The following is a 115,343-nucleotide window of genomic DNA, read 5'->3' on the forward strand; positions in this document are numbered from 1 at the left end:
GGAAACTGCGCACCGATGACCTGCGCCTTAAAGCCAAGATAGAGAACGGAACCCTGCGCTATGAAAGCCAGGGCGGCAAATTTTATGGCTCGCCCGTGTCTGCACATGGTGAAATGCGCTTCAACAAAGGGCTGGGATTTGCCAATGCCCTTTCTATCGAGGGCTTTGACCTTGCCGCAGCAAGCAAGGATCGCGGCGGCAGCGCTGCACTTGGTGGACGCGCGAGCATAAGCTCCGAGGTTGACGCGGAACTGACAGGGGCAAACCAGTTGCCCGCACGTCTGAACGGCAAATGGCGCTTCAACGTTCATAATGGCTTTTACCAGTCACGCGACAAAGACGGCCAGCTCAAGGGCAAACCCACCCGCTTTGATGCTGCGGGCAGCTCCGGTGCGATCACCAACGGCATTGCAAAAAGTGGTGATTTTTATCTCAAGGGGCAGGATCTCACTGTTACCGGCGGCGGATGGATAGACCTCAACAACGAAACCCTTGACTGCAACTTTACTGTAAACATGAAGAATCTTCCAGAATTCCCCATGCGCCTTTACGGCAGCCTGGATAACAGCAAAACATCCATTGGCGCTGGCAAACTGCTGCTCAACACCATTGGCGGCATCACCCAGGGCTTTGTGGATGTGCTTGGCAGCGTGGTGGAAGGCACCTGGAAGCTCTTTCGGTAGGCAGCGGCCCGGGGGGCTGCAACATGTCGAGCATTCTTCCCAGCACCCGTTGACAGGGCCTATTTTAGGGGATAGGGTGCCAGTTGTGTTCTTTTTTGCACAAACTAACTCGGTTCCGGCAAGGAGAGTACCCGTGAATATCCTTATTTTTGGCCCCAACGGCAGCGGCAAAGGCACTCAGGGCGACCTGATCAAGCAGAAGTACAACCTCGCCCACATCGAATCCGGGGCCATCTTCCGTGAACACATCGGCGGCGGCACCGAGCTGGGCAAAAAAGCCAAAGCTTACATTGATCGCGGCGACCTCGTGCCCGATGACATCACCATTCCCATGGTGCTGGAAACCCTGAAGACCAAGGGTCAGCAGGGATGGCTGCTTGACGGCTTCCCCCGCAATACCGTGCAGGCCCAGAAGCTGTGGGACGCCCTTCAGAAAGAAGGCATGCAGCTTGACTACGTGGTTGAGATTCTTCTGCCCCGCGAAGTGGCCAAAAACCGCATCATGGGCCGCCGCCTCTGCAAGAATAACAACAACCACCCCAACAACATCTTTATTGACGCCATCAAGCCCACCGGCGATGTCTGCCGCGTCTGTGGCGGCGCGCTTTCCAGCCGCTCCGATGACCAGGACGAAGGTGCCATCAACAAGCGTCACGATATTTACTACAACACCACCGACGGCACCCTGGCCGCCGCGTACTTCTACAAAGACCTCGCTGGCGCTGGCAAAACCAAATACATCGAACTGAATGGCGAAGGCAGCATTGATTCCATCAAGGAAACCCTGCTCTCCAAGCTTGCCTAGTTAGCCATTCTACAGCCAAGAGCGCCTGCCTCGGCGGTCTGCCCAGGCAAATATTTTGCTGTAGGTTATGTATAGAAAAGGCCCTGCTTGTGCAGGGCCTTTTGCTGTTTTTACCAAGCTGACATGTGATTTTCGCACACGGGGCAGATCACATCACACCATTGCAACTGAGGCCTCAACAATATTTTAACTGTTAATCCATTATGTTATAATTCGTTACAAATAAACAACATTATCCAGACTATATATGTTGACAACATCTAGAAACCGCACGTAAACTCTAGAAAATATCACGACTACTGATGCTAATGGCACTTCCCAACGCATAACAGAAAAAGTACAGACAGAAGAATTTTTCCTTTCCCGGCTTTTAGCAGTGATACAGAGACTCCCCCGACACAGCTGGAGCGGCAGCAACTGATACTCAGCGGCTCTTTTGCAGCACCGTGCAGATACAAACTCCCGGGCAATGCCCAGGGGGTTCTTTCGTCTCAACGGCCTACCCTGGTTCAAACACCACGGATAATGAGACATGTCAGATATCTCCAAGCCTCTCATATCATTTGCCGTTCTTGTTCTCTTATTTCTTGCCCCCATTTTTTTTATTCATGATTACGCAAGCGATGTTACATCAAACATCTCTTCCACTACGCTTACGCGCCTCGCCGAAGTGAACGCCCGCGCGGGCAACAATTTTTATCAGGCTGTTCGCAGCAGCATGATGGAAATGAGCGGTATGACCAAGTATCTGGCCCAGCAGGAATACCGCGTCAGCAGGGAATACGTGCTCGGCCTTGCCCCCCTGTTTTACGCCCATGGCGTAAGGCGTTTCAGCATTGTTGATGCTGAAGGCAAGGGCTTTGACGGCGGAGGGGCGCAGACAGGCTACAGCAACGACCCGATCTTTTTACGCGCACGCCAGGGCTTGACCCATGTTGCCACCGCTGGCGGCACCACTAGCCCACGGGTTCTGATCATTGCCAATCCGCTGGTTGCCCACGGCAGTGTACAAGCGGTTCTTATCAGCGAATTCCCGGCAGAAGCCATTGAAACCAATATGGAAACGTGGGCGTTCAGCAACAACACCTACAACATGGTTTTTGACGATTCAGGCCAGCCTCTCTTTTGGTCGCCGCCCCCCGGCAAGGCCATGGATGACCTCTTTGCTTCGTTCACCGCATGCGGACTTCCCCCGAATGTTGCGGACATATTGCGGCAAAAATTTGCAGATGGCGCACAGCAGTCCGTGACTTTTTTTGATAAAGCCACGGGCCTTTTCATCGCCACTACGCCTGTTGAACGTTTTGGCTGGCGCATGGTTTCCTTTGTTCCGCAGCAAGCAGGCAATGCGGCAGCTTCAAAACAGTCGCTCATCACCAACGAGCTTGTCTGGCGGTTGATCATTCTGGCTGGCATAATCCTTACATTCCTGCTGTTGCTCGAGCGCAATTCCTCCCGCAAGCTGCGCCGCCAGCAGGAGGATTACCGCTCCATCATCACCAGCATGTCCGGCGGGGTGCTCAAGTTTTTCAGCCCTGACGGCATATTCCTTTTTGTCAGCCCCAATTATGTAAAAATGCTCGGCTTTACCGAGGCGGAATTTAAAAAAGCATACGGCAACAGTTTTTCTGCCACAGTGTATGAACAAGATCGTGAATCCACGCTGCGCACCATGCGCAAGCAGATGAAAAACAGCCAGCCCATAGATGTGGAATACCGCACCCGCAGCAAGAGCGGAGGCTTGATATGGCTGTACCACAAAGGATCTGTGGTCAACATTGAACACGGCCGATCGTACATACAAAGCATTGTCTTTGACATTACCCGCAACAAAGAAGCGGCGCTTTCCAAGCGCATATCCGATGAACGTTACCAGTTTATTCTGGAACAGCACGACATCAACATATTTGAACAAAATCTGGTCAACGGCTATTTTTCATGTTCGGCCCAATGGCTGCACACCTTCGGAGCTGTTTTCAATATCCTAGAGAACGACCCGGCCATCCCGCTGTTTCCTGACGATCAGGAACGCCTGGTGGCTTTTCAAAAAGAGGTGCGCCTTGCGCCGCACCAGCACAAATGCACCCTTGAGGCGCGGTTGCGTGATGCCGAAGGGGAATACCGCTGGTTTCGCATTGAGGCCTCCAACATTGCCAATACCCAGGGCTCCCCTATCTACTCCATTGGCATTATTACTGATATCGACAAGCAAAAATCTCTGGAGCTGCAATTACGCACCCAGGCCACGCGCGACAGCGGCACCGGCATGCGCAACAAGATGTCTACGGAGAAAGCCGTATCGCAATTTTTGGAAACGCACGAATCCCCCCTGCCGCAATTCTACGCCATGTTCATGGTTGATTTTGACAATTTCAAAGGCGTCAATGACCGTTTCGGCCATGCCATGGGCGACAAGGCCCTCTTTGACATGGCCCAGATCATCCGCCGCAATTTCCGTGGCGTGGACATTGTGGGACGCATCGGCGGCGATGAGTTTCTGGTTTTCTGTACAGAAAAGATGTCGCTGCTTGGCATACGCGAGCGCGCCCACGTACTTGTGGAACAACTGCACACCCAGTGCTGCGACCAGCACTCATGCCTCACCCTGACCGCCAGCGTTGGCGTGGCGTGCAGCCCACGGGACGGCACGACCTATGCCGAACTGTTCAATAAGGCAGACAAGGCCACCTATGCGGCCAAAAAACTGGGCAGAAACAGATGCGTGTTCTATAAAGAAATGACTGGCAATGCGCAGCAGGATGATCCTCAGCAATGAGGATTGTTGCCTGATACTCAAGGATGCGGCTGTTCTCTCGAACAGCCGCATCCTTGTTTCAAGCATTCGCAGGACAGATGCCCAGGTTAGCGCAGATCAACGTGCCGTTTCCGCACTCCGCTGCCTCATGGCCTGCAATATCTCCGCTCCCAGCGCTATGGCATGCGGAATGGCCTTTTCGTTATTCACGCTCACAGCAACGGCATAACCTGTCTGGCGGTCATAAAAATACGCCGATCCAAAGCCGGGGAATGATCCAAGCTTGCCTGTCAGATCAATACCGGATTCGTTAAATAAAAAGAGTGTGCAACCATCAAGTTCACTGCTGACATAGTGATTGTTCTTTGAGATGGATACGGCCTCCTTTCCATCAGGCAAAACCAGAGGCCTGAGAGGCAACGATTCAAGAACGTTGTTTTTCAGCACACGATCAAGATTTACAAGGCGCACCACATCATTCGGCGCGGCTTCAAGGTTGCCTGTGCCCTTGGCAATGGCAATACTGGCTGCCAGGGGCAGTTGCATTTCGCTCCCGTTAGAAGTGTAACCATTTGCCAAGCGGGGAACCACAGCTCCGTCCACTCCCACCAGCAGAGACTTCATGCCCAGCTTACCCACAAACATGTCGAGCACCTGCTCCCCGTAGGGGCGGCCCGTAATTTTTTCGGCAATGACAGCAAGCATGAGGAAACCGGTATTGCAATATTGCTGCCGCGTACCGGGCCGGAACAGAGGCGGCTGCTTTGCCGCCATAGCAATGAGCTCCTCTGCTGACCAGTAACGGACAAAATTTTGCTGTACCTGCGCAAGGGCAAGCATTTCCGGCATGCCCGACGTATGCTCCAGCAGATTGCGCACGGCAATATTCTTGCCGTTGGGATAGGTGGGGAAAAATCGACTTATGGGTGTGTTGTAGTCCAGCTTGCCCTCTTCAATGAGGCGATGGATAAGCGTAGCCGTAAAAACCTTGGTGACAGAACCTATTTTGAACCGCGAAGCTGTTGTCAGGGGGGTTGGGTTTTCCAGCGAGGCATTGCCAAAGGCGGCACACACGGGGGTGTCCTCCCCCTTGCGCAGCAAGGCGACAGAGAGTCCTGGAACCTCCGGCAATGCTGCTTTTTTTGCAGCCAGCGCCACTACCGTGCTGCGGATGCCGTCAGCTTCGCCAGTTTTTTTGCCAGCGCAGGCAACCAGCATGAGACACGCCATACCGAGGATGGCAGACAGACAAGCCACGCGGTGTGCTTGAGAAAACTGGGACGAAATAGCGCATCGGTAGATCATATATTTCCCCAAGGTTGTGGTGCTGGCCGCGCAGGGATTCACGCGCCTAGCTGTGGGCAGAGTGCTGAATCATAAGACACCCCTTACGCCTTGGCAATGCCATCAATACAGGCGTCTCCCTCCCCCAGCAAAAAAACTGCCGCGCCCCGTATCAAACACGGAGCGCGGCAGAACTATGCTTTCATGCCGCAAAGAGCGGTAAAACGCCTAGGCCCAGAGAATATTATCCGTTTCCAGCGGCGAAGCCTGTGCCGGATGCACGGGCATGATGCGCACACCGTATCGGTAATGACCGCTGAACGTTGGAATGTAGCTTGCGGTATAGCGCATGCATTCCTTGCAGTTTTCTTCCGCTCTTGGCTCGAGGCGCAGGATTTCCGGCTTGTCGCGGAAGCTGCCGTTAATGAGCGCCTGCCCGATCACAAGCTGCACCAGTATTTCCTGCGGCTTCATTTCGCCAAGGTGCATGCGCAGTTGCACACTCACGGGTTCGCCGCAGACCATGGTGTTGTTTTCCACACCGCTGATGGTCAGTTCGTCCACCTTGACCGTGCCAAAGCGCGCGGGCAAGTCATTCTGCCAGGCGGCAAGCGCACGGCAGGCCTCCCAGTTGTTGTCGCGCAGCATGTTGCGCCTGCGCGCTGCCCGCAGATAAAACTGACGTATATAATCATTGAGCATACGGTTGCTGCTGTACATGGCCGTAAGGCTTTTGAGCGAACGCTTGGCCGTGGCAATCCATTCCAGGGGCAGGCCTTCTGCATTGCGCTCAAAATACAGGGGGACAACAGCGTTTTCCAGCAGTGAATACAGGGCCTCGGCATCGGCGTAGTCATTCTGCTCGCTGCTGGGCAGTTCTGTGGAAACCACCGGGCCAATGGTCCAGCCGTTTTGGCGGTTGTAGCCCTCGCACCACCAGCCGTCAGAAATACTCAGGTTGATGCCGCCGTTGACGGGCAGTTTCATACCGCTGGTGCCCGAGGCCTCGTGCGGCCTGCGCGGCGTATTCAGCCAGACATCGCAGCCCTGCGCCATAATGCGCGATACAGCCAGACTGTAGTTTTCCACAAAGAAGATGCGGCCCAGAAAGCGCTCGTCCCGGCACATGCGCAGCACTTCCTGAATCATGTTGATGCCCGCCTCGTCCGCTGGATGCGCCTTGCCGGAAAATACCAGCACCACAGGGCGATTGGTATTGCTGAGTATGCGGGCCAGCCTGTCCGGGTCTGCAAAAATCAGCGTGGCGCGCTTGTAGGGGGCGAATCTGCGGGCAAAACCGATGATGAGGGTATCGGGTTTGAGCATGGATTCCATGTGTTTGCGTTCATCCGATGACAGATGAAACTTCTGGATAAATTCCGGGATCCGGCGGCGCAGATCGTCAAGCAGGGCTTCCTTCTGGTGCATGCGGGCCGCCCAGAAGGCCTCGTCAGGAATCTGGTCCACCTTGTCCCATACGCCGGAACCGGGAGGCGACTGCATCCAGCCAGAACCAAGATACTGGTGCAGCAGTTCATGCATCCAGCTGCCCACGTAGGACGGCACATGAATACCGTTGGTGACGTGCCCGATGGGCGTTTCCGCCACGGGCAGGCTTTTCCAGAGGTTGTTCCACATATGGCGCGAAACAACGCCGTGCAGACGGCTCACACCATTGGCCCAGCACGAATGCCGCAAAGCCAGCACCGTCATTTCAAAGGAATTGCTGTTGCCGCCCTCTATCTGCCCAAGCTGCACAAACTGCTGCCAGGACAAACCAAGATTGGCGGCAATTCCGCTGAAATACCGTTCCATCAGTTCCAAAGAAAAAGATTCGTTGCCAGCAGGCACGGGCGTGTGCGTGGTAAACACCGTGTTGGAGCGCACCCGCACAGTTGCCTCGGCATAGTTCATGCCCATGCTCAGGCATTCCTGGAGGCGTTCCATGGCCATAAAGGCCGAATGCCCTTCATTCATATGAAAAACGCTGGGCATTATGCGCATCGTGCGCAACAGCCGCATGCCGCCCATGCCCAGCAGCATTTCCTGCAACAGGCGTACCTCGCGGTTGGCCTCGTAGAGCTTGTCGGTAATGCGGCGGTCTTCGTCCGTGTTGCGGCGGGTGTCAGTATCCATGAGGTACAGGGTTATGCGCCCCACGGCCATCTTCCACACCCTTGCAAACAGCAGACGGCCCGGCAGTTCAAGCTGCACATAGACCGGCTGGTTGTCCGCATCGTACACCATCGAAATGGGCATGAGGCCGAAGTTGTTGACGGGATACTGAGCCACCTGCCGCCCATCGGCGTCTATATCCTGCCGGAAGTAGCCATTTTTGTATAAAAGACCAACGCCCACCAGGGGGATAGCCATATCCGAGGCAGACTTGAGATGATCGCCAGAGAGGACGCCCAGCCCGCCGGAATAAATGGGGATGGATTCGCTCAGGCCGTATTCTGTGGAAAAATAGGCAATGGGGGCTTCTGGCGTAACATCCGTGCTGAGCGAGCGGATGGGTTCGGCCATGTAGGCGTCAAACTTGGCGACGACCTCACGGTAAAGATTCATGTAGTCTTCATTTTCCAGCAGATCCCGGAAGCGCTCCGGGTCGGCCTGCTCAAGCATCTTGAGCGGATTACGCCAGCTTTCCCAATGGGAGGGGCTCAGGGCCATGAACAGTGCCTTGGCCTTGTCGTGCCAGCACCACCACACATTGCGGGCAATGTCGCGCAGGCGGGAGAGCTCTTCCGGCACCTCGGCAACAGCCATTATGGGCCGCAAAAATGGCGTAGCGGAACACGATGTGGAAAGCACCCTCGCCAGAGCCGCATGCCCGCAATCACAGTTAATCCGGGTGGAGGCCTTTTTGAAGGCTATTTCAAAGGCTCTGACGTAGTTTTCAAAAAAGAACTGCCACGATGATTTTTCTGCCAGCGCGCGCGCCTCCGCGCGCCATTGGGGCAAATCATCCACTGCGCAGGTGGCAGCGCGGATCAGATGCTCGTGCAGCACTGTGGCGCTTTGCTCAAAGTTCATGCCCCGGCGGGGCATAACGCACACGCCTTTAGCCGCAGCGGCCCCCTCCTGCAACTGTGTGCGCGCCCACATGCCAAAACCTGAAAGGTCCGTGGTAATGGTGGGCACGGCCCAGGCCGCGCTTTCCTGCGGCGTATACCCCCACGGCTCGTACCAGGAGGGGAAGCAACCCACATCGCAGGCCGACATGACATCATCGTAGGGCATATTCAAAAAGCCGTCTTCCCCATTGAGCATGGCTGGCACAAAGATGACCTTGACCCTGTTTTCCGGGCTGTTGTTCAGACCCAACCGATGGCAGGCATTGAGAATCGGATCTTGCGGCGCGTTCCAGGCGAAATGTGTGCAGATAAAGGGCAGGCCGTTATCGTTGGCCTCGGGGTCGCCAGAAACCGCAGCGGCATTAACGCCCGTATGCCCGCCCATGACAAGGCACAGGGCCAGAATGGAAGCGTCCGTGCCCGCGAGGCTCTGCTCAAGTTTTGCCAGGGCATCAAGAAAGATGTCCACGCCCTTGTTGTGCATTTCATAGCGGCCGGAAATGGCAAAAATACGTGTGTTGGCGGGCAGTTCGCAACGCAGAAAGCGGTTGGATGCCTCCACTATGCGCGCCCGGTATTCAGCGGGGCGGGAACGGTCTACGGAATAATCGGGGATAACCCGCATATCCAGACCATTGGTGGTGATGACATCGGGCTGCCGCCCCAGCAGCACCGTGGATTCCTCCCCGGTGATGGGGCTGACGGTGGTGAACACGTCCGCCTCGCGCGCGCTGGCCCCCTCAAGTGACCACTTGGCCGTGATGTTCAGGGCTGCGGCCTCGTTGGCGGGGTTGATGCTGCGCAGGTTGGAATAGATATCCCGCCCGGTTCCGGCCATGGCCCGCCCGAGCATGGTGGCATGGGTGGTGAATACCGTGCCTATGCCGGGTGACATTTTTTTGAGTGAAAGCAGGCCCGCGCCGCACATCCATTCGTGGAACAGGGCAACGCTGCGTCCCTCAAGGGGTTCGACCCGGCTTTCATGAATGGCCGCGATAACCGCACTGCAAGCCGTGGCGAACATGACGGGTTCAATATAGTCCCACCCGCCGGAAAGCGAATCCACACCGTAATTTTTCCACAGATCGTACAAAAGCTGGTTGCTGGAATAACGCTTGGCAAAATCCACCAGAATGGCCTTGGGGCGACCGGGAATATTCCAGCGGCCCATGCGGCATTTGAGATCCTTTGTGGCAAATGCCAGGCGTAGCGAATCCCAGATATTCTCGTCCGTTTCTTCAAAACCCACATTTTCCGCCAGGGACGGGCCAAGGAGAAAATAGTCCTCGCCAAACTGCTCCACAGCCTGCAGTGCCTTGCTGCTGACCACAGAGTAAATGCCCCCCACCTTGTTGCAGACTTCCCAACTGACCTCAAACAACGTGACGGTGCTGTTATCTAAATTCATGATTTCTCCTTATGGAAAGGCCGATTGGCTTAAACAGACGCATCCGTGCCGGAACGGACATTGCTTTTGCGTGCTCTGCGGGGCTTGTGCTCTTTACCTGCCAGTTCTGCGGCTTCAAGGCGCAGCTCAAAATCTGCCAGCACGTTCATATAGGTGATGTAGGCGTCATAGGGACTGTCAAAGGGGCTGGGCCTGTCCTGCCTCGGGCCGGAAAACCACTTGGTGGACATGTGCCGGAAATGGTCGGCGGTTTGCAGGCGCTCGTAGTCGTGCAACAGCATCTTGTCGCCGCTGGCGCTCACCCGGGCGGCCAGGCTGTAAAGCGTATGGATGGCGTCTTTCTGCATGTCGTTGCCAAGCCACGAGGTCAGGTCGTGGCCGCTTTCTTCCCATGATACGAACTGGGGCACGTCCACCTCTCCGGCTGGGGCGCGCTTTCCGGCAATGGAGCCAGGCGTGGCAAACCTGAAGCGGTTGTCGCGCAGCAGGGCCTCGGGCAGGGCCGACATAAAATCGAAGATGCCCGAATCCTGCCCATGGCGCAGGCCGAATATATGAAAATCATTGTAAATATTGATCACATCCGCTTTGTCGCCCAAGCTGTGGCACCACGAGGCAAACTTGTCTGCAGTAAGCGGCCAGTCGCTCCAGCCCCTGTCGCCAAAGCGCAGCCCCATGTCGTCAGAAAGGGCCGTATTGCGCAGCAAAAGATTCATCTTGGGGGCGGAAACCGGGCGGTACACCCAATTGGGGCTGCGCCAGCCAAGCACCTGATCCGCACCCTCGGCCAGTGCGGTTTTAAAACCATGCTGCTGCAAGGCGGCGGCAAGGTCATTGTTGAACACGCATTCCGTATGCATGAAGGTGGTGGGCTTTTTGCCAAACAGTTTTTTGATGCGCGCGCTCTGCGCCTTGACCTGCCTGTCAAATTCCTCGCGTGAATACAAAAAGGCCAGCGAATGCGTCGAAGTTTCGGCGACAAATTCCACGCAGCCCGTAGCCGCGAGGGCGCACAGGCTTTCTGTCACTTCAGGGGCGTACTGCTCAAAAAGATCCAGGGCGGTGCCCGAAACGCACAACGCCACCGCAAATGCGCCTTCATGGCGGCGCACAAGCCTGAGCAGCATTTCTGCGGCTGGCAAATAGCACAGGCGCGCCGCGCGCAACATGGTTTCGCAGTTGCGGTCATCGTCCTCGTAAACGGAGCTCTGCCCCATATCGAAAACCGTGTAGCGGCGGAACTGGTACGGCTCATGTATATTGAAACACAGACATAGCGCAGGCATCAGTGACCTCCAAGGACATCCCGGTAAATGGTCAGCAATTGGTCAGCGGCATTTTCCCATCGGATGGATTTCATTTCTTCGCGACAGTTTTTCACCAACTCTGCGGCAAGGCAGGGATAACGCAGCACGGCGCAGATTTTGTCGGCCATGTCGCGTGTATCCCAGAAGTCGGCCTTGAGGGCGTGTTCCAGCACTTCTGAAACACCCGATTGGCGCGAGAGCAGCACAGGCACATCGTAAAGCATGGCCTCCAGCGGCGTTATGCCGAAAGGCTCGGAAACTGAAGGCATGACGTAAAGATCGCTGAGGGCGAACATGCGGTCCACATCCTCGCCGCGCAAAAATCCGGCAAAATGGAAACGCCGCCCCATGCGCAACTGCCCTGCCCTGCGGATCAACGCTGGCAGCATGTCGCCGCTGCCAGCCATGAAAAAGCGGACATTGGGGATTTTTTGCAGCACAAGACGGGCCGCTTCCATGAAGTATTCCGGCCCTTTCTGGAATGTCACGCGGCCGAGGAACAACACGCGCTTTTCATGCCGTATACGTTGCGGCACAAGATAGCAGCGCCCGGCCTCATGCCGCGCAACTGCATTGTGCACTACCACCACCTTTTCGGGCGCTACGCCGTAGCGTTCAATGACTGTCTTGCGGGTCAGGCGGCTTACTGCCACCACCACATCGGCGGCATTCAGCCCGGCGCGTTCTATGCCCGCCACCTGCTCGTTGATGTTCAGGCCGCTGCGGTCGTATTCCGTGGCGTGAATATGCGCCACCAACGGCTTGCCGGTCAGCGCCCTGGCCATCATGCCCGCAGGATAGGTCATCCAGTCGTGCACGTGGATGACGTCAAACTGTTCATGCACGGCAATGGCCCCGGCAAGACGGCTGTAACGCTGCACCTCGGCCATGAGGTCAGGCCCGTAACCGCCGTGCAGCTCAAATGTGATTTCGCCTTTGCAGGCAGCATGGCCCGCATGCGGCGCAAAAGCGCGCGTACTCGCTGCATTGCCTGGCTCATGTCGCAAATTTTCCAGCGCTTCGGCATAGCCTTGCGGCGTGAGGTAGGGAACAAGCGGGCTTTCCACCGGCAGGCAGCGGATGCTGCTGGCCCAGAGTTCATGCCCGGCCTGCGTCATGCTTTCCGCAAGCTGGGGCGCAACCGGAGTGCCCGAAGCCCCCCGCAGACGCAAAAAACTGTTCTTCCCGCTGCCGCCTTCTACCCGCGGCAGAACAAAAATGATCTCCGCCCCTTTTTTTGCCAGAGCCTGCGTCATGCCAAAGCATGCCGTTCCCAGGCCTCCACTGATGTGGGGCGGAAATTCCCAGCCAAACATAAGCACTCGCATGGCTAAACCCTTATTCTTCACTGCCGGGCGCGGACACGCCCAGAGTCATGGTTGCCCTGCATACGCCGGTTTTGTCGCCGGATGCGGGATGGGCCAGACAATGCGCCACCCTTTGCTCCCATTGGGTGTAAACATCCGGCGCGGCCTTTTGCAGTTTTTTGAGCATGCGCAGGCACTCGGCCACGCTCCAGGCCTGGGCGGTGCAGCCGCCGGGATTGTAAGGCGGGGAGCCGTCAAAAACTTCTGAAATGCTGCCAAGCCCGGCTTCGCAGAGATGCTGGCAAAACAGGGGCGTAACCATATCAAGCAAACCCTGAACAGCACCGTCCATATCCCAGGCAGTGTGCAGCAGCGCATCTGCGTAATGGCCCAGCAGCCAGGGCCAGACCGTGCCCTGATGGTAGGCGGCATCGCGGCTCTCGCCATTGCCTTCGTACCTGCCTTTGTATGCGGCGGCGTCAGGGGCAAGGGTGCGCAGGCCAAAAGGCGTGAGCAGCCTGTTGCGCACGCATTCCACAACCTGCGGCTGAAAATCGTCCGCAAGCACGGCATGCGGCAGGGACACGGCAAATATCTGATTGGGACGCACGCTTCGGTCGAGCTGTCCGTTGCGCCACACGTCACCCAGATAGCCGCCCTCCTCGGTTGTCCAGAAGCGGCGCAGAAACGCATCGCGCATGGCGGCACGCTGGCGCTCGCCCGTGAGCAGCGGCTCCTGAAATGCGGCGGCAAGGCTGTCGGCAAAGGCAAGCGTGTTATACCAGAGGGCGTTGATTTCCACGGGGCAACCGTGCCGGGGAGTGACCGGGCAGCCGTTCACCTGGGCATCCATCCAGGTGAGCTGGGTGTGGGCATCGCCCGCATGCAGCAGGCCCTCGGCACCCACAAAGATGCCCATGCCCGGCCCATTGCGGTAGCCCTTGATGATGGCTTTCAGGGCATCCCAGGCATGTTGCCGCGCCCAGGCCAGACCATCGGGGACAGTGGCAAGCGCCTGTTGCAGGGCAAAGGCATACCACAGGGATGCGTCTACTGTATTGTAGGCATGCTCGCCCGACTCCGAAAACATGTTGGGCACAAGGCCATTGCGGATATGCCGCCCCACCTCGGCCAGAACGCGCAGACCAAATTCTTCGCGTCCGGCGTAAAAGGCCAGCCCCGGCAGGCTGATGAGCGTGTCGCGCCCCCAGTCGTCAAACCAGGGATACCCGGCAATCACGGTGGATCTGCCAGAAGGCGTCGTGATGCAGAACTGGCCGCCAGCCTGCGCCAGTTGCCCGGCAAGGCCGCCGCCTGCAAGGTGGGCATCTGTGCGGGCGCGGCTTTCCGTCTCCCATAGGGCGCGCAGGTTTTCTCCGCAGGCTTCCGTGCCCGCCGCCACATACACGTAACCACCCTGCGGCAGCGGCGGCAAAGCTATTTCAAGCGTGCCGGGCATGAAGAGGTCTTCACTGTCGTCAAAACCACGCTCACGCTCTTCAAAATATTCCACATTGCGGCACCAGTCCGGCTCGGCCACAAAACTGGCGGCGGCATGCGGCCCGCATTTTTCGCTGGTCGCCGCGCCCTCGGCATTCACAGCCCTCGAGCAAGCCTTACCGGAATCCCCGGCGGCCTGAATATACAGGGGCGGCAAACTTTCATAGGGACGAACGGCAAAACCGCCTGGCACGGCAACGGTATCAGCCCGTAGAGCCGGATTAACCCGCGTGAGCGCGTGAATATTCCGGTAGGCCAGCAAGGGCTTGAGGCGCAGAGTAAGCGGGGGGATATCCTCCGGCCCGCGCAGTTCATAGCGCACCAAGAGCAGGCTTTTATCCCGCGCGAGCAGCACCTCGCGGCTCAGACTGACTTCGCCCACCCGATAGGTGCTCTGCGGCCACTGATCGAGCTGAAAGGCTTCAAGATACTCGTGCCCGTTGGGATAGAGCGTGCCGGGATGCTGGCGGGTGGAAAAAAAGAATTCCCTGTCGCCGCCGCACACCGATTCCTCAAGGGCGGAGAGCAGCACATGCCGACCATGCGGCGTGTTGACGATAAGCAGGCCGTGATATTTGCGCGTGTTGCAGCACAAAATGCTGCTGCCGGAGCAGTCGCCCCTTTCGTTGGCGAGCAGCCACTCCCGGTGCAGCGCCCTGCGTGTGTTCTGGCAAGCTGCCTTGTCAAAGCTGAACCGCATACGGCCTCCTTGGCGCCCATTATGGAGCGCGATGGCGAATGCTGCGGGAAGACGAAGGGCGCAATCGCCGCCTGACCGCCAGACAATGCTGAGCGGCCCAAGTTGCGGCAATGCTTGCGGGAAGGTACGGCGGAAAGGGCGCAGAGAGAAACTGAAACAGCCGAACCTCTGACAGCGAGAACCGCAACAGAAAAACATTTAAGAAAATAAAGGTCTTCTCTGTTTTTACAGCTTTACCTTATCCCATTATTTTTTGGCTGTCGAGCGCGTGCCACTTTTGTTTTCAGACTTATCGACTTAACGATGTGCTAAATACGACATATTTGTTAGTGGGCTAATAATACATGAAGAATTTGACCAATCTGAAATATTCGTGTGAGCGTCGTGTTACAATCGTCCAATTTACCATGGCGGCCTGAGTAGGCTCACACTGCTTTGCTGTATAAACCAGCCGCAAGTACTCATAGCTGATTACAACTGCCGCGCAAGGCCGTATGGTTATAACGCAGCCCTATTGCCCTTGCCGGGTTGCGTCTGTGTGCGGCAATGCGCGGCCCGGCGATACTGGGGGCTTTTTCTTTCTTCATTTTTAGGGTAAGCTTGTTCGTTGCTCACAATATTTGCATACCTGACGGGGGTAGTTCATGAAAGCACTTGGTCGTTGGCTTGGGGCTCTGGCCCTTACCCTGCTTGTGCCTGTTGCGGCGCTGGCTGGTGACATCAAGGTTGGCCTTATGTGCCCGCTTACGGGCAAATGGGCTTCCGAAGGCCTGGATATGAAGAACATCGTTACCCTGCTGGTTGACGATGTGAATGCCAAGGGCGGCATCAAGGGCCGCAAGGTTCAGCTGGTAGTCGAAGACGACGCGGGCGACCCGCGCACTGCCGCTCTGGCCGCGCAGAAACTTGCTTCCGCTGGTGTTGTGGCCGTTATCGGCACCTACGGCTCCGCCGTGACCGAGGCCAGCCAGAGCATTCTGGACGAGGCTGAACTGGTGCAGATCGGCACTGGCTCCACCAGCGTGCGCCTTACGGAAAAGGGCTTGAAGCTTTTTTTCCGCACCTGCCCGCGTGACGACGCGCAGGGCAAATCCGCCGCCGAAGCCATCAAGAAGGGCGGCTACAAGGCCGTGGCCCTGCTGCACGACAATTCTTCGTATGCCAAGGGCCTGGCGGAAGAAACCAAGGCAGTGCTTGAAAAAGACGGTATGAAAGTAGTGTTTTACGATGCTCTTACCCCCGGAGAGCGCGACTACACCGCCATTCTGACCAAGCTTAAGGCTGCCAATCCCGACCTCGTGTTCTTTACCGGTTACTACCCGGAAACCGGCATGCTGTTGCGGCAGAAAAGAGAAATGGGCTGGAACGTTCCCATGATGGGCGGCGATGCCGCCAACCATCAGGATCTGGTCAAGATCGCCGGTAACGAAGCCGCCACGGGCTATTTCTTCATCAGCCCGCCGCTGCCGCAGGATATGGACACGCCTGAAGCCAAGGACTTCCTCAAGGCCTTCAAGGCCAAGTACAACACCGTGCCTGTTTCCGTGTGGGCCGTGCTGGCTGGCGATGCTTTCAAGGTTATTGATGGCGCGCTTGAAGCCGGCAAGGACACTCCCAAGGAAATGGCCGCATGGCTCAAGGAACTCAAGGGTATGCCCGGACTTTCCGGCAATCTTGGTTTTGATGCCAAGGGCGACCGCGTGGGCGAGTTCTACCGCACCTACAAGGTTGACGCCACGGGCAACTTCGTTTTGCAGCCCAAGTAGTGCGGCGCGGTCAAAAGCCGCACCCATGTTGCACAGATACACGCCCGGGGCATAAACGCTCCGGCGAAAAGCGCAATCCCCTTGAGGACGCGTTCATTACGGCGGGCGACCGGTATCCCGGTCGCCCGCCAAATGCCGAGTACCAACGCCGAACATTATGGAACAATTTCTCCAACAGCTTTTGAACGGCCTGGCCGTGGGCGGCATCTACGCGCTTGTGGCGCTGGGCTATACCATGGTGTACGGCGTGCTCAAGCTCATCAACTTTGCCCACGGCGACCTGTTTACCATTGGTGCCTATCTGGGGCTTACCCTGCTTGTCAGCTGCAATATGGCAGGCGCGCTCAATCCGTTTTTGGCGGTAGCCGCCGTTTTTGTCATGGTGGCCGTGCTGGTGGCGGTTATTGGCTTTTTGCTTGAGCGTACGGCATACCGCCCCCTGCGCAATGCCAACCGCCTCTCCGCCGTGGTTTCCGCCCTTGGCGCTTCCATATTTTTCCAGAATGCGGTCATGCTGATCTACGGCGCGCGCTTCTACGTGTACCCCGACTATCTGCGCCCCGACTTTACGGTGAGGATGCTCGGTCTTGAAGTGCCCGGCGTGCGCCTGCTGGTTATCGCGGCCAGCGTTGTGCTGATGCTCGGCCTCTGGGCCTTTATCCAGCGCACCCGCACAGGCGCGGCCATTCGAGCTGTGGCCATCGACCCCGGCGCAGCGCAGCTTATGGGCATCAATGTTGACCGCATCATCTCGCTGGTCTTTCTTATCGGCCCCGGCCTTGGCGGCGCGGCGGGCCTGATGGTGGGCATCTATTACGGACAGATCGACTTTACCATGGGCTGGTCGTACGGCCTCAAGGCCTTTACAGCAGCCATCCTGGGTGGCATCGGCAACATCCCCGGCGCCATGCTGGGCGGGCTTTTGCTCGGCGTTATCGAAGCCCTGGCCGCAGGCTACATAGCCATTGCCTGGAAGGACGCCATCGCCTTTCTGGTGCTTATTCTCATTCTGATTATCCGGCCCACTGGTATTCTGGGCGAGCGCACGGCGGACAAACTATGAAAAAGATTCCGTGCAATTTCGCCGTTTATGCGGCTGCGGGCCTCTTTTTGTGCGCGTTGCCGCTCTTTTGCAATGCCTACTGGCTTGACGTGTGCGTGAGCATTGGCCTCTACGCCCTGCTGGCCCTTTCGCTCAACGTCATTCTGGGGCAGGCGGGCATATTCCATATGGGCCACGCCGCCTTTTTTGCCGTGGGCGCTTACACCACCGCCATTCTCAACACAGTTTGCCACTGGCCCGTGCTGTGGGTCATGCCGCTCTCCGGCGCGGCAGCGGCCATATTCGCCCTCATTGTGGCCCGACCCATCATTCACCTGCGCGGCGACTATCTGCTGATCGTCACCATCGGCATTGTGGAAATTGTGCGCATTGCGCTTATCAACGATGTTTTCGGCCTCACGGGCGGCGCCAACGGCATTTTCGGCATCAGTCGGCCCATGTTTTTTGGCTTCAAGATCGTCAAGAGCATGCAGTTCTATTTTCTGGTCTGGGGCATGGTGGGCGTGAGCCTGCTGCTGTTCTACGGCCTGTGGCATTCCCGCTTTGGCCGCGCGCTGAACTTCATCAAGGAAGACGACGTGGCCGCAGAAGGCTGCGGGGTCAACGTCACCCATTACAAGCTCGCGGCCTTTGTGCTGGGCGCGTTCTGGGCGGGCATGGCTGGTACGCTCTATGCCGCAAAAATGACGACCATTGCGCCGGAATCGTTCAACTTCATGGAATCCGTGATCATCTTTGCGGTGGTCATACTTTCCGGCGGCAGCCAGCTTGGCGTGCTTATCAGCGCTTTTCTGTTCATCGGCCTGCCCGAAGTGCTGCGCGAATTTTCCAATGCGCGCATGCTTATCTTCGGCCTTGCCATGATGGTCATGATGGTCTGGCGGCCCCAGGGACTGCTGCCCCCGAGACAGCGGCGCTACAAGGTGGATGCGCCGCCTGCGGCTGCCAGTGACGGGAGGCCCGCATGACCCTGCTGCGCCTTGAAGAAATGAGCAAGATGTTCGGCGGCCTGATTGCCCTGAACGATCTTACCTTTGACGTGGACGCTGGCAGCATTGTGGGGCTTATCGGCCCCAACGGCGCAGGCAAGACCACTGTATTCAACTGCATAACCGGCAACTATACGCCGGAATCGGGCCGCATCTTTTTTGACGGCAAATCCATTGCCGGACTGCGCCCGCACAAGGTGGTGGAACTGGGCATCGCCCGCACGTTCCAGACCATCCGCCTCTTCGGCCGCCTTTCTGTGCTGGAGAACGTGCTTGCCGGGCGGCACTGCCGCATGAAATCCGGCCTGGTATCGTGCATGCTGCACACTCCGGGCCAGCGTGAGGAAGAAAGAGCCGCCGTTGCCCGCTGCATGGAAGAGCTGGAATTTGTGGGTCTTGCCGATCGCTACACCGAGGCCGCAGGCGGCCTTTCTTACGGCAACCAGCGGTTGCTTGAGGTAGCCCGCGCTCTGGCCTCCGACCCTCGCCTCGTGATTCTGGACGAGCCCGCAGGCGGCATGAACGATCAGGAAACCGCCGCTCTGGTGCATACCATCCGGGCCATCCGGGACAGGGGCATTACCGTGCTGCTTATTGAGCACGACATGCGCCTGGTGATGAAAATTTGCGAAAAACTGGTGGTGCTGGAACACGGCACCATGATTGCCCAGGGCAAGCCCGAAGACGTGCGGCAGGATCCCGCCGTCATTGAGGCCTATCTGGGCGCAGACGACGAAAAGTGGTAAGCCATGTCCCTGTTGCAATTGTCTAATGTGCGCGTGCGCTACGGCAGTGTTGAAGTGCTGCACGGCATCGACCTGAAGGTGGACGAAGGCGAAATCGTCACCATTCTCGGGGCCAACGGTGCGGGCAAAAGCACCACCTTGCTGTCCATCAGCGGGCTGGTGCGCCCCTTTGAAGGCGAAATTCTCTTTGAAGGGCAAAACCTGCTGCGCCTGCCGAGCCACAAGGTCGTGGGGCTTGGCATTGCCCAGTCGCCCGAAGGGCGGCGCGTTTTCGGCATCATGAACGTTCTGGAAAATCTGCGCCTCGGGGCATTCTGCATTGAGGACAAAGCCCGCCGCGAGCGCACGCTGGAATGGATTTTTGATCTTTTTCCGCGTTTGCACGAACGCAAGGATCAGCTCGCGGGCACGCTCTCCGGCGGCGAGCAGCAAATGCTCGCCATAGGCCGCGCCCTCATGGCCGAGCCACGCCTCCTGCTGCTGGATGAACCCTCCCTGGGCCTTGCCCCGCTGCTGGTGCGCTCCATCTTTGAAACCGTGCGGGCCATCAACAAGAAAGGCGTGACGGTGCTGCTGGTGGAACAAAACGCCCGTGCGGCGCTGAAGCTGGCCACGCGCGGTTATGTGCTTGAAGTGGGTAGCGTGGTCATGGAAGACCGAGCCGAAAACCTTCTTGCCAATGCCAGCGTGCGCGAGGCATATCTGGGCGGTTAGGCCAGACGGAGCGGCTGTTTTTTTTACAACAGCCCGCAATAGTACGAGGTTTGCGCGCCGCAACCCGGCTGAAAAATTTTTTACTTCTTTTACTTGACAGAAAATTGCTTTCAACTATATTTTTCCATTCCAACGCGGCGGCCATTCCGCCGTTATTTTAGCAATACGGCGCTGCTGCGCATGGAGGTTTTGCTATGACCCCTCTGGAAAAAGCCACCAAAACCGCTGAAGGCGTGGTGGTCAACGGTTTTGTTCTTTCCCCGGTGGTTGAACAGTGTTCTGGCTGCGACCGCTTGCGCGAATTTGAAGGCGAACAGTTCTGCTCCAGCTACCCTGTCCCTGCCAAAAAGTGGTCTGCTGGACGCTGCAACTTTGCCACGCACGTGAAGGCCTCTGTTGCCGCTGCCGCCAAGGTCAACCCTTTGAAGGCGTCCAAGCGCGCCGCCAAGGGTGGCCGCTAGGCCAACCAGGCTTACATCGGTTCCGACATGCCGCTGGCGGTCAGTTTGCGATTTTATCGCAACAGGCCGATTCAACAACGGTCATGCCGGGGCTGAAGACTTTTTCAAGGGGCTGCGCGAGCAGCCTCTTGCGCGTTGTAACGCCATACGGGAAACCCCATGTTCAAGACACTCGACACCTTGTTGCGCGGGCTGGCCGGGCGAGAAGACCGCGTTGCGGAGCTTCAGGCCGTTCTTACGGCATGCCAGGCTCTTGGCCCGGACAACGGCGGCCAGGGCGAAATGGAAAAGGTGCGCTGCATCACCAACTGGCTCAAGGCCTGCGGCGTAACCGCCCTTTCACGCGTTGACGCGCCGGACCCGCGCGTTACCGATGGTCAGCGTCCCAACCTTGTGGCCCGCATCCCCGGCAAAAGCAGCCGCACCCTCTGGCTTTTCGGGCATACGGACGTAGTGCCTCCGGGCGACCTCACCGCCTGGACCAGCAATCCCTGGCAGGTGCGCCGCGATGGCGATTTTCTGTACGGGCGCGGCGTGGAAGACAATCAGCAGGCCATAGTCAGTATGCTGCTGCTGGCGGAAGAAGTGCTCTCCCAAGGCATTACCCCCGAGCTTTCGCTTGGTCTTGTTTTCATGGCTGATGAAGAAACCGGCAGTCTTTATGGCCTGGAGCATCTGCTCAATACTGCCCCGCACTTTTTTAATCCCGATGATCTTTACATCGTACCGGACGCAGGTTCGTCCAAGGGCGATGTCATCGAAATCGCAGAAAAAAGCCAACTCTGGCTCAAGGTGCAGACCACGGGCATCCAGTGCCACGGCTCCACGCCGCAAAAGGGCCGCAACGCCTTTCTGGCGGGGGCGGACATGGCCCTCTCGTGCCACAATGCCCTGCGCTCCGCCTTTGCCGATGCCAATCCCCTGTTTGACCCGCCCTACTCCACCTTTGTGCCGGGCAAGCACGAAGCCAATGTGCCGAACATCAACACCGTTCCCGGCAATGATGTTTTTTACATTGACTGCCGCCTTCTGCCCCATGTGGATATGGACAACGTGCTTGCAAAAATGCGCGAAGTAGCCGCCGAAGTGGCGGAAAAGCACACAGTGCAGATACAGGTGAGCGTGGTGCAGCGGCAGGCCGCCACGGCCATACCGCAAACCGGCACCGTTGTTACAGCGCTCAAGGCCGCCATCGCCCGCATTTACGGCGTTCAGGCGCAGGCCGTGGGCATAGGCGGGGCAACCGTTGCTGCATTTTTGCGGCAAAAGGGCCTTCCCGCCGCCGTGTGGGGCTGCCTTGAAAACACCTGCCACCAACCGGACGAACGCTCATCCATCACCGCTACCATCAAGGATTCGCAGGTGTTTGCCCATATCCTCATGAACGCAGCCCATGTCTGATTCCATATTTGACTGCATTGTCGCGGGCGGCGGCCACGCTGGCAGCGAAGCCGCCGTGGCCCTCGCCCGCATGGGGCACAGAGTGCTGCTCATCAGCGGCAACCTTGACCGCCTGGGCTACCTTTCGTGCAACCCCGCCATCGGCGGCTTGGCCAAGGGCCACATGGTGCGCGAAATTGACGCCCTTGGCGGCATGATGGGCCTGTGGGCCGATGCTGCGGGCATACAGTTTCGCGTGCTGAACATGAGCAAGGGGCCTGCGGTGCGGGCCACACGCGCCCAGATTGACCGCGAGGCCTATCAGCGCGTGCTCAAAAAAACGCTCTACAACACGCCCGGCCTGCGCATCTGGCAGGATTCCGTGGTGGACGTGACCACCGATGACGGCCGCGTCACTGGCGTACGCACAGCCCAGGGGCTGACCTTTGCAGCGCGCCATGTGCTGCTGACAACGGGCACCTTTCTGGACGGGCGCATCCACATGGGCCTTACCAATCTGCCCGGCGGCCGCCTGGGCGATGCTCCGGCGCTGGGCCTTTCAGACAGCCTGCGCAGCCTCGGCCTGACCCTTGGCCGCCTGAAAACCGGCACCACGCCGCGCATCCTCAAAGCATCCATCGACTATTCGCAGCTCGAGGAACAGCCGGGCGACACGCCGCCTCAGGGCTTCAGCTTTCACGGCCCCGGCCCGGAGCTGGAACAGGTTTCGTGCCATGTGACGTGGACAAATGAACGCGCGCACGAAATCATCCGCAGCGGTTTTGACCGCTCGCCCATGTTCACGGGCGTCATCAAGGGCACCGGGGCGCGCTACTGCCCTTCCATTGAAGACAAGGTGGCCCGTTTTCCCCACCGGGAGCGGCACCAGATATTTCTGGAGCCAGAGGGACTCAACAGCGCAGAGGTGTACGCCAACGGCATTCCCACCAGCCTGCCCCTCGATGTGCAGCTCGATATGGTTCATGCCCTCAAAGGGCTGGAAAACGCCGTGGTGCTGCGTCCCGGTTACGCCATTGAATATGACTACGCCAACCCCATCCAGTTACGCTCCACCCTTGAAACCAAGGCCGTGCCGGGATTGTGGCTCGCGGGGCAGATCAACGGCACGTCCGGCTACGAGGAAGCCGCAGCGCAGGGCCTGTGGGCCGCGCTGAACATCTCGTGCGCCATGCGCGGTCTTGCCCCTTTTACGCCGGGGCGCGATCAAGCCTATATGGCTGTGCTTGTTGATGATCTTGTAACACTCGGCACTCAGGAACCCTACCGTATGTTCACCTCGCGCGCGGAGCACAGGCTGCTGCTGCGCGAAGACAATGCCGATACGCGGCTGACCCGGATTGGCCGTGAACTTGGGCTTGTGAGCGACGAACAGTGGCGCGTGTTTTGCATAAAACAGGAGGCCGCCGAACGTTTCAGGGAATATCTGGGCAAAAAACGCATACCCGGCCACAAGTTGCCCGAGGATGCGCCCGTGGCCCAGTTGCCTGTGGGCAAGACTCTGGCAGAAGCCCTGAAACGCCCGGATGTTGACCTGGGCTCGCTTGAAGCCATGCTGACCGCGACCCGGCACGAAGCTCTGGCCGAGACCGGGGCTGATCTGGCTGCTGCCAGAGCTGCCGCCGGAACCGGCGCCTGTGAAAGCGTGCAGACAGAAATCAAGTATGAGGGCTATTTGGCACGGCAGCGCGAGCTTATCGCCCGCTCGGCCAAGCTTGAAGCTACGGCCTTGCCCCCGCAACTCGATTATGCCAAAGTAGCTGGGTTATCCCATGAAGTGGTAGAAAAACTGGACAGGGTGCGCCCTTGCAGCCTTGGGCAGGCTGGACGAATATCCGGCGTAACCCCTGCGGCGGTTGCATGCCTGGAGGTTCACCTCCACAAACTTGGATTGCTGCGCCCTGAAAAATACCCCAATGGCGCTGCTGCATCCCCGCAGTGAGGGATGACGCCACACAACTGTTGACACCGGTGAATCTATGACGGGCACCCAACTTCTTATTGTTGTCGGCATTCTGCTTGCGGCGCTTTGCGCCACGCTCGTCTCGGTCAAAGGCCGGTTGCAGAGCATGCGCCACGCGGCAAAGCGTGCGGAAATCATCCGCCGCATGCTTGAGACTGCGCAGGAACAGAACGAAATATTCGACCTTAATGTTGAGGAACTCCACAACAGCAAGGGCATGGCCGGTACCCTCGTCAGGATACTTTCCACCCAGCTTGAGATGGAAGTTCTTTCCTACGTATCGCGCGAGCTTGAAGGCACCCCGGCGGAAGTATTCTTTCGCGCCACCCTGCCCGAAGGCCCCTCCTTTTTTAAATTCCAGACCCAGATTGTTCAGGTGAAGGGCGCGTACGACAAATCGCGCCTTCTCCTTGCCATGCCCAAGGATATAGACGCTGGGCAAAAGCGCCATTTCATCCGCGTTAAACCGCCCAAGGATCTGGTGCGCGTTATCGGCGTGTGGGAGATGGATCCCGCCAAGCCCATGCCCCGCAACACGGCTGAAATTGGCAGACCCCTGCTGCATTATAAATCCGGTATGGAAAACGAGCTCGTGCAGGTGGCCGACATTTCCGCCACGGGCATGGCCCTGCGCTTTCCTGCGGAATCGCTGGAAGACAAGCCAGTTGACCTCGACAAAGGTTCCCAGTTACTTTGTCTCATCATCTATCAGATGAGCAAGGAAGACCGCGTGGTCACATTCTGGTGCACCTGTGACGTGCTCAATATCCGCATGCAGAAAGAACCCACCCCGGCCCTGGTTCTGGGGACAGAATTCAGCAACTGGGCGGTTCTGGAACAGGGCAAGGCCGATATCAACTGGTTCCACAGCACCCCCAAAAGTGGTGTTTCGCCCATTACCCAATGGGTGATGCAAATGGATATCCAGCAGCGCAAGCTGACTGGCTAGGGCATATTGACAGTAAAAATGATCAGCTCCATGCGGATACTGAAAAAATCCGCGTACGGAATGTTTGTAAAACACAGACCGTTCCATGCAAGGGCTGCCTCACGAATGAAGATGCTTTGCCGATGAACAGGCATTGCAACGTGAAAATACTTTAGCAGGAAAATTCTGCCGTGGCGGTTGCACCGCAGGCAAACGCGCGCGGCGCGTAGTGAGTACGCCAACCTAGGAGGTTATTTTGGACGGCGGCACGGAAGGTCACAGTACCATCTGGTCGCGCCTGAGCAGACTGTTCGGGCACGACGATCAGGAATCTCTCGAAAAAGCCATTCTGGAAGCACGAGCCGACGGCGAGGTGGAACCCTACGAGGAATCCATGCTCCTTGGCATCTTGCGCTTCAACGATCTTCAGGTGCAGGACACCATGATCCCCCGCACCGATATAGACTGCGTTCCCGATGACATGCCGCTTCAGGAAGTGGCGCGCATCATTGTGCGTTCTGGTCATTCGCGCATTCCCGTATACAAGGACACCCGCGACAATATCGTGGGGATTCTCCACGCCAAGGATGTTCTCAGCAGCCTGCTGGATCAGGGGGATCACGCCCCCGCCGTTTCGCGGGTCATGCGCGAGCCTTTCTTTGTGCCCGAGACCAAGTCCATCCGCACCCTGCTGCAGGAATTTCGCGCCCGCAAACAGCACATTGCCATTGCGCTTGACGAATACGGCGGCACATCCGGCCTTATCACCATTGAAGACGTGCTGGAAGAAATCGTGGGCGATATTGAAGACGAGCACGATGCGCCGCGTCAGGAAGACATCCGCCCCCTCGGCGAAAATGTTTATGAACTCACAGGCCGCGCCCTGCTGGAAGACATTGAAGATCTGGGCGTTGATCTGGATTCGGACGAGGTGGACACCATCGGCGGCTACCTGAGCATGGAGGCGGGGCACGTCCCCGGCCCTGGCGAGCGCTTTACCCTGCGTGGCTGGGCCTTTACCGTGCTTGAAGCTGACAGAAAGCTTATTATCCGCCTACGCATGGAACCTGCTGACCACGCCGCGCCCGCTCCGGCTACGGAAGAGGAAGAAGCGGCAAAAGCATGAAGCTGTTCCGTCCTGAAGCGCCATGGGCCACGCAGCGCAGCTGGGTTTTGTGCCTTGCTGCCGCACTAGGCCTGTGGCTGGGTTTTCCCAACGATCTTATCAGCTTTCCTCCACTGGTGCTCCTGTGGCCTGTGGCGCTGGCATTGCTTGGCCGGGAGGCCGCAAACCGCGCCATTGCCTTGCGCATGGGCTGGATTGGCACCATTGCTGGCGGTATGGCAGCGCTCTACTGGCTCACCCTGCCCGTGCACAACGTGGGCGGCCTGCCCTGGCTGCTGGCCGTTCCCTGCGCGCTGTTCATCGTAACCTGCATTGGCAGTGCTGGCGGCCTGTTTGCCCTCGCGGCCCACATGTTCCGCCACAGGCCCGCCTGGGTGCAGGCCGTGCTGCTTGGCCTGCTGTGGTACCTGCTTGAGGCGGTTTATGCCCTTGCCCTGGGCTTTCCCTGGCTGGACATGGCCGGGGCTTTGTCCCCCTGGCCCATACTGGTGCAGGCTGCGGACATAGTGGGCGGTTACGCCCTTACAGGCCTGTGGAGTATGGCGGCCCTGCTGTGCTGTCTTGCCTTTGTCTGCGGGCCCCGGCGCTTCTGCCCCGACCGCGCAAGCCTGATCCCCGGCCTTGTGCTCACTATTGCCCTGCTGTGCTACGGAGGCTGGCGGCTTTACGCCAACCCGATGGTCACCGAACCCAGCGGGCCGGACAGCGTGGATGTGCTCTATGTGGAAGGCAATGTTGACCAGAACCAGAAGTGGGTTCCAGCCTTTCAGCGGCAGACGGTGGATCTGTATCTGGGCCTGACGTATCAGGGCCTTGCGCAAAAACCCGATGCCCGCCCTCTCATTGTGTGGCCGGAAACAGCCATGCCTTTCTTTTTTGAGGTCAATGCCCTGCATGCCCCGCGCATTCGCGAGCTGGCGGCCCGCAGCGGCAGCCCGCTGCTGTTTGGCGCGCCGGGCCTCGAGCGCCACCCCGGCAAAAAAGATCCCGATGTTTTCAACCGGGCCTTTTTGCTGAACCCCAAGGGCGATACTGTCGGATATTACGACAAGGAACATCTGGTTCCCTTTGGCGAATATCTGCCGGAATGGCTCAACTGGGGATTTCTGGAGGCATTGCTGCAAGGGGTTGGCGTGTACCAGACTGGCACGGCTGTCGCCCCGCTGCGGCAGGACAATCTTGCTCTGGGAATGCTCATCTGCTATGAGGGAATATTCCCGTGGCTTGCCCAGAACCGCGTGGCGGATGGGGCAAATATTCTTGTAGATATCAGCAATGACGGCTGGTTTGGCAACACTCCGGCGGCACGGCAGCATCTCTACCTCACTGCTCTGCGGGCCGTGGAGCAGAACCGCTGGATATTGCGCGGCACCAACACGGGTATTTCTGTTGTGGTGGATCCGCGCGCACGACTGACCATGCACGGAGGCCAGTTCAAGGCTCAGGCCGTCTGGGGCAAGGCAGCACTTGTAACTGCGCCAAGCCTGTTCCACAGTATTTCTCCCTGGCTTATGCCCGGGGCGGCCCTGGTATTTCTGACCCTGCTACTGCTCGGACCCGGCGGCAGGTTTGCAAAAGATCGCGACAAAGCCGCCTGCTGTTCCTGATTTTTTTTCGGCCTTGACGCAGTCAGCGCCGCGCGCACACGGAGGTCTGATCCTCCCGGTTGCGCGGTTTTACGCCTCAGGGCATTCACCTTAACCCCCATAGTATCCACAATGTTGCAACTCAGTGATCTGCGCGCCGCATGCCAGCCCCTTTCCCAACGTTTCGCCACCCTCTGGGGGCGTCTTTGACGTTGCCGCCAGCCAGAAGCGCCTGCAGGACATCGAACACGAAATTTCCCGCCCCGGCGCATGGGACAATCCCGAAGCGCTGACCCCTGTTTTGCAGGAAAAGCGGCGTCTTGAAGAAGAAATCGAGCGTCTCAGCCGCCTCAAGACCTGCCACGACGACATGAACGAATGGCTGGCCCTGGCATCAGAAAGCGAAGACCCCGAAGCCATGGAATCCCTTGATCAGCAGAACCGCGATCTTGCCGCCCTGCTGGACGAAACCGAGCTTGTCATGCTGCTTTCCGGCGAAGAGGACAACCAGGACGCCATCCTTGAAATCCACCCCGGCGCTGGCGGCACAGAGTCGCAGGACTGGGCCGAAATGCTGCTGCGCATGTACACCCGCTGGGCCGCGCGCCACAAGTACACCGTGGAAGAGCTGGACTACCTGCCGGGCGATGAGGCGGGCGTTAAAAGCGTTACCCTGCGCATTGCCGGGCCACATGCCTTTGGCTTTCTCAAAAGCGAGCGCGGCATCCACCGACTTATCCGTATTTCGCCTTTCGATTCATCGGGCCGCCGCCACACCTCCTTTGCATCTGTGGACGTGATCCCCGATGTGGGCAACGATATTGAGCTGGACATCAAGGAATCCGACATCCGCGTGGACATTTTCCGCTCCAGCGGCCCCGGCGGGCAGAGCGTCAACACCACAAGTTCGGCCGTGCGCGTGACACACATTCCCACAGGTGTTACTGCCCAGTGCCAGAACGAAAAATCGCAGCACCACAACAAGGACACGGCCATGCGCGTTTTGCGCGCCCGCCTCTACAACATCGAGCTGCAAAAACGCGATGCGGAACGGCAGGCGGAATACGCCGGCAAGGACGCCATCGCCTTTGGCAGCCAGATCCGCACGTACACCTTGCAGCCCTACAGGCTGGTCAAGGATCACCGCACCGGCTCTGAAGCCGGAGATGTGGAAGGCGTTTTGAACGGTCAGATCGACCAGTTCCAACACGATTACCTGCTGCACCGACATGAGCAACAACGCTGATTTTGACGCACTTGCCACCGAGCTGCTTGCCTTGCGGCAGGCAGACGGCGCAGCTTCGCGCAGCAGCGGCGAATCTGTGCTGGTGGCCCGGCTGTTGCCGGGTTTCAACGTCAGCAGATGGCAGGAATTTTTGCGCCGCTACCCCACCGGGCGCTGGTGCGCCCTGCCCGCTGGCCCCGGCCTTTTGCCGGAACTGGGCGGCGGCCCCAGTAATGCCCCCGGCCACCTTGCCCACCTGCTCATGGCCGAAATGTTTACGGTGCAGATAAACCGCGAACTGTTGCGCCTCTCCCGCACAGGGGGCGATCTGGCCGTGATTGAAGGTACCGTTTGCGACAAGACGCATCTGGACGAGGCCTCTGTGCTGGCGCTGGAAACCCTGCTTGTGGACTGCCTGCGGCAGTGCCGCGAGGAATGCGATACTCTGGGCTGTACCGGCCTTGGGCGTTTTGGCCTCCTTCTGCCCGGCGTCAGCGTACTGCGTGCGCGCCTGATGGCCGAACAGATACAAAAAATCTTTGCTGTCCGCGCAGCGGAAATTCCTATTGTCAGCAAGGGCAGGTATGCGGCAAAAGCCAATTGCGCTCTGGGCATAGCCTGTGCCGATCAGGGGGGCAGACCAACCCCCGAGGCCCTGTTGGGCAAGGCCGCACAGGCCACGGATGAGGCTCTGGCCCAAAAGCACGGCCACATTTGCATAGCGGGTGGCGCTGCCCTGGACGCCAGAACCACCCTTGTACATTCCAGCGAAAAACGATTTCTCTTCTTTGGGGGAAACTGATGGCGAATACGACATTGAGCGTTGCCCTGCTGAGCGGCAAAGGCGGAGTGGGCAAAACAAACATGTCGCTCAATATAGCCTGCGCCCTGCACCAGCAAGGATTTAAAACCCTTTTGATGGACTGCGATCTGGGCCTTGCGAATCTTGACGTGCTGCTGGGCATTACGCCTGAAGGCAACCTCCAGACAGCCCTCTTGGGCGAAGCCGATGTCTCGGACGTGCTCTGCCAGATTGATGGCGAGGACTTTGCCGTACTGCCCGCAGCGTCTGGCGTGCCGGAATTGACCGAGCTGCAGCCCGACGCGCGCGACCTACTGCTCTCCCGCCTGGAACCCGTGTTGCACAAATATGATTTTGTCTTCATGGATATCGGCGCGGGTATTTCCGGTACGGTGCAGACCTTTGCCGCCATGGCTTCGGTGCGCATCGTTGTCATCACGCCCGAGCCCACGTCCCTGACCGACAGCTACGCCCTCATCAAGGTGCTCAACAGCCGTTACGGCCTGCGCGACTTCATGGTGCTGGTCAATCAGGCAACCTCCCAGGCCGAGGCAAAATCTTCATTCGACAAACTTTCCGGCGCGTGCAAACATTTTCTGCACATAGAGCCTGTTTTGCTGGGGCATGTGCGTTCCGACAAAAAGTTACCAGAAGCAGTCTGCCTGCAAAAGCCGCTGATGATGCACTCTCCGGGCAGCCCCGCTGCGCTGGATTTGCAGAATATGGCCTCGCGCTTGCAACGCATCAGGCTGGGAATGCTTGACTGGCTTGGCTCGCGCAACATTTTGCAACCTGTGCCGGTTCAGGACTAGATTTTTTGTCAAACAGTTTACCTTGTCTGAAAAAAGGTATAGGGTTGAATTACTAATAAATGTCCGACGTTGTCGCCTGTCGGGCAAACTTGTAACGCGGTCACGGAGGCATGATGAACAAGAGCGAGCTTATCAAGGCACTGGCCGACGAAACCAACATTCCTCTGGACGACGCGTCGTTGGTGGTCAACACCTTCTTTGACGCAATGAAAAAATCTCTGCTTTCCGGAGAGCGTATTGAAATACGCGGCTTCGGCAGCTTCAAAATCAAGGAGTACGAAGGCTACGCCGGCCGAAATCCTAAAACCGGCGAAAGCGTCGTTGTTGAATCGAAACGTCTGCCCTTTTTCCGGGCGGGCAAGGAATTGAAAGAATTTATCAATCAGTAAGGCTGTAACGCGCTGCCGAACCTGAGGCCCGTGCGGGGCCGCCTGCCTGCGAGGGTCAAACCTTCGCGCGGGCTTTTGTTCGCTTTTTGCAGCGCGCTGACACACAGGAGTCTGTAATGCAATTTTCAGGTGCATTGACCGCGCTTGTAACCCCGTTCAGAAACAATGCTCTGGACGAAGAAGCATACCGCGCATTTATTGAACACCAGATCAGCGAAGGCATTCACGGTCTGGTTCCCTGCGGCACCACGGGCGAATCCGCCACCCTGACCCATGAGGAACACGAAAGGGTCATTGAAATATGCATAGATCAGGTCAAGGGGCGTGTTCCGGTTCTGGCGGGCGCGGGTTCCAACAATACCATGGAAGCCATCCGCCTGACCAAGTTTGCGCAAAAGGCCGGGGCCGACGGCGCGCTGCTCATCACCCCCTATTACAACAAGCCCACCCAGGAAGGCCTGTACCAGCACTTCAAGGCCATTGCCCAGGCTGTGGACATGCCCCTGGTGCCCTACAACGTGCCGGGACGCACGGGTTGCAATCTGCTGCCCGCTACTCTGGCCCGTATGGCGCACGACTTCCCCAACATTGTGGGCGTCAAGGAAGCCACCGGCGACCTGGTTCAGGGCAGCCGCGTGCTTGAAAGCTGCCCCGAGAACTTCAGCGTTCTCTCCGGCGACGACTTTACCGCTCTGCCCCTCATGGCGCTTGGCGGCAAGGGTATCATTTCCGTTACCTCCAATCTTGTGCCTGGCCGCGTGGCAGCCATGTGCAATGCATTCAACAAGGGCGACCTCAAGGAAGCAGCACGCATCCATCATGCGCTCTTCCCCCTGCACGATGCCCTGTTCTTTGAGAGCAATCCCATTCCGGCCAAGACGGCCCTTGCGCTCATGGGCCGCATGGAAGCGGAAATCCGCCTGCCCTTGTGCCCCATGGCCGAAAGCACCAAACAAAAACTCATTGAAGTGCTGCGCCAGCAGAACCTCATCTAGCCTTGTTGCATCAGATATGACAAAGCCCCCGAGCCTCGCAGGTTCGGGGGCTTTTGCGTTCAGCCTGCAAACAATCTGATATCAGGCGCGGTCTTCAGGGCCAGCGGTATCATCTGCCGCATCATCTGCCGCATCGTCTGCGTCCGTGTGCATGGCGGAAACCGACGAGGTGCTGGACGCGAAGTCAGCCATACCAGATGACTGGACAACGCCAGTAGTGCGCGCCCCTTCGCCGCGTTCTTCACTCTTGTGCTTCACGCTTTCACCCTGACTGATAAAGTAGACCTGCTCCGCAATGTTGATGGAGCGCCGCCACACGCGTGTGAGCGAGCGGGTCACAAGTATGATGTGCATGGCCTGATAGGGATCCAGCGAGGCATCAGGGTCAGAAAGGCTTTCCATAATCTGCTGAATGATGCGCACTTCGCTTTGCACGGCTTCTTCATCACCGCGGAGCATATGCAGGGCGTCTTGCGCATTGTTCTCGCGGAACACGCGCACGGCGCGGTCAAAAGCCTCGCTGGCTTTGTAGTACATCTCGCGCACATGGGGGATCACCCCAAAGCCCGGCTTGTCCTGCATCAAAATAGCCTGTTCGGCCATGCTCACGGCCTCGTCGCCAATGCGCTCAAGGTCAACCACCATACGCAGGGCGCTGACCACAAAACGCAGATCTCCGGCAACGGGCTGTGTGCGGGCAAGCAGTTGCAGGGCCATCTCGTCAATTTCATTTTCCAGAGCGTCAATGGCGGCATCGTTTTCAATGACTGAAGCCGCGCGGCCCGGATCACCTGCCGCCATGGCCTTGCCAGCGTCTTCCAGGGCAATGCCCACGCTGGCGCACATGACCAGCAGCCGTGTGCGCAGTGATACGAGCAGTTGTTGCAAATAATTGGCCTGTTGCTGCATGATCGTTCTCCCGGAACAATTACGCTTGAATGTGAACTGCCCTGCGCTCTCTGCGCGTGCTGGCAGCGCTTGAACATGATGTCCTGACGGCTGGAGAGCAGGCGGTTAGCCAAAACGGCCTGTAATATAATCTTCCGTCTGCTTCTTGGCCGGTCTGGTGAACATGACATCCGTGGCGTTGTGTTCAATGAGCCTGCCCATGTAAAAAAATGCCGTGTAGTCAGAAACGCGGGCAGCCTGTTGCATGTTGTGCGTAACAATGATGATGGAAAGCGATTCGCGCAGTTCGCGGATGCTTTCTTCAATTTTTTGCGTGGCAATGGGATCGAGGGCGCTGGCGGGTTCGTCCATGAGCAGCACCTCCGGCTCCACAGCCAGGGCGCGGGCAATGCACAGGCGCTGCTGCTGCCCGCCGGAAAGCCCAAGCGCCGGGCTTTGCAGGCGGTCTTTGACTTCTTCAAAAATGGCGGCCCGGCGCAGGGAAAGTTCCACTTTTTCGGCAATCAGGCTTTCGTCCCGCAGGCCATTGACGCGCAGGCCGTAGGCCACGTTTTCGTAAATGGTTTTGGGGAAGGGATTGGGCTTCTGAAAGACCATGCCCACACGGCAGCGCAGCGAAACCACATCCGTATCGGGACGGTTCACGTCCTGACCATCCAGAAGGATTTCGCCTTCTACGCGTGCGCCGGGAACAAGGTCGTTCATGCGGTTAAGACAACGCAGAAAGGTTGATTTGCCACAGCCCGACGGGCCAATCAGGGCCGTGACCCTGCGCGGCTCAAAATTCAGGCTTACTTCGTGCAGGGCCTTGTTTTGCCCGTAGTATACACTGACGTTGCGTGCCAGCAGATGCTCGTTCATGAAAGTGCCGCTCCGTAAACGGAAGATAGGGTGAAAACAAGGGCCGTGCTGCCGTCCTGCGCCGGGCTTTCCGCCCGGATGCGGCCACCGTGCCGTTCAACAATGTGCTTGCAGATGGCCAGCCCAAGACCGGTAGTTGCCTGCCCCCTGTGCCGCTCCACCTGATAAAAACGTTCAAAAATGCGCTCCAGATCGGCCTTGGGAATACCGGGGCCGTCATCCACCACACGAAAAACCACATCCGGGCCGCTCACGCGCGCGCTGATGCGAACATCGCCGCCTTCCGGCGCGTAACGCCCCGCGTTTTCAATAAGGTTTCTGAACACCTGCGCCAGATGCGGCTGGCTTGCCATCACGCGGCAGTCTTCGGGGATATCCACAACCACCGAACACTTGCGGCGCTCAAGCACTTCGCGGCACATGCCCGCGGCTTGCGATACTGCATCGCGAGGATCCGTGGGGCTGAGTTCCAGGCTGCCTGTCTTGCCCTCCAGCCGTGCAAGGGTGAGCAGATCGTCCACCATGCGGCTGAGGCAAACCCCGTGCTTCAGAATGATTTCGCCAAAGCGGCGGCATTCGGGCGAGGCATCCAGACTGACGAGGGTTTCCGCATAGCCCTGGATGGCCGTCAGCGGGGTGCGCAGCTCATGCGACACGTTGGCCACAAAATCGCGGCGCACGCGCTCCAGCCGCATAAGCTCTGTAATATCGTGGAATACCGCCACCGCGCCCACGCCTGTCTGGCCCAGATGCTCAAGACCGCAGGGGCGGGAAATGCATACCGACATGACTTGCCCGGACGAAAGCTCAAGTTGCAGATACCGCTGCTCGCGATTGAGCGTTGGCTCTTCACCTGCGGCAGCGCCCTCGTGTTCCGCAGAAGGGGGCACGCTGTTTTGTGCTGCGTCTGCCGGGGCTGCCCCTGAGCTGGGCGCAGAGCCGGACATAGAACCTGGCATTGGGCAGGCGGCCATGGCCGCATCCACAGCGGCCTGCAACTGCGGGGATGGAATAACTTCTACCACCTGCGCGCCAAGGGCTGATGCCGCAGCAGGAAATTCACGCGCCAATGCGCGGTTACAGCGGCGGATGCGCCCATGCGGGCCCAACACCAGCACGCCGTCGCTCATAGTTTCCAGTATACTTTCAAGCTGGGCTGTCTGCTCAGCAGCAGTGCGCACATGGTCTTCAATATTTTCAGCCATTCGGTTTACAGCTTCAGCCAGCGGAGCAAATTCCCTGCCGGGAATGCGCCGCAAACGCCGCTGAAAATTCCCCAGTGAAATGGCTTCCACCACAGAGACCATCTGTGAAAGCGAATTGCGCAATGCACCTGAGAGCAGCCCCGCAAGAATCAACGAGAGCACCAACGTCACAATGCCGATTCTGGTGAATACGGCCACGCGGCTTTCAATTTCCTGTTGCAGGTTGTTCAGCGGCAAGGCAATGCGCAGCAACCGCGCGTCATTTACACGCACCGAGGCATACGCCATATCCGTACCCAGCGTTCCGCTCGAACGCACGGAATACCCCTGCCCGCCCTGCATGGCAGCCCGTACCTCCGGCCTGTCCGCATGGTTGTCGAGCTTGGAAACCGGCTGCGCGCCCGGCGCGGTGTCGGCCAGCACGTTGCCGCTGTTGTCAAGGAGCGAAAGCCGTTCCTGAGGCATTTTCAGTATGGCCGCCAGTTCGCGCAGGCCTTCAGGATTCGCCCCTGCCTTGTCAAGAATAGCAGCAGAAAGCGTAGTTTCGCGCAACAGCCTTTCGCGCGCCGCGTCAACCTGACTCTGCTCAAAGGAAGCTCTGCCGTAATAAACGGCGATTCCCGAAGCAATGAGCGCTGCGGCAAGCACACTGCAAAAAATTCGTGTTCTGAAAGAAAGCATGGTTTTTCTCGCTCGTAACATGCTGTCGTGGGCAATTACATTTTGAAGATGTGCAGCCTCAAAACGATCAAACGATAACGCTGTCTACCATCAACCAGACGCCCCGCCACCGTTGGCGCACCGCCTGCTCCCGCTGCTGCGCCCTTATTCCTTGATGCGGTAGCCAACGCCGCGCACAGTCTCCAGCATGGGAGCCGCCTCCCCCAGCTTGGCGCGCAGCCTGCGCACATGGGTATCCACGGTACGGGCGTAGCCTTCAAAGGAATAACCCCATACGTTGTTGAGAAGCTGCTCCCGGGTGCGGACTGACCCGGCATGCCGCAGCAGGTCTTCAAGCAGGCGGAATTCCGTGGCCGTGAGGTTCAGCAATTCCCCTTCCACTTCGGCGGAATGCGCCTCGGTGCGCAGGCGTATGCCGTGGCGCTCAAGCACAGGACTTTCAACCTTGCGCCCACCGCGCCGCAGCACGGCCTTGACCCGCAGCATCAACTCGCGGACGCTGAAGGGTTTGACCACATAATCATCGGCACCAAGACTCAACCCCACAACCCGGTCCACTTCTTCACCTCGTGCGGTGAGCATGAGCACCGGGATGTGGGAGGTTTCAGCCTGCGCGCCAAGACGGCGGCATACTTCAAATCCATCCACACCCGGCAGCATCACATCAAGAAGCACCAGGTCGGGGGTGTGCTGCCGGGCAAGGGCCAGGCCCTGCGTGCCATCGGCTGCTTCATGCACAGTGAATCCCTCGCGCTCAAGATTGAAACGCAAAAGTTCACGAATATCGGCTTCGTCTTCAACTATCAGTATTTGCTGGCTCATATGTTTCACCTCTATGACGCAAACAGAGTACAGCGGCTTTGTGCGCCAAACTGATGGAGGGCATGTTACAATTGCGTGACGAAAAACATTTTAAATAAGCTGCAATATTTCAGCATGTTAATTGCGCATATTGCAGCTTCACGCAGTCTTCTGCGTTTCGTCATATTTTTGTAACAGAGGCGGGCAAAAAGAGAAACGTACCGGGAAACGCCCCGGCACCAACACTAGAAACCAAGGAGAAAATCCATGTCTATCGGAAAACTGCTCGCCACCGCCCTCACGGTTCTGAGCCTCAGCGCTCCTGCCATGGCTGCCCAACAGGTCGTCATCAACGGTTCCACCACTGTTCTTCCTGTGGTTCAGAAAGCTGGCGAAGCTTTCATGGCCTCCCACCCCGATGTGGAACTGAGCATTTCAGGCGGCGGTTCCGGCAACGGCATCAAGGCACTCATTGAAAAGCAGTGCGACATCGCCATGAGCTCGCGCGACATCAAGGAAAAGGAAGTTGAAGCCGCCAAGAAAAACGGCGTGACCCCCAACCGCGTTGTTGTTGCTATTGACGCCATCGTGCCTGTGGTCAACCCCGCCAACCCGGTTGCCGCCCTCACCACTGGCCAGCTGCGCGACATTTACGCCGGCAAGATCACCAACTGGAAGGAAATTGGCGGCCAGGACGGCAAGATCGTTGTTATCTCGCGCGATACGTCCTCCGGCACCTTTGAATGCTGGCAGGAACTTATCATGAAGGAAGAACGCGTTAACCCCGCCGCTCTCATGCAGGCCTCCAACGGCGCTGTGGTGCAGGCCGTTTCCAAGAACAAGAACGCCCTCGGCTATGTTGGGCTGGGTTACCTCGACAAGTCCACCAAGGGCCTCAAGGTCAATGATGTGACCGCCACCGCCCAGACTGCCCTTTCCAAGCAGTGGCCCATCGCCCGCGAACTTTTTGTCTTCACCAACGGCGCGCCTGCTGGCGGTGCCAAGGCTTTTGTTGATTACCTGCTGGATCCCGGCAAGGGCCAGAAGAACGTGCTTGAAGTGGGTTATGTGCCCCTGGGCAAGTAGGTAGACTTACTACCCGCGTTACACCCACAGCATCGGCGGAGCGGGACGGCATGAGCCTCCCGCAACCCGCCGGGGAGAAAGCGCAATGCGCTCCAGAGACATCAAGGAAAAAGCGGTGCGCGTCACCCTTACCACCATGGCAGGCAGCTCGCTGCTGGCTCTGGCTGGTATTGTCATTTTTCTCTTCATGGAAGGCCTGCCGCTTTTCAGCGAATACCCCTTCCTCAATTTTCTGTTCGGCAACCTCTGGTATCCGACTGAGGAACCGGGATTGTTCGGCATATTCCCCCTGCTGGTGGCCTCACTGGCGGTGACGGTACTTTCGTCCCTGCTGGCGGTGCCCATGGGGGTGCTGACGGCGGTTTACCTGACGGAAATCGCCCACCCCAACGTACGGCGCGTCATCAAGCCCTTTGTGGAGCTGCTGGCGGCATTGCCCTCGGTTGTGCTGGGCTTTCTGGGCATGGTGGTGCTTGCGCCCTTCTTGCAGGATTATCTGGATGCCGCCACAGGGCTGAATCTGCTCAATGCCTCGCTGGTACTGGCGCTCATGAGCGTGCCGACCATCTGTTCCGTGTCTGAAGACGCACTGTTCGGCGTGCCACGCGACCTGCGCGAGGCATCGCTGGCACTTGGCGCGACCCGTTGGCAGACAACCGTGCGAGTGGTTATTCCTGCCGCTCTTTCGGGCATAGGCACGGCTGTGATGCTTGGCATGTCGCGCGCCATTGGTGAAACCATGGTGGTGCTGATGGTTGCTGGCGGGGCTGGCATCATCCCCACCTCGCTGCTTGACCCGGTGCGGCCCATGCCTGCCAGTATTGCCGCTGAAATGGCGGAGGCCGCCTTCCGCAGCGAACACTACCACGCGCTGTTTGCTATTGGCATTGTACTCTTTTTCCTGACGCTGAGCTTCAACCTGGCCGCCGGTTATATTGCCGAAAAGCACCGTCAGGTGGGAACCTCCAGCCTGTAAACGCACAGTGTTGCAAGGTTGCACAGTATGACGCCAGTTCAGAACGAGGAAAAATCCATGTCAGCCACCAGCCGCCTTACCCCTGTTCCTTCCGCCGGGCCGAGCATCAAACTCACACCGCGCCCTCTGGAAGCAGACCTCAAACACCACGATGCGGACGAACCGCCGCGCGAAGAAGGTGCGCGCCTGCAATTTGCCAGCGGCAAGGGCCGCGGGCAGTACCAGACCTTCATGTTCTGGCTGTTGCGCGCGATTGCCGCCTGCAACGTGCTGGCACTGCTGGCCGTATGTGCTTTTTTGCTGCAAAACGGCTTGCCTGCCTTAAGCTGGTCGTTCCTGACCGAGGCCCCCCGACAGATGATGACCCAGGGTGGCATATTCCCCTGCATCGTCGGCACGGCAATTCTGTCGCTGGGTTCCCTCTTGCTGGCGTTTCCTCTGGGCGTGGCCTCCGCCGTGTACCTCAATGAATACGCCAAGCGCAACGCCTTTGCCCGCTTTGTGCGTCTGGGGGTCAACAACCTCGCGGGTGTGCCTTCTGTGGTTTTTGGCCTGTTCGGGCTTTCGTTTTTTGTTACCTTCTGCGGATTTGGCGTAAGTATTCTTTCTGGCGTGCTTACCCTTGCGGTTCTGACACTGCCAGTCATTATCGGCACAGCCGAGGAAGCCCTGCGCAATGTGCCGGACACGTACCGCGAGGCCTCGCTGGCTCTGGGCGCAACCAAATCGCAAACCATTGCCCGCGTTATTTTGCCAAGTGCCCTGCCCGGCATGCTCACTGGGGCCATTCTTGGAGTGGCGCGCGCCGCGGGCGAAACCGCCGCCATCATGTTTACGGCTTCTGTATTCTATATGCCCAAGGGGCCGGATTCCATATTCAGCCCGGTCATGGCGCTTCCCTACCATATGTATGTTCTTGCCACGGCAGGCACGGAAATCGACAAGACCCGCCCGCTGCAATACGGCACAGGCCTCGTGCTGCTCTTGCTGGTGCTGGGCATGAACCTGCTTGCCATCATCCTGCGCGACAGATTGCAGAAACGTTACTAATTCTCACACCCTCCCGCCTTCAGACTCCAATACCCTCTCCTTCCCTCCTCTCTGTCAGAGCCCGCGCAAGCGGGCTCTGCTCGTATTGATCTTGCCATTCGGGCTAAAAGCAAGGGCAAGCTGCTGCATGGCTGCATTTCTGGCGGGCGGGGTTCATTCTATCCGCTGTTGAGACAGCTGAGAGGTTGCCAGCATTACGAAAAGGCGCATGGGTTTGGGCATCAGACTGCTACGATCCACTGCTTGATCTGCTGTAGGCAGTGTTTACGGGGGAGGCAGGTCTGAACCACGCTCAAAGAACAGCCTTGGCACAGACGCAAAAAGGGAGGCCCGAAGGCCTCCCTTTTGAATGCGTATCAATCCGTCCGCAGACGGTTGCGCTTGGATTAGAAGCTGTACGCGAAGGTAACCTGAGCCTTCCACATATCCTGCTTGCTGAACGAGCTGGGAGTGTTGGCCTTCTTCCAGGTGCTGTTGTCCATGCAGTTGACCAGGTAGTCCAGTTCCAGGTTCATTTCCAGGTTCTGGTAGATCTTGTAGGAGTTCACAAGGTTGAATTCCACAAGGCCGTCGCGGGTGGTCATGTAAGGCACGGTGGCAGCGCCCACGCCTTCAGTCCAGGCATAGGCAGAGCTCATGTATTTGACCATGCTGGTGCTGTTGGTGCCGCCCCAGTAAGCCAGACGGAAGGTGTGCTTCAGGTCTTCCAGGAAGCTCATGTCCTTCAACTGGGCGCCGATGCCCCAGGTACCAGCGTAGTCAACGCCGTAGTCCTGACGCAGCCAGCCGTAGTTGCCGTCGCCCATGTAGGAGGTGAAGTTGCCGGTGGGCACCAGGGAAGGCATGCGCTCGGAACCGTTCTTCACGCTGCCGTCATCGCCGGAAGCGTACCAACCGAACAGGCCGGGGGTGGCCCAATCCATCTTGTATTCAACAAGGGCCTTGGCCAACCAGCCCTGACGCTGGGTGCTGCCGCGAACCATATCGCCGCCCTGGCCCTTCTGCACGTCGTAACGGCCCATGCCTTCAACATAGCCGTAGTTGATGTCCAGTTCGATGTTCAACGGATCGAACATGGTCACAGCCAAGGGCAGACCGGCCCAGAACATGGAGCCGTAAGCCTTGCTGGTGCCGCCAAGGCTGCTAGGATTGGAAGCGGCGGGGAAGGGCAGCAGAGTATAGGGGGGGTTGCCGTCACGGCTGCCGATATTGTTATAGGTGCCGTTGTCTACACCATCATCAGTGTTGTCAACGTAGTTGGTCAGGGTGTTCTTGCCCATCACGCCGTACATAACCCAAGGCGTGAGATTCACGCCGTCAAAGGTCAGGGGGGCAGTCACGCCGAACAGATCCATGTTGTCAAGATAGTTCACATGGTTGTTGCTGTAGCGAGCATCCTTGCCATTGAAGTTATCGTTGAAGGGACGAGCCCAGAAAGCGGTCATGCTGACGTTTTCGTTGAACTTGTACGAAGCAACCACTGCGGCCACATCGGTATCCATAACAGCGGATCCACCAGCGTAGGTGTTGGGCAGGGCAAGACCCTGGATACCCATGCGCACCTTGGCATCGGTCTGGGGGATGGCCCAGTCGATGTAGGCGTTCTTCACACGAACCTGGTTGGCGCCGTCAGCGCCGAGGGCGCCGCCGTTATCGCTCTTGCCCCACTTCTGCGTGCCGATTTCAAAGTACACGGTGCCGGACAGGGCTTCAGAAGCCACGGCGTCCAACTGCAAGCGCACGCGCTGCTGAGCGTCAAAAGTGTCGGTCGTGTCGGCCTTGGTCTTGGTGCCATTCTTCGAAATTTTGCTGACAGGGCTGTCAGTGCCCACGCCGAAGCCCATGAGCCACTGGCCCTTGGCCTTGAAATCAATGGCGCTGGCACCGGTGGCCGCGCCGAACACCAGGCCGGCGGCCAGGATAAGCGTACAGATGCGTTTCATAAATCCCTTCCTCTCTAGTTTTTCCCACAGGGTTGACACAGGCCTGCTCCAACACAGGCTGGGAAAACATACCTAGAATCATGGATGATGGCAACCGTTTTCGTCAAAAAATTTTTACCAAACTGTCACAATGGCAAAAATATGACGCCCAAATGACATGCAGGCAATGCCAAGGCCCTCATCCTGCCGATCTAAAACCACGGGCGTTGCTGCGCCGGGAGCCATCTCCCACGTATTCTTCTCCAAAGTTGTCTGCAGGGGCTTACCTCGAATACGCGTTCAATTTTTTTGCTGGGCAAGATGCTTCCCCTTCTTTAAAGGAGTCGCGTGCGCACATGAAAGCCCGCCCCTGTTCAAAGCCCGCATTGCTGCGGCATCATTAACAGGGGCGGGCTACGGGCTCACCCAAAAATCAGAAATTACCTGTAATTCAACTTACAGAAAATCAGGATCAGCGGCAGCCTTGCCCTCTGCCAGCATAATGCGCACATAGTGCAGGCTGTGCTCGTCAACCGGAATGATCGGAAAGGACTGCGAACAGCCAGGGCACCGCACCATGCGCGGTTCCGTAGGGCTCGCTTGCGGCACGTGCTTGCCGCAGTTGGGGCACTGATAAAAAAACAGAATTTCCATTCCGTCAGGCGCAACAGGCTGGACGGGTCGCTTGCGCTCAGCCACGGCTGGCCTCCCCTTCATTTTGTGACGCGGCCAGATTGCGCCCGGTCATCAGTTCAGAAGGCTGCATCCCCCAAAGACCAAGAATGGTGGTGGCCACATCGGCCAGCCTGCCGTCCGCCAGGGCGCGCACCTTTCCATCCGGCTCCAGCAGAATGCAGGGAACTGGATTGGTGGTGTGGGCCGTATGGGGCTGGCCTTCGGGCGTGAGCATTTTTTCGCAGTTGCCGTGGTCGGCAATGACAATCATGCGGCCCTTGCGGGCCTCCACAGCGGCAACCATGCGCCCCAGGCAGGCGTCAACCACTTCGCAGGCGTTGACCGCAGCCTGGAGAATGCCCGTATGGCCCACCATGTCGCCATTGGCGAGGTTGCAGACCACAAGATCGTACACGCCGGAATTCCAGGCTTCCACAAACTTATCCGTCACTTCAACGGCGCTCATGGAAGGCTTTTGGTCGTAGGTTTTCACCTCGCGGGGGGACGGCACAAGGATGCGATCCTCACCAGCAAAAGGCTCTTCAAGTCCGCCATTGAAAAAGTAGGTGACGTGCGCGTATTTTTCCGTTTCCGCCAGGCGCAGCTGCTTCAGCCCTTGCCGGGAAACCACTTCGCCAAGCCCCATGCTCACGGCCTCCTTGGGAAAGGCCACGGGGATATTGAAGCTTGATTCATAGGCGGTCATGGAAGCAATCCCGGCCAGAACCGGAACGCGGCCACGGTCAAAACCGTCAAACCCCGGCTGAATAAACGCCTGGGTAAACTGGCGCATGCGGTCTGCGCGGAAGTTGAACAGGAACAGGCCGTCGCCATCGGCCATGCCTGCGTCATCGCCCGCAGCAAAGCACAGGGGCTTGATGAATTCGTCTGTGATGCCAGCCGCGTAAGAGGCTTCAATGGCCGCAACGGGCGCAAGCGTTGTTGCAGGGGTACCGTGAACGATAACTTCCCATGCTTCCTCAAGGCGCTCCCAGTGCTTGTCGCGATCCATGGCAAAAAAACGGCCCACCATGCTGGCGATGCGCGTCTGGGGCTGCCCTTCAATGCTCTTTTGCAGCGCGCGCATAAAATCCACGCCGCTGTGCGGGTCGCGGTCGCGCCCGTCCATGAGGCAGTGGATGCGCACAGGCACCCCTGCCTTATGGGCCATGCCGCACAGGGCTTCAAGATGATGAATGTGGCTGTGCACACCGCCATCAGAAAGCAGCCCCGCCAGATGCAGCTTGCCGCCGCTCTTGCGAATTGATTCAAGCAGCTCGTTGAGTACCGGATTGGCGGCAAAGCTGCCGTCTTCCAGCGCCACATCGATGCGGGTCATGTCCTGATACACCACGCGGCCTGCGCCGATGTTCAGATGCCCCACCTCGGAATTGCCCATGTAGCCGCGCGGCAGCCCCACATCGCGCCCGGAGGCTACCAGCTGGGAATGCGGGCAGCTCGCAAGGAGCGCATCCATATTGGGTGTAGCTGCAATATAGGGCGCGTTGCCGGGCCCCGGCTCGGCAATCCCCCAGCCATCAAGAATCAGCAAGAGCGTGGGCGTCATGATTATTCCCCGCTTCGGGCTTCGGCCAGTGATGCGGCCTTGCCCCACAGGGCTTCAAGGCCGTAAAGCTCGCGCACCGGCTCCAGAAAAACGTTGACGACAATGTCGTTCATGTCCACCAGAATCCACTGACCGGCTGTGTAGCCTTCCATGCGCAGATATTCAAAATTGCGCTGGCGGCAAAGTTCGCCCACGCCATCGGCGAGGCTCTGGGCGTGACGCACCGAACCGGCGCTGGCAATGACCAGAGCCTCGGCAAAACCGCCCTGCCCGGCCATATCTATGCTGACCACGCGCGCGGCCTTGTGCTCTTCAAGCCACGTGACCACGTCCGCCAGCTTTTCTTCCAGGGGGACATCCGAATAACGCTTGGGGGCAGTGCCCCCTGCAGGTGAAGAAGAAGTGTTGTTTTCCATACCCTGCACATAACGTAAAGACGGGGCAAGAGCAATGGCGCAGCAAGCCGCCAACGCGCTGAAACGGGCGCGAAATCGCGCCAATCCGTATTGACCGCGCCAGCGCATTGCGGCATACCCAAACGAAGCTTTTCAGGGATCAGCGTCGCGCTTTTGCGCCGCCAAACGCCAGCCGCAGAAGGAGAGGGCCGTGCTTTTCAACATCAAACAGGAAACTCTGCCACGCGAAGAAATGGAGGCGCTGCAGCTGCGCCGCCTGCGTGATTTGTGCAACCGCGTCTACGCCAACGTGCCCTTTTATCGCAAACGTTTTGACGAGGCGGGCATTACCCCTGCCGACATCAAGTCGCTGGCGGATCTTAAACTGCTGCCCTTTACGGAAAAGCAGGATCTGCGCAACCACTATCCTTATGGCCTTTTTGCAGTTCCCAAGGATCACATCGTACGTCTGCACGCCTCCAGCGGCACCACGGGCAAATCTGTTGTGGTGGGCTATACCCAGCGCGACCTCGAAACCTGGGCGGAACTGATGGCCCGCAGTTTGGCAGCCGCAGGCGTGGTGCGCTCGGACGTGGTGCATGTGGCCTATGGTTACGGCCTCTTTACCGGCGGGCTGGGCGCGCACTATGGCGCGGAGCGCCTTGGCGCAACCGTTGTGCCCGCTTCTGGCGGCGCGACCCGGCGTCAGGCCGGTTTGCTGCGCGATTTTGGCGCAACAGTGCTCTGCGCCACGCCGTCCTATGGTCTGCACCTGTGGGAAGCGTCCATGGAAGTAGGCGTCAATTTTCGCGATCTGCCCCTGCGCGTGGGCGTTTTCGGTGCCGAGCCGTGGTCTGAAGCCATGCGCCGCGACATCGAGGACAAAATGGACATCAGCGCCATGAACATTTACGGCCTGTCCGAAATCATGGGCCCCGGCGTTGCCATGGAATGCGAAGAAGCCAAGTGCGGCATGCATTTGTGGGAAGACCACATTCTGCCCGAAATCATTGACCCCGTTACGGGCGACCAGCTCCCCCCCGGCGAAGTGGGCGAACTGGTGCTGACCACGCTGACCAAGGAAGGCATCCCCATGTTGCGCTACCGCACGCGCGACCTCACCAGCCTTGATTACACCCCCTGCCGGTGCGGCCGCACCCACGTGCGTATTTCGCGCCTCCAGGGCCGCAGCGACGACATGCTCATCATCCGCGGCGTCAACGTGTTCCCGCAGCAGATTGAGGGCATCCTGATGGAAAGCGAGGGGCTTTCCCCCAACTATCAGATCATCGTGGACCGCGTGCACAACCTCGACACCCTCGAAGTGCGCGTTGAGATGAACGAGAACCTCTTTGCCGATGAAATCCGCAAGCTGCAAATGCTTGAAGGCCGCCTGCAAAAGACCATCAAGGAATACCTGGGCGTCTCCGCCAAGGTACGCCTGATGGAACCCCGCTCCATCGAGCGCTCCGAGGGCAAGGCCAAACGCATTGTGGACAACCGCAAGGATTAGGCTACCGGCCAGGCGAGAAATATTGGCTGCATGCGCGCTGTAAAACGGCATGTGCGGCACACTTGGGGGGCCATCGGCACTGCTGATGGCCCCTGACAGCAAAGATTGCCCGCAGACACGGCTGACTATAGTCCAGAAATTTTATTTGTCATTTCAGCTAATTAACAAATTTGTCAAAAAAGCGGCGAAAAAAAGTCCAGCAATGCTTGACACCTCAGCCTAGTCCGCGTAGAACGTTTTCTCGCTGAGCGGGAGTAACTCAGTGGTAGAGTGCAACCTTGCCAAGGTTGAAGTCGCGGGTTCAAATCCCGTCTCCCGCTCCACTTTTTTTGCTGGCGGCATAGCCAAGTGGTAAGGCAGAGGTCTGCAAAACCTCCATCTCCAGTTCAAATCTGGATGCCGCCTCCAACAGTATCCTTTACGCTTCGCCGTTTCGCATACCATGCGGGAGTAACTCAGTGGTAGAGTGCAACCTTGCCAAGGTTGAAGTCGCGGGTTCAAATCCCGTCTCCCGCTCCACTTTTGCGGGAATAACTCAACGGTAGAGTGTCAGCTTCCCAAGCTGAAGGTTGCGGGTTCAAATCCCGTTTCCCGCTCCAAGGAAGTTAAGCCTTTACGAAGAAATTCGTAAAGGCATTTTTTATTTGTGCCATAAATATCCCGCTAATATCCCGTTTTTTTAAAATGAACGAATCTTGAGGAATGGGAATAATTAGGAACTGAAGAGGCACTAGACGGCATTGTGTTCAAGCTAGACCATCATTATCTTCCAATCATGAGCACAACAAAGAATACCTTCCTCCACCCAGACCGTGTAGCAAATGCGGCAGAATGTCTCAGCGTGAAACATCAAGACCGTAGGGAAGAACTCACGATATTTACCGATATCCTGTGAATGTGGCAACTGCCCCTCCAGTGTCTGTCAGGGGCTCTGCTGCAATGCGATTGTGGAGCGCATATGTAGCGGATTGAACAACACTTCGAGAAAAACAAAAACATAGCAAGGGCAAGGAAGCGGAGATATCCCCCGCTTTCCCGCCCAAGAGTTAACTTTTTACCTTCCTTCACTTTCTGGTAAGGCCAGCCTTTCCGATTCATCCACGACATCGCAGTTATCGTTTTTACGGCCCTCCAATTCCACAGCTATCGCCGCCGCAGTAAACACTCCCGCGATACCGGTCAACACTCCGCCAATGAACGTCCATTTTTTGTTCATGACTACTCCTGTTAGTTATACGAGATCACAGCATAAGCTGGAATAAAACCCAACGCTGGCATAACAATTAATCATCCATAGAATCCTTGATGACTTGCAACACCGCGATTACAATAGCGATCCACCCAGTATAATTCATGAAGCCTCCACTACTTTTAGCAGCGCGGGATGCGCCGTTTTTTGTTAAACGCAAAGAATTGGAACAACCTCGTTCGGTACCATAGCCTGAAATCGAGGGGCACCATCATGCTGCACCGCCTTTGAGTAATGCAGCCTGCAGCAGGGCAAACATGGCGGGCACCAGGTCGGGAAAGTCGTTGACCACCCTGCTTGTGTGCGGCAGCAGGTGCGTGATGTGTTCATCCCGAATGCCAAGGCCATAAACTTCAAAGCCAAGTTTTTGGGCCACCCCGATGGCATTGTTGGCGGCCAGCGGGTTGTCCGGCATGCCGTCAGTGATAACCAGAATCATCTTGCGCCGCTCTTTGAGGGGCAACATGGTTTGCAAAACCCACCAAAAAGCCCCAGCTAGGGGGGTCCCTCCAGAAGCTCGGATATCAAACATGTCTGGCACTGCCTGCCCGTGCCTCATGATGGGGAATACTGAATTGGTTTCCGTGACTGCGGGAAAGGCTGTTACTGCAGGGTTCACTCCACGGATGCGGCTCAGTGAGGTTGCCACCGCAAAGCAGGAACAATTGGCAAGGTTAATCGGTGCGCCAGCCATGCTTCCGCTGACGTCCAGCAGTATATGGACCGCCGCATTAAGGCCTTGGTGCTCAGCTTCTTTTTGGAAAACACGAGCATTGCCAACCTGCAGACGGTGTAGTGAGTTGGAATGCAGCGTACCTCTGCGCCCGATACTACAACGCCTTTGGGTCTGCGCCTGCAGAAAGCCCTGCAGGCGCGTGCGCAGAGCAATGCTGGTCTGAAGTGCTTGCAGTTTTAGTTCTGTTGTCAAGGGGGCTGCTTGTCGGGTGCCTTCTACCGCCACGGTCAGTGCGTCTCCGGCAGCTTCTTCACTGTTGTTGGCAAGCTCAATCGCCATGATTTCGCCGAGTTGCTGGGGTAGATCCTGCGCCTCCGCATGAAAAAGTGCTTTGAGCGGTAAAGCACTCGACGGTTGAACAGGCTCAGATTGTTGGTCGATTTGTGAGGTAGAATCGTTGGGCTCCTTTGTCAGCTGCGGCATGTCACCTTGAACGTTTTTATCCGTACATTTGCTGGTTGCAGTTGGTTGAGGCGGTTCCCACTGCCGGATGCACTGAGCAATTTGCCGTGCGTATTCGACTGCTGCTGTCGTATCTGGGCAATGGATGTAGACTTTGACCAAGATGGCATCCAGAGACTCTTTCAAACCGGGAAAGTGGTTCTCCATGATGCTTGCCGCTCTTTGGCGCGCCGGGGTCACCTCATCCACATCCCAGGCCCGCACCGTCAACAGCACATAGTCTAAAACAGCAAGGGCCGGGGAATCGCTCCCGGCCCTTGGCAGTGCTTGCTCTACAAAGAATCGTCGAATCAACCAGTTCAGGTTTCTCCGGCAACCTGGGAAAATACCCGTCAGCTTCTTTTCAACACGCCAATCCTCAAGGCAGTTGAGCAAATTGAAGGTTACATGATCAAGGTTTGCAGCTTTCAGCACGCTAAAATCTGTGTGCCGAATATGGCCGGATTCATGATCCACAAACGACCTCGCCAGAGCCAATAATTCCGGCTCACAATCAATGGGCAATGAAGGCAAGTGAATAACCTTACCGTTGGTGCAGGCCACCTTGCCGCCAATACGTACCTGCACCCCGTAGCGGTTGCCAAGGATGGACGCCAGCAAGGGCAAACAGTTGAGAACGTCTTTTGCGCTAATCATGGCGTCACCACAGGCCCAGGCTTGGGATAGCAGGATGCGGCAAAGTGCTATCTATCACGGAGATATCAGGCAGAATGGGCTCGTCATCATCGCTATCAACAGCACCGTCTTCCTGCAGCGTGTTGCTATCCTGTTCACCCATGATGCCCGGACCAGCCAACAGAGCATCCAGCACAAAGGCCGGGCCGTAGCCCTCAATAACTTTCTGAGCGTGCCCCACAAGAGCCATATTGTCCTTGAGCAGGCAGACCAGCCCCTGCAACAGCAGCAGGTCTGTGCCGGTGATGTTGCCCTTCTTGGGCATGCGCTGCAGGGCAGCTTGCACAATGTCAGCCACCGGGGCCACATGCGGCTCTACGAAAGACAAACCAGTGAGCTTGGCATGCAGGGTACGCAGCGGAGAGAGCGCCTTATGGGTTACCTCCGTCTTGCCGTGATAAACCCTGCGCCAGATATCGTCTGCCGATTTGGCTATTTCATCAAACAGCGTGCCGCCGAGACCCTGCACCTCTTCTGCCAGACCGGCTTCCAGCACTGCGGTGTTGTCTGTGTGCTGCTCAAGCGGGGCCACCTTGTACAACTGCCAACGAAAATCCATACGAGCGCGTACATAATCAGGCCCCACGATGGAGTTGCGAATGATTTCGCCCCACTGATGGTGCTTCTCAATCCAGGCTTGTACATTTTGGTCATAGTCCGCCAGGAATGCCTCCTTTTCTTTCTGAAATTCGGTGCGAATGTTGAGCAGCTCCTGCACGATTTCGCTGGCTTTTTCTTCGGGTATGGCCCAGCCGGACATGAACCGCACCCCATGCCGGTCAAGGTAGTTGAAGGCGCGGGCCTTGAGTGTGCCGAACACCTTTAGGTTTTCCGGGTCGGCAATGCGCTTGGAACCCAGCGAGGCCAGATCTTCGGGGGGCAGTTCTGCGCCGCCTAGGTCTTCTTGGCTCATTTTGCGTCGGGCCGACCACAGGCTGACGTTGAGGTTGAGGGCCAATAGATTGTCCAAAATACGGATGTCAGAAACAAGTTGAGTCATAGTAGCCTCCTATATTGAGCTGTTGGTATATGTAGCGTTGTGACCTTCAGCTTCGAGTTGTTGTGGGAACATGCGTTGGGCCAGCTCATGCAGCATGGCGCGGGTTTCACGGCTGGCGCGGTAGGCCAAAGCCCGGTCAAGGGCATAGGTGACGGGCTGTATGCCCTGATGGACCAACGGCTGAAAACGAACGGTCAGATCTCCCCAGCGCAGCAAACTGCGTGTGGAGAATGTTACTTCAATGGTATTGGTCAGATTGCTGGTGGAAGCCTCACCCATGAATAGTTTGCGGACTTCATTGGCGTAGTCCACCATGGTGGCACACAGCGATTCAGGCAGCGATGGGAAGCGCCGGGCAAGCAGACTCTTTTCCACATCGGCAGATGGGTAGCCCACTTCGCAGATAGTAAAGCGGTCCAGCCAGGCAAGGTTCTGCCGCTGGGTTCCCTGGTAAAGGCCGGTGTCATCGCCACCGCCATTGGTATTGGCCGTGGCAACCAGACGGAACATGGGGTGCGGCACAATCAGTTCGCCGCCGTTTTCCGCTATGCACAGGGGGGAGCCGTCCAACACGCTGTTCAGCCCTGCGGAGATCTCTGGCGAGGTTAAGTCGATTTCGTTCAACAAGATTATCGCCCCGTAACGCATGGCAAGCGCAAGCGGGCCGTACTCGAAGGTCATGGTGCTATTTTTTACTGTCAGGTGACCAACCAGGTCGGCAAACTCCAACCGCCCGTGTCCGGTGACCTCAAAGACGGGATAGTTAAGTCTGGCAGCCAGCTGCTTGATGCATGTCGTTTTACCGCAGCCTGTAGGGCCGAAAATGTACAACGGTTCCTGTGCGTTGAGAAACCAGACCACAACATCACGGCTGGACTCATGGAAAATATAGTCGTGGTCAATGACCGGGGTGTAGGCCGAAGGAACAGCGTAGCCCCTGACCGTGGTGCCAGAGGGCTTGCCGCTGAAAACTTGGCCTGCATCAAGGTCGGTGGGTTTCAGGTTACTAAGTCCTTCGATCAAATTTGTGTTCATAATTGCTACTCCTTAGATGCAGAAAAAGCCCGGCTCCTTTTAAGGGAACCGGGCTCTTCGAAATATGGTATCAGTCTGGCTAGGATATCTTTTTGTAATTACAGAAGGAATTGTCCAAAATCGTCACTTTGTCCGCCAAAGCAATAGCCTTGGGCAAATTCTCAAGGCTGCGTTTGAAACGGCGGACAACATCTGGGGCCGGAACACTATGCCCTCCACGAGCTGCACGGGCTGCAATTCTTTTCAGCGCAAGTTCTTCTGACGCAAGGCGTATGTATACAAGCTCAACTTCATAACCCCGCTGTTTTGCCTCTTCCATCAGAGTGAAGTCAAACTTGGCGGTAAGAGTAGACTCCCGCGCAAATGAAACACCCTCCTCCAGAAAAAGGCGAGCCATGCGAGCAGCAGCCTTGCCAGCGGCAATCGGGGACAACCCTTCCGCAGCAAGCTTATCAGGGTCAATAACCAGCAGGTTTTCCCGCATGGCTACTGTCCTTGAGAATGTACTCTTGCCTGCCCCATTTGGGCCACAGATGCACAAAAGCTTGGGCATTACCCGACCTGTTGAGCTTCGGTGATGGACGTTATTTCAGTATGTCCGTCTGGATAGCGAAGGGTATACTGCCCGTTTTCGTCCAGGTAGTTCAGCGGAACTCCTTTTTTTAGCTCAAGCTCAAGAATTACGCGCTGATTTTCTATGGCCGTTTCGACCAGTTCTTCAAGTGTGAGCGACATAATGCCTCCGTTCTTACAGATTACGGGTAAGCCTGCTGTCGGTCAACGGTCTGTGTTGTTATAAGCTTTTTGAGAATATCGGAAGTCAGACTAGTAAGTTATAATAATTTTCCTGTCCTTGCTGGAGTTGAAGAGTTGACCTCCCGTCCTTCAGTTTATGGGCGAAATACTCAATCTTTCGAAAGGTGAACCCGTGCGCTCGCAACGGGCCAGCAAGGTGTCCACGTCGATGTCGCCCATGTGCTCAGCGTTAAAAATCTCGGTCAACTCCTCCCGCAGAGCATCTTTGTCCAAAGTGGTGCGACCAGCTGCCACTGACATGCGGAAGCGATAGTTTCCCGTGTCTACCCAGTCCCGAGTGCCAGCCTGACGGTGAACAAGCTTGAGTACCGTCTCCATTTCTTTGATTTCATTATCTAAAGAGGTGCGCTGCTCTTTAAGGGCTGCCAGCTTTTCCAGCGCTGGCTCCCATTGGGGCATCTGTATGCCCTGCGGAAATTTGGGGCAGTCACCATTGTGCTCGCAGTACGAGCACAATGGGTAAAAGCCTTGAGCGCAATCCACCTGTGTCAGGGTTATGTGCCCGGCGCGAAATGCCGTTAGCTCACCCCAAAGTTGCGCCGCATGGTCAAGGGCCGTATCCAGCATGGCCTGATTGAAGCCATAGGGGCCGAATGTTTTAACCTCTTTCATGGAAAGGCAGAGCAACCACGCTTCCATACTTGCCTCGGCAGCAGTTGCGGGCAACTGAATGCCAAGTTGGACACGGCAAAGTTGTGGGAAAGTCATTTTGTCATGCAGAATAGTGCCGTCCTCAGCACGAAGACTGAAAACGGGCTTGTTCCATGCTTTTACCAAAAGGCCGATTTGCCCGTGCAGTTGCAGCAGATGGGAATCGTGAGGCGAAGCTGGTAACTTGTCCGTGCTTTTAACTTCCAGAATGCGTATGGCATTAACGGGCGCACCCCAGACCAGCACAAAATCAAGATGGGCTTTGATAGGTACGCCCTGATGCTGCCAGTTGATCTCAAGCTGGGGCAGTACATGGAGGCCAAGTGATACCAGGGCTTGCCCAACCCCAGATTCGAACCAGTGCCCGCGTTGCAACGTAAGCAGGCGTTCCAGGCTGTTTGTGGTGGGCAGCACCTTTCTGGCCACCGCCGCCCGGGGGCATTCCCAGTGTTGGCCGATATCACTCATTCCCACATAGCTGGAGCGGTCGCCCAGATGGGCGAGTGTGTCTTTGCGGGCAACGGCTTGCAGACCTTGCCTAATTAACGCCCGTAATCCTTCCGTGCGGTTCTGTTCCATGGTTTAGTCTCCATAAAAGCGAGAGGGCCGCCATCAGGCAGCCCTCTCACTCGACATTTTTATTTTTGCTATGCAGCGTCAACATACTTCCACCACAATTTTCTCTGCGGGTTCCAACGGAAGCCCGAACCAGTCAGCAGTTCCTTTTTTGCTTGCGTGTTGCCGGTGGCAATGATGCAAGGGCGTCCGTCCTGGGCAGTAACCTGCTGGTAGGTGACTCCTTCAAGCGGTGGAAGGCTCTCAAGGCTCGCTGGCGGACGATTTGAGGGGCTTGAAAGGTTGTTTGCGGTGGATGATTCGCGTTGTCGCTCTCTTCGTAATTCAGGGGCAATTACGGGCAATTTGGGGCGGGTGATCGATTTTTTGCCATTTTTAGCCCCTTCGCCATCGTCATCTTCAGTTACCATGCCCAACATGGCGGTCAAAGCGTAGCGGCGAGCGTAAGTCATTGCCGATCCCATGCCCTGCGGATCGGCCTTCGGCAGAGGAACAACGGCAAGGGAGCTTTGCCACTGCCCCGACTCTGCATGCGTCAGCTTGGTGACTAGGCCGAGGGCATTTGGGTGTTCCACAGGCACAGGGTACTGGCACAGCCAGATGCCGTTTTCGATAAGCGCATCTCGGCAGGCGTCCATGACGCTGTTGAGGCTGGCGTACCAACTCTTGGTGAAGGGATTTTCAGCGTCTTTTGTAACAGGCTGCACGGTTCTCTGAATGTTGAGCAGTGCCTTAGCCAATTCGGTAACGTTTTCCGATTGGTATGACCCCATGGCTACCTCCAAGAATTGTAAACCCCTGCCCAGTATACTACTGAGCAGGGGTTTTAGAGAGTTTAGAAGCACAAATCCGGTCTGTTCAAAAGAATAATATATTTATGAAAATTATTGAGATGCAGCCTGCTTTCTGGGGAGAATGTCATAGCCCCATCAAATTTGTGCAGTGCAACTAATCCACACTCTTGCGGGTTTACCTTTGACACATGTCTTGCCAGATAACAGCTTATTGGACACCGTCCCAAAGTGTACATTGGCTGTTTACTTTGATATCTTTAAAGGCAAAATTATGGAAATCTGCTGGACGGCCAAATAGTTATGGCGTTACAGGAAGGTTAAATAGTTTTCGAGAACTGACACGAGTGCTTAGTCTATGCCCCTCGTTGGTGACGGGAATTTATATGTGACATAGAAGGTCTCTCGTTGAAAGAACAATACGGCCTGACGGTACAACCTAGCTTCCTTTCACTTACGGACGAAAGAGGCTGAACACCATAGATTTACATTTATCCTGTAAACAGCACATAAAACGATGCTAGTCAGATTGGGATTTTCGCAGAATTTTTCTGCCACCATTCTGGGTAATTTTTGCGCTGTTGAATATTTGTAATTTTTTTGATCTAGTTTCAGAAATAGCAGTGTACAATACCGTAATTTTCTATTTTGAAAATGCAATATCAAAAATAATACTTATAAATCTTTTTCTAAGGAGATACCCCGAATTATGGGGGTGAAGCGTGTTTTGATATGAACTTCCCACTTAATATTTCTGGTTGTACCAGACATCATGCCTTTCCATTTTGCGGGAATAATTTTATCCATCATTTTTATCTAATGACATGGTGTTGTTAAATGCAACAATATAAAATAGTTGATTTATTTGCTGGGCCGGGCGGATTAGGTGAAGGATTTTCCTCCTTTCAGTCCGGAGGGCAACACCCGTTTAAAATTGCAATATCTGTCGAAAAGGACAAATTTGCACACAGCACACTGCGTCTACGTGCTTATTGGAGGCTTTTAAAACGGAATAGAAAATCAATTGAAAAATTATATTTATATTATAAAGGCCTATCTAGCAATCCATGGACCGCAGAAACTGTAGATTTATGGGCTGAAGCTGAATCAGAAGCCCTCCAACTAGAATTAGGAAAAGACGAAATTCAAGATGATACAATGCTATACAATCGAATTGATCGGCTTATTTCGAAGAAAGAACATTGGGTTCTGATTGGAGGCCCACCATGTCAAGCTTATTCAGTTGTAGGAAGAGTTCGTGCAGGTGAGAAAAATAAAGAAGACCCAAGGCACCGACTATACAAAGAATACCTCAATGTCATCAGACAGTTTCGTCCCTCAATCTTTGTGATGGAAAATGTTCGTGGGATGTTATCCTGCCAGTTGGATCAGGAGCACATCATTCATCGAATCCTGAAAGATTTAAGTTGCCCAGGGCAAAGCAAACGCGGCGCGAAGGACTACAAATATTCCATACATTCTCTTGTTGCAGATACTTGCTACAAACCTGGGATGGATGTGGAGGAACTGGATTTAAAAAATTTTATTGTGCAATGTGAGCGTTACGGCATTCCACAGGCTCGGCATAGGGTAATTCTCGTAGGCATCAGGGAAGACATATCTACAACGCTACCCAAACTGTCGCCCTCTAAACCCGTAACAGTTTGGGATGCGATTGGGGATATGCCTGCTCTTCGCAGCGGTCTTTCCCGCCAAGAAGATTCTACATACCTTTGGAAAAACCTCGTGGCATCAGGGTTTGACGATCTTGCCAAATATGCTTGGGAGTCGGGAAAGTATAAACTTGCGCGAGCCCTAGAGGATGCAGGCAAAGAAGTCACACATAAAGACCTCACCCGCGGTGAGCGTTGGATTAGAGGAAAATATGGAAAACCCAACATGCTTACAGCACCATTGCATGCATGGCTGCACGATGAACATTTGGAAGGATGGCTAAACCATGAAACACGAACGCATATGGCCAGCGATCTTCGCAGATATGCTTATACAGCAACCTATGCTAGCGTTGAAAAGAAAAACCCTATTGGGTCAAAAGATTTCACACTGCCGGGCCTTGCCCCCAATCATGCCAACTGGGAAACAGGCTACTTTGATGACAGATTTAGGACCCAATTGATAGATCGCCCATCTACTACAATAACTAGCCATCTTTCAAAAGATGGACATTCTTTTATACATCCGGATCCTACCCAGTGCAGGAGTTTAACAGTGCGTGAGGCTGCAAGGCTCCAGACGTTTCCTGATAATTATTTCTTTGAGGGGCCAAGGACGGCGCAATATGTTCAGGTGGGCAATGCGGTCCCCCCGTTGCTTGCTAAACAAATTGCGGAAAGCGTATGGACCGCGTTGCAGGCAACTACTGTTGATCTGTGAACCGAGAGAACTTAAACGCACTACCAAAAGCCAGACACCTCAGAGTCCTTGACTAATATACACATTGCTATATATTTATACAATTGCAAACATGAAGAAGACTTGTGGTTTTTGGGTTAATTTTAGTACCCCACATGTGACGCTTGTTTTGTGGAGTCCAAAGTGCACGATCTTGATGAAGCAATTGGCCATTGGAAAAAGCTAGCTCCGCAGCTATCTTTTTTGGGTGAAATTGCTCTATCAGAAACGCAAACTGCCACCTACTTACACGCGTTATCTTCCCATCTAAAAGAACAAGACAGCTATAATAATTTCGCTACGCCAATATCAGTATTGGCTGTAAATTGCGCATATTACCACTATGATGATAATGGTTTTTGGCATTTTTTTTGTAAAAGTCTTCGTCTTGATTGTAATCCAGCAGTTCAGTCAGGCATTGGAAATGTTATTGAAAATTATTTGCGAAGTCTGAGAGGTAAAAACTTTGAAAAAAGAAGCGGTCCATTCAGATATGTAGGTCGTATTCTGGAGGAATGCGGCGTAAGTCAGTACTACATGAGCCAATTTGTAGATTTTATAAAACTATTAAAGACACACGGTTCATGTGATATAGTATCAAATCTGAGTTATATTGATTACAAAAAATGCATACCTTGTGATTTATCAAAATTTTTACACAGTTTTCTTGCAGATATCAGCGGATGGCATTTCGTTACAGATGTTGCAAACAGCCTCTCACAATATGAGAGGAACCTAATCGGCCCGGACAACCTGTGCTTACTGCCAGGATACCGCCCGAATTTTTGGGCCGACTTTCTGAGATACTTTGATGGGACTTCCATCACAACAAACTTTGAGCCGCGCTCCTCCCAATCATCTTTCGAACAGCAAATCTCCCCCCCCCATATTTACTGGCCTGACAAGCCTCCAATCAGCCCACCTTTTGTTACTGATCATCATGTTTATATGAGCCCCTTTGGAAATATCGCCATCGGAAATTTCAAATCCGTTCAGGCGGGCAGATATATTGTGGTATACAGCGTTGCCGGGAAGACCAATCTAGTTCCTTTAGAGTCATTTGAACTCTCTGCAAGCAATGTTGCATTGCTCGATTTGAATGAGCTATTTGAAGCCCCCCCTTGCGAACTTGAACTCTGGTTTGAAATTGCGGGGCGCAGTTCTGGCACGAAGTGCGAAAGACAAATTGGCAAGTGGGTTTTTGTTTTTATTGACAAAATTGATTTTGAAACGTGTCCAGAGAAACTACTGACACCTGAAGAATCAGTGCATGTTGCCCTTCACTCGCCTCAAGGCTACCGCTTAAAATTTTCTCAGCCTGCCACAAGCAAAGAACAAGGGAAAAAGTGGATTATCCCCTGTAATGTTTCGAAGATGCGTGGCGAGATAGTAAATGGGGAGTTGGTAATACCGTTTGAAATCCCAATTTATAGGGACATGCTCAGGCTGGAATCTGGCTCAAAATTACTACTCTCCTCTCAGAAGGATTTTGAGGAAAATCTACTCATCGAAGGATACCCTGGAAGCAAGTTGGAACTTTGTATTAAAAGTAATACGCAAAATGTTTCTATAGAGACGGGGACACGTTTTGGAGGGAACGGAACTATAAAACTCAACATAAAGAGCACCATAGGGGCAGAGCTTGAGAGCTGGCAAGAAGGCTGGGGGCTATTGTCGCAAGGAACTGATACCCTTGAGGGCTGTGTAATCTATTTGAATTTACCAATATTTATTAGCAACTTATCAGAAATATGGTCATACCCAAATGAATTCTTCTTTGCCCTGCCCACAGAGTGGGCAAAGTCATTCAGAGAGTTGGCCAATGCACTCTCCAGGCAACATCACAATTTTTTCGACGTAAAAATTATATCTACGTTTCCTCAAAAAATTCAAAATATAGCGTGGATACTCGCTTCATGCGCCTATGTGTTTGATGGTGCGCGCATCCACAATCTTGATATGCAGAATGAGCAGATTCTCCAAAACATTCCTGCAGAAACAAGAAAAACACTACTTTGGTATTTAGCGGCCAAAAAAGTAAACACAGATGAAAATCCGGAACAGCTTGCTTCTTTGATTGAGGCATCCTTCGACCCCAAGGCAGTCTATAGCCTTCGTTGGGTTGATAAAGTGCGGCTTGAATGTCAGCGCATTTCAAGACTGAACACACTGTGTACCGACCTAGGTAGGCACATTATTGAATGGCTTGCCCAAGTAACTGGAAACGCTCGCACAACCTATTCTGGCATGATTGCTAATCTCCCAGGCGGCCGAGATCTTACTACAGCATGGCGCCAATTCATCGATCACCAGTTTACGAATAGTTATTCTTCGGCTCACAAGCTGGAACGTGAACTAGGTGTAGTGGGTGCCCTTGCACGAATTCTCCAGTTGGTGATACTGAAAGAGTCAGGTCGAAAACAATTGATGGTGAACGTAGATACCGTACATATTCCAACAGAACTTCTCCCCGTTGTTAAGGGCTTGTTGAGCGATACTACTGATGACGGAATTTCAATTTTGGCGAAGTATTTTTCATAACAGCTCAACAAAATTATTATTGAGGTAATACAAGTGGGTTATAACTCGGTCGATATAAAATGGTTGGCAACCGAGCTTGAAGGAATATCTTGCGAGAGGCTTGGTGATGAAAAACTGGCCGAGTTGATCGCGGCATTCAGAGGGATTGTCGGGGGTCCAGAAAAGCCCTCTCTTAGCGGTCTAGAAAGCTTGCCCCGATGGTTTTTGGTCAAAACGATTGAACGCGTATGGCCAGACATAAGACGCAAGGATCTATTTATTTTCCAACTCCATTCTCAGTTTGAAAAAAATAATTATCGTGATTTCAAAATTCAAATTGCAGCTACGGTTTCCATCGTAGACCCATCTTCAGGACTGCTGATATTAGAACGCATGGATGATAAAAAGCTACGAAAAAAGGGCATATTGCCAAAATGCTATATAGATTCCATCCTTAAATACTTTGCCGGAGAAGATTCTCGGCCAATTACTGCAATATTTCGATATCGATTTCCCAACAGTCGCGTGTTAAAAATTGTAGCCTTACAACTTTTTGAAGTCTTTTTTGTTGGAAAAGCGACTTTCCCTTTGGCCAGCAAATGCACTTTGCAGAGCCAGCTACTACACTGGCTTATTATTCATAACCAGTATCTGGCATGCGTTGACGCATTTCCAAATGCTATCAGCAATGAAATCTTAATGTGGCCAATGTCTATGGTGGCTGAATATGAAGCAATTCGTACTGCAGCCGATACCGCAAGGGTACCATTTGGCACTCTCAGAGATTTATTCCCAAAATCTATTCCAATAGAAGAAGAAATAAATCCAGATAAACAAATTTTATTTCAAAAAGTTATCGACACAGAACTTCTTGGAGAGATTGGAAAAAGACTTTCTGCGTACAAATGTCAGATTGAATTAAACACAACCAAGATTAATGAACAATCTCAAAATATATCAAAATTACAAGCACAAAAAGACAGCTTTTATCAAAAGCTGTCTTCCTTGGAAAATGAAAATAAAAAATTGATTGCGCAGAGAAAATCAATAGAGCTATATACACAGGAATTAAGTATCTTTGAAGAAAAGATTGCCAAACTCATAGAACAACTTGAAGCAAAAGATAGGACTATTGCTGCCCTTGACAGAACAATTTGCGCTGCAAAAAGCGATTGTACTGCCCAAATTGACAAAATGGCAAAGCGAATAGCCATTGAATCCGAGCATTCGAAGAGAGAACTTACTGAAAAAGTTCATGATTTACTTTTTCAGGAATTCAATGACATGAATCAACTTGGTGATAGCGAGGGGCACAAGGTTGCAAAAATAATGCTTGGGCATGTTTTTAGCAAACTTGGTAGGTTGGGAATCACATTCAACGACTAACGGAAGTATTTCATGCCGTTTGGAATCGATTTCGGCACTACAAATAGTGCCACGGTGGAGTGGCTTAATGGCGTTCCTGTACAGCATAGTGTGCGTGCCGGACTGCCATTTCCCTCGCTGGTTGCAATCGACAAAATTACAGGCCACGTCATTGCTCGCGGTCTGGAGGTAAAAGAGAACAGGAATTACCTCAACGAGGAGTGCGAAATTGTAACATCCTCAAAAACACACCTAGGAACTGACTTTTGCCAAAAAATTGGAAACCGGCTTTGGACTGCCAAGGATATTGCTAAGGAAATTTTTATCGGGCTAGGCGAGACCGTTACGGGCAAGCAGTCCAGCTTAGATGAAGCTGTAGTGGCAATTCCTGTAGGCTTTTCCCCCATAAAACGGAAAGAACTCCGCGAAGCAGCCCTAGAGGCTAAGTTTAAAATTAAGAGCTTTATCTCCGAACCAACGGCTGCACTTTTTAGAAACATCGACAAGGTAGAACCTTGGCAGAAAGTTGCTGTGTTTGACTGGGGGGGGGGGACTTTAGATATATCTCTTCTCCAACTCGATCGTGGAGAGTATGTCACCGAAATTGCAGCACTGGGTATTCCTCTCGGGGGAGATGACCTCGATAAAAAAATAGCTCAATATGTATACAAGGAATTTCAAAAGCAAACGGGGAATTCCATTCCGGTTCACGATCTGGAGTCTAAAATACAAGACAGACTTCTAGTCGCTTGCGAGGCGGCCAAGTGTCAACTTGCAAATACAGACGATTATACCATTTTTATACCTAATTTTTTGAATGGGGTCGACCTAGCTGTGCCATTGGACCGGCTTCAACTCACAGGCCTTATTGATGCAGAATACAGAATGAGTCTTGATGCATTGCAAAAGGTGGTGTCGGATGCCGGATTCAGCTACAAGGATATTGGCTGTATATTGATGGTTGGGGGTTCAAGCAAGCTTGTTGACCTCTATCATCGCATTCAACACCAAGCAGAGGATTGCCTAGTTATTCCCCCCGATGAAGAAGCTGACTGGCAGGTTGCTCATGGCGCAGCCATGCTGTCATCCACACCTGGTACATATATTGTCGCCGGGAATCTTGGCGTTGAGCTTTCGGACGGGAGTGCTTTTCCTCTTGCAACTCATGGACAATCACACTCCATCTGCGCCGGACACCTTAATTTCGGCATCGTTGAAGATATAGAAACGGCCGTTTTTAATTTTATAAGATGGAGCAGTGACAGTCATGATCCGACATTGGCACGAATTCGTGAGCGTATTGGAACTGTTCTTGTCCCTTGCAATGGATTTGTCAACGAATCTATTCGCATGAAATATGAAATTGATATCAATATGACAATGGCTATATCTATAGATAGTATTTCAAATGGAAACCATAAATATACTTTATGGAATTACAATAATCTCCTATTCACTTACGCTTTACCTGCAAAAGGGAGATATCACACATGACAGATGTGCTTCATTCCAACATATGTATCAAAAGCAACATCCAGATAGTTGCAACGGAACGACCTTTTAAAGATCGAGAATATCTTTCAAAAGTTTTTGAAAAACAGGCACTAGAAAAATTTCCATCCAATATTATGCTGACCCCCCTTCAGGAAAAAATGAAGATGCTAGGAACGCCTTGTACCTATTCTGATGGCAAAGTTGTAATTCCAGGTGTACTTTTAATAAATGGTAAATATTACTCTGTGATTCGCTGTCCAAAACTTTTAACGTGCAAGTATTCAGGCCCCAAACACGGAAATTGTAACAAATCACTCGAAATTATCTACCGTAAGTGATGATTCGGTTATTTCCTAATGAAACGGGTCCAATTCATTGGATACCCGTACACTGGGTACACCCACATTTGACCCGTCATTTGGCGGTTCGCACTTTTGACCGAATGGCTAAAAATACGCATGCGAATTGAGATATGGGACAAAGAACATATTGTCTTTGAAGGAGACCTGCCAGAATTTGAACTGTGTGGTGACCTATACATTACATGGCAAGGGGAGCCAATGCGTGTGCAAAATGGCAGGGAAGTCTGGATATCTGGAGACCAGCCTTCCAAAAGACGTAGGCACACGCAACCATCAGACACCTCATCCAAAGATGATAAGAGCGAAGTCGTTCCAGACTTGAAGGTGGAAAAAGACCTTTTTTTTGAAAGCTTGCAAGAATGGAATCCCGTCACTACGGTGAAAGAGAGTACCCCACCGCTCACACCCTCTTGGGATCAAAGCCAGAGCAAAGTAATTCGTACATCTAGATCGGCAAGAATGCTTGTTGGAGCAGGGCCGGGGACAGGAAAAACGGCTGTTGCCTGTGCCCGAGTTGCTTTTCTCATAACTGAGCAAGACTGCAATCCCAATGGCATCTTTTTGGTCAGCTTCACTAGGACTGCTGTTGCGGAAATTCGTGCACGAATTGCGAGTCATCTTGATGATCCGTTTTTATCTAATTCTGTCAGAGTACTTACCCTGGACTCGTTTGCCTGGAGCATCAACTCGGGATTTAATGAAGCGGCAACTATTTCTGCCGGGTATGATGGGAATATTACTACCGCGACCTCAATGCTATTGAAGCACCCTCTGGTTCATGAATATATCCAGACGGTAGAACATCTTGTTGTTGACGAGGCGCAAGACATCCTTGGCGCAAGGGCTTCTCTCGTCATGGCTCTGGTTGGCCTCCTCCCTGAAGCAGCAGGTGTTACCATTTTTTCTGACGATGCTCAGGCCATATACGGGTTTAGTGCAAAAAATGGAGAACAATCTCGCCATGATACTCAAATAGAGATCCTCCCCCAATTATTGCGCAAAAGCAAAAATACTTTTGTTGAGAAGAATCTAGATACCATACATCGCACGACTTCAAGTGGTCTTGTCACAATATTCTCTGAAGTGCGAAACACCGTCTTGAACAACACAGAACATTCTTTGGTCCATTATTCAAATGTATGCGAACTAATTAAAAAAAACTCCCATACCAATGATGGTGAAATGTTTGATCCTATGCACTTTGCCGGTGAGGATAACAGCTTTGCCCTCTTCCGGTGGAAGCGGGAAGTACTTAAGGCTGTAGATGCACTTGGAGGCAAACCACACCGCATACGGATGGGTGGGATAGCAAATGGCGTTGAATCATGGATAGGCGCAGTTCTTGGAGGCTTGGATCTCGAAAGACTAACCAAGCCAGAGTTTGTATCCCTTTGTGAAAAAAGGAAAATTGGCTTTCACTTTGCCAATTTGAACATCGACGAGGCCTGGGGAAATTTAATTAGTGTCGCTGGGGCAAGGCAGCGAATTGAACTGAAAGTTTTGCGTCAAAACATTGCATCCCAAAATCTTCCCCAGCATATGCTGAGGCATGAGCTTGGAATAGCTGGGCCCATAGTTGGAACTATTCACGCAGCAAAGGGGCGCGAAGCAGACACTGTATATCTCTACTTCCCCAGAATTTCGAAGAGACATGGTACGAATATAGATTTTGATGAAGAAACGAGGGTAATGTTTGTAGGTGCGACAAGACCCAAAAAGTGGCTCCATGCCAAGGTAAGTTTTGAAGATGTGGGTGGAGGCCAAAAGGAACGGACAAGCCGTATTTGGGAGTACATCCCCCAAAAATGGCACAGCAGAAGGGTTATGTTTGGCCAGCGATGCGACATTTCCCCTGTTGAACTGGTTGGCAAGAACATTTTTGAAAATCCTGAGGAAGCTCACACGGCCCAAGAAATGTTATTGCGAATTGCTGCAAAAATTGAAAAAGCCCATAGCCCAGTATCTGTTTTTGCGCTCTTTAATGGCAGACGGTATGAGTTAAAAACGGAAGACGGGCATACCATTTGTTTCTTGTCTGACGCCGTCCATACAGACCTGCGCGATATTTTAAAGAGAGTGCCCCAAAAAATCGAAAGACTGTGGCTTATGGATGTAGGTACTGTGGCAATAGAAAATAGAACACTCAGTACCAACGAACTTCACGCGCCATGGCAAAAAGGGGGCATCATGCTGTGCCCCCGAATAATTGGGTACCCAGAACTGATGGCCAAGGGGAGCAAATAATGGATTTTCGCTCAGAAATCATGATCCGGTTGGCAGAAGATCTTATTGGTCCCTATGCAGCGGACGAGTTGCTTAAACCTCGCTCAGCCAGTGGTGGCATGCTCCTCCAAAGCCGCCCTAGTGATCTTTATCTTGCCGGTATGTTGTGGCCACAGCGAACACAAATGGCTCCGGAAGAGGATGAACGCTTGGGCATTGAAGGGGAAGACGATGATGGTAACACATCCCAGTCTCCAGAAGCAGAGCAAGCCCCTTTTGCCAGCATGATGCGTCCAAGCTCTGCGGGGTTATCCTTTGCCACGAGGTTTGAGGGCAACGTTCCATTGCTTGATCTTACTATTTCGTTCGGCATGTATTCTCCAGAAACATTTTTGGCGGAAACCAATGACTCTGTTGCCTGGCGCAGGAAGCAGCACACACTGAGCATGCAAAATATCGCCATTAAGGAGCAGGCAGCGAAGATACGTCTGAATGATACCAACATCCCCAAAGACGTATATCTGTATGCAAGGAAAGTAGCGACCCCCCAAGGTGCGATCGTAAGTATCGTGTTGGTCAACGGCATCCAACTTGATGCGCAGGCTGGACGTGAAGACATTGAGAAACATACCCTGTTTCAAGTGGAAATAGTTGTTCGCCCTAGCGATGGCACACAGCTTGTTGCTAGGCCTTCAAGGCGTCCCGATATTGATGATGATGACAAATCAATGAGTTTACTTTACCGCTCAAAACTAGAATTTGCGACCGGCCATACATGTTCCGCCAGATGGGAGGTTTCTGGCGGCAATCCTGACATCGCCGAGCTGGTTGCCACCTCATGGATTCCGCAAAGCAAAATTTTGGACACAGATTCGGCAGGTCATGAAGTTTTCCAAAAACTTCTTCATAACGAGTCAAAGAATTCCGTATTGTCGGCATCGTGGCTTTCACATGCTTCGGATAAAGAACTAGGAAATGCTCTGAGTTTGTTGTCCGGTGCATACGGAGAATGGCTGGACATGCAGGAACGGAGATTGGCAACGCCAGAACTGGCCAAGCATTTAACTGCAGCACAGGGGAATATCACCGCTTGCAGAAGAGTCCAGGCGCGGATGCTGGCCGGTGCAAAAAAAATCGAACGAGCACCCAGTTTTGCATTGGCTTTCAGGCTAGCCAACCAAGCCATGTTGCAACAGTACCGGTGGAAAAAATCAGATCCCAAGGCCGAGATGAACTGGCGGCCATTTCAGCTAGGATTTATTCTCCTTTCCACCACATCCACGTTACTTGATCCTGTTCCTGAAGATTCGGCCATTAAGCAACGAGAGATCATGGACCTTCTCTGGTTCCCGACGGGCGGGGGCAAAACGGAAGCATATCTTGGCCTTGTCGCCATGCTTATGTTCCACCGCCGTTTAAAGTTTGGCCCTTCTCCAGACACTGGAGCCGGAGTGGCTGCAATAATGCGCTATACGCTCCGCCTCCTTACAACCCAACAATTCATGCGGGCAAGCGCGCTAGTTTTTGCCTGCGAGCTCATACGGAAAGATGATGAGGCTCGCCTTGGAACGGTTCCATTTTCTATAGGTCTGTGGGTCGGTAAGGGAGCAACCCCCAACACGATCATTGATGCCGAGCACGCGCTTGGCGGAGACAAAAGTCTGGCCTCGCCAGCCCAGTTGACTCAATGTCCTTTATGCAAAAACAGTCTGACATGGCAACTTGCCGGCAATCCAAGGGAAGTTCATGCAAGATGCACTCATAAAGGATGTAAGCTGGCAACGCTTGCGCACTTGCCCATATGGACTGTAGATGAAGACATATATAGGCATTGCCCCAGTCTGCTTATAGGGACAGTTGATAAATTTGCACAACTTGTCCGCAAAGAAGCAACCAACTCGCTTTTTGGAGTGGACAAAAACAGGCCTCCCGACTTGATTGTGCAGGATGAACTTCATTTGATCAGCGGCCCACTCGGTTCCTTGACAGGCCTATATGAAGCCCTGATAGACAGGCTTTTCTCAAACAATGAAATCAGACCCAAAATTGTCGGTTCGACCGCCACAATTAGAAAAGCCAGCGAGCAAGTTCTCGCTCTTTACAATCGAGCCACTGAGCAATTTCCTCCTGCCTGCCTTGACGCTGAAGATTCGGGATTTGCAGTTGCGAAACAGGGTTCTTCCGGACGCATATACTTGGGCGTAACTACTGCCGGGCGGTCGGCAAAATTTGCACTTCAAGCTGTCTCAGCTTCACTACTACAATCGGTTTACGCCCTTTCGCAAAACAGCCAATCAGGTACTGCTACTCTCCTGGATAATTGGTGGACCCTTGTTGCCTACTTCAACTCATTACGAGAGCTTGGCGGAGCTCTTGTCTTGATGCAAGACGACGTCCATGACGCCATAACGACTATTGCCCATAGCAGGAAGGAAAAGCGTCGCGAACCATCAGAGGTACGTGAACTCACCTCTCGGCTTTCCCAAGATGAAGTACGTGATATGCTAGACGATCTTGAAATCAAAATGGACAAAGACGGAGCTTTGGATATTGTTCTCGCATCAAGTATGCTTAGCGTCGGTGTTGATATCTCTCGGCTCGGTCTCATGGTGGTCAACGGACAACCAAAGGGGATGTCAGAATATATACAGGCTACCAGCCGTGTTGGACGTGGCGACATTCCCGGTCTTATCGTATCCATCCTGAACAATGCCAAATCGCGAGACAGATCCCATTACGAAAATTTTAGCACATGGCACGAGTCACTATACCGCGATGTTGAGCCCGCAAGTGTGACGCCTTTCGCGCCACGCGCCCGGGACAAGGCCCTCCATGCAATTGTTGTGGGATTGATTCGACATATAGTTCCAAAGATGCTCACATCACCGAATATCAGCCTAGCCGACCAGCAACAAATCGACTTGCTAATGGATTTCCTTCGTGACAGAGCCCATGAGGTTGATCCAGAGGAAACGACTGTACGAGACGAAATTTATGATATTCTTGATTGGTGGCGTACCAGAGGGGCCAAGGATTATTGGAACTACAAGCTTCCGGGAAGCTCCCTTCTACAAGGAGCCGAAGATGCTGCTACCAAGTGTGCAGCTGGTCAAGCACTCGGTGATGCACGGCCTACCCCCAACAGCATGCGTACGGTCGAACCATCTGTTCCATTTAGATTAAAGTAGTCCACATCGACAAACACAGGACAGCGGACATGCCCAACAATGACCTTGGTGAGATACGACGCAGTGCCATCATTCTAACAGCTGCTCCAGGCGCAGTGGTGGACTTCAGAGCAGAAGGCTCCCCCATCTCGGCTGTTATTGCTGGCCTTGATGACTGGGATACCAGCTTTCCACCTGTTGGTTTGGGACATCAGCAGGTCGTTTATGAAGAACGCCTTCAAAAGAAGCTTGGCGTTTGCGGATTCAGGCTCCCGCCAGTGTTGCCTCCCAAAAGGCTCATAGGACCAAACAATACTTCACCGGCCTTGTTGGCCGCACGATTTCCCAATTGGCTTCAATGTCCTCAATGCAACAGGCTCGCTCCTGCCGCAAAATGGGGAAATGAAGCCGGCCGTCCATGGCGAAGATGTCAGCACTGCTCGACTAAGGGACATACAATATTCGCAATTCCGGTGCGTTTTGTCATGGCCTGTGAAAAGGGGCACCTAGATGAATTTCCTTGGCACTTATGGGTAGGACACAAAGACAAAGAATGTAATGGTGAATATGGTTTTTTAAAACTCACTGCTGAGGGACCAGGCTTGGCCGGCCTTGTATTGAGCTGCCCCAAATGCGGAGCAAGCAAAACGCTTGATGGGATTTTCAGTGCAAAAAACTGGAAAAACCGAAACTTTCGATGCTCGAAAAAGCGTCCTTGGTTGGGTGATGTTGATCCTCAACCATGCACACATGTTCCCAGAGCGATGCAACGCGGGGCATCAAATATGTTTTATCCTTGTGTAGAAACGGCACTCAGCATACCGCCTTGGTCCGACAATTTGCCAGAAAACCTCGGTGTGTTCTGGGGATCATTGGTGGCGATCCCCGACTTGAAAGATAAAACAAAGATGATCGAAATTTTGGCCCCGAAAGGTTTGGGGGATATTCTGCGATATCTGGGACTAACACCTGAAGAACTGGCCAGACAGATTGAAAGACGCGAGCAACAGTTGGTGAACGCCGACTGCAATAACTTGAGAGACGCTGAATACTATCAATTCACGTCTTCTACCGATGCTAAATCTGACGAAGATCAGAACTTTGAAATGCGCGAGGAAAAAGTACCTCCAAGCCTTTCAAACTATTTTTCACATATTGTGCGTCTCGTCAGATTACGAGAAGTCCGCGCTTTGAAAGGGTTCACCAGGATTTATCCACCAGGAATGGATGGTGCCAACATTGCTCCTATTTCAAAGGAGCCCAAGCAATGGTTGCCAGCCGTTGAAGTAAAAGGTGAGGGAATATTTATATCGTTCAACCTAGAAACTCTTCATAAATGGGAAACTCGGGTTGAGATCATGCAACGTGCCGGAGAAATTCAAAAAGAATACACCCGTCAGTGGAAAGAGAAGAACGGGACAGACACTCCTGTTGACAGAGTTGTTACTCCTCGTTTTTTGCTTGTCCATACTTTCGCACACGCCCTCATGCGCCAACTGACTTTGGAATGTGGGTATTCAAGCACGGCTTTGCGTGAGCGCCTTTATGTGGACGATACCGATATGGCCGGACTGATTATTTATACCGCTACATCCGATGCAGATGGAACGCTTGGAGGTCTGCAACGGCAAGGAAAAGAGACAAAAATTGGAAGCACGGTACCAAAGGCGATACAATCGATCGAATGGTGCTCTTCTGATCCACTGTGTATTTCTGGGCTGATGTGTGGAAATGAAAGCTTGTGCGCCGCCGCCTGCCATTCTTGTGTGTTGGCACCAGAAACTTCTTGTGAAGAGTTCAATCATTTCCTTGATCGGGGAATGGTGACTGGCTGGGCAGAGTCTCCATACGGAGGGTACTTTTCGGCACTAAAGGTGGCAAGCAATGGCTAAAATGTGGCCTCGTCGACTTCCGGCCGACATTCAGCGCAGTCCCCTCAGAAGCACCGAATGCCGTGTTTTCCACAAGCTTGATGCAGAATTGGGGTCTGACTACGTTGTGTTCTATTCGCGCCCATGGCATGGCCTGACTAGGTTAGGAGAAGAAATTGACGGCGAATGTGATTTTCTTGTGGCTCACCCTCAACATGGCATCTTGTGCCTTGAGGTAAAGGGGGGGCGAATCCGGTACACCCCCGAAATTGATCAATGGACATCCCTCGATCGTCATGACATTACTCACATAATCAAAAATCCAATAGCCCAAGCCAGCAAATCCAAGTATCATTTATTGCAAAAGTTTATAAATTCTGCGGGCTGGCCAAAATGGAAAATTCACATCACTCACGGAGTCATATTTCCAGATTGTGAAGTTCCTGCGATCGGTTTGGGAGCGGATGGACCCAGAGAGATATTCTGTGACAGAAACCAGTTTGTCAGCAGTTTGGGGACATGGGTCAAGCAGAGGCTGAGATCGGGCAGTGCGAATATCAGGGAGTTGGGCAAAAACGGTCTACAGGCGCTAGAAGATGTGCTTGCGAAGCCGGTCAACCTTCATCGCCCTTTGGCCTATGACATTGAAGACAATGACGAGGCTTTCTTTACCCTGACGCAGGGCCAGTTCATCATTCTTAATACAATTCAAAATATTAAACGGGCGGCCATATCCGGCGGTGCTGGAACAGGCAAAACAGTTCTTGCCGTAGAAGAAGCCATCAGGTGTGCTCAAAACGAGCTCACGACTCTATTGATATGCTTCAATATCCCATTAGCTCAAAAAATCCGGCATGACCTGCAAGATTGCCGTGACGTGCAAGTATACACTTTTCATGCATTATGCGGTCATATGGCAAAAAAGGCAGGATTGCAGATCGACACGGAAGATTCTGCCAAGCTATATGAAGATGTTCTGCCTGAGGCTCTACTTAACGCCGCCGAACTAGTGCCACAGGCAAGATATGATGCTATAATTGTGGATGAAGGCCAGGATTTCAAAGCCCATTGGTGGCCAGCCATTGATTCGCTGCTAAGAGAGCGGCATTCTAAGCTGCGAATATTTTGGGATTGTAACCAAGCTGTTTATGGCAGCCCCTCACTTCCTGAACACACCGAATCCATTGATATTCCCTTGGATAAAAACCTTCGCAATTCTCGGCAAATATTTGCCACAATTAATCGTTTTTACAAAGGCCCCATAATATCGGCTGCTGGCCCGGATGGCCCTCCAGTTGAGTGGCGGATCACACAAAATCAGGGCTCTGCAATTATGGTAGTTGCGGACATTATTCGCAGAATGTTTAATAATGAGGGAGTCAACCCCTCACAGTTGGCTGTAGCGGTTGATGTACAGGCAAATGAACTCATAAGCGAACTTTCGAAACAAATTCCGAAGCGAAAGTTTAATCTGTGCAATGGTTCTCCTTGTGACAACTCCGTTACTGTCGACACAGTCAAACGACTGAAAGGACTTGAATTTTCGGTACTCATCGTGGTTTGTACCGATTCGTTAATCCGCGACAACGCTTTGCAATATATTGCATTTTCCAGAGCAAGAACTAAACTTGTTATTGTTGGGCGCAAGGACCATCTGCTGGCTCTGGGGTGGAATGGGCAGGAGTAACCCAACTAAATTAGCGCTAAGAATTGGCCAAACTCCCCTCTTGCCCCTCACTACCATGAGTACGCCACTGCAACATAGCGATTTTCCATACGGTGTAAGGGATATTCTTTGCCCGGAATTCTTCCAGTTTGGGCTTGTGATTCTGCACCAACCCTTCCCGGCGCAATAACTCATGCAGGCGCGGAAAACCGAAACACCGCCGATCTTCTGCCAGTTCCAGCATCCGCGTTCGTAAAAGAAGATCACGGTCTTCAAATGATGACCGCCCAGCTGGACATCGGTTAAACTGAATCACTCGGCACGCCCACTTTGAGTAGCCATGCGCAGCCTGAATGTGATGACGGCTTCCCAATAGGCTGCGGGCTTCAAAAGTTTTTTGAAATCACGTCCTTCAGGATGACGATATCAAGTGCCTGCTCGCCTACAAGTCGTTTCAGTCGGGCTGACCTGACTCTCCCAAAAGTATGCCATTGTAAGTTAGTAATTTCCGATGGGGTGTAGAGTGTACCCTTGAGAAGGGTAAAATACCTCTTGCGAGCTCTCTCACCCCCCGAGAAATCGGGGCATCAACACGCGATATTTGAGATCGTAGGGCATGGCTAATTATAGTCATTAGAGATAGATAATTGACACTACTTCATCTTCCCAAGCTGTGCTTACGGGCAAAAAAATTCAAAGACATACGCTATTAAGCAAGATCCAAGGAAACACTGCAGCATGTGTAGTGTTTTTCGTCATTGCAATCTTGATATTCCGAAATCTCTTAGGCCGTCATTAGCCTGACCTTTGCTTAATGCTTTTGTGAGATATCTAAGCATAGTAAGTGATTTGATGTAGCCTTCCCTGAAGTTAACGTTGTCTCGCCTAATCATGTTTGAATTATCATAATTAACAAGCCCCTTAGCTTCATACCCTATTGTTGTTCCCCATAGTTCTTGCGCCTTAGAGGTAACCTTTGCTGGATGTTGAATGTGGTTCCCGTTTAGGATTATGGCAAAATGATAGTGATGATGTGGGCTAGAAGCTATCTCTCTGGCCCACATATACTTGGGATCATATCCTTTTCTCGAGAAGTGTTGAATCATTTTTGCTGCGAATTGTGAAATATGGGAAGGTTGCGGCTGTTCTTGGTAATCTTGAGGATATGTTATCGTAACCCGAACAAGGAAAGCCTTGTTGTGTTTTTTTAGATAGGAATCAATGAGAAGTATCGCGTTCTCACGCATTCTTTGCTTATACAGCTCACTTTCAGGAATAACTGTTATTTTAATTTTATTAAGGATATCTTCGTCTAAAATTTTGCTGGTTTTCATATCATACCTCTCTTTGTGTTTGCGGTAATGGATCGTGTTGTGGAGTTAGGATAAAAACTATTTTATGTATCAAAAGAAATGCTAAGTATATTTAACACTGCTTTATAACCTATTTGATTAAGACCGTATTTTTGGAATATCATTACGCACAAGCAATCATGTTAGCATTTCTACGCTATAATATGATTGAATGAATTAAGTGTGATTCTAGGCGAAGCCTATCTGCACATTTTCCGTTATATCAACATTGTTGATGCATATAAAAATTAAGAAAAAACACTATGCATAACACAAAGAGTCGTCTACAGGCCTGTTGTAGACGACTCTTTATAAATTCAGTTGAACTTTTGCCCGTTTTATAAAACTACATGAATGATGGATGCATCAAACACATCCGTGGTTTATTGGGCACAGAAAGTTGAGTTAAAATATTGTGCTGCTCCAAGAGATCCAAAGCAGGAAAAATTTTGTCATTTGTGCGAACTCCAGAATTTTGGCCAATATCCCTCGACGTAAAGCTCAAATGTCGATGCCTCCTCACCCATTCAAGGATTTTTTTTGCATCATCGACGGCCTGAAATCCTACTGGAGAAAGTGCATACCCTGCCTGAGGCAGCATTGCCCTGGCTATCTGAATTCCAGCTTGCATTGTTTGCTGTAAGAGATCGTAATTTTCAGGCTCATCAACTTGCCAAGCATGTATTATGCCAGCGATTCTGGCGGCAGTTCCTGCTAATTTATCAGCAAAAAACTTCAGACTATCATGGCAAGAATTGAGATAGCTGCTAGCTCGTAGCTCATTCTGAAAGTTTTCAATCTCTTGTCGTGCTAAGGGCTCTAGCTGAATTCTAAAAATTTCTCGGTTTGACTCTTGAGTATAATTTCTCTCCAGCATTGATGTCAGCTTGCGAGAATATACTGCCGCTGCCTCTACATTAAGATTTTCCGGAGTTGCACATGGTGCCCCGGCGGGCGGGACAAAATAGGGTAGAAACCTTGCAGACAACCCTGAAGACATTAGCCTAGGATTCTTATATAATTCTGCGGCCACGCCAGGTTGTAAAAACACGAGAATGTTTAAAAATGCGTCTGTAACGCTTATCACACCACCAGGAACCGTTCCATCAGAAAAATCTTCCATCCCGTAGCTTTTCAGGAAAATTTCGACGTTAAACTTCGAGTCCTTCATCTGTTTAATCAGGGTTGTCCCCTCTGGCTGTATAATTGCTTGCCCCCCTCCAGCCCCAGCCATTAAACGTATCAGCTTTTTTTCAGTGAATCCATCGGCTAAAAATGCCGGTGAGGCCACTTGGGTATTAGCCATGCCTGATATCTGAGCTAATTCTTTTGAAACTTTTAGTACCTCTTTGGAAAAGATATCAACGTCGATCACCGTATCTTCATCTTGGGACTTTTTAAGGGCATCTTTAAGTAGCTTCGATCTTAAAATGCGCTTTCCCTGCTCTATACTTTCGCTATGCTGCTCTAACGAATTTTTCTTGGACAAATACTCAGACATGAGTTTTCCTTGAAATTTCTCAAGAGGTGCATTCATTTGTTTATGTAATAGGCTTTTATTTTGTCCAGGACTTGCAATCATCAGCTGATACAGAATCACCGCCTCGAACCATTCTGGACGTATTAAGACACAATACCTTCCACGCATTGCAGAATTTATATAGCCAAGCATTGCAACTAATACGCATTTTTCACTCCATCCAGACACTAATGAAAAGTATTGTACAACATTTTTCAAACTTGATGGAATTGTTTCCCAGGCAATATCTTGTATATTTACAGGATACTGCTGCATTTGCATTATAGGCCGCTGCGCCAGAGCATTGTATTGGAGGTTTAATTGAGTTTGATCATAATTGTCTTTGACTACTGTTTGAAATTTTTTCATGACGTCATGATAACCGCAAATGGCATGCATATACGCGGTGCCCTGTGAAACTTGATCAAGGAATGGGCTAATCGCTAGAGCCTGATTCTGCGCCTGATAATTACATGGAATGGGGTATTGTTGTAACATTATGAAGTCCTCCTCCTGCTGCGGCAGGCCCGCAGCAGGATGTTTAAGTTCATTGGTGTGTAACCTATTGCGCATCAACGCGTCGATTCTGTGTGCCCATTTCCTGTTTGCCTTGAGAAGTAGACTCAATTGGCCAAGGTGCCATTGGCAACTGATCTGGTCCCATGAGATCATACGTTGATATGATCACCTTATCTTCAATGATCTCAGCTTTTACAAAGTCATCTTCTGATGCTTGCGGAAAAGCTTTTTTAAGCTGTTTTTGAACAGAATCTGGGAAAGACCCAAGCGTGAGGATTTCGTAGTAAGGTTGCCAATCACCTGCCTGCACTTCCCCTGAGCTGTATGCTTCCAGGAGGTGCGCTTTCAATTGCGTACGATTCAAGTTTAGCTTGATCATCACCTCCAGATTTGGTTGGTTTTTTTTCACAAGTTCCAAAAAATGCTTGTGCTCGTGTGCGAACTCATTTTTTGACTTTCTTTTTGCCATGATTTTGCCCCTCTTCTTGAAGTGATTTTATCCTTTTCTCCGACATGTAGGTTTTCACATCTTCCAAAGCGTATCGGGCAGATCGACCAACTTTGCGGCAGATAATTCCTCGGCATTTATGGTGATCTTCCTGAAATCGGCTAGACTTAAGCATTTTGCTTCAACCACTTGCTTCTTGACGCGCCTGAATACTATTTGGAAAAATGTTTTGCCAAATTCATTTGCCAACTCGATTACCTGCCGAATATGCCAGCATTTCTCCTTACCTGTCTCCTTCACGAGATTTTGTCATGCTTGATGCATTTGAAAATTTTCAAAGCAAAGATGACAATTGGTTCTGTTAAATCACATAGATTTCGGCACTAAAAATGATCGCTATTTCGCCAGCAGTGAACGATACCAGAGCAAAAAACTATCTCTTTCATAGACAGCATGCTTACCTTGTCGGGCATATGGTGGCCCATTTTTCCCCAAGTTTGCGAGCGTCCCCACAGCAAGACACCCCCCGAATAATTTTGGTATGTCCTTTCGTCTAAAAATTATCGGGATGGCTTCTCGAAGGGTATTCAGTGTGTTATCAATAAATTCTTCGCTGGTGGTGCGGCCATCTATTTCCATGCTTGCCTCCTTTAAAAAAAACAAAATGGGACGCCGCTTGGGCGTCCCATTTTGGGTACGGTATTTTTGTTTGGGATGTCTGTGACAGTTTTTCAGCTAAAACCTTGTCACACGGCATGCGCTTTCTTGGGTCTCCCAGATTGTTTATTTATTGCAACAGCTTGTCCTTTTTCAATGCATATTTTTGCATTTTCCAAAAGCCGTAGCAACGTTCTACTGTCACTAGCTTGATGTTCAACATCCAGCTTTTTATCGCGCAATGCTTGCACAGCAGCTCTGTCACTATGGATGTCTTCGTTGCGATTCCGCTGATCCCACAACCAAAGACCAATAGCTCTCGCCGCTCTATGACTGTTACCATACTCCCCAAAAGCCATTTTCTTATAGAGGTCAACTATAATTTTTGTTTCTTGCAATTTTAATTTTATGTTATACTTTTTCTTTAATTCGTATATATTCCAAGCAATATGGTCTTTAATTTCATTACAGACTTCTTCAATATCAAAATCCTCATGCAATGATTGCCCCATTATTGCAAAGTCTACATTTCTACAATACTTGCCAACACAAATTACATCTCCAAATTTGTATTCAGAATACTTTCTTAAAGCATTTTTCCAACGGCTTGCGCTTGGAGCTGAAATTTCTGTTAAATTTTGCGGATGTAAGCGTAAAAGAGTGAGCACTTCTTCAGAAAATTTAATGTGGCAATTTTTATTCATATGAAATATGGGTGGATCAGGCAATTTACTAATGTTTAGCAAAATATCACTCATGTTATGCATGTTTAGAATGTCATCTACAAAGTAGTTATACTCCATAGATATATTATTAAACACTTGTAAAATATTACTAACGTCAGATTTTCTAAAGAAACTATCAAATTCTTTACTGAAATCAAATTCATCATCCTGATGAATTTGATTTATTTCTATTGCCAGGTATGACAGTTGAATATGTTTGATAAAATTACTTTCATATTTATCGTTATATTCTTTTTTAAATTTTTTTAAATATTCTCTCCATATACAAGTAAACTCCGCATATAAATCTTTAAGCTCATTATAATTTCCCTCCTTCATGAATTTCCTCTTCATATACTCAGAGTTCCAGAATTGAATATCCTTGGCAGCTTGATCCGCATTCTCGAGATTCCAAAGAGTATCATTGCTGACCATTTTTTCTCCTTACCTGAGCATACCCGAAAGGCCCAAAGCCGCCTGTCTCATCGTGTCTGGTGCAAGATGGGCGTAGCGTTTGGTCATTTCAAGAGAGGTATGCCCCATAAGTTCGGCTACGGTATAGAGCGGGGTGCCGCGCTGGACAAGCCATGATGCGAAGGTGTGCCGGAGCGTATGAAAAACCACTTTTTGCCGGGCATCTGTAATGTCGTCGTTCAGGCCAAGCACGGTCACAACATTTTCAAAGGTATCCGAAACCGCAAGGCGTTGTCCCCCTGTTGTTGCTGGAAAAATAAAGTCGCTCTTATTCCTTTCCCCATTCCGGCCCTCCAAGATTTCCGCAATTTCAGCAGAAATATAGGCATGGCGCGAATGCTTGTTTTTCGGATCGCGGATATACAGGGTGCCAGCCTCGAAATTTACATCGGCCCAAGTCAAAGCATGAATTTCACCTGCGCGAAGGCCAGCAAACAAGGAAATTACGGCAGTGTCATAAGTATCCTTGCTCCGCGCTCTTAATGCCTGAAGCAATTGAACGGCTTCATCTCGAGTCAAAAAGCGCATACGACGCGAGTCCTGCTGCGGCTTTTTGACTCGGCGACAAGGATTTTCTCCAGACACAACGTCATGCACCTGCGCTACATTCCAGATTTGCGAAATTAGCGCGATGACATGACGGACAGTTTGGGCGGATTTGCCTTGTGTGGTGACATACAGGATCAGCTGCTCCACATGCGAAGGGCGCAAACTTGGTATAGGCTTAGTCCCTAGGGCTGGCCGCAGCCATTTCGCGTAAATGGAGCACTCATTCCGAATGGTAGCAACAGTTTTCGCCGCAGTGGCATGCCGAAGATATATTTGATCCCAGAACTCTTCCATCGTAAGCTGCGATTTGGCCGCCAAATGGTGCTGACGCTCTTCTTCCCTTCGAGCCTCTTCCTTGCTGTGACGTATGTTTGCCAAAGAATTTTCAGGTGCACCTGTGCGGATATTTTCGCGTATCTCGGAGAGTATTTTGTACGCTTTTTCCGCTGTCATACCTTCACTTGACCAGCCAGCGACCTCTTCCTTGTCTTTCCCACTGAGTTTATAGCGAATACAGAAACATTTGTCGAAATTAATGCCGTGCTTGCGAGATTTGTGCAACCGATAGCGAACTCCCAAGAATTTCGTTTTGACCCATTCATATGCCATATGAACACCCTCATTTCAGCATAAAATCCCGTTGCCTTATGGCTTGAATTTTATCCCGCTCTTATCCCGCTCGTCAAGGTTGTACAATAGGAAAGATGATGAACTACTAGGAGAGATTTTTTTGGCTAAAAAAACAAAAATATGTTTTATTTCGTTTGATAATTACACATTGAGATGTTTTGGGAACGTACGTGAAATGTGGAAAAACACTATAGTTTAGGATTCCCAAGCTGAAGGTTGCGGGTTCAAATCCCGTTTCCCGCTCCATAAAAGCTTACAGATAAAGCCCTTACAGTTTATAGCTGCAAGGGCTTTTTTGTTGGCCTGATGTTGGTCTGCTCTACCGGGCGGCTGACTTTTTGAACACATCTTTTTGATCAAATCCGGTTCTACACCAAAGACGGGGGCAAGCCCCTTCAGCGGGCATTTTTCCGACAGGTTTCTGAACAATTCTCCAGCCATTTCAGCAGCACAGAACGCGCACTCGCAACCGATAATTTTCGAAATTACGGAAGCCATACGCACGCCGCTGGATCAACTTCATTTTTCGGTGAAAGCCTTCTGTTATGCCATTTTTTCTTGGGGCTGCTATTCCGCTGTCTTTGAGGTAGAGCAACTATCCCCATATTCTCCTCACGTCTCCTGGCCACGGTGGTGGTGCGGGTTCCTGATGTGTGAGGGGTCCGCTTGCACCCAAGTGATGAACAGCGGCTCCACACGTGGAACAAACGAGCGCCTAGGGAAGAAAAATGGCTCTACACCAAAGACGGGGGCAAGCCCCTTCAGCGGGCATTTTTCCGACAGGTTTCTGAACAATTCTCCAGCCATTTCAGCAGCACAGAACGCGCACTCTCAACCGATAATTTTCGAAATTACGGAAGCCATACGCACGCCGCTGGATCAACTTCATTTTACGGTGAAAACCTTCTGTGATGCCGTTATTTCGGGTAAACCGGAACATTCGGGCCACTTCTTCCCGCCAATTATGCAACGTCTTACCCAGGGTGCGCAATGGCGCGAAGGGCGTTTTTCGAAGGTGATCAATTTTATCTAATAATTCAGCTATATACCTGCGACAGCAATCGACACTTTGCGCCCGTACACGCAATAAGTCCGCTGTTTCATGTAAAAATTCATACAGTGATTCAATGTCCGGCCTGTCAGCAAAGTATGCTCGTAATCGCTCTTTCTGTGAGTTTGTTAACCGATCACGGCGAGTCAGCAAAAGACGCATCATACCGCCTCGCCCATAAGCAAGTTGTTTTTCATCAATTGCCTTGCACAGCTCTGAAAAGTGCTGATTCACCAGCCTGATAACATGAAATCTGTCCGCAACAATGTGCGCATTGGGAAACCACTCCCTCACAAGTCGCCGATACGCAGAGTTCATATCAATACAGACCATTTTAACTTTGTGGCGGCCTTGCAACGATTGCAAAAAATCGCGCATATCGGCGGCGCTGCGCCCTTTAACCACATCAAAGACCCTGCGGCGGGTCAAGTCGCAAAATGTGGTTGCAAAGCCCTGCCTGCGCGTAAATCTATGCTCATCAATACCCAGAATGCGCGGGCATGTGCGGTTTGCCCAGTGGCTGCTCTTGTGCTGCATCATCTGGTGGTAATAGCGCTCCACGCTGGCTACGCCGATGTGGTGCTCGTCGGCGATGTCCTTGCAGGAAACACCTTTGTTGTAGGCCTGAAAAATGTTGCGCTTGAGCAGCTCTGTTGTTCTGCTCCACACTTTTATGCCTGCAAGTCTGGTATTAAAATATCTACCGCATTCTTCGCATCGGTATTTGTGGCAGCGAATCAACAGGCGTGACGCCCTTCCATGAATGGAAATATTACGGATCGTCCGCCAGAATGAGTCCTTGATGCGTAGTTTCTCGCATGCGCAGTGTGGGCACGTATTCTTGCCCGTCCACCTTGCCTCAAAAACCGGGGGCATACGGCTCACCACCTTTTCGATTGCAAAATCCCGCAAGCCAATTAAAAATTGTTCCACAGGGCCTTCTCTTCTTTTCTTTGGTCGGAAAACAAAGGTTGCCCTGGTGGGCATACCAGCTTTGCTTGGTATGCCCATTTTTTCTTGGAGCCGCTATGCCCCCGTCTTTGAGGTAGAGCCAGAAAAATATGCGTACTTGAAATGTGCTGCCTTTTCACGTTTGCTTGCAATACGACACATTGCTCCGTATGCGGCCACAGCGCGGGCCAGCATTTGGCGGGCCTATTCCCCAGCAACGCTCCAACTTCATTAAACCTGGCTACAACCATAAGAGAAAAACATGGCAAATGTAAAAGGCATAGCGCATATAGCAATTCAGGCTGAAGACTTTGAGAAAACAGCTATTTTTTATATCAATGCTCTTGAATTTACTGAGGTATATAGATGGTCTTTGCCGCAGTATAATCTTGAAAAAGCCGCCATGCTTGCATCAAATGACGGCCTCACGATGATAGAACTGTTTGACAACAAAGCAGAAATCGCCGGGCAAGGGCGCAAACGAGGCCCAGATGACGAGATTGTCAAAGGTGCGCTTCTCCACTTTGCCTTGAGGGTTGACGATGTGCAGGCAGCTTACGACGCTGCGCTGAAGCATGGGGCCACTCCGTGCATTCCCCCCTCAACTTTCGAATTGGGACATCCCGGCAAAACTGTAACCAATGCACTTGTTTACAGCCCCAATGGCGAAGTCCTTGAATTTTTATCAACCACTATTTTTTGACCGATTCCCTGTGACAAGTGCGGCTTGCACTGGCCGCAACCAACGAACTGCGGCTTGAACGGCCCACAAAATACTCTTGCCCCCTAACGCAGCAGCCACGACCCAATTTCTGCAGTATTTTTTCCCTTCTGAAAATTCCAATAACATACTAAAATATAAAAATAATATTTTAAACTTACACGCTGTAACCTGTAAAGAAATGGCCCCGGACCGACGAGAACTATTGCAAGCCATTTATGAGAGTGCTAGTTTTTACCTGCGAAGTTTTTTTGTTCGCAACCACCAGAACCAAGGAGGCAAAGTATGGAATATGCCGTTATGCTGGGGACCGTCGGATGCCGCAAAGAGGATTCAATCCTCGGCTCTGTTTGGGGTGGTTGGATGAACTGGTGGCGTCGCATGCTGGCAGCCGCCGACCGCTTTTGAGCACAGCATGTGACACCGCACGCTGTAATCAACCTGTGATTTAAGGCCGGGAGAACTCCCGGCCTTTTTTAATTTGGTCAGGACCAATCAACAACATATGCACATCCCCGCGCGTTAAGGTCGGACATTCCCCACAATGTCGCATCGCCCCCACCACTACGTGTCACTTCTCATGCAACTACCCAAAATCATTTTGACTTTATTCAAACACGCGCTAACCAGCATCGGCTGCCGCCCTTATAGCATAATCGCCCATACCTGAGCCACACCCCTGTATATTTTTGCGTGTCTTTTAATTATAAACACGATATTATACATAGGAAACCTACTGTTCAATCTCCATCCAAACATAATCCTTATTTTCTATACGGTTGATAAATATGTTAGTTTGCAATAGCCTGACTTCGCTATCTCACTGAAATAAAACTGACATATAACATCATCAAAATGTATGCACCCAACTCGCACAAAGGAATGCACAGAACAGGAATGGCCTATACCTAACTGCACCGCATAAACACTACTCACAGATATACTTTTACTTAAGCAAACTGACTTACAAACTAATCCACCCAGGCGTTCAACAAAATGTCCTTTAAATATTCCAAAAATTACGCACTCTGGGATACGATTTTTATCATTGCCATTGCTGGCTATACTCTGTTTGGACTGTGGGGAGTGAGCCTGCTTTCGTGCGACGGGCTTAAAATCAGCAGCGACCTATGCTGCTATGTGCAAAATATGGCGGGAGAACTGCGTCGTGAACTGTTTTCACTTGACCCGCTGTTAGCAGTTCCAACCACTGCAAATTCCATCATCAGCCTTGAATCAACATTGGCGAGCCTGCTTCAACCCGGTGACGATATTGTGCGGGGGATGCTACGGGCTGGCGCTGTGGGCGTGTTTTTCCACTACATTGCCTGTTATTATCTGGGACGCCGTCTTTTTGACACGCCGCTGATTGCCGCCCTGTTTGCCCTGCTGACAGGTGTGACCGTATGGGTCAGTTTTGGTACGTATTGGGGCTTTGGCTCGGGCGACATTACGCCGCGTGTTTATTATGCGGCTCTGTTTCCCCTGCTATTGGCAGCGACACTCTCGGCCCTCGACAAACCCCAGCTACGCCCTCTTGTCCTCTTTGTTTCGGGCTGCGGCATGTACCTGCACAGCATCAGTTCGCTGGTGGCGAGTTGCATGCTGTTTACCGTATTTTTCTTTCACAGGGCCAAGGGCGACAGCCTGTTGCGGCACGGGGCATGGCTTCTGCTCAGCTTCGTTGCATGGTGCCTCCCCACACTGCTCTATCTTACAAGCTCAATCAAATCCGCCACGCCTTTTTCTCCGCAGGATCTAGTCATTCTCCAGCAGGTTTTTGACCGCCGCTTTCTTGAAGACGAAGGCGGACTATGGCGTAGGCTGATCGGGCACCTGCACTATCGAAGCGACAGTTTTTTTCTCATCCTTGGGGGTATTGCCGGATTATTTGTTGTGCGCCGTTATGGCACACCACCCATGAAACGCCTGGCATCCATCGTACCCACCCTATTTTTGGGCTTGTGCATAGCCCTGCTCATTTCGGTAGCGGAAACTCACATCGCTCAGGCCCTCGGCAGAATGCCCATGGGAGCGGAGCTTCCCCGGGGGATCCGCTTTGTTATCTTTTTGTGCTGGCTCATGATCGTCTGCGGCTTTGCCTGCTTTTGGCAACGCGCCCCCAAGTGGGCGAGCCTTGTTGCCCTTGCTGCGGTTATCGTTGTTCTTATGTGCGATCAAGGCCGCTGGGCCTATGGGGTTCGGTTCGCTTTCAGTCATGTGCTGGAATTGCCGCAGCCAGCACGGATACAGAATCGCTTGAGCCGGGGGGCCGCCTATGCGGAGGCCCTGCAAGCCGTGCAACGGATCGTTCCGCAAGACGCCCCCATTTTTGCAGAACCCGACGCCATGGCCGTGCGCTATCGCCTGTATCGGCCCCTGGCCTACGCTTTTAAAGACGGATCTTCCTATCTGTACAGCCAGGACGCCCAAGGGGCTGCCCGCTGGCTTGACCTGACCGCCATTCGGGATAAACAAGGATTGACCGCAGCATGGATTGCCTCTGGCACCCAGTGGATTTTGTGCGGCACCATGTCCGAACGGCAGAACATCGAGCAGCAGGGAACTGTTCTCTGGAGCAATGACCGCTGGTTTATCGCCAAACGCGGCATTGCGGCTGAACACGTCACGCAATGAGGCTTTGCATGCGCCAAACCACTCTCTCGGTTGTTGCCCCCGTTTACTGCGAGGGCGGCCATCTGCACAAATTTGTGGCTTCGCTCACCGGGGTGCTGACCGCGCTGAGAGCAGATACCGGCCTCGACTACGAAGTCGTGCTGGTTGACGATGGCTCCACAGATGACACGTGGGCCTCAATGCGCACGCTGACCGAGCAATACGCCAACCTGCGCTGCCTGCGCCTGAGCCGCAATTTCGGCAAGGATGCCGCCCTCTCCGCTGGTCTGGCGGCCGCGCACGGAGATGCCGTCGTCACCATGGACAGCGACATGCAGCACCCCGCCGCGCTTATACCAGAAATGGTGGCCTTGTGGCGCACCGGTGCTGTAGATGTGGTTGATGTGCGCAAGCAGGAGCGCCAGGTAGAATCATTTTTGAGCAGAATCTGCGCCGTCTCATTTTACCGCATTTTTCAGATGCTGACCTCATATGACCTCAAAGGCTCGGGCGACTTCAAGCTGCTTGACCGTAAGGTGGTTGAGGCCTGGAAAAATCTTGGCGAACGCAAGCTCTTTTACCGGGGGCTGACCTCGTGGATGGGATTTCGACACGAGGAAATACTGTTTAGGCCATGCGCCCGTTGCGGCGGCACCAGCAAATGGAGCTTGGCCCGCAGAGTCACCCTGGCCGTTGATTCCATGACGTCTTTCAGCGGTAAACCCTTGCTGATCATTGGCATTATTACCCTGCTGTTCTATGGTTTTTCGTTTATTGTGGGCTGCGAGGCGCTGTGGAGCTATGCCACAGGGCAAGCGGAATCGGGCTTTACCACGGTCATTCTGCTGATGCTGCTGACCGGCAGCGCCATCCTCACAGGCCTGTGCATTCTGTCGGCTTACCTGCACCATGCCTTTGTCGAGCTTAAGGGCAGACCCCGCTATCTTCTGGCCGAAACGCTGGAAAGCGACAAGACGGACGCCTGATTCATGCGCCAGCAAAGCGATGTCGAAAAACAGCCTTCCATGCGTTTTATCGTCCATGCGGACGACTGCGGCCTGACCCGGCAGATCAGCGAAGATATCTTTGCCTGCCTTGCCCATGGGCCGCTCAACTCCGTTTCCGTCATTATGGGCGGCTCGCACACGACAGAAAGTCTGCAACAACTGGCCGTCATGCCCCATGTTCGTGTGTGCCTGCACCTGAATATTCTTGAAGGGCGCTGCTCCGCGCCTGTGGCACAGGTTCGCCCGCTGGTTGATGCACAGGGCGTCTTTCGGTACGGGCTGGGGCAGATGCTCTGCAACCTTGCCACGGGCGCAGGCGCCCGCAAAAAAACCCTGCTTTCAGCCATTCGGAATGAATTTGAAGCGCAGATAGATGCCTTTGCCAGCGGTTTTTCACAGCTGCGGCAAAGGGGAGGACTGCATCTGGACGGGCATCTGCACGTGCACGCCATCCCCGCCCTGCGCGGAATCATGCGAGACCTCATGCGGGAGCACCCGCCTGCCTATGTGCGTCTGCCCAAAGAACCCGCTCACCTGCCCCCGCTGCCATTGGCGCAGCTGCTTGTGGGATGCGCGCGGCGCACCCTGCTCGCGCACTGGTCGAAGGGGTTTGCTGCCCTGCTGGATCAGGCGGGCATTGCCCACAACTGCTTTTTGTGCGGGCTTGTAAGCGGCGGCAACCTTACTGCTGCGCGGGCCGAGGCTTCCCTTGCGGCCATACAGCGCCAAAAGGAGCGCGCCCCGCTTGTTGAAATCATGAGCCACCCCGGCGGAGGGCATGACGCCAGCGAGGCCTATGCGCGACATAGTGATTTTTACCAAAGCAGCGCACGCCTGACAGAAAAGACCATGCTGCTTGATGGCAGCCTGAACGCAGTGCTGGCGCGCTACGGATCCTTGCAGACCTTTGCGGAAACACAGCCATAGCACCCCATCCAACAAACCCGGCAGGTACCGGATTGTTCCTGCATTTCACTCAAAAAATCCCGCACGGCAAACAACAAACGGCCCAAAAGCATAATGCCTTTGGGCCGTTTACATACTTTTGCGGCAGGCGCTCCCGCCTGCATAAGCGTTATTGACCGCGAATCCAGTAGGTTTCAAAGCCGTCTTCAAGCCAGCCGTCCTTCACCCGGGTGAAGCCAGCCTCCTTGAAAAGATCACGGTACTCATCCTGCGTGCGCCGCCAGCCCCAGAACTGCTGCCGACGAATACCCATATAGTGCAGGGCCGCGCGGATGCCGATCTTGATGGCGTTCACAAAGCTGCCGATAAACGAATCTTCTTCCAGCAATGACGCAGAAAGCAGCACCAGTTCCCCGCCGGGGGCAAGCTGCGCCCGCAGTTCCCACAGCAGATGCTGAAACTCGCGCGTAGGAATGCCGTAGTCGACAGTAGACAAGTAGATCATGTCGTACTGCACATCAGAGGGCAGACACATGGGCGGCAGCCCTATATAGATGCGGTCGCTGGGTATGTATTCCCGCAGCCACTTCATACCTACGGTGCTGGGTTCGTTGACATGCAGCTCAAGCTCCGGCATTTCTTCCAGCAAAATTTTTTCCATATAGCCCACGCCGCTGCCAATGGACAGCACGCGCACCGGGTCCATGCGCCCTGCGGGGTCTTGCGCCAGCTTTGCACGCAACTGACCGATAAGCCACTTTGCGTCTGTGCGTTTGTTTTCGCGCCAGACAGATGGCAAATCTTCCCAGTTCTTGCAGCGGCGGAACAGCTCTTCGTAAAAAACCGCATAAAACTTTGGTTCCGCCAGGTGAAAGAATGAAATATGTGAAAAGGACGTGAAGGGTATGCCCTGCCAGCTTTCCTGATAAAAACGCCGCACGTTGAAGCCTCCGAGACATGGCCGCAAAAGCTCGCCTCGCGCAGGATTGCGCCCCAGGCAAACTTTCGATGCGCAAAATTATAACCCAACCGCCAGCAAGGCGCAATGCGCGTAAACCGGGCGGCGGCAACTTGCGCAAGAACGTGATCAGGCCGCAACGTTACTGCAATACTTAAAAAATATCTGGCAGGCACACGCAGCAACCTGCCAGATATCATGCAGCAGCAAGCGCAAACAAAACATAAAAATCCGCAAGGGGAGGATCTTTCCCGATCCTCCCCTTGCCCATAGCTGCTAAACTGGCTGATACTCAGCAAACAAGCATCTTGCGACCACTGTCACCTAGAGACGCTTTTTGCTTTCTTCTTTTTTCTGCTCAAACCTGGATTCGGCGTTCCGTTAGCCAGCCTTCATTTCCTGAATAAGCCGCCGCAGCACCTGGGCCTGCTGAGCCATCTCGCTCATGGCCTGATTGGCCCTTCCCATGGCTTGTGCGGTTTCTGCCGAAATAGTTGCAACCTGCTCCACAGAACGGCTGATTTCTTCACTGGATGCCGACTGCTGCTCGCTGGCTGCGGCGATGGAGCGCACCTGATCGCTTGCCTGTTCCACAAGGCTGACAATCTGTGTAAGCGCCTCGCCAGAAAGCGAAGCCCGGTGCGTGGCGCTTTCTATGGTGGCAACAGACTTGTCCACGCCGTCAATGCTTTTACGGGTTCCTTCCTGAATACCACGGATAACGCCGCCCACTTCCTGCGTGGCAGTCATGGTCTTTTCCGCCAGTTTGCGCACTTCATCGGCCACCACGGCAAAGCCGCGCCCGGCATCGCCAGCGCGGGCCGCCTCAATGGCGGCATTCAGGGCCAGAAGGTTGGTCTGATCTGCGATATCGGAAATAACGCTCATGATCTGCCCAATGCCATCGGCCTGTTTGCCGAGCGTGGCCATATCGGCCTTGACTTCAAGCGACTGCTTTTGCACCGCAGTGATATCGCTCACTACATTGCGAACCAGTTGCGCACCTTCCTGCGCCTTGCTGCGCGCGGTATCGGAAGTATCAGAGGCCTTGGCTGCGTTTTCCGCAACTTCGCCCACGGTGGCGTTCATCTCATCCATGGCAGAAGACGTAACTGAAACACGCCGAGACTGTTCCTCTGCCCCACGGCTCGATTGCATAATCAATGCAGAGAGCTGCTCTGTGGCAGTTGATACCACCTCAACCACGCTTTCAAGCTGGTGCGCGGCCTGCAACATACCCTCGGCCTTGGCGCGTTCGGCCTGCACCTTGGCGGCCTGAGCCTCTTGGGTGGCTATTTCCGCATGGTGGGCCTGCTCCGAAGCTTCAGCGCTTTTCTGCTCAGCCTCGGCGATCTTGTCCTTCATGGTTCCCACCATGTTCTGCAAGACATGATAAACGCCGCCGGGCTTCTTTTGCTGACGGAAGGTCACGTCCAGATCGCCGTCAGCAATCTTGCCCGCAACTTCGGCAAGATAGCCAGGGTCTTCGCCAAGCTGCCGCATAACCTCACGCGTGAGCAAAATGCCCTGCCCCACAGACAAAATAAAACCAATGGCAATGGCCGCAAAAATCATTTTTTTGGAAAAATCAGCCAGGTCGTCATTGGACTGGGCCAGCAGATGGCCCTGCTCTTCCTTGGATTCCACAAGGCGGTTGATGGCATCCTGATACTGATTGGCCAGCTTGTTTCCCTCACCATCAAGATAGGCTTCCGCTCCGGCGGAGTCACCAGCCTGCTTCAATTTGAGGACCTTGTCCGTCATGCCTCTAAATGCCGCGCGGTGTACCTTGTACTCTTCAATAATCTGCTTTGCCTTGGCAGAAATAAGAGTCTTTTCCACAGCTTTTGAGCTTTCGTCTATTTCTTTGCGCAGCGCTTCAATCTGGGCAGTGCGCTTACTGACCTCCGCATCTGACGATGCGCCCACGATACCTTCCATGTTGACGCGAATGCGCTGAAAACCCACGGAAAGCTTCAGCAGATCCGCCATGGGGACTGTGGCGCGCTCATAAAGGATAGTGTCCGCATTATTGACCTTTCCCAGTTCAAAAACGGCAAAAACACCTACACCCAAGGTCATCAGCGAAGACAAAACAAAACTCACAATCAACTTTGTTTGCAGTTGCGTATTTTTCAAAAGGCTCATGGTTGATTCTCCAGGGGAGGGAATTTTATACTATTAGCATCCTACTTTCTTTATCGGCGTAGTCTTTAAACCTTTTAGGTTATCAGCAAAAGTAATTAAAAATATTTTTCATATAAGGCACTACAATCCTTTGTTTAGCTACCCAACCCAATTACTGTCATAGTGTCCAGCAGCGTCTGCACAGGCCGCTCGGCAAATCAGAACTTATCCATCGGTCTGAGCGGAATGCAGATTTCCGTCAACAGGTCTGCAGGAGGGCTTGTTTGCGGCGAATTCCAGTAGATTTCAAAACCCGGATCATTATACGGTTCGCGTCCGCTCTGCGGGAACCACATGCCAAACAGCGACCTGTAGGCCGGATGCAGCAGGGAGTACGGCCCCCTGATGCGTAACACGGCATACTCCTGTTCCCCGCCAATATGACGCAAAAAAATATCTTCATTCTGTAGCAGGGGGCACAATTCGGCGCTTGTTTCCAGTAATTCTGGCGGCAGGCTGACGCAGGCATCCATGCGACACTTCTGAGGCGCGGTGATGTCCGGGTTGTCGTAGCTCACGCCGTAAGCCACCGAGGCATCAAAAAGCAGGCCGTTGGCCCCCAGCGCGCCGCACAGTTTTTCCCATGCAGGAAAACTCTCGTCATACGGCCCTGTATGCCGCACGGCAGCCACCAGGCGCGGCGCAAACTTTTCGACACGCACTTCCATGACCGGGAGGTCAGTCATTTCATGATAAAACAGAGGACGCGTCAGATCGCGTCTGCGGGCAACCTCCAGGTGTCCCTTCCTGCGGCGGTATTCAGACGGCAGCATGCCCAGATGCGCCCGAAAAGCGCGCGTAAATGCGTCCACGCTATCGTAGCCCGCGCAAAGGGCTATCTGGGTGACAGATTCAGGGGAATGCCCAAGCTGCATGGCGGCGCGCTCCAGCAGCAGACGGCGCACGTATGCCGCAACGCTCTCGCCCACCATGGATGAAAATATCCGGTGAAAGTGATAGGGCGAAAAACAGGCTATGCGCGCCAGCTCTTCCAGGTTTGGCCTGTCATCAAGGTGCTGCTCAATGTGGCGCAGCACAAGGCCTATACGCTGCTGGTAGGTAAGTGTTTCCATTCATTCTCCCATCTAGATTCTTGCCGCCAAGGGGCACGGCGGGCAGAAGCGCAAAAAAAGTCGAGCGAATTTTCGCCAGCAGGAACATGCTGACCCGACACAATATATCCCCGCAAGGAGTAACTATGAACGAATTTGAAATAAAAGTTGTGGATTTTCCGGCCAAGCCGCTTATGGGCATCAAAGTGCGTACCAATATGGCAAGAGCCAAGGAAGACTGCCAGGCCCTATGGCAGAACTTCTGTCCGCAAATGCCCCAAATTTATGGCAAGGAAAGCTACGGCGTTTCCATCATGCTCAATGCCCAGGATTTTGATTACTGGGCCGCCGTTGAGGCTGACGAACAGGTTCCGTCAGGCATAGAAACAACCAGCATTCCGTCCGGCTCCTACGCCCGCTGCACTGTGCCGAATCTGGAAAGCATCGGTGCGGGATACATGTTCATGTACCAGACATGGCTTGGCGGGCAGCAGGAATGGAAACTGAACGAGCAGGCCCCCTGCTTTGAATTGTACCCTACGGACTGGAATCCGAGTATGCCCTTTGATCTGTTTATGCCGGTCAAGCGTTAGATTCCGCCGCCCGGCGGAGTTGGGACGCATGCGCGGCGCGCGGCCTCACCCGAGAGACACTACGGTTGTCTTTCTTCTGCCCTTCGGGCACGGGATTCCGCCGTCCGGCGGCGTTGGGGACGCCTGCGCGGCGTGGTCGCGCCCGAGAGGCACTAAGCTTATCTTTTTTCTGCCCTTTGGGCACGGGATTCCGCCGTCCGGCGGGGTTGGGGACGCCTGTGCGGCGCGCAGCAAGGCGGGGCCGGTTATGGGGCTATGCCCCCTTCTCGGCCCCCCTTGCATCCCCCCCGAAGCACCCCCTGAGGCTTTCAGCTTCCGCAAAACGGCGAGGGCAACGCGGCTATAGCTGCGGGAGCTTCCCTCACTCGCGTTGCTCGCTCAGGTGATCTCCCTCCGCGCCGCGTTAATGCCAGAGTCCGCTTTCGCTTTGAATATGAGTCCGTTTCAGCCAACAATTTCAGTCCCCGTCGAAGATTAAGCAACTACGGGTAAAAAAGAATTCCACCCCTCCATCAGGGCGGGGCATGGAGTCGCCTTCCTTATACTCGCCGGAGCAAGGCGGAGGCGATGGCTGGTGTTGGACTAATTTGCAAAATACGCATTTAGGGCGCAAAAGTCGGGTTTGCGTAAATCAGCCTGACAGGCTCACCCACCCGGCAAAAACTTTTCTTCTATATTTGCCTTTTCTTTCCCTGCCTTTTTGTCTTTCCCCCTGCCCGTCATCAGGAGCTGGTCGTGAAGTTGCCTTCCTTAAACTCGCCGAAGCGGACGCGGAGGCGATGGTTGGTGTTGGGCGAATTTGCAAAATACGCATTTTTCTGGACTGACAAGGAAAAGTCCTGTTTTTGAGCGCAGCGTACTCAAGTACGTGAGCATCAAAAACAGGACTTTAACGCAGTCAGGCCAAAAAAGTCGGGTTTGCGTAAATCAGCCTGACAGGCTCACCCCGCCATCAAATTTTTCCTCTACCCCCAGCCCTTCACACTGCCACAGGGCTACACCTGCGGCTTACGGCTCAGAATCAACGACATATAGGGCGGAGTCTCGCCCGCAGCACAAGCTCCGCCAAGCCCCAGACAGACCTTCTCCGCTGGCTGCTCCACATGACTCGCCAGGACGCACGACTCCAGTCTGTTAGTAGCGCCCAAGGCTTCCGCAATGGCCGGCAGGTTGCGATAGGCCTTGAGAATCACAGCAGTATCACTCTGTTGCAATGAATCTTCCAGACTCTCCCGACTGTTGATGCCCGGTATGATGCGCAAGGTCTCGCCGTTTTCGCACAACACGGTGCGGGTGCGGGCAGCTGCCGCCTGAAAGGACGTGATGCCGGGAATGACCTCCACCGCCAGATGCGGCGCGCATTCGCCAAGTGTCCGCATGAGATAGCCAAATGTACTGTACACCAGCGGATCGCCAATGGTCAGAAAAGCGGCGCTCTGCCCACTTTCCAGCACGTCTCTGGTGGTCTGGGCCGCTACGCGCCACGCCTCACGCAGCACGGAACGGTCGCGCGTCATGGGAAATTCCAGCCGCAACACGCGCACATCGGCCCGCAGATGCGGGCGCGCCGTGTCCAGCGCCGCTGAAAAATCATTGCGGGGCGAGGCTGCCGCAAGGATAACATCCACCTCGCCCAACACCCTGACTGCCCGCAGGGTCAAAAGATCAGGCGCGCCGGGGCCGACGCCCACGCCGTAGAGAATTCCGTTCATTATCTGCTCTCTTTACAATGCTCTGAAATATTTATGGGATCAGCGATGCAGCCAGCTATCCAGCTCTTCCGCCGCATCCAGGGCGCGGGGGCCGGGGCGGGCAAAACGCTCTTCGTCCACCACGAGCACGCGCCCGGCGCGCTGAGCGCGCAAATCCCTGTAGTGATCACGCTCAGCCAAGGGCGTTGGCTCAGGATTCATGGGGCCTTTCTGAATAATGTACGCATCCGGGTCTGCCGCAATCAGGGCTTCTTCGCTGTAGCGCACCAGCTTTTTGCTGTCGTTCACCACGTTTTCGCCCCCGGCAAGGGCCAGTATCTCGCTGCTGATACCGCCGCGTCCGGCAGCCAGAAGATTGGGATAACGCACCTCATAAAAAACACGCGCCACGGGCTTGCCCGCATTGCGTCTGCGCAATGCCTGCATTCGGATCTTCCAGTCGTTTACGAGAACCTGGGCTTTATCCTCGCGTCCGGCAAGCCGCCCCAGGGTTTCCGTAACTTCAAACAGCCGCTCAAAGGAATTTACTTCAAATGTCAGCACCTTGAGGCCCAAAGAACGCAAATTTTCGGTCTGGGTCTGGGCTTCGCTGCGGCCCTCAAGCTGCAAAACCACATCCGGCTGCTGCGCCAGCACAAGCTCGGCATTGGGGCGCATGTGCGTGCCAATGGCAGGCAGGGCCGCAAGCTCCGGCAGATTACCGTCCGCAGCTGTGCGCGCCACCAAAAGGTCGCCAGCGCCCAGGGCCAGAAAAATTTCGTTGAACGCTCCGTACAGGGCGATCACCCTTTTGACGGGTTGCGCAAAGGTTACTGTCGCGCCAGTGTCGTCCGTGATGACAATGGGTGCGGAATCACGGCGCTCGCTGTTTTCAGAGTTAGCCGCCTGCGCTCCTGCCGGGAATAGAACCAGACTGAACATCAGACACAACGTCATCAACAGAGGCCGCCGGGACAGCAGATTTTCCCCCGCTCCACGGGCCTGTTGCGCTGGCAAGCAGGGCCTGAGGCAGCCCCCACCGAGGGTGGGGCAACACGCAGATGGGTATGTTGTAAAGCGCACCGAGATTCTCCTCTGTAAAAACCTTTGCTACCGGCCCGTCAAAAACCAGATTTCCGTCCCGCAGCCCCATAAGACGCGTGGCATAGAGGGCGGCCAGATTGCAGTCGTGCACGGCCATGAGCACGCAGGCTCCGGCGGCGCGGCGGCGCTCAAGCAGGTCGAACAGATCAACCATGCGCGCCCAGTCCAGCCCTGCGGCCAGTTCGTCCAGCAGCAGGAGCGGGCTTTCCTGCGCAAGGGCGCGGGCAAGCAAAACCCTTTGCAGCTCGCCGCCCGAAAGTTCTGTGAGCCTGCGCTGTGCCAGCGGCGCGGCCCCGGTTTCTTCAAGCGCCCGGTCTGCCGCCGCATAGTCTTCCCGCCCGTAGGCCCCTAGCCACGAAAGATGGGCAAAACGCCCGAGCAGCACCATCTGCCGTGCGGTAAGGCCCTGCGGCAACTGCCCCCGCTGCGGCACCACCGCCACCATGCGGGCGCGCTCGCGCGGCTTCAATGCCGCCAGCGGACGCCCCTGAATCTCAATGGCGCCAGCCTGCGGCATCAGCACCCCAGAAAGGACGCGCAGCAGCGTTGTTTTGCCGCTGCCATTGGGGCCAAGCAGGGCGGCGCACTCCCCGGCGTGCAGGGTAAAGCCCGCCTCGTGCAGCACGCTCTGCCCGCCGTATCCGGCGCGCACCCCGGCAATACGCAGCACAGGCGGTGCTGTGCGCCCCTCATGGCGAATATCTTGGTCAGGCCGCAGCATCAGCGCCTCCGCACCAGCAGGGCAAAAAACGGCCCGCCAAGCAAGGCCGTGACCACGCCCACGGGCAATTCCTGCCCACCAGAAAGCACGCAACGGGCCAGCACATCCGCCCAGACCAGCAGCACACCACCGCCGAAAAAGGCCGCAGCCAGCAAGGGGCCGTGCCCCCAGCCCAGCAGCAAACGCAACACGTGCGGCACCACCAGCCCCACAAATCCGATCACCCCGGCCACGGCCACGCAGCCAGCGGTCATGCAGCTTGCTCCGGCCAGCAGCCACAGGCGGGCGCGGCCCACATCAAGGCCTGTCTGAGCGGCCTGCTCATCGCCAAGGGCAAGTACGTCCAGGGAGCGCCAGCCAAAGGCCGTTGCCAGCAATCCCGGTACAAGGGTTGCCAGCAAGAGGGGCAGACTGCTCCAGCCCCGGCCCTGAAAGGAACCCATGATCCAGAACACGATGCTGGTTACGGATTCCTCGTTGAGGGCCTTCACAAGGGCCACCAGCGCCCCCAAAAATGCGGCCACGGCAATGCCCGCAAGAATAACGCTCTCCCGGCTGAACGCGCCGTCGCCGCGCCCCAGCCACAGTGCGCAGCCAAGAGCTGCCAGCGCGCCGATCAGGGCAGCAGGGGCCACCAGCCCGGCATGACTGAAGCCAGCCAGCCCAGGCACATTGCCCAACCACGAAATACTCCCCAGCATGACCACCAGCGGCCCGCCAAGGGCTATAGCCATGCTGGCCCCGCAGGCAGCCCCGGCGGAAATGCCCAGAGTAAAGGGATCAGCCAACGGATTGCGCAACACGCCCTGCAATGCCGCCCCGGCCATAGCCAGAGCGCCGCCGCACAGGGCGGCCAGACACACCCGGGCAAGCCGGATGCTCACCACAACCCCGGTCAGGGCCGGATCATCAGGCGCAGGCGCAAAGCCTGCCAATGCCGCCAAAGCGCGAAACACGCTCTGCGCGCTCAAGGGCACAGGCCCCGGCAAACAGGCCAGCGGCAGCGAAACAAGCCACACGACCACAAGACCGGTAAAAACCGGCCACAGCCTGCGGGATTGCGGGTAGGAGGAAGGAGAAGATTCGGTCGTTCTGGTCATGCCAGCCCTCTGGCCGTAGCCTGCGGGGGCGAACGCGGGCCAAAGCGTTGGCTGACCTCAGGGGTCAGACCCTTGCCCAGTGGTGGCCTGCGCCACACGGGCATAAAAAAAGCCTCTTCCACTCGTGGTGGAAGAGGCCCGTATTTCCTCTGTCCTGCCGGCAAAAACCCGTTGCCGTGGGGCGGCCAATGCCGCACCGTGGTGCCGTCATTCCATGACTGCGCACCTTGGGGCATGGCAGGTCTTCCGGCTTGGTTCCCCTGCTCCGGCCTTCCCGTTTCCAGTGGCGCAAGATGGAGCAAGGTTAAGAACCTTACGGCGGCGGGTCCGCTCCCGTTTTTCACGGGATTCCCTTTTCAAGCCGGTCTACCCGGCTACCAATGCCGCCAACACTCTAGGCGTGGCCTTGCGGCCTGTCAATGGCTCAGGCTGCTATCCACACAAGGCTGGCCTGACGGCCCGAGCGTCTGGCGCAGCGGTAGGAAAAAAACTGCTCGTTGTTGCTGGCGGTGCAGATGTCCAGCCCATAGATGTTGCGTGACAAAAGGCCCGCGCGCTCAAGCTGGTGCCGCGTGAGACCCCACAAATCCATGGTTTTGCTGCTGGCGTCAAACCAGGGCAGGTAAGGATCGCCCCACTCCTTGTCAAAATTGACAAATTCCGCCTTGCCCGGCCCAAGGCTGGGGCCGCGCACAGCCAACAGATCGTGCGGTTCAAGGCCGTAACGCTCGCAGAAGCGGGCCACGCCCGTGATGGGGAAATCGCAGCGGTTGCCGCGCCAGCCCGCATGCATGGCGGCGATATATGCACCGCTTTTGTGGGCAATGAGGATGGGCTGGCAATCTGCCGTTTTGATGAGCAGCCCAAGGCCGGGACGCGCTGTGGCCATGCCGTCGCCTTCCGCCGTAACGGCTGTTTCGCAGGCCACGGCTTCCGGCTCAAAAACAAAACCATCGCCGTGCACCTGCATCAGCTCGGCCCAGGCGGTCATGCCCTGCGGGCGCAGGCCTTCCAGCATGCTGCGGCGGTTGGCAATGACGTGCTCGGGGTTATCCTGCACGGTAAAAGCAATGTTGCCGCCGCCAAACTCGCCAAGGCTCACGCCTCCGGCGCGGGTCTGAAAGGCGCAGCGCACCTGCGGAACACCGGGAAATACAAAGGGGATATAGCTTACAGACACAGCATACGCTCTTCAGTACATATATAGTTGACCCGCTGGTCCCAGGGGGCCAGGGGCAGGGATTCCACAAGCTGAAATTCAAAGCACAGGCCCACGCGGGGGCAGGTGAATCCTTTTTCCAGAAAGCGGTCGTAATAGCCGCCGCCATAGCCCAGGCGTCCGCCAGTGAGATCAAAGGCCACGCCGGGCAGGAGCGCAAGGTCGGGGGCAAGGGGGTGTGCCCCTGCGCCACTGCCGCCCGCAGCTTCCGGCCCGAAACCGGGCAGGGAATCGCGCGGTTCAAGCAGACCCAGGGGGCCGGGCCGCAAATGATCCGGGCCGCTGCACGCCACAAAATCCATAAATCCCGGTTCGCTGCGCCGCACACGCGGCAGCCACACGAGCATACCGGCCTGCCATGCCGCGCGCAGCAGGGCTTGCGTACCAAGCTCGCCCCTAACCCCCACATAGAGGGCCACGGAGCGGGCATTCTTCCACAGGATGGATTCCATCAGTCTGCTCTGGGCCGCTTCGCTACGGATTTCGGCCAACTGGAGCGACTGCTCCGCCCGCAGATGGCGCATAACTTTACGCACATCGTTTCTGGCCTGAGCCGTAGCATCGGGCAGCTCGCCAGAAAGATTGCCCGCCAAACACGTTGGCGGAGCGTCCGGCTGGTTCACTGGCTGGCTGGGCGGCACAGGCGCGGGGGACGTGGCATTGGAGGGCAAGCGGCTCTTTCCTTGTAGTGCAATGTGTGGCATTCTCAACACCTGCGCCACTGTAACAAAGGAAGCAACACCATGCCAAGCGCCGACTCTCAGGATTTTCTCTGGATCGCCGTGGGCGACATCCACGACGAACCTGAACGTTTTGCCCAGATACCGGAACTCTCGCAGGCTGACGGCATTATCGTTACCGGCGACCTGACCATCACCGGCGGCGTCAAGCAGGCAGAGCATGTCATGAACGCCCTGTGCGTCCACGACATCCCCGTGCTGGCCCAGATCGGCAACATGGACAGGCCTGAAGTTGACCAGTGGCTGAGCGAAAAAGGCTGGAACCTCCACGCCGTCACCCGTGAGCTTACGCCCGAAATCGCCATTTTTGGCGTTGGAGCCTCCACATTTACGCCCTTTGGCACGCCGAGCGAATTTCCGGAATCCGCATTTTCCGCGTGGCTTGAAACCTGCTGGCAAAAAGCCCGCCACTATCCGCACAGCGTGCTTGTTTCGCACAATCCACCCAAGGATACCGCGTGCGACATGATCCCCGGCGGCATTCACGTGGGTTCCACAGCCGTGCGCGAATTTCTTGAAGAAGCCCAGCCGGACATCTGCCTGTGCGGGCATATCCACGAATCGCGGGCCATGGACCGCGTGGGCCGCACCCTTGTGGTCAACCCCGGCATGCTGGCGCAGGGCGGCTACGTGCTGCTGCGCTCCAATTCGGGCCAGCTCTCCGCCGAACTCAAGATGCTTGAAGACTAATTTTTGTCTGCCGCATCTGCCGGAACGCATTGCAATGATGTGATTCGGCAGATGTGGCCCTTGCCCCGGCCCCACACCCTCACCCGCAGTTTTTCTTCTGCCTCCGCAGCATGTTATCATGACAGGATGCAGCTCTCATCGCCCGCATTTTCCGGCCCGTCCCTTGCCCGCTTGCATATTTTCAAAAAAAACGTACTCTCCAAAAAGCGGATTAGCATGCTGCCGCCTTCGCGCGCCTTGTTGGCGCTGCGGCGGAGCAAGTACGGCACATTCCCGTAAATGCGTTGCATGCTGGCTGAAATTTTCGCGGAGGCTCAGCGCCCCGCAGCAAAAGGATTTTCATGATAGATCAAGACACCCCCGTGGCCGCTTCACAGCCAGCCACGGATGCATCGTCGCAGGAAGTTTCCAAACCCAAACGTTCAACCACAACACGCAGCAAAGCCAAGCCAGCCGCCAAGCCAACCTCTGGCAAAACAGCTCCCGGCAAAACCGCGTCCCAATCCTCCGAATCCACGCCCGCCAAGGATTCCTCTGATTCTAAAAGCGGTTCCGATTCCAAGGCCGCCCAGGCCGAATCAGCTTCATCCAAGACCACGGCATCAAAAGCCGCCAAGGCCACAGGCCGTAGTGCGGGCAAAACAGCAAAGACGACTGCCGCCAAAGCTAAAAAAACGGCTGACGCCCCCAAAGAAATTTCTGGCAGCACGGCAGATGCCGTAGCGCCCAAGTCAGACGCTGCCACTGCTGTTGAGGCCCCCAAGGCCGCTGGCAAAACAGCGAGCAAATCTTCTGCCAAAACTCCGGGCAAGGCTCCTGCCAAAGCTGCGGGCAAAACCGCAACGCCCCGCAAGGGCAAGGCAACAGAAGCCAGCGCAGCGGAAGCCACGGCGACGGTCAAAACGGCGGAAGCTTCTGATAGCTCCAGGCAGGAAGCCGCACAGCAAAAATCTGCCGTTCCCCAAAAGCCCGCCGCCGCAAAGGCTCCCAAAGGTCGGCCCGCAAAAGCCACGGCAAAAAGCACTGTTCAGGTAACTGCTCCGATAATTGGCGCAGCGCCTGCAAACACAGCCCCCAAGGCCGCAAGCCCCACAGCAGATAAGCCTGCGGCTTCTGCGGCCCTCACAAGCCCGGCCCCGGTGGCTCAAGCCACTGCCAAAACAGCAGAATTGAGCGCAAAACAGCCGCCGGAACAAATTTCAGACAAGCCCGCAGAAGCTGCGCCGAGCCAGAACGCCCCCGCAGCGGAACGCGCTCAAAGCCCCAGACAGGCTGCCGACCAAAACGCGAGCCAGACCACAGACAAGACCGCCGACCAGACGGAACAGGATGCAGAACAGGCCGCTGAAAGCGGTTCCGCTCCGGCCTCCGGCGAGGCTGCTGCCGGGGATGGCCCACGCCGCAAGAATCGGCGTGGACGTCGTGGCGGGCGTGGCCGCAACCGCAAAAAAGAACTGAACGGGCAGGATGACGCGCAAGCCGCCGAGGATATGGCCAGCACGGCCTCCCTCGACGATGATGACGAGGCTCTCGATCTGCCCGATGACGCGCCGGAACAGGCCAGCCGCGCGCAGGATACGCGCCCCCAGAACGCCCCCAGGCAGAACAAGCCCGCCAAACAGGCCAGGCCTCAGCAGCAACAGAATAAGCCAGAAAACGGCAAGCCTGCCGAAAGCAGCAAATCCGCTGAGAGCAACAAGCCCGCCACTGCCGCCACTGCTGGCAAGGCTCCTGCCGAAGCCCCCAAGGGCAGGCGGCGCATGTTCATCAGCGTGCTGCCCGGCGAACAGGTAGAAGTGGCCCTGGCTGAAGACGGTCAGTTGCTGGAATACTATCTGGACATGCTGCACCAGCGCAAAATCAAGGGCAATATTTACAAGGGCGTCATCCACAATATCGACACCAACCTTCAGGCGGCCTTTGTCAGCTACGGTGCTGGCAAAAACGGATTCCTCCAGATTGACGAGGTGCATCCCGAATACTGGCTGGCCCACCACGAACCCTCCAAGGGCAAGAAATTTCCGCCCATTCAAAAGGTGCTGAAGGCTGGTCAGGAAGTGCTGGTGCAGGTGGTCAAAGAACCCACCGGCAGCAAGGGCGCATTTTTGACCACATGGCTTTCCCTTGCCGGGCGCTTCCTTGTGCTTACGCCGGGGCAGGATCAGATCGGCGTTTCCCGCAAGGTGGATGACGACGAGGAGCGTTCGCGCCTGCGCGAAATGATGAATGGCATTGACCCCGGTCAGGGACTTGGCGTCATTGTGCGTACTGTCAGCGCCGGAACCACCAAGACAACGCTCAAGAACGATTTGCAGTATCTCAAGCGTGTCTGGCGCGATATCCGCAAGAAGGCTACCGAGGTTTCCGCCCCGACCCTCATATATCAGGAGCCGGGCCTTTCAGAGCGCGCCGTGCGCGACTATCTGACTGAGGACGTGTGCGAAATCTGGGTTGATAATGATGAAGTGGCGCAGAGCGTACGCGACACGGTGAACCTGCTGTTCCCCCGCCGTAAAGATCTTGTGCGGGTGCACACCGACATGCGCACGCCCATGTGGGAGCGCTTTAATCTGCGCCGCCAGCTGGAGCAGATTTATTCGCGCGAGGTGCTGCTGCCCTCTGGTGGACGTCTGGTGTTTGACCAGACAGAAGCCCTCATGGCCATCGACATCAACTCGGGTAAAATTTCCGGCAAGGGCAACTTTGAAGCCATGGCGCACAAAACCAATATGGAAGCCGCTGAAGCCATTGCCCGCCATCTCAAGCTGCGCGACATCGGCGGACAGGTGGTTATCGACTTCATTGAAATGCGCGACAAAAAACACGTGCTTGAAGTGGAAAAAACCCTGCGCACTGCCATGAAGAATGACCGTGCCCGCCACGATGTTGCCCGCATGAGTTCCTTTGGTCTGTTGGAACTGGTGCGTCAGCGCACGGGCTCCTCGGCTTTAGCCATCTCCCTTGAGCCTTGCCCCGCCTGCGGCGGCACAGGCATGCGCCGCAATATCGAATGGCAGGCATTGCAGGCCCTGCGCGAACTGCGCCGCACGGTCAGCGCAGAGCCCAAGGAAAAATGCGTATATCCGGCAAGCCCGGAACTGGCCCTGTATCTGCTGAACCACAAGCGCGACACCCTGCGCGAGATTGAGCAGGATTATGGTAAATGTCTGGAAATAATGGTTCGTCCTTAGAATACGGCACGGCAGCCGGGGTTTCCACCCCGGCTGCTTTTTCTGCACAGCACTCCCCCGCCGAATCTGCGCCCGCCAACAACATTTTGGCAGGCTCCATTGCCGCTGCGCCCACAAATCCTTTGCCTGCCAACAGCCTGCTGCTGCATGTTTGCTGCGGGCCGTGCGCCGTCATGCCCATCACGCGACTGCTGGACGAAGGCTTTGTCGTAACCGCATGGTTCATGAATCCCAACATTCAGCCCCTGGCAGAATATCTGCGCCGCCGCGAGGCCGCCGGGCAATGCGCCGAGCGTCTGGGCGTGCCGATCATTTACGCCGATGAAACATGGGACATCACCAACTGGCTGCGCGCTGTGGCAGGGCGCGACACACCGCCCGACCGCTGCGCCTATTGCTGCGAAAGCCGCATGCAGGCAGCGTTTGCCTTTGCTCGACAGCAGGGATTTGCCTGGGTGAGCAGCAGCCTGCTCTATTCGCGCTATCAGCCCCACGAGGTCATCAAGGCCGCAGGCGAGCAACTGACGGCCCAGGAGGGTGCACCGGGCTTTGCCTATCGCGATTTTCGGGCAGACTGGCAGGAAGGCATAGACCGCTCAAAGGCCATGGAACTCTACCGCCAGCCCTACTGCGGCTGCGTGTACAGCGAGGCGGAGCGCTACCAGAAAAAGCTTTTGCGGTGCATCAAGGGTTGACCCAAAAAATTTTGCAATTTTCGCTTGACCTTGCCCCTGATTTTCCGTAAACACTTCCTTGCCTGAACGTTCCCCGATAGCTCAATTGGCAGAGCGGGTGACTGTTAATCACTAGGTTGGCGGTTCAAGTCCGTCTCGGGGAGCCAAAAGAAAGTAAGCCCTTGCAGTTAATAGCTGCAGGGGCTTTTTCTGTTGGGATAGCACCACTGAAAAGAATTTATGCGGGCCCACACCAAAGACCGGGACAAGCCCCTTCAACTGGCAGTTCTTCCGCAGATCCCCCCAAAAGTAGGTTCAATTCTTCGGACCAGTCAGCGGCAAAACCAAGGTGGACAGTTTCATGGCTATGCCTCCTTTGGCAAAAGGCCAGAGGAAGTACCCTCTCTGGCTTAAATGCTGTCATATCTCCATCGGCTTTCTGCCGTCAAAGACCTTATGCCGACACCGATTGTTCTAGAACTCAAACAGCTAGACCAGGGCGTGGCGAAGATCACTCCCGGCCTCTCCCCCTCAAATACACATATTCATACTTCAGAAAAGCTAGGGGCATTCGATCGTCACGTTGTCCATCCAGCGACCTCGGCCATCCATTGAAATACGTGCCCCGGCCCCTCTGGGAGTTCGTGTAAACTCGTAACTCGTGGACTGCGAGTGTCTGGTCAGTGTTGAAGGTTTCCGGTACGCCGCACGGTTCATTTTCGCCTCTAGGGCGTCAACACAAAAATCTGCATCCATGATGTCTGATAAACGCCAAAAGAGTATCCCTCATTCCCCAACCTCAGACACATACTCTTGATGAATGCATTGATAAATCCGCAGGCAACCGCGGCCAGATAAACGCGCATGTCCAGCAACCGTGCAAAACAGCAAAAATCATCATTGCTAAAGCGCAACAGGCAAGAAAGGCTAAAAAATCTGCCCAGAACCCCGCCTGACATTCGATCATAGAATGACAGTAAATATCCACACCTTAAAACGACCTATCACACTAGACTAAACAAAAATATTCAAGGCCATAAGGATGACACGCAACAATTAAATGAGGGGGTTACAGATCCATCTTCCAAGTTGCTAGATATTCTGAGGCAGAAGGGAGGTACAGCGCCAGTATAGTTTGAGGAATTTCATCGCTTATTTTCACCAGATTATAACTACATCATTAAAGATTATTTAAGATGGATCTCGGAAAGAACATGGCAAGATATACCTAAACAAAATGGTCTGAAAGCTGAGGATGAGTAGCAGGAGATGCCTCTACCTACCAACTCACAAGCAAAGTAAAATAACCTATCTCTATCTCTTCGCAAAAGTTTGTACACATAAGCGTGTCTTCACTTTTAGCTTATGGTGAGCTTGCCAAACATTTTTTCAGACAGAGCACGATAAAAAAATTCTTTCGGCAATGATTGCGCTTTATTGGAGGATGAGGCATAATATAGAATATAGTATACATATTATACGCAGACAAACAGCGCAAAGAATCAAGGGTTAGCTGGATAAGTAAAGCTCAAAAGTTTTCGCAAAAAATAGCAATCAGGACGACAAGCGTTGTAAATGGTAAGAAAATGAGATTTAGCACTGCGCCCACTATAAAAATAATATTTTATATATTGCTATGCATAACACTTTCAACTGCAGGATTTATTTTTTTTACTCAAAATGAACCAGCAAAGTACGTTGTTTCGCCAGTGATTATTGGAAATATTGAACGACAAGTGACCGCTATAGGGGAAGTTGCGTCAGCTCAGCTAGTCACTGTCGGTTCTCAGGCTTCCGGACAAATTAAGAAGCTACATGTACAGATTACCCAAAAAGTTCGGAAGGGAGAGCTTATAGCAGAAATAGACTCAACCTCTCAGCTTAACGAGCTTAACACCAGCCGGGCCACTCTTGAGACATACAAGGCGCAACTAACTTCAAGAACTGTTGCGTTACTGATCACTCAGAAGCAGTTCGCCCGTGAGTCCAAGCTCAAGAGCAAGGACGCCACATCAAATGAAAATTTTGAAAATATTGAAAACGCTCTAGCCAAAGCCAGGGCAGATCTAGCGGAAACACAATCTTTGATTACCAAAGCACAGATTGCTGTGGGCACCGCTGAAGCGAATCTTGGTTATACTAGAATTGTGGCCCCCATAGATGGAGTTATTGTTTCTGTTCCTGTGGAAGAAGGTCGGACGATCAATGCAAGCCAAGTCACTCCCACGATTGCCCAGATAGCTCAACTGGGGCATATGAAAATCAAGCTGCAGATTTCCGAGGGTGATGTCACCAAAATAGCCCCAGGAATGGATGTCGTCTTTCGTATTTTATCCGACCCCAAAACCGAATACATAGCCACCCTGCAATCCATAGACCCCGCTCCCATTGTTGTCAGCAACGGAACTCAGGAAGGAAAAACAGACTCCACCGAGAATAAGGCTGTTTATTATTATGGCAGGCTCCTGGTGGAAAATTCTGGTGAAAAACTACGCATTGGCATGACTGCGCAATGTGCTATCAGAATCGCCGCCGTTCATAATGCACTCATTGTTCCGAGTATAGCTATTCAGCAAGAAGGGCAAAGAAGATACGTTCTTGTTTTGAAAGATGGAGGGGAGCCTATCAAGCGTGTCATTACCACGGGACTTTCCGACAGCATGAATACAGAAATTCTTTCCGGGCTACAGGCCGGAGAAGCGGTTGTCACAGCACAAATGACGGAAGCCGAAGTTCAGGCCAGCGTTAAGAAGATGCAGTAACGAGTGAGCCATGCCATTTTTATCCGTTACTGATTTGAACAAATTTGCTGGAAGCGGGGAAAGCCGTTTCCATATCCTTAAAAATATTAATTTGCATTTCGAGCACGGCGAGTTTGTTGCCATTGTCGGACCATCCGGCTCCGGGAAGTCAACACTGATGAACATATTGGGATGCCTTGATGTCCCCACGTCCGGCTCCTATTCGGTCGAAGGCATTGAGACCGGGCAGATGTATCCGGATCAGCTTGCCGAATTACGCAGCAATAAGTTTGGCTTCATTTTTCAGCGTTATAACCTCCTCAACAGCCTCTGCACTGTGGAAAATGTAGCTCTTCCGGCTATATACGCGATGATGCCGGAAAAGGAGCGCCTTGTGCGCGCTCAAAAGCTGCTCCAGACGCTCGACCTTGCCAATAAAGTTAATAACAAGCCCTGTGAGCTTTCTGGCGGCCAGCAACAACGCGTAAGTATTGCCAGAGCACTTATGAACGGGGGCGAGGTTATTTTAGCCGATGAGCCAACAGGCGCACTTGACTCCGAGGCCGGTGAAGCTGTCATGGGGATTCTTAGTGATCTCAACCGACAGGGGCATACAATTATCCTGGTGACGCACAATAGTGAAATAGCCGCTTATGCAAGCCGGACTATTGAAATACGGGATGGAAAAATCGTTGCGGACCATAAAAAAAACGCGTGCCCTCCATCACCAATGGCGACGAAGGTTACTATTCGCCATTTTAGCGCTCGATCACTTGTGGTGAATCAGCTTGTTGAATCCTTTAAGATGTCGCTACAGTCTATAGTCGCCCATAAACTGCGGTCAATACTGACTATGCTTGGAATCGTCATCGGCATAGCATCTGTCATAACTGTAGTGGCCTTGGGGCGAGGTTCGCAGGAGAAAATTTTAGCTGATATTCGAGCGATGGGGACAAACACTATTGAAATTTTCCCCGGTGATGGCTTTGGGGATATGCAGGCTTGGCGGATCAAAAGCCTTACCGTGGACGATACAATTATATTGGCCGAACAAAACTATGTCGCCGGGGCCACTCCTAATATCAACGCGCAAGGGGTCACTGCATATGCAAACTCTTCAGCCAATACGTTAATAAACGGTGTCAGCTCCCAATTTCTCAACGTCAAGGGTCTCAAAATGGAATCTGGACGTTTTTTGCTTGCTGATGATATTGAAGACAATGCGTCTGTCGCTGTAATTGATCAAAAAGCCAAAGCAGCCCTTTTCCCTGATGGAGAACAGCCTGTCGGTAAGATCATTATTTGTAACAAGCAGCCCCTGGAAGTTATTGGCGTCGTTAAAGAACGCAAGATATCCGCTGGCCCCTCAGAAAAAAATCCAAATATTTTTATCCCATATACAACCGCTATGTATAAAACCATTGGAACGCATGATGTCAGCTCCATAACTGTCAAAGTGCGCGACGATGTAAATTCCCAGGTAGCTGAAAAAACGATAACCCGGCTTTTGACTCAACTGCATGATGGGAAAAAAGATTTTTTTACATTCAATATCGATAGTATAAAAAAAACAGTGGAGAAAACTACTGATACCCTGAAACTGCTTATTTCAGGCATCGCCCTGATATCCCTGGCCGTGGGCGGCATTGGCGTGATGAACATCATGCTGGTTTCTGTAACGGAACGCACAGTGGAAATAGGCATAAGAATGGCTATCGGGGCAAGGCGCTACAATATTTTGACGCAATTTCTTATTGAAGCGGTAATCATCTGCTTGGTCGGAGGCTTTTTAGGAATAATTCTTTCTCTTTTGGCTTCTCCTGTTTTCCAACTGTTCACAGAGAATCTTGCCCTTTCTTACTCCGTTGGCAGTGCCATTCTTGCCCTTTGTTGCTCCATATTCATGGGTGTGCTGTTCGGGTTCATGCCAGCCAGCAGCGCATCCCGGCTCAGTCCAATTGTGGCTTTGGCCAGAGAGTGAGCTGTGAGCGTATCAATGGCATACTGCACAAAGCGCTTGTGGGCTTTTATCGTTATACTCTGCACGGCTACAGGGTGCTCAAACCGCCTTCCCGCAGAGCCGCTGGAAAAACGGCTCGGCTATACCTCCGAAATGAGAATCCAGTATCAAGTAGAAGAGTCGTGGTGGGTTATATACAAGGATGAGCAACTCAACGGACTCATTTCGACCGCATTGCAGAATAATCTTGATTATGCTCAAAGTGCTGTAAGAATAAACAGGGCCATGTACCAAGCCAACTCAATAGGAGTTGACCTATTACCTAAGTTCACAGCAGTTAGTGAAACAAGCTCTACCCAAGATATACATTCTGGAACGTCCGAACGTCGTTTCAGCAGCGAATTTTCTGTCAGCTATGAAGTAGATTTATGGCGTAAGCTGTCGGATTCTGCAGCCGCTAAAAAATGGGAATACGAGGCTACTGTTGAAGATCGAGCCGCTGCCAAGCTGGCTTTGATAAACAACGTGGTCGATGTCTACTTCAGCCTTGCCTATCTGGATATGGCTCTTAAAATAACCCGTCAGAACATTGCAAACTATGAAAAGATTCTGGAAATAATCACAGCTAAATACCAGTATGGCAAAATCTCCGGTTTGGAGCCGGAGCAAGCAGCACAATCATTATTGGCCGCAAAGAACAATCTGATTGATTTTGAGGTGCAACAGCAATCCGGTTTGCAAAATTTGAGGATATTATTGAACCTTGAGCCAGCGGCCCCACTGGAGATCATATATCCAGACATTCTGAGCGTGCAGGTGCCAGAGGTAAATCTTGATATCCCCCTGGCAGTGCTGGCCAACCGCCCAGACTTAAAAGCCGCACAGTATCGGCTGCAAAGCGCCTTTAAAAATGTTCAGGCGGCACAGAAGGCATGGTTCCCGCAAATAACCCTGGGAGCAGCGATCGGTTCCGAATCGAATAGCCATAACACCATGTTTGATATGCCCTTCGTCTCTAGCCTCGCTAAAATAACCTTACCCTTTTTGCAGTGGAACATGATAAAATGGAATATAAAAATATCCGAGGCAGAATATGATGAAGTCAAACTTAACTTTGAAAAAGTGCTCAATAGTGCTCTGAATGAACTCAATTTAGCATTCTTTCAGTATAGAAAAGCAGAAGAGACCTATCAAAATATTTTCAGAAAACATGAGCATGACGTAAGGATCAGCCAATACTATAGAGTCAGATATGACTCAGGAGCAAGTGAGCTGTCCGATTGGCTTAATTCGCTGAATACTGCAACTGGTTCACAGCTGGATATGTTAAAAAATCGATATCTTGTTATTAAGCATGAAAATATTATTTATAAATCTATTGTCGGACGATATACTCATGACGCACATTAGTTTTCTATAAAAAATAAATCCACGTATGCCATGGAGTATCGGTTGCAATGACTATGGACGATGCGGCTTACTTCAGCGGAGTAATAAGAGACTCCGCGTCAGGATCTTGAACAATTAATTCCCTCAGCGTAGTGAATACACCCACGTTTCCCGAGTCTTCAATCCGCAAAATTATATTCGCCCACTCAAGCAAACTCGGGTCATGCGTAATCATTATGACAATGCATGAGTTGAAAGCTTGAGACAAGAAGTGCTGGAAGTGTGTTTTTGTCGACCCGTCGAGGCTGGCTGTTGGTTCATCCAGTAGGTAAAGAGATTTTTTAAAAGGCAGCAGCCTGGCCAAAGCAATTTTTTGTTTTTGGCCTCCGGACAGATTCGCACCGCCTTGCCCTGCCAACTCCTCCTGGCGCTCAGAAATAAATGAGAAGTAGTTTACAGGCAGCTTGCCAAAAAGCAGATCCAGATCGGCATCAGGAACTTTCCTGAAAAATTTTACGTTCTGCGCTATGGTTAGATTGAAAATATGGTTATCTTGGTTCATGCAACCAATAGTATTTCGATATGCTTCGAGAGAATATTCCGTGTAATCAAGCCCATTAACTAGAATCTGACCATGAGACGGGGTAATAAAACGTTCAATAATATCGAGCAACGTTGATTTCCCCGAGCCATTATTGCCGATGACCGCAACGCGATCTCCTTGTTTCAGGGAAAAGGAGACGTCCTTTAAAACCTTCTTATTTGCATATGAGTAAGAAACATTAATAAAATCGATTTGCTCAATCCTTTGAATTGGAGCCGAACCGGTATTTTCATCTTGGCGCAAGCATGTGTCCAATAGCTGAAAATACCGGTTCGCTGATGGAAGGATTCCTGTAAGCACGTATTTGAGATTTAAAAAAGAGGCGATAGGGTTCATAACCTGCATACTGTAAGTTATGAATGCAAATAAACTCCCAATAGATAAGGAACTTTGGAATATGAAATAGGAACCGATTATATAAAGAATAGTTTCCAGCGCATGCATCAGGAAAAGATCAAGAGATGTATTCATCTCGTCGAATACGGCTATACGCTTTTCGGTATCAGCGACTTGAGCGATATTATCTGAAAATTGTTTTACAATGATATCTTTAACGCCGAAAAGACGAATGTCTCTTGTGCCTGCGGTACTGTCTCCAAAAAAATTTGAGAAACGATTGCTTGCCCCCATCAGATACGCAATCAGGGCCTTTCTTTTGCTTGAAAAAAATAAGACCAGAAAAAATTTTACTGGGATGAATAGTATGACTATGCCAATGAGTCGTAGATCAATAATCATCAAACCTATTGAGCCGCCAATGAACCCTAACAGCTGCGTTACTATAAAAAAAACGTTATTGTCACATATTCTGGTTACATTATGAACGTCCATGGCTACGTCATTGTAAAGTGATGTTGTATCTCTTTGATGAAAAAAATGGACATGTGTATTCATTAACGCCTTAAATATATCATTAAACAGACGTTTGTTTATCTCTGCTGCTAATTCTGCCCGTAGTTTTTCACGGACGATACTGATCATGGAGTTGGCGCCCAACAAAGCCAAGAGGCAAAGTGCTATCGTCACCACCACTTTAAAATCATTACGCAAAATTCCATTATCAATCAGGGCTTTATTAAGAAGAGGGTACGTGAGAAACACGCTCGAATAGACGAGGAGGCATAGGCCAATAACCACTAGCCTTTTTTTGAAAGGGGCCAGGTAGGCCAGCAAACGTAAGATAAGGGCATTGTCTTTCATACTGCGCAGAAATTTTCCACAATCCTGTTGTAAAGACCAATCGTATCTTTATAGTCGGCGAGAACCATGTGCATATCGGCTGTAACACTGCTCTCCTCAGTTCCGTCTCCTTCGCAGGCAACAAGGATGATATCGCTAGCCGCATAGTGTGTAATTTTACGGAAAATCTTCGAAATATTTTGCGATGGAGGGATATACATTAAGCCGAATATACCAGCAATGGAGTTTCTAAGAACCAATGTGGCGTTATAGCCGCACTCGCGGAAGTGTTTACGTAGATCGAGACTCCTCTGTATCAGTTCAAAAAGATCTTTGTGGTATATTTCCACTATAGGTATTTCTACATCTGTTCGTTTGAATTCGACTTCAATTCTAGAGCTGGCCGGAGTCCACATCCGACACTTGGAACCATCTATCTCTTCATTGTGCCCATCAAGCAATTCATCTGTCATCACGACATCAAGTTCATAGTCAGCGGCAATGCTTAAAAGTGAGCTCATGTCTCCCTGCGTGATACTAGAACGATCAAGAAGGACAACCAGAGAGTCTGCATTGCCCACCTGCTTCTTGCGCAGAGGAAAGCCAAGAAAATCATCCAGTCGCCAACTGTGAACTTTGTACGGAAGATTGTCCGGCGCACCAGAGTTTGAAAGAACAATTGCCTCACGAATCCAGTCAGGTATGGGATAAGAGCGATGGAACTGAGCAGGGTCGCAACCTGCCATTTTTGCCAAGTAAAACTCTTTTTTTCGGCTCTGCGTCAAATGGCCGCAAATTTGAGCTGTTACGAAGGGTGCAGCATAGCTATTCGCGTTGTCCGTACAAAAGGCGGAACCATATCGTGGGGTGAGGTGGTGAATACCTTTGGCAGATATATCCACCCCATCTACATCGGCTCTTCGCAGGATAAGGTCAGATGAGTCAGTTACCAGATTGTTCACACAAATGACGTTTGTGAAGCAAGCTGGATATGACCGGAGGTAGTCGTTCGACTGCGCTGCAACCATGGTCGTCTTCCTGGCTAGTTCGTTTACCTTCGCCAGGAGGCGCTCCTCATCCCTGAAATCTGTCGATCCCAGGCTCATATTCACAATGTCTACATCATGTGCAATGCACCAGTCCAAGGCCGCAAGTAATGCCTGAATATTGCATTTCCATTCAGCGCCAAGTATTTTTAAACTGCTACAGATGAATGATCCAAAATACTGCCGAATGATTGCTGCGCAGATCGTCCCATGACTTACACGCTCAACAGTATTTGTGTGGAGCCTCTCCACGAACCTACCAGCCTGATGGCAGTATTCAAGATCACTTTGCACTTGAAAATCAAAGTGTTCATCATCAACACCATCATCTATGATTACAATGTGAGGAAGCACTCTTTACTTCTATTATGACAAATGGCTCTGGGCTTTTTTAATAAACCCTTTGACTGTGTAGAAGTCAGGATCAATGAAGTCTTCTTCAGAAAATTTGAACGAGAATGTCTTTTCAATCTCCATTACCACATATAATAGTTCGCGAGCAACCAGAGCGATCTCATATCCAAATAAATTCAAGTCGGAGTCCGGGAGTTTATTGAATCTCTGGTTTCCGTATATTTTATTCAACAAACTTACGATAATATTTTCAATGGATTCCATTAAGAGTCTCCTATAGCACCGAATAGGCGGCGTTTTCGATAAATCCTTCAAAAACTGCTTCCATTAGAGCATCACGTTCCGTGATATGAAAAACTCTGTTTTTGTAGGAATTGATTGACTTCAATGAGCATTGCCTAGCGTGTAGGATGGAATGTTCGTCGGGAACGGCCCTTGAAAGGTAGTCCAAAACAAGGTTGCTTACAGAGTAGAAATTATTTTCTGAGGAAAAACGATACTTCATCATCAAATCAAATTCCTTGAAGTACTCATCTTTAAAATCTTCGTAGGGAAGACACACAACTGAGATGTCCGGTATAACCGCTCTGGTGATAAGAAAAGGGCATATTCCAAACCGGTTTGACAGACTGCGGTTGGTAGGTATTAACCCGCCAGGAGCACCTATGATCAACATGTCCGGTTTAGTTTTTATGCAAAGATCAACGATGTACCCGTTGAAGTTATAAACTTTCTCCTCATCAGACATACCATTGTCGAACATAAAAGACGGCATGGAATTAGCTCCAATGAAACGGCCCAGATTTCGAGAGCTGACAAGTTCCGTCTTGTATCCTTTTTCTCGGAAAAAATTCAGAAAACTTAGTTGAGTCTGAAATTTATCAACTTGTTCCATAAGTCCGAAACACATCAGCACGGGCACATCAAGTTCAAAAATTTTCTTTGAACGATAAGAGAGTTCACCCTTGGCTCCAGAATCCTGTTCGTTCCTATAATTTCTGAATTCGAGACGGTTTGCCTTGCATTTTTCTGAAATTTCTTCCGTATCAGTTTGTGATAATGGGTAAGTGCAGAAGATGTTTTTTTGGGCATCGATGGCAAGATTGATCGAGTCTTTTATGTCCGGTAGCGTTTCGGTGCTATGATCAATCTCAACAAACAGAACTGTGTCGCAACTGGCAAGCTGCTGCTGAAAATTTGACGTCACCTCAATATCCAGAGCAGCCCCGAAGTCGATGGCCCCAGCGTCAAACCCAGCAAATCCCCAACCTTCCGGAGCAACAAGGCCGACGATTTCAATATCCAACGGGTACTGCTTTGAACGCAGAATGGGCAAGAAATTCCGATCAAAGGGGTAAACAATTGTTTTGTAGTTCATGACGGATTCCTCCCAAGTGCGAGCATGGTTCGTTCTTGACCACTAAACGAATATCCATATTCTTTTAGAGTACAGAAGTTTTTGAGCAACTCTTCTGAGTAATTCAACACCCCGGGGCAAGCAGTGAGTTTTTTGCTTCTGGACAAAGAGTTTCTTTCGCTAACCTCATCCGCAGCCAGTGCGCAGACATCACACAGTCTGAGGGCCCAGCAGTTCTTGCACTCTTCTTCCGTCAACTTGCCTATGTTTAGAAGAGCTTCCACTTTTTTCAGGTCGAATCCAGTATCCACAGATCCGATTTTCATCGCATCCGAAATCTCGCTGACTTTTTCGCAGGGAATAAATGTGCCATCGACAGTCATAAACAGTTTTCGGGCACCAGGTATACACGGACCGGAAGGATGAATCGCAGTCGGTATTTCAGCCGACCGTGGTCGCATTTCATACATAGCACCGTACATTGTGTTGAATTTATTATCTGCGAATCGAGTTATGTGCTTTTTTCCCAGACGTCCGATCTTTTGGAGGTATATTTTAAAGACTTCCATCTCTTCATCAATAATGAACCTTTCTGGCACATCATCAGCCTTCGTCCGATATTCAGAGCTAATCAAAGAAGATTGGACGGACATATTCTCAAAATCTTCGCAGGATATGAAGAATTGGTTTGTGCAAACCGGATCCAACGTAGTGTCGATAACAGCGTTGAAGATTATGTTTCGATGAAGCCTGGGGTACTCTTCTTTTATTTTGGACAGGTTTCGCATGATATGGTCGAATGTGCCACCGCCAGATAAAAAGCGCCGATTCGCGTCATGTATTTCTCTGGGCCCATCAACACTTATCAAGACGGAAAAATTATTATCCTCAAGAAACTTGAGCTTCTCATCGTTAAACAAGGTTGCATTGGTAGAAATATGAAAGAGAATTCTCTTTCCAACACCTTTGGACCGCGTGTATGCGACAACATTTTTAAGCAGGTCAAAATTAAGCAAAGGTTCCCCACCATAAAAACCAACTGTAATCTCTTCGAGTTCTGTCGAATGCTTGATAAGGTAATCAATGCCTTTTCGTGCCATCTCGATGGTCATATAACTTTTCTTATGTGTCCTGCTTTTATATTCACCTGAGTAAACACAATACTTACATCTAAGATTACAGTCTTGAGTAACCTGCAAAGTGATACCTTGAATTTTCTTATCAAGAAGTTCTGGAAGAAACTTCATGTACCCGTGTTCAATTTTGGAGATATTATTTGGCTTTAAATACCCATCTGCGGTCATGCGATCCAGATCCCTACGATCTTTATCAACCAAGGTATCTTCTGCGGAATTATTTTTGAAATAATTATAAATTGAGTTGCTTACCTTCAAAATCATTCCTGTATTCACATCGTACAAGTAGTTCGCATTGGCCGTATTGAATGGATGCACAAAGGCATCTTTATATGATAACATATTTATCCTCTGTCTATGGCTAGTCCAAAAGTGCGGGAAAGTTAGGCCAAGCGTAGAGCAAAAGAAATTAAATCCCCTTACTCTACGCTTGTTAAAAAAAATAAATCAATAAAATTAGTCTTTTCTACTTTTTGCGAGCAGAAGAACCACCGCCGTCACGAGAGGACTTGCTGTCGTAGCGGGCCATGGTTGCACTGCTGTAGATGCCGCAAGGCCCGCAGGAGTTGCACTGGCAGGGGCTGCACAAGCAAGCGTAGGCTTCAACTGTTTCATGCTGATGAGTGGTTTTCTTTCCAAGCTTTTTCATAATACTATCTCCTTAGTTTATAATGTGGACAGTTCCACACTACGCTCAAATATTATACCTTTATAAATATAATGTCAAATTACCATTTATTTATATATAATTATTTATTCGTAAAATTTATATTTTGATATTGCATCATATTGATTGGAATTATCTCGCTTAACGGGTCACGAACAACTCTTCGCTCCCCATACGAAAAAGCCGCCCCTGATCTTCAGCAAAAAAGATCAGGGGCGGCTACCTTCCCTTCAGGCTGCGCCAAAAGAGCTTTTACCTAGAATGTAAGCGCCAGCCCCACAACAGGGCCATGCTGAACAGCGTTGACCTTGAAGTTATCCCTGCCGCTGCCGGATTCATAGTTCAGTCCAACAGCACGATACCCCAAGATGGCGGTGGCGTTTTTCCAAAAATTATAGCCCACTACGCCCATGGCGTCCCACGTGTTGGTTGAGGCAGCCCCAAAGCCGCCCACCCCACCACGCAAATCCATGAACCAGTGTTTATCCAGATGAATGGTCGTTCGCGCGCCCACGATCGGGTCTACCCAGCTTCTGTAAATGCGGCTCGAGGCTTCCAGTTGCTGATATTCCGCGCTCAAGCCCATTTCCATAGTCCAGATTCTCACGCCGCCCAGAATATCGAAGCTTATCTTACCGCCATTGTCGTTGAGCGGCACGGTGCCCAATCGGTAAAAAGCAGCAACGTCAGACATTGTGGACGTCATCTGACCGTCAAGCGAAACACCCTTGCGCGAAGTCTGCTCGCCCATGCGCGCATAATTGACCTCGGCAATCAAGCCCACCTTATCCCGGTAGTACATTTCCATGTGGGCCATGGCAGCAAAGTTCAGGTACTTTTCCAGCTGCCCGAAGCTGTTGGATACGTGGGTTTCATGTCCCCTGGCCCCCAGGGTGCCGGTAAAGCCCGTAAGCCAGCCGTATGGAATCAGCACCAGCTTGAAGTCGTTTTGAGCGCCTTCATTCGCCTCTGCCGGGGCAGGCTCGACAGCCCGAGCACCGCAGACAGGCGCACATACCATAAAGACCAAGACTGACAGAGACAAAACCAGTGAGGCCGCACGCTGTTTTATATTCATAGTGCTTCCCTTTTGTGTACGCTACCAACGGCGGCTTGTGGCTACGGGGCTGGCTTGGCCGAATCTGTCACATCCTTGTAATCAGGTTGGGTCATTATGGGAATGACTTTAGGCCCTGAGGCATTTGACAGGGCCTTGAGCACATCGACCATCGACCAGTTTTTGTTGTAGTAGGTGCGGAAGTAGTAGCGAAGCCGTTCGGTGTCGCCCACCACAGACCAGATGGTCATGTCATACTTGTCGCCTTCGGGAGTTTTCTGGCGCACTGCCCCCTTGGGGATATCGGCGTTATCAATAAGCGTCATGGCCAGATTCACGCCAGCATCGGGGCCGCTGACAGGCAGGGCGGTCTGCGTCAGCGCCACAAAACGCACAAAACGGCTGGGAGGAGTGTAATCGCCGGGCAGACCCAGCATGCCGGAGCCCTGCCCCGTGGGGTAGATGGAGAAACCTTTCAGATCAAGCTTGGGAACGCCGTTGGCGGAGAGATTTACGTAGTTGGAAAGATTGATGACCATCCAGTCAAAGGGCGGCGAATTGGTCATGACTCCCAAGGGGTTGTCATAAACATTAAGGCGACCTTCCATGTATTCAACAACAATGCAATTTCCCCCGGCGTCGTGCACCACGTAGTGCATGGGCATACCACCCGGCAGGATTGTGATGGCTTCACAAACTCGTATGTTTTTGAGGCCTTCGCGCACTTCTTCTGCCGTGGCAAAATTGGAAAGCAGCCAGTTGGCCACTTCAAAATTGGCAATGGTCTTGGTTGAAAAGGCGGGATCATAAGGCTGATATCCGGCATACCCGGAAAAGAACAGCATGCCGACCACCAGGCCTTTTTCATTCATACCATCGCTGACTAGGGGCGGGCCGTAATCGCGCATGCCGACAAAGCCATATTTTGAGGTCCACGTGGCACCCTCCTGCCTGCCATCGGGCAGTGTTCCCCTCATGACCGTGCCCTTGGGCATCACGGCAACCTGCGGCTGGTCGGATGTGGAGAACTCCATTGTTCGGGCATAAAAAACATGCCCTTCCGTGGATTTCACCCTGAGGCTGGTGCAGGCCTGCGACTGCATAACCGCACCAACAGTGACCACTGCCACCAGAACCAACCCCAATAAGATTCTTGGCACCATACCTACCCACCTTGTTGATTGATCATCTTACATGGACAATTGCCCCTCTCCACTTTTGAACTTCGCAAACCGTTACCGGCAAAATTACGGCTGCCCACAGGCGCAGCAGCCGTAAATCACAGCCTGCAGCCAGGCCATACCAGC

At 53.1% G+C, this 115,343-nt stretch carries 91 protein-coding genes, 5 tRNA genes, 2 pseudogenes and 1 riboswitch (1 of these 99 running past the window's edge); of the genes and pseudogenes, 49 read left to right on the plus strand and 49 right to left on the minus strand.

Going from position 1 to position 115,343, the window contains the following annotated elements:
- The 3 genes from ACUZ9P_RS01675 to ACUZ9P_RS01685 form a co-directional block, all read left to right on the plus strand.
- On the plus strand, positions 1-683 hold the 3' end of the coding sequence (locus ACUZ9P_RS01675) for a hypothetical protein (RefSeq protein WP_449248388.1). 2,776 nt of this gene lie to the left of the window's left edge; the window shows 683 of its 3,459 coding nt (coding positions 2,777-3,459); its start codon lies off the left edge, out of view; it ends in the stop codon at positions 681-683.
- A gap of 133 nt (positions 684-816) precedes the next feature.
- On the plus strand, positions 817-1,488 hold the full coding sequence (locus ACUZ9P_RS01680; RefSeq protein WP_298994517.1) for an adenylate kinase: 672 nt from the start codon (positions 817-819) through the stop codon (positions 1,486-1,488).
- Positions 1,489-2,020: 532 nt separating this feature from the next.
- Entirely contained in the window at positions 2,021-4,264 is a 2,244-nt protein-coding gene (locus ACUZ9P_RS01685; RefSeq protein ID WP_449248389.1) for a sensor domain-containing diguanylate cyclase, read from the plus strand.
- Between the two features lie 96 nt (positions 4,265-4,360).
- Here ACUZ9P_RS01685 and ACUZ9P_RS01690 read toward each other — a convergent pair whose 3' ends face one another.
- The 5 genes from ACUZ9P_RS01690 to ACUZ9P_RS01710 form a co-directional block, all read right to left on the minus strand.
- Complete coding sequence (locus ACUZ9P_RS01690; RefSeq protein ID WP_449248390.1) at positions 4,361-5,548, minus strand: serine hydrolase domain-containing protein; 1,188 nt, start codon at positions 5,546-5,548, stop codon at positions 4,361-4,363.
- A gap of 207 nt (positions 5,549-5,755) precedes the next feature.
- On the minus strand, positions 5,756-10,012 hold the full coding sequence (gene glgP / locus ACUZ9P_RS01695; RefSeq protein WP_449248391.1) for an alpha-glucan family phosphorylase: 4,257 nt from the start codon (positions 10,010-10,012) through the stop codon (positions 5,756-5,758).
- Positions 10,013-10,041: 29 nt separating this feature from the next.
- On the minus strand, positions 10,042-11,298 hold the full coding sequence (locus ACUZ9P_RS01700; RefSeq protein ID WP_449248392.1) for a glycoside hydrolase family 57 protein: 1,257 nt from the start codon (positions 11,296-11,298) through the stop codon (positions 10,042-10,044).
- A complete protein-coding gene (locus ACUZ9P_RS01705) occupies positions 11,298-12,647 on the minus strand; it encodes a glycosyltransferase family 4 protein (RefSeq protein ID WP_449248393.1) in 1,350 nt (449 codons plus the stop codon). The genes ACUZ9P_RS01700 and ACUZ9P_RS01705 overlap by 1 nt, the downstream gene beginning before the upstream one ends.
- A gap of 10 nt (positions 12,648-12,657) precedes the next feature.
- Positions 12,658-14,826, minus strand: coding sequence for an amylo-alpha-1,6-glucosidase (locus ACUZ9P_RS01710; protein ID WP_449248394.1), 2,169 nt, complete (start codon positions 14,824-14,826; stop codon positions 12,658-12,660).
- Between the two features lie 644 nt (positions 14,827-15,470).
- On the opposite strand from ACUZ9P_RS01710, the gene ACUZ9P_RS01715 reads away from it, so the two are divergent.
- The 16 genes from ACUZ9P_RS01715 (at position 15,471) to dapA (ending at position 31,789) form a co-directional block, all read left to right on the plus strand.
- Positions 15,471-16,592 (plus strand): branched-chain amino acid ABC transporter substrate-binding protein, encoded by a 1,122-nt coding sequence (locus ACUZ9P_RS01715; RefSeq protein ID WP_298994493.1) that lies wholly within the window; start codon positions 15,471-15,473, stop codon positions 16,590-16,592.
- Positions 16,593-16,749: 157 nt separating this feature from the next.
- The gene (locus ACUZ9P_RS01720) at positions 16,750-17,655 is read left to right on the plus strand and encodes a branched-chain amino acid ABC transporter permease (RefSeq protein ID WP_449248395.1); all 906 of its coding nucleotides are present in this window, start codon (positions 16,750-16,752) and stop codon (positions 17,653-17,655) included.
- Positions 17,652-18,623 carry a branched-chain amino acid ABC transporter permease gene (locus ACUZ9P_RS01725; RefSeq protein ID WP_449248396.1) on the plus strand — a complete coding sequence of 324 codons (972 nt, stop codon included), beginning with the start codon at positions 17,652-17,654 and terminating at the stop codon, positions 18,621-18,623. Before ACUZ9P_RS01720 ends, ACUZ9P_RS01725 begins: the two co-directional genes overlap by 4 nt.
- Positions 18,620-19,390, plus strand: coding sequence for an ABC transporter ATP-binding protein (locus ACUZ9P_RS01730; protein ID WP_449248397.1), 771 nt, complete (start codon positions 18,620-18,622; stop codon positions 19,388-19,390). Before ACUZ9P_RS01725 ends, ACUZ9P_RS01730 begins: the two co-directional genes overlap by 4 nt.
- A gap of 3 nt (positions 19,391-19,393) precedes the next feature.
- A complete protein-coding gene (locus tag ACUZ9P_RS01735; RefSeq protein WP_298993645.1) occupies positions 19,394-20,104 on the plus strand; it encodes an ABC transporter ATP-binding protein in 711 nt (236 codons plus the stop codon).
- 194 nt (positions 20,105-20,298) lie between these two features.
- Positions 20,299-20,565 (plus strand): PxxKW family cysteine-rich protein, encoded by a 267-nt coding sequence (locus ACUZ9P_RS01740; protein WP_291445394.1) that lies wholly within the window; start codon positions 20,299-20,301, stop codon positions 20,563-20,565.
- A 159-nt stretch (positions 20,566-20,724) separates the two neighbouring features.
- A complete protein-coding gene (locus tag ACUZ9P_RS01745; RefSeq protein ID WP_298993642.1) occupies positions 20,725-21,966 on the plus strand; it encodes a M20 family metallo-hydrolase in 1,242 nt (413 codons plus the stop codon).
- Positions 21,959-23,905 (plus strand): tRNA uridine-5-carboxymethylaminomethyl(34) synthesis enzyme MnmG, encoded by a 1,947-nt coding sequence (gene mnmG, locus ACUZ9P_RS01750; RefSeq protein WP_449248398.1) that lies wholly within the window; start codon positions 21,959-21,961, stop codon positions 23,903-23,905. Before ACUZ9P_RS01745 ends, mnmG begins: the two co-directional genes overlap by 8 nt.
- A 37-nt stretch (positions 23,906-23,942) precedes the next feature.
- A complete protein-coding gene (locus tag ACUZ9P_RS01755; protein WP_449248399.1) occupies positions 23,943-24,875 on the plus strand; it encodes a hypothetical protein in 933 nt (310 codons plus the stop codon).
- 235 nt (positions 24,876-25,110) lie between these two features.
- Positions 25,111-25,980: a hemolysin family protein gene (locus ACUZ9P_RS01760; RefSeq protein ID WP_022659466.1), complete on the plus strand. Its 870-nt coding sequence runs from the start codon at positions 25,111-25,113 to the stop codon at positions 25,978-25,980.
- A complete protein-coding gene (gene lnt, locus ACUZ9P_RS01765) occupies positions 25,977-27,587 on the plus strand; it encodes an apolipoprotein N-acyltransferase (protein WP_449248400.1) in 1,611 nt (536 codons plus the stop codon). The genes ACUZ9P_RS01760 and lnt overlap by 4 nt, the downstream gene beginning before the upstream one ends.
- 111 nt (positions 27,588-27,698) lie before the next feature.
- Positions 27,699-28,812, plus strand: a protein-coding gene (gene prfB, locus ACUZ9P_RS01770; protein ID WP_449248401.1) for a peptide chain release factor 2 whose coding sequence is annotated in 2 segments (ribosomal slippage) — positions 27,699-27,773 and positions 27,775-28,812 — 1,113 coding nt in all. Because the reading frame shifts where the segments join, the coding sequence is not laid out codon by codon here.
- Entirely contained in the window at positions 28,796-29,593 is a 798-nt protein-coding gene (locus ACUZ9P_RS01775) for a GGDEF domain-containing protein (RefSeq protein ID WP_449248402.1), read from the plus strand. The genes prfB and ACUZ9P_RS01775 overlap by 17 nt, the downstream gene beginning before the upstream one ends.
- Positions 29,593-30,405: a MinD/ParA family protein gene (locus ACUZ9P_RS01780; RefSeq protein WP_022659462.1), complete on the plus strand. Its 813-nt coding sequence runs from the start codon at positions 29,593-29,595 to the stop codon at positions 30,403-30,405. The genes ACUZ9P_RS01775 and ACUZ9P_RS01780 overlap by 1 nt, the downstream gene beginning before the upstream one ends.
- A gap of 113 nt (positions 30,406-30,518) precedes the next feature.
- On the plus strand, positions 30,519-30,794 hold the full coding sequence (locus ACUZ9P_RS01785; RefSeq protein ID WP_022659461.1) for an HU family DNA-binding protein: 276 nt from the start codon (positions 30,519-30,521) through the stop codon (positions 30,792-30,794).
- A gap of 116 nt (positions 30,795-30,910) precedes the next feature.
- Positions 30,911-31,789 (plus strand): 4-hydroxy-tetrahydrodipicolinate synthase, encoded by an 879-nt coding sequence (gene dapA, locus ACUZ9P_RS01790; protein ID WP_449248403.1) that lies wholly within the window; start codon positions 30,911-30,913, stop codon positions 31,787-31,789.
- Positions 31,790-31,870: 81 nt separating this feature from the next.
- On the opposite strand, the gene phoU is transcribed toward dapA, so the two are convergent.
- From phoU to ACUZ9P_RS01810, 4 genes are all read right to left on the minus strand, one after another.
- Positions 31,871-32,698 (minus strand): phosphate signaling complex protein PhoU, encoded by an 828-nt coding sequence (gene phoU / locus ACUZ9P_RS01795; RefSeq protein ID WP_449248404.1) that lies wholly within the window; start codon positions 32,696-32,698, stop codon positions 31,871-31,873.
- A 105-nt stretch (positions 32,699-32,803) separates the two neighbouring features.
- Positions 32,804-33,559: a phosphate ABC transporter ATP-binding protein PstB gene (pstB, locus tag ACUZ9P_RS01800; RefSeq protein WP_022659457.1), complete on the minus strand. Its 756-nt coding sequence runs from the start codon at positions 33,557-33,559 to the stop codon at positions 32,804-32,806.
- On the minus strand, positions 33,556-35,445 hold the full coding sequence (locus tag ACUZ9P_RS01805) for an ATP-binding protein (RefSeq protein WP_449248405.1): 1,890 nt from the start codon (positions 35,443-35,445) through the stop codon (positions 33,556-33,558). The genes pstB and ACUZ9P_RS01805 overlap by 4 nt, the downstream gene beginning before the upstream one ends.
- A 144-nt stretch (positions 35,446-35,589) precedes the next feature.
- Positions 35,590-36,267, minus strand: a complete 678-nt coding sequence (locus ACUZ9P_RS01810; protein ID WP_022659455.1) for a response regulator — start codon at positions 36,265-36,267, stop codon at positions 35,590-35,592.
- 246 nt (positions 36,268-36,513) lie between these two features.
- Here ACUZ9P_RS01810 and ACUZ9P_RS01815 point away from each other — a divergent pair, with 246 nt between their 5' ends.
- From ACUZ9P_RS01815 to pstA, 3 genes are all read left to right on the plus strand, one after another.
- The gene (locus ACUZ9P_RS01815) at positions 36,514-37,332 is read left to right on the plus strand and encodes a PstS family phosphate ABC transporter substrate-binding protein (protein ID WP_022659454.1); all 819 of its coding nucleotides are present in this window, start codon (positions 36,514-36,516) and stop codon (positions 37,330-37,332) included.
- Between the two features lie 85 nt (positions 37,333-37,417).
- Entirely contained in the window at positions 37,418-38,308 is an 891-nt protein-coding gene (pstC, locus tag ACUZ9P_RS01820) for a phosphate ABC transporter permease subunit PstC (protein WP_022659453.1), read from the plus strand.
- A 231-nt stretch (positions 38,309-38,539) separates the two neighbouring features.
- Positions 38,540-39,358, plus strand: coding sequence for a phosphate ABC transporter permease PstA (gene pstA, locus ACUZ9P_RS01825; RefSeq protein WP_298993657.1), 819 nt, complete (start codon positions 38,540-38,542; stop codon positions 39,356-39,358).
- Positions 39,359-39,744: 386 nt separating this feature from the next.
- Here the strand turns inward: pstA and ACUZ9P_RS01830 are convergent, their stop codons facing one another.
- From ACUZ9P_RS01830 to rsfS, 4 genes are all read right to left on the minus strand, one after another.
- Complete coding sequence (locus tag ACUZ9P_RS01830; protein WP_449248406.1) at positions 39,745-41,301, minus strand: outer membrane homotrimeric porin; 1,557 nt, start codon at positions 41,299-41,301, stop codon at positions 39,745-39,747.
- A 435-nt stretch (positions 41,302-41,736) separates the two neighbouring features.
- Entirely contained in the window at positions 41,737-41,979 is a 243-nt protein-coding gene (locus ACUZ9P_RS01835; protein WP_022659449.1) for a hypothetical protein, read from the minus strand.
- Positions 41,972-43,528 (minus strand): 2,3-bisphosphoglycerate-independent phosphoglycerate mutase, encoded by a 1,557-nt coding sequence (gene gpmI, locus ACUZ9P_RS01840; protein ID WP_449250223.1) that lies wholly within the window; start codon positions 43,526-43,528, stop codon positions 41,972-41,974. Before gpmI ends, ACUZ9P_RS01835 begins: the two co-directional genes overlap by 8 nt.
- A complete protein-coding gene (gene rsfS / locus ACUZ9P_RS01845) occupies positions 43,525-43,938 on the minus strand; it encodes a ribosome silencing factor (protein ID WP_298993614.1) in 414 nt (137 codons plus the stop codon). Before rsfS ends, gpmI begins: the two co-directional genes overlap by 4 nt.
- Positions 43,939-44,128: 190 nt before the next feature.
- Here rsfS and ACUZ9P_RS01850 point away from each other — a divergent pair, with 190 nt between their 5' ends.
- From ACUZ9P_RS01850 to ACUZ9P_RS01870, 5 genes are all read left to right on the plus strand, one after another.
- Positions 44,129-45,430 (plus strand): phenylacetate--CoA ligase family protein, encoded by a 1,302-nt coding sequence (locus ACUZ9P_RS01850; RefSeq protein WP_291445419.1) that lies wholly within the window; start codon positions 44,129-44,131, stop codon positions 45,428-45,430.
- Positions 45,431-45,678: 248 nt separating this feature from the next.
- Positions 45,679-45,753: transfer RNA gene (locus ACUZ9P_RS01855), tRNA-Gly, on the plus strand.
- 11 nt (positions 45,754-45,764) lie between these two features.
- Positions 45,765-45,838, plus strand: a tRNA-Cys gene (locus ACUZ9P_RS01860).
- Positions 45,839-45,874: 36 nt separating this feature from the next.
- A tRNA-Gly gene (locus tag ACUZ9P_RS01865) sits at positions 45,875-45,949 on the plus strand.
- A gap of 5 nt (positions 45,950-45,954) precedes the next feature.
- Positions 45,955-46,029, plus strand: a tRNA-Gly gene (locus tag ACUZ9P_RS01870).
- Positions 46,030-46,484: 455 nt separating this feature from the next.
- On the opposite strand, the gene ACUZ9P_RS01875 is transcribed toward ACUZ9P_RS01870, so the two are convergent.
- From ACUZ9P_RS01875 to ACUZ9P_RS01910, 8 genes are all read right to left on the minus strand, one after another.
- A complete protein-coding gene (locus ACUZ9P_RS01875) occupies positions 46,485-46,646 on the minus strand; it encodes a hypothetical protein (protein ID WP_449248407.1) in 162 nt (53 codons plus the stop codon).
- 244 nt (positions 46,647-46,890) lie between these two features.
- Positions 46,891-48,513 (minus strand): cobaltochelatase CobT-related protein, encoded by a 1,623-nt coding sequence (locus ACUZ9P_RS01880; protein ID WP_449248408.1) that lies wholly within the window; start codon positions 48,511-48,513, stop codon positions 46,891-46,893.
- 4 nt (positions 48,514-48,517) lie between these two features.
- On the minus strand, positions 48,518-49,552 hold the full coding sequence (locus tag ACUZ9P_RS01885) for a DUF3150 domain-containing protein (RefSeq protein WP_449248409.1): 1,035 nt from the start codon (positions 49,550-49,552) through the stop codon (positions 48,518-48,520).
- A gap of 9 nt (positions 49,553-49,561) precedes the next feature.
- A complete protein-coding gene (locus ACUZ9P_RS01890) occupies positions 49,562-50,587 on the minus strand; it encodes an AAA family ATPase (protein ID WP_449248410.1) in 1,026 nt (341 codons plus the stop codon).
- 79 nt (positions 50,588-50,666) lie between these two features.
- Positions 50,667-51,140, minus strand: coding sequence for a zeta toxin family protein (locus ACUZ9P_RS01895; protein WP_449248411.1), 474 nt, complete (start codon positions 51,138-51,140; stop codon positions 50,667-50,669).
- On the minus strand, positions 51,140-51,322 hold the full coding sequence (locus tag ACUZ9P_RS01900) for a hypothetical protein (protein WP_449248412.1): 183 nt from the start codon (positions 51,320-51,322) through the stop codon (positions 51,140-51,142). Before ACUZ9P_RS01900 ends, ACUZ9P_RS01895 begins: the two co-directional genes overlap by 1 nt.
- A 150-nt stretch (positions 51,323-51,472) precedes the next feature.
- On the minus strand, positions 51,473-52,633 hold the full coding sequence (locus ACUZ9P_RS01905) for a hypothetical protein (protein WP_449248413.1): 1,161 nt from the start codon (positions 52,631-52,633) through the stop codon (positions 51,473-51,475).
- A gap of 68 nt (positions 52,634-52,701) precedes the next feature.
- Entirely contained in the window at positions 52,702-53,403 is a 702-nt protein-coding gene (locus ACUZ9P_RS01910) for an ERF family protein (protein ID WP_449248414.1), read from the minus strand.
- An 855-nt stretch (positions 53,404-54,258) separates the two neighbouring features.
- Here ACUZ9P_RS01910 and ACUZ9P_RS01915 point away from each other — a divergent pair.
- The 9 genes from ACUZ9P_RS01915 (at position 54,259) to ACUZ9P_RS01955 (ending at position 70,522) form a co-directional block, all read left to right on the plus strand.
- Positions 54,259-55,815 carry a DNA cytosine methyltransferase gene (locus ACUZ9P_RS01915; protein ID WP_449248415.1) on the plus strand — a complete coding sequence of 519 codons (1,557 nt, stop codon included), beginning with the start codon at positions 54,259-54,261 and terminating at the stop codon, positions 55,813-55,815.
- Between the two features lie 162 nt (positions 55,816-55,977).
- Positions 55,978-58,374: a hypothetical protein gene (locus tag ACUZ9P_RS01920; RefSeq protein WP_449248416.1), complete on the plus strand. Its 2,397-nt coding sequence runs from the start codon at positions 55,978-55,980 to the stop codon at positions 58,372-58,374.
- Between the two features lie 33 nt (positions 58,375-58,407).
- Positions 58,408-59,739, plus strand: a complete 1,332-nt coding sequence (locus ACUZ9P_RS01925) for a hypothetical protein (RefSeq protein WP_449248417.1) — start codon at positions 58,408-58,410, stop codon at positions 59,737-59,739.
- Positions 59,740-59,751: 12 nt separating this feature from the next.
- A complete protein-coding gene (locus ACUZ9P_RS01930; protein ID WP_449248418.1) occupies positions 59,752-61,212 on the plus strand; it encodes an Hsp70 family protein in 1,461 nt (486 codons plus the stop codon).
- Positions 61,209-61,550, plus strand: coding sequence for a hypothetical protein (locus ACUZ9P_RS01935; protein ID WP_449248419.1), 342 nt, complete (start codon positions 61,209-61,211; stop codon positions 61,548-61,550). The genes ACUZ9P_RS01930 and ACUZ9P_RS01935 overlap by 4 nt, the downstream gene beginning before the upstream one ends.
- Positions 61,551-61,646: 96 nt before the next feature.
- Entirely contained in the window at positions 61,647-63,818 is a 2,172-nt protein-coding gene (locus tag ACUZ9P_RS01940; RefSeq protein ID WP_449248420.1) for a UvrD-helicase domain-containing protein, read from the plus strand.
- Positions 63,818-66,985 carry a helicase-related protein gene (locus ACUZ9P_RS01945; RefSeq protein WP_449248421.1) on the plus strand — a complete coding sequence of 1,056 codons (3,168 nt, stop codon included), beginning with the start codon at positions 63,818-63,820 and terminating at the stop codon, positions 66,983-66,985. The genes ACUZ9P_RS01940 and ACUZ9P_RS01945 overlap by 1 nt, the downstream gene beginning before the upstream one ends.
- A gap of 29 nt (positions 66,986-67,014) precedes the next feature.
- A complete protein-coding gene (gene drmB, locus ACUZ9P_RS01950; protein WP_449248422.1) occupies positions 67,015-68,856 on the plus strand; it encodes a DrmB family protein in 1,842 nt (613 codons plus the stop codon).
- A complete protein-coding gene (locus ACUZ9P_RS01955) occupies positions 68,849-70,522 on the plus strand; it encodes an NERD domain-containing protein (protein ID WP_449248423.1) in 1,674 nt (557 codons plus the stop codon). The genes drmB and ACUZ9P_RS01955 overlap by 8 nt, the downstream gene beginning before the upstream one ends.
- 16 nt (positions 70,523-70,538) lie before the next feature.
- Here ACUZ9P_RS01955 and ACUZ9P_RS01960 read toward each other — a convergent pair whose 3' ends face one another.
- The 10 genes and pseudogenes from ACUZ9P_RS01960 to ACUZ9P_RS02005 form a co-directional block, all read right to left on the minus strand.
- Positions 70,539-70,745 carry a hypothetical protein gene (locus ACUZ9P_RS01960; protein ID WP_449248424.1) on the minus strand — a complete coding sequence of 69 codons (207 nt, stop codon included), beginning with the start codon at positions 70,743-70,745 and terminating at the stop codon, positions 70,539-70,541.
- Positions 70,746-71,256: 511 nt separating this feature from the next.
- Positions 71,257-71,835, minus strand: a complete 579-nt coding sequence (locus ACUZ9P_RS01965) for a YagK/YfjJ domain-containing protein (protein ID WP_449248425.1) — start codon at positions 71,833-71,835, stop codon at positions 71,257-71,259.
- A 364-nt stretch (positions 71,836-72,199) separates the two neighbouring features.
- On the minus strand, positions 72,200-73,870 hold the full coding sequence (locus ACUZ9P_RS01970) for a DUF3987 domain-containing protein (protein ID WP_449248426.1): 1,671 nt from the start codon (positions 73,868-73,870) through the stop codon (positions 72,200-72,202).
- A gap of 64 nt (positions 73,871-73,934) precedes the next feature.
- Positions 73,935-74,360 carry a hypothetical protein gene (locus ACUZ9P_RS01975; protein ID WP_449248427.1) on the minus strand — a complete coding sequence of 142 codons (426 nt, stop codon included), beginning with the start codon at positions 74,358-74,360 and terminating at the stop codon, positions 73,935-73,937.
- Between the two features lie 375 nt (positions 74,361-74,735).
- Positions 74,736-74,978 carry a hypothetical protein gene (locus ACUZ9P_RS01980; RefSeq protein WP_449248428.1) on the minus strand — a complete coding sequence of 81 codons (243 nt, stop codon included), beginning with the start codon at positions 74,976-74,978 and terminating at the stop codon, positions 74,736-74,738.
- A 107-nt stretch (positions 74,979-75,085) separates the two neighbouring features.
- Positions 75,086-76,156: a hypothetical protein gene (locus tag ACUZ9P_RS01985; protein WP_449248429.1), complete on the minus strand. Its 1,071-nt coding sequence runs from the start codon at positions 76,154-76,156 to the stop codon at positions 75,086-75,088.
- 9 nt (positions 76,157-76,165) lie between these two features.
- The gene (locus ACUZ9P_RS01990; protein WP_449248430.1) at positions 76,166-77,353 is read right to left on the minus strand and encodes a tyrosine-type recombinase/integrase; all 1,188 of its coding nucleotides are present in this window, start codon (positions 77,351-77,353) and stop codon (positions 76,166-76,168) included.
- 216 nt (positions 77,354-77,569) lie between these two features.
- Entirely contained in the window at positions 77,570-77,872 is a 303-nt protein-coding gene (locus ACUZ9P_RS01995; protein WP_449250262.1) for a hypothetical protein, read from the minus strand.
- Positions 77,817-77,933 (minus strand): annotated as a pseudogene (locus ACUZ9P_RS02000) (transposase); the annotation flags it as partial. The pseudogene ACUZ9P_RS02000 and the gene ACUZ9P_RS01995, both read right to left, overlap by 56 nt.
- A gap of 249 nt (positions 77,934-78,182) precedes the next feature.
- Entirely contained in the window at positions 78,183-79,358 is a 1,176-nt protein-coding gene (locus tag ACUZ9P_RS02005) for an ISL3 family transposase (protein WP_449248431.1), read from the minus strand.
- A 280-nt stretch (positions 79,359-79,638) separates the two neighbouring features.
- Between ACUZ9P_RS02005 and ACUZ9P_RS02010 the strand changes: the two genes are divergently transcribed.
- The 5 genes from ACUZ9P_RS02010 to ACUZ9P_RS02030 all read left to right on the plus strand — a co-directional run bounded on the left by ACUZ9P_RS02010 (position 79,639) and on the right by ACUZ9P_RS02030 (position 84,647).
- On the plus strand, positions 79,639-80,079 hold the full coding sequence (locus ACUZ9P_RS02010) for a VOC family protein (RefSeq protein WP_449248432.1): 441 nt from the start codon (positions 79,639-79,641) through the stop codon (positions 80,077-80,079).
- Between the two features lie 303 nt (positions 80,080-80,382).
- Entirely contained in the window at positions 80,383-80,505 is a 123-nt protein-coding gene (locus ACUZ9P_RS02015) for a hypothetical protein (protein ID WP_022659440.1), read from the plus strand.
- A 588-nt stretch (positions 80,506-81,093) separates the two neighbouring features.
- On the plus strand, positions 81,094-82,734 hold the full coding sequence (locus tag ACUZ9P_RS02020) for a translation initiation factor 2 (RefSeq protein ID WP_449248433.1): 1,641 nt from the start codon (positions 81,094-81,096) through the stop codon (positions 82,732-82,734).
- Between the two features lie 8 nt (positions 82,735-82,742).
- Positions 82,743-83,699 (plus strand): glycosyltransferase family 2 protein, encoded by a 957-nt coding sequence (locus ACUZ9P_RS02025; protein WP_298993607.1) that lies wholly within the window; start codon positions 82,743-82,745, stop codon positions 83,697-83,699.
- A 3-nt stretch (positions 83,700-83,702) separates the two neighbouring features.
- A complete protein-coding gene (locus tag ACUZ9P_RS02030; protein ID WP_449248434.1) occupies positions 83,703-84,647 on the plus strand; it encodes a carbohydrate deacetylase in 945 nt (314 codons plus the stop codon).
- A gap of 148 nt (positions 84,648-84,795) precedes the next feature.
- On the opposite strand, the gene ACUZ9P_RS02035 is transcribed toward ACUZ9P_RS02030, so the two are convergent.
- The 3 genes from ACUZ9P_RS02035 to ACUZ9P_RS02045 form a co-directional block, all read right to left on the minus strand.
- The gene (locus ACUZ9P_RS02035) at positions 84,796-85,566 is read right to left on the minus strand and encodes a methyltransferase domain-containing protein (protein WP_449248436.1); all 771 of its coding nucleotides are present in this window, start codon (positions 85,564-85,566) and stop codon (positions 84,796-84,798) included.
- A 399-nt stretch (positions 85,567-85,965) separates the two neighbouring features.
- Entirely contained in the window at positions 85,966-87,732 is a 1,767-nt protein-coding gene (locus tag ACUZ9P_RS02040) for a methyl-accepting chemotaxis protein (protein ID WP_449248437.1), read from the minus strand.
- A 197-nt stretch (positions 87,733-87,929) separates the two neighbouring features.
- Positions 87,930-88,844, minus strand: coding sequence for an AraC family transcriptional regulator (locus ACUZ9P_RS02045; protein ID WP_449248438.1), 915 nt, complete (start codon positions 88,842-88,844; stop codon positions 87,930-87,932).
- Between the two features lie 125 nt (positions 88,845-88,969).
- Between ACUZ9P_RS02045 and ACUZ9P_RS02050 the strand changes: the two genes are divergently transcribed.
- On the plus strand, positions 88,970-89,416 hold the full coding sequence (locus tag ACUZ9P_RS02050) for a GyrI-like domain-containing protein (protein WP_449248439.1): 447 nt from the start codon (positions 88,970-88,972) through the stop codon (positions 89,414-89,416).
- 995 nt (positions 89,417-90,411) lie between these two features.
- On the opposite strand, the gene cobI is transcribed toward ACUZ9P_RS02050, so the two are convergent.
- The 6 genes from cobI to ACUZ9P_RS02080 all read right to left on the minus strand — a co-directional run bounded on the left by cobI (position 90,412) and on the right by ACUZ9P_RS02080 (position 95,955).
- Positions 90,412-91,128: a precorrin-2 C(20)-methyltransferase gene (gene cobI, locus ACUZ9P_RS02055; RefSeq protein WP_449248440.1), complete on the minus strand. Its 717-nt coding sequence runs from the start codon at positions 91,126-91,128 to the stop codon at positions 90,412-90,414.
- 39 nt (positions 91,129-91,167) lie between these two features.
- Positions 91,168-92,049 carry an ABC transporter substrate-binding protein gene (locus tag ACUZ9P_RS02060; protein WP_449248441.1) on the minus strand — a complete coding sequence of 294 codons (882 nt, stop codon included), beginning with the start codon at positions 92,047-92,049 and terminating at the stop codon, positions 91,168-91,170.
- Complete coding sequence (locus tag ACUZ9P_RS02065; protein ID WP_449248442.1) at positions 92,006-92,932, minus strand: ABC transporter ATP-binding protein; 927 nt, start codon at positions 92,930-92,932, stop codon at positions 92,006-92,008. Before ACUZ9P_RS02065 ends, ACUZ9P_RS02060 begins: the two co-directional genes overlap by 44 nt.
- Positions 92,932-94,032: a FecCD family ABC transporter permease gene (locus ACUZ9P_RS02070; RefSeq protein WP_449248443.1), complete on the minus strand. Its 1,101-nt coding sequence runs from the start codon at positions 94,030-94,032 to the stop codon at positions 92,932-92,934. The genes ACUZ9P_RS02065 and ACUZ9P_RS02070 overlap by 1 nt, the downstream gene beginning before the upstream one ends.
- Before the next feature lie 219 nt (positions 94,033-94,251).
- A riboswitch (cobalamin riboswitch) is annotated at positions 94,252-94,430 on the minus strand.
- A 26-nt stretch (positions 94,431-94,456) separates the two neighbouring features.
- The gene (locus tag ACUZ9P_RS02075; protein WP_449248444.1) at positions 94,457-95,212 is read right to left on the minus strand and encodes a polyphenol oxidase family protein; all 756 of its coding nucleotides are present in this window, start codon (positions 95,210-95,212) and stop codon (positions 94,457-94,459) included.
- Complete coding sequence (locus tag ACUZ9P_RS02080) at positions 95,203-95,955, minus strand: 5-formyltetrahydrofolate cyclo-ligase (protein WP_449248445.1); 753 nt, start codon at positions 95,953-95,955, stop codon at positions 95,203-95,205. The genes ACUZ9P_RS02075 and ACUZ9P_RS02080 overlap by 10 nt, the downstream gene beginning before the upstream one ends.
- Before the next feature lie 39 nt (positions 95,956-95,994).
- On the opposite strand from ACUZ9P_RS02080, the gene ACUZ9P_RS02085 reads away from it, so the two are divergent.
- The 4 genes from ACUZ9P_RS02085 (at position 95,995) to ACUZ9P_RS02100 (ending at position 100,713) form a co-directional block, all read left to right on the plus strand.
- Positions 95,995-96,681, plus strand: coding sequence for a metallophosphoesterase (locus ACUZ9P_RS02085; protein ID WP_449248446.1), 687 nt, complete (start codon positions 95,995-95,997; stop codon positions 96,679-96,681).
- A gap of 341 nt (positions 96,682-97,022) precedes the next feature.
- Entirely contained in the window at positions 97,023-99,872 is a 2,850-nt protein-coding gene (locus ACUZ9P_RS02090; protein ID WP_449248447.1) for an Rne/Rng family ribonuclease, read from the plus strand.
- Positions 99,845-100,567 carry an epoxyqueuosine reductase QueH gene (locus tag ACUZ9P_RS02095; RefSeq protein ID WP_449248448.1) on the plus strand — a complete coding sequence of 241 codons (723 nt, stop codon included), beginning with the start codon at positions 99,845-99,847 and terminating at the stop codon, positions 100,565-100,567. Before ACUZ9P_RS02090 ends, ACUZ9P_RS02095 begins: the two co-directional genes overlap by 28 nt.
- A gap of 70 nt (positions 100,568-100,637) precedes the next feature.
- A tRNA-Asn gene (locus ACUZ9P_RS02100) sits at positions 100,638-100,713 on the plus strand.
- A 328-nt stretch (positions 100,714-101,041) separates the two neighbouring features.
- Here ACUZ9P_RS02100 and ACUZ9P_RS02105 read toward each other — a convergent pair.
- Positions 101,042-101,329, minus strand: a pseudogene (locus tag ACUZ9P_RS02105) (IS3 family transposase); the annotation flags it as partial.
- A gap of 803 nt (positions 101,330-102,132) precedes the next feature.
- On the opposite strand from ACUZ9P_RS02105, the gene ACUZ9P_RS02110 reads away from it, so the two are divergent.
- Genes ACUZ9P_RS02110 through ACUZ9P_RS02120 form a run of 3 tightly spaced genes read left to right on the plus strand, consistent with a single transcriptional unit; the run spans position 102,133 to position 106,657 of the window.
- The gene (locus ACUZ9P_RS02110) at positions 102,133-103,308 is read left to right on the plus strand and encodes an efflux RND transporter periplasmic adaptor subunit (RefSeq protein WP_449248449.1); all 1,176 of its coding nucleotides are present in this window, start codon (positions 102,133-102,135) and stop codon (positions 103,306-103,308) included.
- Positions 103,309-103,318: 10 nt separating this feature from the next.
- Entirely contained in the window at positions 103,319-105,268 is a 1,950-nt protein-coding gene (locus tag ACUZ9P_RS02115; protein ID WP_449248450.1) for a MacB family efflux pump subunit, read from the plus strand.
- A 3-nt stretch (positions 105,269-105,271) separates the two neighbouring features.
- Positions 105,272-106,657 carry a TolC family protein gene (locus ACUZ9P_RS02120; RefSeq protein WP_449248451.1) on the plus strand — a complete coding sequence of 462 codons (1,386 nt, stop codon included), beginning with the start codon at positions 105,272-105,274 and terminating at the stop codon, positions 106,655-106,657.
- A 67-nt stretch (positions 106,658-106,724) separates the two neighbouring features.
- On the opposite strand, the gene ACUZ9P_RS02125 is transcribed toward ACUZ9P_RS02120, so the two are convergent.
- The 8 genes from ACUZ9P_RS02125 to ACUZ9P_RS02160 all read right to left on the minus strand — a co-directional run bounded on the left by ACUZ9P_RS02125 (position 106,725) and on the right by ACUZ9P_RS02160 (position 115,199).
- Positions 106,725-108,440, minus strand: a complete 1,716-nt coding sequence (locus ACUZ9P_RS02125) for an ABC transporter ATP-binding protein (RefSeq protein ID WP_449248452.1) — start codon at positions 108,438-108,440, stop codon at positions 106,725-106,727.
- Complete coding sequence (locus ACUZ9P_RS02130) at positions 108,437-109,819, minus strand: S8 family serine peptidase (protein WP_449248453.1); 1,383 nt, start codon at positions 109,817-109,819, stop codon at positions 108,437-108,439. The genes ACUZ9P_RS02125 and ACUZ9P_RS02130 overlap by 4 nt, the downstream gene beginning before the upstream one ends.
- Positions 109,820-109,831: 12 nt before the next feature.
- Positions 109,832-110,083 (minus strand): hypothetical protein, encoded by a 252-nt coding sequence (locus ACUZ9P_RS02135; protein ID WP_449248454.1) that lies wholly within the window; start codon positions 110,081-110,083, stop codon positions 109,832-109,834.
- A 10-nt stretch (positions 110,084-110,093) separates the two neighbouring features.
- Positions 110,094-111,197 carry a TIGR04066 family peptide maturation system protein gene (locus ACUZ9P_RS02140; protein ID WP_449248455.1) on the minus strand — a complete coding sequence of 368 codons (1,104 nt, stop codon included), beginning with the start codon at positions 111,195-111,197 and terminating at the stop codon, positions 110,094-110,096.
- Positions 111,194-112,654 (minus strand): Cys-rich peptide radical SAM maturase CcpM, encoded by a 1,461-nt coding sequence (gene ccpM, locus ACUZ9P_RS02145; RefSeq protein ID WP_449248456.1) that lies wholly within the window; start codon positions 112,652-112,654, stop codon positions 111,194-111,196. Before ccpM ends, ACUZ9P_RS02140 begins: the two co-directional genes overlap by 4 nt.
- A gap of 124 nt (positions 112,655-112,778) precedes the next feature.
- Entirely contained in the window at positions 112,779-112,961 is a 183-nt protein-coding gene (locus tag ACUZ9P_RS02150; protein WP_449248457.1) for a CLI_3235 family bacteriocin precursor, read from the minus strand.
- A gap of 274 nt (positions 112,962-113,235) precedes the next feature.
- Positions 113,236-114,057: a hypothetical protein gene (locus ACUZ9P_RS02155; RefSeq protein ID WP_449248458.1), complete on the minus strand. Its 822-nt coding sequence runs from the start codon at positions 114,055-114,057 to the stop codon at positions 113,236-113,238.
- Between the two features lie 41 nt (positions 114,058-114,098).
- Positions 114,099-115,199 (minus strand): linear amide C-N hydrolase, encoded by a 1,101-nt coding sequence (locus ACUZ9P_RS02160; RefSeq protein ID WP_449248459.1) that lies wholly within the window; start codon positions 115,197-115,199, stop codon positions 114,099-114,101.
- Positions 115,200-115,343: the final 144 nt, after the last annotated feature.

The organism is Desulfovibrio intestinivivus (assembly GCF_053570665.1).

What these genes read in the sequence shown, in the direction of transcription:
- ACUZ9P_RS01805 (WP_449248405.1), bottom strand. Translation starts at nt 35,445, where the DNA reads ATGCTTTCTTTCAGAACACGAATTTTTTGCAGTGTGCTTGCCGCAGCG.
- ACUZ9P_RS01815 (WP_022659454.1), top strand. Translation starts at nt 36,514, where the DNA reads ATGTCTATCGGAAAACTGCTCGCCACCGCCCTCACGGTTCTGAGCCTC.
- ACUZ9P_RS02135 (WP_449248454.1), bottom strand. Translation starts at nt 110,083, where the DNA reads ATGGAATCCATTGAAAATATTATCGTAAGTTTGTTGAATAAAATATAC.
- ACUZ9P_RS01715 (WP_298994493.1), top strand. Translation starts at nt 15,471, where the DNA reads ATGAAAGCACTTGGTCGTTGGCTTGGGGCTCTGGCCCTTACCCTGCTT.
- ACUZ9P_RS01980 (WP_449248428.1), bottom strand. Translation starts at nt 74,978, where the DNA reads ATGGAAATAGATGGCCGCACCACCAGCGAAGAATTTATTGATAACACA.
- ACUZ9P_RS01775 (WP_449248402.1), top strand. Translation starts at nt 28,796, where the DNA reads ATGAGCAACAACGCTGATTTTGACGCACTTGCCACCGAGCTGCTTGCC.
- ACUZ9P_RS02085 (WP_449248446.1), top strand. Translation starts at nt 95,995, where the DNA reads ATGCCAAGCGCCGACTCTCAGGATTTTCTCTGGATCGCCGTGGGCGAC.
- ACUZ9P_RS01965 (WP_449248425.1), bottom strand. Translation starts at nt 71,835, where the DNA reads ATGAAAACCAGCAAAATTTTAGACGAAGATATCCTTAATAAAATTAAA.
- ACUZ9P_RS01700 (WP_449248392.1), bottom strand. Translation starts at nt 11,298, where the DNA reads ATGCCTGCGCTATGTCTGTGTTTCAATATACATGAGCCGTACCAGTTC.
- pstC (WP_022659453.1), top strand. Translation starts at nt 37,418, where the DNA reads ATGCGCTCCAGAGACATCAAGGAAAAAGCGGTGCGCGTCACCCTTACC.
- ACUZ9P_RS01830 (WP_449248406.1), bottom strand. Translation starts at nt 41,301, where the DNA reads ATGAAACGCATCTGTACGCTTATCCTGGCCGCCGGCCTGGTGTTCGGC.
- ACUZ9P_RS02045 (WP_449248438.1), bottom strand. Translation starts at nt 88,844, where the DNA reads ATGGAAACACTTACCTACCAGCAGCGTATAGGCCTTGTGCTGCGCCAC.
- ACUZ9P_RS02010 (WP_449248432.1), top strand. Translation starts at nt 79,639, where the DNA reads ATGGCAAATGTAAAAGGCATAGCGCATATAGCAATTCAGGCTGAAGAC.
- ACUZ9P_RS01935 (WP_449248419.1), top strand. Translation starts at nt 61,209, where the DNA reads ATGACAGATGTGCTTCATTCCAACATATGTATCAAAAGCAACATCCAG.
- ACUZ9P_RS01880 (WP_449248408.1), bottom strand. Translation starts at nt 48,513, where the DNA reads ATGATTAGCGCAAAAGACGTTCTCAACTGTTTGCCCTTGCTGGCGTCC.
- pstB (WP_022659457.1), bottom strand. Translation starts at nt 33,559, where the DNA reads ATGAACGAGCATCTGCTGGCACGCAACGTCAGTGTATACTACGGGCAA.
- ACUZ9P_RS01730 (WP_449248397.1), top strand. Translation starts at nt 18,620, where the DNA reads ATGACCCTGCTGCGCCTTGAAGAAATGAGCAAGATGTTCGGCGGCCTG.
- ACUZ9P_RS02160 (WP_449248459.1), bottom strand. Translation starts at nt 115,199, where the DNA reads ATGGTGCCAAGAATCTTATTGGGGTTGGTTCTGGTGGCAGTGGTCACT.
- ACUZ9P_RS01915 (WP_449248415.1), top strand. Translation starts at nt 54,259, where the DNA reads ATGCAACAATATAAAATAGTTGATTTATTTGCTGGGCCGGGCGGATTA.
- ACUZ9P_RS01725 (WP_449248396.1), top strand. Translation starts at nt 17,652, where the DNA reads ATGAAAAAGATTCCGTGCAATTTCGCCGTTTATGCGGCTGCGGGCCTC.
- ACUZ9P_RS01990 (WP_449248430.1), bottom strand. Translation starts at nt 77,353, where the DNA reads ATGGCATATGAATGGGTCAAAACGAAATTCTTGGGAGTTCGCTATCGG.
- ACUZ9P_RS01955 (WP_449248423.1), top strand. Translation starts at nt 68,849, where the DNA reads ATGGCTAAAATGTGGCCTCGTCGACTTCCGGCCGACATTCAGCGCAGT.
- pstA (WP_298993657.1), top strand. Translation starts at nt 38,540, where the DNA reads ATGTTCTGGCTGTTGCGCGCGATTGCCGCCTGCAACGTGCTGGCACTG.
- ACUZ9P_RS01735 (WP_298993645.1), top strand. Translation starts at nt 19,394, where the DNA reads ATGTCCCTGTTGCAATTGTCTAATGTGCGCGTGCGCTACGGCAGTGTT.
- ACUZ9P_RS01875 (WP_449248407.1), bottom strand. Translation starts at nt 46,646, where the DNA reads ATGAACAAAAAATGGACGTTCATTGGCGGAGTGTTGACCGGTATCGCG.
- phoU (WP_449248404.1), bottom strand. Translation starts at nt 32,698, where the DNA reads ATGCAGCAACAGGCCAATTATTTGCAACAACTGCTCGTATCACTGCGC.
- mnmG (WP_449248398.1), top strand. Translation starts at nt 21,959, where the DNA reads ATGTCTGATTCCATATTTGACTGCATTGTCGCGGGCGGCGGCCACGCT.
- ACUZ9P_RS02090 (WP_449248447.1), top strand. Translation starts at nt 97,023, where the DNA reads ATGATAGATCAAGACACCCCCGTGGCCGCTTCACAGCCAGCCACGGAT.
- ACUZ9P_RS01710 (WP_449248394.1), bottom strand. Translation starts at nt 14,826, where the DNA reads ATGCGGTTCAGCTTTGACAAGGCAGCTTGCCAGAACACACGCAGGGCG.
- ACUZ9P_RS01960 (WP_449248424.1), bottom strand. Translation starts at nt 70,745, where the DNA reads ATGCTGGAACTGGCAGAAGATCGGCGGTGTTTCGGTTTTCCGCGCCTG.
- ACUZ9P_RS01690 (WP_449248390.1), bottom strand. Translation starts at nt 5,548, where the DNA reads ATGATCTACCGATGCGCTATTTCGTCCCAGTTTTCTCAAGCACACCGC.
- ACUZ9P_RS01685 (WP_449248389.1), top strand. Translation starts at nt 2,021, where the DNA reads ATGTCAGATATCTCCAAGCCTCTCATATCATTTGCCGTTCTTGTTCTC.
- ACUZ9P_RS02150 (WP_449248457.1), bottom strand. Translation starts at nt 112,961, where the DNA reads ATGAAAAAGCTTGGAAAGAAAACCACTCATCAGCATGAAACAGTTGAA.
- ACUZ9P_RS01705 (WP_449248393.1), bottom strand. Translation starts at nt 12,647, where the DNA reads ATGCGAGTGCTTATGTTTGGCTGGGAATTTCCGCCCCACATCAGTGGA.
- ACUZ9P_RS02125 (WP_449248452.1), bottom strand. Translation starts at nt 108,440, where the DNA reads ATGAAAGACAATGCCCTTATCTTACGTTTGCTGGCCTACCTGGCCCCT.
- ACUZ9P_RS01890 (WP_449248410.1), bottom strand. Translation starts at nt 50,587, where the DNA reads ATGAACACAAATTTGATCGAAGGACTTAGTAACCTGAAACCCACCGAC.
- ACUZ9P_RS02140 (WP_449248455.1), bottom strand. Translation starts at nt 111,197, where the DNA reads ATGAACTACAAAACAATTGTTTACCCCTTTGATCGGAATTTCTTGCCC.
- ACUZ9P_RS01900 (WP_449248412.1), bottom strand. Translation starts at nt 51,322, where the DNA reads ATGTCGCTCACACTTGAAGAACTGGTCGAAACGGCCATAGAAAATCAG.
- rsfS (WP_298993614.1), bottom strand. Translation starts at nt 43,938, where the DNA reads ATGGAAAACAACACTTCTTCTTCACCTGCAGGGGGCACTGCCCCCAAG.
- ACUZ9P_RS01720 (WP_449248395.1), top strand. Translation starts at nt 16,750, where the DNA reads ATGGAACAATTTCTCCAACAGCTTTTGAACGGCCTGGCCGTGGGCGGC.
- cobI (WP_449248440.1), bottom strand. Translation starts at nt 91,128, where the DNA reads ATGAACGGAATTCTCTACGGCGTGGGCGTCGGCCCCGGCGCGCCTGAT.
- ACUZ9P_RS02030 (WP_449248434.1), top strand. Translation starts at nt 83,703, where the DNA reads ATGCGCCAGCAAAGCGATGTCGAAAAACAGCCTTCCATGCGTTTTATC.
- ACUZ9P_RS01995 (WP_449250262.1), bottom strand. Translation starts at nt 77,872, where the DNA reads ATGGCTTCCGTAATTTCGAAAATTATCGGTTGCGAGTGCGCGTTCTGT.
- ACUZ9P_RS01780 (WP_022659462.1), top strand. Translation starts at nt 29,593, where the DNA reads ATGGCGAATACGACATTGAGCGTTGCCCTGCTGAGCGGCAAAGGCGGA.
- ACUZ9P_RS01895 (WP_449248411.1), bottom strand. Translation starts at nt 51,140, where the DNA reads ATGCCCAAGCTTTTGTGCATCTGTGGCCCAAATGGGGCAGGCAAGAGT.
- ACUZ9P_RS02060 (WP_449248441.1), bottom strand. Translation starts at nt 92,049, where the DNA reads ATGTTCAGTCTGGTTCTATTCCCGGCAGGAGCGCAGGCGGCTAACTCT.
- ACUZ9P_RS01945 (WP_449248421.1), top strand. Translation starts at nt 63,818, where the DNA reads ATGGATTTTCGCTCAGAAATCATGATCCGGTTGGCAGAAGATCTTATT.
- ACUZ9P_RS01785 (WP_022659461.1), top strand. Translation starts at nt 30,519, where the DNA reads ATGAACAAGAGCGAGCTTATCAAGGCACTGGCCGACGAAACCAACATT.
- ACUZ9P_RS01810 (WP_022659455.1), bottom strand. Translation starts at nt 36,267, where the DNA reads ATGAGCCAGCAAATACTGATAGTTGAAGACGAAGCCGATATTCGTGAA.
- ACUZ9P_RS02155 (WP_449248458.1), bottom strand. Translation starts at nt 114,057, where the DNA reads ATGAATATAAAACAGCGTGCGGCCTCACTGGTTTTGTCTCTGTCAGTC.
- ACUZ9P_RS02040 (WP_449248437.1), bottom strand. Translation starts at nt 87,732, where the DNA reads ATGAGCCTTTTGAAAAATACGCAACTGCAAACAAAGTTGATTGTGAGT.
- lnt (WP_449248400.1), top strand. Translation starts at nt 25,977, where the DNA reads ATGAAGCTGTTCCGTCCTGAAGCGCCATGGGCCACGCAGCGCAGCTGG.
- ACUZ9P_RS02110 (WP_449248449.1), top strand. Translation starts at nt 102,133, where the DNA reads ATGAGATTTAGCACTGCGCCCACTATAAAAATAATATTTTATATATTG.
- ACUZ9P_RS02095 (WP_449248448.1), top strand. Translation starts at nt 99,845, where the DNA reads ATGTCTGGAAATAATGGTTCGTCCTTAGAATACGGCACGGCAGCCGGG.
- ACUZ9P_RS02065 (WP_449248442.1), bottom strand. Translation starts at nt 92,932, where the DNA reads ATGCTGCGGCCTGACCAAGATATTCGCCATGAGGGGCGCACAGCACCG.
- ACUZ9P_RS01740 (WP_291445394.1), top strand. Translation starts at nt 20,299, where the DNA reads ATGACCCCTCTGGAAAAAGCCACCAAAACCGCTGAAGGCGTGGTGGTC.
- glgP (WP_449248391.1), bottom strand. Translation starts at nt 10,012, where the DNA reads ATGAATTTAGATAACAGCACCGTCACGTTGTTTGAGGTCAGTTGGGAA.
- drmB (WP_449248422.1), top strand. Translation starts at nt 67,015, where the DNA reads ATGCCCAACAATGACCTTGGTGAGATACGACGCAGTGCCATCATTCTA.
- ACUZ9P_RS02070 (WP_449248443.1), bottom strand. Translation starts at nt 94,032, where the DNA reads ATGACCAGAACGACCGAATCTTCTCCTTCCTCCTACCCGCAATCCCGC.
- ACUZ9P_RS01755 (WP_449248399.1), top strand. Translation starts at nt 23,943, where the DNA reads ATGACGGGCACCCAACTTCTTATTGTTGTCGGCATTCTGCTTGCGGCG.
- ACUZ9P_RS01910 (WP_449248414.1), bottom strand. Translation starts at nt 53,403, where the DNA reads ATGGGGTCATACCAATCGGAAAACGTTACCGAATTGGCTAAGGCACTG.
- ACUZ9P_RS01985 (WP_449248429.1), bottom strand. Translation starts at nt 76,156, where the DNA reads ATGGTCAGCAATGATACTCTTTGGAATCTCGAGAATGCGGATCAAGCT.
- ccpM (WP_449248456.1), bottom strand. Translation starts at nt 112,654, where the DNA reads ATGTTATCATATAAAGATGCCTTTGTGCATCCATTCAATACGGCCAAT.
- ACUZ9P_RS02020 (WP_449248433.1), top strand. Translation starts at nt 81,094, where the DNA reads ATGTCCTTTAAATATTCCAAAAATTACGCACTCTGGGATACGATTTTT.
- ACUZ9P_RS01905 (WP_449248413.1), bottom strand. Translation starts at nt 52,633, where the DNA reads ATGGAACAGAACCGCACGGAAGGATTACGGGCGTTAATTAGGCAAGGT.
- ACUZ9P_RS02050 (WP_449248439.1), top strand. Translation starts at nt 88,970, where the DNA reads ATGAACGAATTTGAAATAAAAGTTGTGGATTTTCCGGCCAAGCCGCTT.
- ACUZ9P_RS02080 (WP_449248445.1), bottom strand. Translation starts at nt 95,955, where the DNA reads ATGCCACACATTGCACTACAAGGAAAGAGCCGCTTGCCCTCCAATGCC.
- ACUZ9P_RS01975 (WP_449248427.1), bottom strand. Translation starts at nt 74,360, where the DNA reads ATGGCAAAAAGAAAGTCAAAAAATGAGTTCGCACACGAGCACAAGCAT.
- ACUZ9P_RS02025 (WP_298993607.1), top strand. Translation starts at nt 82,743, where the DNA reads ATGCGCCAAACCACTCTCTCGGTTGTTGCCCCCGTTTACTGCGAGGGC.
- dapA (WP_449248403.1), top strand. Translation starts at nt 30,911, where the DNA reads ATGCAATTTTCAGGTGCATTGACCGCGCTTGTAACCCCGTTCAGAAAC.
- ACUZ9P_RS01885 (WP_449248409.1), bottom strand. Translation starts at nt 49,552, where the DNA reads ATGACTCAACTTGTTTCTGACATCCGTATTTTGGACAATCTATTGGCC.
- ACUZ9P_RS01930 (WP_449248418.1), top strand. Translation starts at nt 59,752, where the DNA reads ATGCCGTTTGGAATCGATTTCGGCACTACAAATAGTGCCACGGTGGAG.
- ACUZ9P_RS02115 (WP_449248450.1), top strand. Translation starts at nt 103,319, where the DNA reads ATGCCATTTTTATCCGTTACTGATTTGAACAAATTTGCTGGAAGCGGG.
- ACUZ9P_RS01745 (WP_298993642.1), top strand. Translation starts at nt 20,725, where the DNA reads ATGTTCAAGACACTCGACACCTTGTTGCGCGGGCTGGCCGGGCGAGAA.
- ACUZ9P_RS01970 (WP_449248426.1), bottom strand. Translation starts at nt 73,870, where the DNA reads ATGTTACAACAATACCCCATTCCATGTAATTATCAGGCGCAGAATCAG.
- ACUZ9P_RS02015 (WP_022659440.1), top strand. Translation starts at nt 80,383, where the DNA reads ATGGAATATGCCGTTATGCTGGGGACCGTCGGATGCCGCAAAGAGGAT.